Here is a 113677-nt window from a genome sequence, read left to right on the forward strand (position 1 = left end):
TAGTTGATTCCGGACTTTAAAAAGTGGATGGCGTAATAAAAACGCAGCCACATCACCAGGTATTTCCAAGGGCCTCTTTCGGCATCGATCACGTTGTCTCCTTTGGACTAATGTTGTGTTAAGCGGGAGAGAGCAATTTAGGCCGATCGCAAAAGTCGAACAATGATCATCCTTGCAATTCTGTTATGCAGGAGGCGAGATGCAATGCCGAGGCGGGCGGGGAACTGTGGGAAGTCCGGGCTAGTCGTGTCGTATGCACATAAGCTCCAATCGTGCGTCTGATTGCCCGGGGCTGACGGCGGAAGGCGCCAGCGCCAGCTTCCCGCTATACAAGTCGGGATGGAATGCCGTACCGCAGCGGTCGAGCTGAACGAAGATCCGACCCTTGGCGACGTGCATGGCATCCGTCACGCGCTTTCAGCCTTGGGGCTGCCGTTCGTTGAACGGGCCGACCTGGTCGACGCGACGATGCCGACGCGTCCGGACGGCTATTACGGCCTGTCCAAGGTATTCGGCGAGCAGATCGCCCGCTATTACTGGGACCGCTTCGGCGTCGAGACCGTTTGTATTCGTTTCGGCTATTGCTGGCCCGAGGCGACGACTTACCGCCAGATGGCGCTCTGGCTCAGCCTGGATGACCTGGTGCGCCTGTTGCACTGTTCTCTCATCACGCCCCGCGTCGGCCACACGATCGCATTCGGGGTCTCGAACAATCCGGGCAGGTGGTGGGACGATCGGCATGCGGCTTTCCTGTGCTACCAGCCGAAGGACAGTTCGGAGCGATTTGCAGACAAGCTGCCGGACGCCGTGGCTTACCCGCCGGCCGACGATATCGCGACCATCTTCCAGGGCGGTGCCTTTCTCAACAACGGTCCGAAATACCGGCCGTGAATGCAGCCCGGGCGCGAGCACGCCGGCCCGAGGCAGAGGATCGCTCTGCCGGGCCGGCGCCACGTTACTGCTAGGGCAGGGATGCCGTCGACCGGCCGGCAGGCACTTTTGGCGCCTCGGTGGGAGGCTGCTTGAACACATGGCTGATACCCATGGTCAGCAGAGGGACGGCCAGCGCCAGGTAAGAGCTGTCGACACCGTATGGATTCCCTGCGAGGAACCACCCGATGGTCGCGGTCACCGACAGGATCACGCCGGTGAAGGCGCCGCGCGGGGTCCCGAAGGTCGGCGCGTAGAAGGCCATCAGGACCAGCACCGCCAGGGTGGCGCGCAGGGCCTTGCCGAGGAAGGCGATCATCAGCAGTTTTTCGGCGGACAGGGCCAGCACCAGGGGCAGCAGGCCTGCCACCAGGATCGCGATGCGGATGAAGCGCACCGACTTGCGGTCGTTCTTCTCCCTGTTGAACATCGGGTCGTAGAAATCCTTCATGGCCAGGGTCGCCGAGGCGAGCGTCGTCGCGGCGATGCCGCCGAACAGCGCACCGGCCAGGCCCACCACCATGACGCTGGCCGAGAACGCGGGCATGTGCGCGATCAGGGTTGGGAAAGCATCGATCGACTTCACGCCCGGATACAGCACGGCGCTGCACATGCCGACCAGCGCCGCCATCAGCCCGAACGGGATCATCAGCGAGGCCACGTAGAAGCAGGCCCGCTTGGCGACTGCCGGGTTGTCGGTACTCACCAGGGCCTGGATCACGTACTGGGTGGCGAAGATCGAGCCGATGCCGCCGATCATCCAGGCGCAGATCTGGCCCCAGCCGATCGCGGTCCAGTCGAACATCGCCGCCGGCAGCCGGGCCTGCAGCGTATCGATGCCGCCGCTCGCTTCGAGGGCATACGCGAGCGCCAGGATCATGCCGAGGTACTTCATGATCGAGTGAGCGAAGTTGGTGTAGACGACGGAACGCATGCCGCCGAGGCTGACGTAGGCCACGGTGATGGCGCCGACCAGCAGGATCGCGACGGCCTTGTCGATGTGCAGGACCGCGGCGAGCACGGCGCCGCCGCCGGCGTACAGCGCGACCGCGACGATCGACAGGGCGACGATGGTCAGCACCGAGGCGGCATAGCGGATCGGCTCGCCGTAGGCATCGGCCAGGATGCCGGAAATGGTCGACTTGCCGCTTTCCTTGTACTTGCGGACCAGGATCAGCGCCAGCAGCAGGAAGCCGACCGCCAGGGCCACCAGGTTCCAGACCGCGGAGATGCCCAGCTCGAAACCTTTCTGCGCGGTGCCGATGCTGACCGAACTGCCGATGAATTCGGACAGCAGAAGGGCGCCGATCAGGTAAGCCGGGTAATTGCGTCCTCCAGCGGTCATGCCGTCGCTGCTGTTGGCGTGCCTGCGCACGCTATAGGTGATGTACGACATGAGGGCGAAGTAGCCCGCCGTGATCGCACCGATGATCATCAGTCTCGTTTCCATTGTCTGCTCCAAAGCTGCCTTTTGTTTTTGTCGACGTCCGCACTATATGCAGTGGGCATAATTCACTGCGGTGATGAGACGATATTCCCGCAGGTGATGGGCGTCCAAGACTGTTTTAGTATCGCTTCGATACCTCGAAGGTATGGCGACGGATGGCGTTGCGGCCGGTGATCCCGGCATCAGCCAGGAATGTAACGCCAATAGCATCCCGTTTTCTTTGTCATTTGATTGGTATGAGGGGACTGTCGTCTGTATCAGGAGCGCCCATCGAAGGCCTCAGCCCTTGCTCCTTGATAGGCAAGTTCCGACCGATGGACTGCTGTCTATCGAGCGTTTTGTGAAAGCAATCACGTTTCACACAGCCAAACTCGATTTCACATGGTGAATTTTGCTGCGCGCCACTTTCACCATGAAATTTCGTTTCGCAATACTACTTTCCACATAATGAAATAAACTTCATAAGTCATTGAATTTAAGCGGATAAATATTCAATCAACTCTTATATAAGATAGAAGATAGTTCGGCGTGCTCGCTCTATGATGAACTCATCCGACTACGATTCGCTGCGCACCACCGTAAGCGGCGAACGCAGGAGATTTCGATTCTTTTTTATGGAGTTCATCATGTCCCAGTACCAGAACGATATCCAGGCCATCACCAGTCTCAAACAACAGCAGGGCGACGGCTGGCATGCGATCAACCCCGAGTCCGCAGCGCGCATGCGCGCACAGAACCGCTTTCAAACCGGCCTCGATATCGCCCGCTACACGGCCGGGATCATGCGTCGCGACATGGCGAACTACGATACCGATCCATCCAAATACACCCAGTCGCTGGGGTGCTGGCATGGTTTCATCGGCCAGCAAAAGATGATTTCCATCAAAAAGCACTTCAACAATACCGACCGCCGTTACCTGTACCTGTCGGGTTGGATGATTGCCGCGCTGCGTTCGGAATTCGGCCCGCTGCCCGACCAGTCGATGCATGAGAAAACGGCAGTGCCCGCCCTGATCAAGGAGCTGTACACCTTCCTGTGCCAGGCCGACGCACGCGAGCTTGGTGGCCTGTTCCGCCAGCTCGATGCCGCGGAAGGCGAAGCGCGCGCCGCCGTCCAGGCGAAGATCGACAATTTCGTCACCCACGTGGTGCCGATCATCGCCGACATCGACGCCGGCTTCGGCAATGCCGAGGCAACCTACCTGCTGGCCAAGCAGATGATCGAAGCCGGCGCCTGCTGTATCCAGATCGAAAACCAGGTATCGGACGAGAAGCAGTGCGGCCACCAGGACGGCAAGGTCACCGTGCCGCATGAAGACTTCCTGGCCAAGATCCGCGCCGTGCGCTACGCCTTCCTCGAACTGGGCGTGGACGATGGACTCATCGTGGCGCGTACCGATTCGCTTGGCGCTGGCCTGACCAAGCAGATCGCCTACACCCGTGAGCCGGGCGATCTCGGCGACCAGTACAACAGCTTCCTGGACGTCGAAGAGGTATCGCTCGATGCGATGGCGAACGGCGACGTGGTCATCAAGCGCGACGGCAAGCTGCTGCGCCCGAAGCGCCTGCCCAGCAACCTGTTCCAGTTCCGCGAGGGTACCGGCGAGGCGCGCTGCGTACTCGACTGCATCACCTCGCTCCAGAATGGCGCCGACCTGCTGTGGATCGAAACGGAAAAGCCGCACATCGCCCAGATCGGCGGCATGGTGAAGGAAATCCGCAAGGTGATCCCGAACGCGAAGCTGGTGTACAACAACAGCCCTTCGTTCAACTGGACCCTGAATTTCCGCCAGCAGGTCTTCGACAGCATGAAGGCCGAGGGCGCCGATGTGTCTCACTACGAGCGTTCGCAACTGATGAGCGCCGAATACGACGACTCGGAACTGGCGCGCGATGCCGACGAACGCATCCGCACCTTCCAGGCCGACGCGGCGCGCGAAGCCGGTATCTTCCATCACCTGATCACGCTGCCCACCTACCATACCGCCGCGCTGTCGACCGATAACCTGGCCAAAGAATACTTCGGCGAGCAGGGCATGCTGGGTTACGTGGCCGGCGTGCAGCGCAAGGAAATTCGCCAGGGCATCGCCTGTGTCAAACACCAGAACATGTCGGGTTCGGACCTGGGCGACGATCACAAGGAGTACTTCAGTGGCGAAGCAGCGCTGAAGGCTTCGGGGAAGCTCAACACCATGAACCAGTTCTGAGGAAATGCGCACTCACAGGCTCGCCATGGCGAGCCTGTGCGGAGCATTGCATTAGCCATATCGAGGAACCCAAATGAATTGTATGCAAAACGAGGTGCACGATGACTCTCGAACGGTCGGCCGGGTCGGCATCATCGGCGCCGATGCCATGAGCCTCGGCATCGCGGTAAGCCTGCTGGATGCCGACGTTCCGGTGACGCTCTTCGAACCCGAGCGCGAGTCACTCGACAAGGTAGTCGAGCTTGTCCGGTCGGGCTACCGGAATGCGGCCGCGAAAGGCGAGCTTCGACAGGCCGAGCGTGACAGGCGCATGGCACTGTTGGCCGGCACGGTAAATTTTCATCACTTGAAAGACTGCGACTTGATTGTCGACGCGGAGCCTGGCGACAGGGCAGGCAAAGAGAAGTTGTTCCGCCGGTTGGACCAGGTTGCCAGGTTCGGCGCCGTACTGACGACCCGAGCTTCGTATTCCGGCGTCGACCACATCGCTGGATGCACGAGGCGCCGGGGCGACGTGCTTGGCTTGCATGTTTCGGCGTCTTCGGAGACGGAGGAGATATGGACGATCGCGCCCGGGAAGGAAACTTCAGGTGACGCCCTGGCTACAGTAATCGCACTCGCGCAGAGACTTCGTAAGGGCGTCGCAGTTCGGGGCAACTTCCAGGGCATTGTCAGCAATGCGAAAAGCGTCGCGCTGGATGCCGACTGTTTCGCACCACGGAAAATCGATCAGGTACTGGACTAGTCTGGTTTGTGGTAGCACTCTGCCGCCGCCTGCTTACCGCAATGCGCGAGCTCCGCCACGGCCTCGTCGAACAGGCATCCATCATGTCCATAGGACGTATCGATAGAATCACGAGCTGGAAAAAGGGGCCGCGAATATGCTTGTCGGTATTAAATCGATAAGCGGAGACGACCATGAAACCCCGATTGCTGGCACCTGGCCTGGCGATGCATTTCCGTTCGCCTGTGCGCTTCGGTAGCGCCTTGCGTGGCTACGAAGCGCTGCTTCGCACCCTGCAGTTGATCTTGTTTTTCTGGGGCGGGGTAGTTGGCGCGAAGGTGCTTGCTCACTTCGTCACGCAGGGCGGCTGGCTGTTGGCCGGGCCGGAGAGTGCGGCCGGCGGCAACCTGGCGTTGCTGCGCACCGGCGACAGCGTGTGCGTGGACCTGAACATCGGACGCTGCGACGTACTGCTGCCGGATGCGGAGCTGGCGGCGCGCAGGAAGGATGCGCCGCCGCCCGTACCCGGCAACCAGACGCCGTGGCAGGAGATCTACCGCGCCAGCGTCGGCCAACTGCATACCGGTGCTGTAATAGAAATGGCGTTGAAGTACCGGGGCGTCGCTCAGGACATGCCACGCCATAATCACTGAGGAAGACTGTCGCGCCGCCACCGAATCAACGGCCGCGTCCAGCGTGGCGACGACGACCTGCGCCTGCTGCAGAAAGGCCATGCCTTCCGAGTCGGTATCAGTGTAGCGATGTGCGGTACAGGTCTGCCCGTCGGGTCACATCCCGGCGTCGAAGAGTTTCCTGACTGCTGCATTATTTAAAAACCTGATTGTCGAAATCGGAATGGATCGGTATCCACCATCCCTTGACTTGGGCAGACTATGTTCACTCGCAAGATTTATGGGCGGCATCAAGAAAGCGATAGAGGTGCGCCCTTACTGGCTATTACAGCGAATAGCCAGTCGCCGTTCGCCGCGAGGAAAACACATGGGGCGGGTCAAACCTAGAACTACATAAAACAGGAGATAAAAACGTGAAAAAAATGACAGGCGGGATCTTGGCTGTGATTACGGCGCTATTGCCTTGATAACGACAATGAAAATGACCTTTCGCCAAAAACTATTTCTGCCGTTGTTTCTTAGTTGGATATGCCTGCTCGCAGTATTCGTGATCGATGCCATGCGCACGCGCGAATTGCGCTTTGACGAACGCAAGATCCAGCTCGCGAATGCGGACGACATGGCGGCGTCGATCACCGGGGAGTACGAGGCATTGGCCGCCAGGGGTGCGCTGCCTCTCGACGAAGCCAAAAGGCAGGCTCTGGCGCGCATCAGGGCATTACGCTTCGGGGATAGCGGCTACATCGTCGTATTCGACAAGGACAAGATGCTGATGCACCCCTTCAAGGCCGAGTTGGAAGGCATGCCGATCGCGAAAGTGGTCGACGTGAACGGCCGGGCAATCAGTGTGGAAGGCGTCAAATCGACCTTGCAAACCGGTTCCGGCTTTACCTCGTTCATGTGGGTCAAGCCGGGCTCGCGGGAGCCGGTACCCAAGATATCCTATACCGTGCACTACAAGCCCTGGAGTTGGTACTTCATGGTCGGCCTCTATGTCGATGACCTGGACCGGGCTTTCCGCGAACAGCTGAGCGAGGCCGCGCTCTGGCTGGCCGTGATCGGTGCCGTTCTTAGTGGCGTGGTTGTGTTGCCGGTGCGAAACATCGAACGCCAGATCGGCGGCGATCCTGAAGTCGCCGTCGCGGTGGCCCAGCGCATCGCGACCGGCGACCTGAGCGTCGAGGTGGCGGTCCGCGCCGGTGACCGGAGCAGCCTGATGGCCGCGATGAAGTCCATGCGCGATGCGCTGGCCGCGGTCGTCACCCAGGTACGCGCCGGCACCGACCTGATCGCCGCTGCGTCGGGCGAAATCGCCAGCGGCATTCAAAACCTGTCGAGCCGTACCGAGGATCAGGCCAGCTCGCTCGAAGAAACCGCGGCCTCGATGGAGGAACTGACCACCACCCTCAAGCAGAGCGCGGACAACGCGCGCCAGGCGAATGTGCTGGCGGAATCGTCCTCCGAGGTCGCGGGGCGCGGCGGGGCCGCGGTAGCCAGGGTGGTCGAAACCATGGCGTCGATCAACGCCTCGTCCAGCAAGATCGTCGATATCATCAGCGTCATCGACGGCATCGCTTTCCAGACAAACATCCTGGCCCTGAATGCGGCGGTGGAGGCCGCGCGCGCGGGTGAGCAAGGCAGGGGCTTTGCCGTGGTGGCCAGCGAGGTGCGCAACCTGGCCCAGCGCTCGGCCGCCGCCGCACGAGAGATCAAGACGCTGATCGGGGACTCCGTGTCAAAGGTCGACGACGGCGTGGGTCTGGTACGGGAAGCGGGCACGACGATGCAGGAAATTCTCGCCGACGTCGGCCGTGTCGGCAGCATGATCGGTGAGATCAGCGCCGCGACCCGGGAACAGGGCATCGGTATCGAGCAGATCAACCAGTCCGTCGCCGAGATCGACCAGATGACCCAGCAGAACGCGGCCCTGGTCGAGGAAGCGGCAGCGGCGTCCGAAGCGATGCGGGAGCAGGCGGCGAGGCTGGCGCAGGCAGTCGGCGTGTTCAAACTGGCGTCAGGCGCCGAAGCGACAAATCCAGCATTATTCAAAAAGCTGATTATATGAATCAATGTCCAACAAGTATTCAATGGGCGCGAACTTCGGCACACTGTGAGCGATGGTTCCGGACCGCATCGGGAGGCGCGGTCGAGCGAATATCTGGCCGGACAAGAAACAAGAACAGCTTAAATGGAGACTAAAGCATGAAAAAAGTAATATCCAGGGTAGTCCTCGCAGCAGGCGCGCTATCCCTCACCATGCTGGCGCAAGCCGCGGGCGAGGACACCATCAAGGTCGGACTGATCGCACCCTTTTCCGGGCCGTTCGCCGATTACGGCAAGCAGATGGAAGGCGGGATCAAAGCCTATATGGCGCAACATGGCAGCATTGTCGCCGGAAAGAAAATCGAGGTCATCGTCAAGGACACCACCGGGCCCTCGCCCGAAATCGCGAAGCGGCTGGCCCAGGAACTCGTGGTGCGGGACAAGGTCGATTTCCTGGCCGGCTTCGGCCTGACGCCGGAAGCACTTGCGGTCGCGCCGCTTGCCGAGCAGGCGAAAAAGCCGATGATCATCATGAATGCGGCCAGTTCGGCCATTACGACGAAGTCGAATTACATCGCACGCGTGTCGATGACGCTGCCGCAAAGCTCCGCGCCGATGGCGAAGTGGGCGCTCAAGAACAAGATCCGGAACGTGGTCACGCTGGTAGCCGATTACGCGCCCGGTATCGATGCAGAGACGGCGTTCAAGGCGGCCCTGACGGAAGGAGGTGGCAAGGTCCAGGAGGCAATCCGCGTACCGCTGAAAAATCCCGACTTCGCGCCTTACATCCAGCGCATCAAGGACGCCAGGCCGGATGCGGTGTTCGTATTCGTACCGCCCGGCGAGCACACCATCGCTTTCATGAAGGGTTACCGCGAGCGCGGCCTGGCCGAAGCGGGTATCAAGGTCATCGGCACGGGAGACCTGACGGACGACCATATGCTGGCGGCGATGGGCGACGCGACGCTGGGCGTGATCACCACCTTTCATTATTCGGCGGCCCACAAATCGCCTGAAAATGCCGCATTCCTCAAGAGTTTTGCCAGCGCCAACCCTGGCGCGGGCCGGCCCAACTTCATGGCCGTCGGCGGCTACGACGGCATGGCGGCAATTTATGAGGTCGCGCGCAAGCTGAACGGCGACATCAATGGCGACAAGGCCATGGCAATCCTGAAGGGCATGCAGCTGAACAGTCCGCGCGGACCGATCATGCTGGACGCCGCCACCCGCGACGTGGTGCAGACGGAATACGTGCGGCGGGTCGAGAAGGTCAACGGGGAGCTGTTCAACATCGAATTCGATCAGTTCCCAAATCAGAAAGATCCGGGCAAACCCTAGCGGTATCGCCCATCGGGCATGACGGCGCAGCGGCTTGTCATGCAGCTGGCCGGGTAGCGGACGCGATATGAGGCGCGCCGCTCCCGGCGGCGTCGCCGCTGGCGAACAGCGCGGCAACCATCTGCCGCAGCCAGCGGTTCGAGACGTCGGCATGATAGCGTTCGTGCCAGTGTTGCTTGACCTGATAGCTCGGTAGATCCACCGGGATCTCCAGGAAGCGGACCGCTTCGCTGCCTGCCACCACGCTCGCATAGCGCAAGGGGACAATGGCCAGCAGCTCGGTCTGCGCCACGATGGACGCGACGCCCAGGAAGCTCGGCAGGTTCAGCACGACATTGCGCTCGATCTCCTCGCGCGCCAGTATCTTGTCGACGATCGCATGGCCGGTGCCCGAGGTACGTACGCGCACATGTCCCTCCTGCCGCAGATTCTCGACCGTCAGCGACGCGCCCACACGCGGATGCGTATGCGCGACCAGGCAGACGAAGTGTTGGTCGAACAGCTTTTGCTGGTAGAAGCCGGCCTCCAGATGTGGCATGAAACCGACCGCCAGGTCGACCGTGCCGTCCGCAAGCTCGGCGGGCGTGGCCGGGGAAATCCTCGATATCTCGAGGTGAATGCCCGGGGCAATGGCGCGCAAGTGGTTCAGCATGCGCGGCAGGAGCACGATCTCGCTGATATCCGTCATGCAGACACGGAATTGACGGGTACTCTCGGCGGGGTCGAATACCGGCTGGTCGGCCAGCGCATGCTGCACTGCCGAGATCGCGAGGCGCACGTCCCCGATTGCGTTCTGTGCGCGTGGCGTGGGCACCATGCCCTTGACGGTACGGCTGAACAGCTGGTCGTTGAAATGGCCGCGCAGCTTGCTCAGTGCGAGGCTGACGCTCGACTGCGGCAGGCCCAGGTTGTGGGCTGCCCGGGTCACGTTCCCTGTCTTGAAGATTTCGTCGAAGATCTGCAGCAGCTCGAGGTCAAAGTGCTTCATTGGTCTATCGATATTTAAAATCCTGATTATAACGATCAAAGATTATCTGTTTCGAAAATACTTCTTTTCCGTCAAAGTGCTTCCACCGCAGGAGCGACGCGGAACATGCCGCGAAATAACACAACGGTAGTAACAGTTTTCAGGAGACCAGTCATGCAATTCCATCTCGACGGATTTCGTCCCGGCGACCCGCATCTTCACCCCGTTTCGCCGCTCGCCCGGCCGCACACCGATGCCGTGCCGGCACAGGTGGATGTACTCATTGTCGGCTGCGGCCCGGCGGGCCTGACGCTGGCGGCGCAACTGGCAGCGTTCCCCGAGATTCGCACGGCGATCGTCGAGCAGAAGGATGGCCCGCTGGAGAAAGGACAGGCCGACGGCATCGCCTGCCGCACGATGGAAATGTTCGAGGCATTCAATTTCGCCGAGCGGGTGCTCCAGGAGTCCTGCTGGATCAACGAAGTCACGTTCTGGAAACCCGACGAAAAGAACCCGCGCGAGATCGTGCGTCATGGCCGCGTGCAGGACACGGAGGACGGCTTGTCGGAGTTTCCGCACGTAGTGCTCAACCAGGCCCGGGTCCACGATCTCTACCTCGAGACCATGCGCAATTCGCCGAGCCGGCTGGCGCCGCATTACGCGCGCAAGCTGCTCGACGTCAAGGTCGATGCTGCTGCCGGCGACTATCCGGTGACGGCGACGCTGGAGCGCACCGACCCGCCACATGCCGGGCAGCGCGAGATCGTGCGCGCACGCTATGTCGTGGGCTGCGACGGTGCGCGCAGTGCCACGCGCACCGCGATCGGCCGCGAACTGGCCGGCGAGGCGGCGCACCAGGCCTGGGGGGTGATGGACGTGCTGGCGGTAACCGACTTCCCCGACGTGCGCTACAAGGTGGCGATCCAGTCCCGCGAAGGCAGTCTCCTGATCATTCCGCGCGAGGGAGGGTATCTCACTCGGCTGTACGTGGAGATGGACAAGCTGAGCGAGGACGAACGCGTGTCGCAGCGCAAGATTACGATCGAGCAGTTAATCGATGCCGCGCAGCGCATTTTCCATCCTTACAAGCTGGATGTGAAGGAGGTCGCATGGTGGTCTGTGTACGAGATCGGCCAGCGCATCTGCGACAAATACGACGACGTGCCCGCAGGACGGGAAAGCGGGCAGCTGCCGCGCGTCTTCATCGCCGGCGACGCTTGCCACACCCACAGTCCCAAGGCGGGACAGGGCATGAATTGCTCCATGCAGGATGCGTTCAACCTGGGCTGGAAGCTTGCGGCTGTCCTGCGCGGACAATGCCCGCCGTCGCTCCTGCATAGCTACAATGCCGAGCGCCAGGCGGTCGGAAAGCAATTGATCGACTTCGACAGTGAGTGGGCGAAGATGATCAGCGAAAAACCGGCCGACGGACAGGGCGGAGGCCTGGACCCCAAGGAGTTCCAGACGTATTTCGAGCGGCACCTGCGGTACACCGCCGGCATGGGCACGAAATACAGCGCAGCGCTGCTCTGCGGTGACGAGACGCACCAGCATTTGGCCGCCGGCTTCGAAGTGGGGACGCGTTTTCACTCGGCTGAAGTGGTGCGCATTTGCGACGCCAAGGTAGTTCATCTGGGACATGCGGGCAAGGCCGACGGGCGTTGGCGCCTCTACGCCTTCGCCGGCAAGGATGACGCCGTGGACGGTAACAGCGGCCTGCGCAAGCTGTGTCGCTTCCTCGAAGATTCACCCGCCTCGCCAGTGCGCAGATACACTGCGGCGGGCCAGGACCCGGATGCGGTGTTCGACCTGCGCGCAGTGTTCCAGGGCAGTCACGCGGACCTCGAAATCCAGGCGATGTCCGCGCTGCTATGGCCGCAGAAAGGGCGCCATGGCCTCCACGATTACGAAAAGGTGTTCAGCGCCAAGCTCAAGCACGGCCCGGACATCTTCGACTTGCGCGGCGTGGATCGGGAACAGGGCGCCCTGGTCGTGGTGCGCCCCGATCAGTATATCGCCCTGGTCCTGCCCTTGGATGCACACCAGGCCCTGGCCGATTTCTTCGCGGAGTTCATGTTGCCCCAGGGCTGATTATCGATTCGCGCGCGTTGATGCGATCTGGTCGAGCACATGCCTGGGAACCGCCGCGTAGTGCTTGAATTCCATCGTGTAAGTCGCGCGGCCCTGGGTCAGCGAACGCAGCGTGGTCGAGTAGCCGAACATCTCGGCCAGCGGCACCACTGCCTTGATCAACTTGCCACCGCCGCCGGCAATCTCGTCCATACCCTGGACCAGGCCGCGCCGGGTCGACAGGTCGCCCATCACGTTGCCGGTAAATTCCTCGGGTGTCTCGACCTCGACCTGCATCATCGGCTCGAGAAGTTCGGGCGAGGCCTTGCGCATGCCGTCCTTGAAAGCCATCGAGGCGGCCACGCGGAAGGCGTTTTCGTTGGAGTCGACGTCGTGGTAAGAGCCGAAGGTCAGCGTCGCGCGCACGTCGACCACCGGGTAGCCGGCCAGCACGCCGGAAGGCAGCGTCTCCTGGATGCCCTTGTCGACCGCCGGGATGTACTCGCGCGGCACCACGCCACCCTTGATGGCGTCGACGAATTCGTAACCCTTGCCGGGCTCGAGCGGCTCGAGCTTGAGCACCACGTGGCCATACTGTCCCTTGCCGCCCGATTGCTTGACGAACTTGCCTTCGACGTTCTCGACCGCGTTGCGGATGGTTTCGCGGTACGCCACCTGCGGCTTGCCGACCGTGGTTTCGACGCCGAACTCGCGCTTCATGCGGTCGACCAGGATTTCCAGGTGCAGCTCGCCCATGCCGGACATGATGGTCTGGCCGGATTCCTCGTCGGTGCGGACACGGAACGAGGGGTCTTCCTGCGCCAGGCGATTCAGGGCGACCCCCATCTTTTCCTGGTCGGCCTTGGTTTTCGGTTCCACCGCCTGCGAGATCACCGGTTCCGGGAACACCATCTTTTCCAGCACGATCACGTGGTGCGGATCGGAGAGCGTATCGCCTGTGGTAACCGCCTTCAGGCCTACCGCGGCCGCGATGTCGCCGGCGAACACTTCCTTGATTTCCTTGCGCTCGTTGGCGTGCATCTGCAGGATGCGGCCCAGCCTCTCCTTTTGGCCCTTGGTCGGGTTGTACACGCTGTCTCCGGAATTGACCACGCCCGAATACACGCGGAAGAAGGTCAGCTGGCCCACGAAAGGATCGGTCATGATCTTGAAGGCCAGCGCGGCGAACGGCTCCTCGTCCGACGGGTGGCGCTCGATCGGCTGGTCGTTCTCGTCATGGCCCGCAATGGCCGGCACGTCGATCGGAGAGGGCAGGTAGTCGATCACGGCGTCCAGCATCGCCTGCACGCCCTTGTTCTTGAAGGCGGAGCCGGCCAGCATCGGCACGATTTCGCCGGCCACGGTGCGCTGGCGCAGCGCCGCCTTGATCTCGTCTTCGGAAAACGGCTCGCCGTTCAGGTATTTCTCGGTCAGCTCGGGGGTTGCCTCGGCCGCCGCCTCGACCAGGCTTTCGCGCCACGCGCGCGCGACCCCTTCCAGTTCGGCCGGGATGTCGCCGTACTCGAAGTGCACGCCCTGACCGGCTTCGTCCCAGCGGATGGCGCGCATCTTGACCAGGTCGACCACGCCTTCGAACCTGTCCTCGGCACCGATCGGCACCTGGATTGGCACCGGGTTGCCCTTCAAACGGTCGTGGATCTGCTGCCGCACGCGGAAGAAATCGGCGCCGACGCGGTCCATCTTGTTGACGAAGGCGATGCGCGGCACCTTGTATTTGTTCGCCTGGCGCCACACGGTTTCGGATTGCGGCTGCACGCCGCCGACCGAGTCGTACACCATCACCGCGCCGTCCAGTACCCGCATCGAGCGTTCGACCTCGATGGTGAAGTCGACGTGCCCCGGGGTGTCGATGATGTTGATGCGATACTCCGGGTAATTGCCGGCCATCCCCTTCCAGAATGCCGTGGTCGCAGCCGAGGTGATCGTGATGCCGCGCTCCTGTTCCTGTTCCATCCAGTCCATGGTCGCCGCGCCGTCGTGCACCTCGCCTATCTTGTGATTGACGCCGGTGTAGAACAGGATGCGCTCGGTCGTGGTCGTCTTGCCGGCGTCGATGTGGGCGCTGATGCCGATGTTGCGGTAGCGCTCAATGGGGGTCTTACGGCTCATTGCACTCTCCTGAATGTGCGCCCATACCCTGGGCAGGGTGCTGTCTCGTTCTCCCGGGCTGTGGAACGAGCTCGTTTCCGCAATTAGAACATGTCCAGGATACCTGTGTTTCTTGTGCCGTTGAATCGCCAGAACCTGCCGGGTCTGCCCGCGCTGGCTACCGTATCACGTCGATATCGCCAAATGAGAGCGCCGACCCGGCGGACCCTTTCGCATCGGCACCGGGATGCCGGGTTCGGGGCCGGCTGCACCGGCGATCGGTGCAGCCGCGAGCAGGACGTAGCGCCGTCTCAGATCTGGCGGAGGCCGCCATCCACGAACAGTTCGATGCCGTTCACGAAACTCGCGTCGTCCGACGCCAGAAATACTGCCGCCTTCGCGATTTCGTCCGGCTCGCCGACGCGGCCCATCGGAATGAGCGAGGCCAGGTGGTCGAGGAAGCCTTGTTGCTGATCCGGATCGGTGCCAACGAGCTCGACCAAGCCAGGCGTCCTGATCGGACCCGGGCTCAGCGTGTTGATGCGGATACCGCGACCCTTCAGGTCGAGAATCCAGTTGCGGGCGAAGGCACGGACGGCGGCTTTGGAGGCGGCGTAAACGCTGAACGCTTCGGTCCCGCCGCTGGCTGCCGTGGAGCCGGTCAGGATGACCGACGAACCTGTGCCCAGCAGCGGCAAAGCGGTCTGGACGGTGAACAGGGTGCCTTTCACGTTGCGCGAGAAAGTGTCGTCGAAGTGTTCTTCGGTGATCTGCCCGAAGGGCATCAGTGCGCCGCCGCCCGCATTTGCGACGAGAACGTCGAGCTTGCCGTGCTTCTGACCGATCCGATCGAACAGGGCGCGCAGCTGCGCGATATCCGCAGAGTCCACACGGGCGCTTTCCGCATCGCCTCCGATTGCCTGGACGGCGGCATCGAGTTCCGCCTGGCGGCGACCGGTGATATAGACTTTCGCGCCTTCGCTGACGAAACGTCTGGCAATGGCCAGGCCGATGCCGGTACTTCCGCCGGTAACGACCGCTACTTTTTGTGCAAGTTTCAGTGACATGGTTTTTCCTTGGCTATGAAATCGGGTTTTGCATTGAACGCAGTCCTCAGTGTGGGGCGAAGCCGGCGGAAGGAGAAGACAGGCCGGCGTCATATCATTTATGCTCTCATTGCATGAATCGAAATCAGGCCTGGGAAAAATGGATAAGTTGATGTGGATGCATTGCTTCGTACGGGCGGTCGAAACAGGCAGTTTCTCCGCAGTGGCAAGGGAGCTGCAGATCGGCCAGCCCAACGTCAGCCGGCATATCGCCTCGCTCGAGAAACTGCTGGGTACGCGGCTGCTGCATCGCTCGACACGCCATCTGGCAACGACGCCGGAAGGACAGGCCTATTACGCGCAGGCAAAGCATGCCCTCGATGTCATTGCGCAGGCGGAGTCCGACGCCCGCGGCGAAGAGCATCCGCATGGCTTGCTGCGCGTGGCATGCGCGGAGAGCCTGGGTACCGAGGTTCTGATGGCGGCCTTGCCCCGGTTCTTATCCCGTTATCCCGACGTGCAGGTCGAGCTCAGGCTCAGCGACAGCTATATCGATCTGGTCGCCGAAGGCGTCGACATCGCGATCCGCGGCGGCGCCCTCAAGGACAGCGCGCTGCGTGCACGGCGTGTCGGGACATCCGAGCGCATCTGCGTCGCCAGCAAGGCCTATCTCGAACGGCATGGGGCGCCGGCCGAGCCGCCGGACTTGATGCAGCACGAGTGCATCGTCTACACCCTGCTGGGCAGCGGCGGCTGGCCCTTCAGCACGGGCGAGGTCCACGTCGGCGGGCGTCTACGGCTCAACAACCTGGAAGGCATCCGCCGCGCAGTGCTGGGCGGCCTGGGCATCGGCTATCTTCCTTCCTGGATGGTCGCCGGCGAACTCGATCGCGGCGAGGTAAGCGCGCTGCTGAGCGCCTACGCCGTATCGGGCACGCCCTTGAACGCCTTGTATGCGGCCGAGCGGCTGCTGCCGCAACGGGCATCCGTATTCCTCGAATTCATCAGCGGCGTGTTTGCGGGAACGCGCGGGCTCAACGGCGTGCCCCTGGTCTAGCGGCCTGCGTTCAGGCGCCGGCTTCCGTGGCCGGTGTCATTCGTCGATATGCACCGGGGCTGACAGCCGCACCAGTCCGTACTGTTCAGCAAGAGCAAGGAGGAGGCACCGGCGGAGCCGGCGTCCCCAGCACGTAGCCCAGCGACTCGACCGGCGCGATCGTCGTCGCCTTATGGAGGCGGACGCGCAGGTCGACCAGGGGAAGCAGCAAGGCCGAGGGCACGGCGTCGCATTCACCGGCCACATGCAGGTCGCAAACGCTGGCCCGCACGAAGCGGATGCAGTTGGCGGCGTGCGAATTGGCCATGCAGATCGCGCGATTGGCAGCGGCGCTGGCGGGCCAGGCAGTTTCCGGGATCACGGATAAATCGAATTTCAGGTACTCGAGGCGCACGTGCTGGTCCGTGATCGGCGGTGCAAGCACGAGCTCGCCAGGTGAATTCCGGAAGACGGCATCCTGCTTCACTTTGTCGATTGCGGTGGTGTCGCTCGGGTAGATGTTGACGGCGGCGGCGGCGGCGCGGCGTGTGACTTCCTGCAGGGTGTTGTACACGAACAGCAGGCGGGAGACTTCCATGATCCCGAACACGAAGCTGAAGAAGACGACCGCAAGCACCGTGAATTCGATGGCAGCGATCCCCGATTCCCGCACCCCGGGATGTCGTGGAGCACGGCGCGTAGATTTAATTGCCGGCATAGCGCATCGTCACGTCAGCAGTGACTAACAGACCGTAGCGGCCGGTGTCCACGGCGCCGAAGAATGTGTCGGCCATGCCGAAACTGATGTAGACACGCACCTTGGATGGCGTCTTCCCGGTCGAAGAGCCGCACGACAGGCCGTCGCAGGTGATCTGCGGCGGGTCGAACTCCTTGCCGGGAGCAAGTTCGGCGATCTCCTGATTCGCTATCTCTTCCGCAATCTTTTGTGCCGCGGCGCCCAGTTTCTTGGAGCGCATCTCGGCAGCCGGTACCGAAGCCATGTAGCGTGCCGCGTCCTGTGCCGCTTTCTGCGCAACGGTGTAGTGCCACAAGCAGCGCGCATAGAAAACCGGAAAGGTCAGGAGTGTGATGAGGATCGGCAGTATGAGGGCCAGTTCGACGGCCGCGGAGCCGCGCTCCCGCCTGGGCGAACGTGGCAACTTCCTTGGCAAACGCGCTTTCATGGATAGAGCTCCACTTGACCGGAAAGTGCCTGTTCCGGGATCAGGCCGGCAAACTCGGCGATCAGGCTGGTATCTGTAGCCGGGACCGTCATGAAGAATTTGCCGATCGCCACTACGGTCGCGCTGGTGTTGGTGCCGGACGGTGCTGCCGGGGAGCAGGACAATAGCGGTATGTTGAGGACCCGCCGATTCAGCGTCGAGATATCGAGGTGGTCGGCGCCCGGGCTGGCGTAATTGCCGGAGGAGGTGCTGGTCGACAGGTAAGGCGTGGCTGTCGCGGTCGGGTAGCCCGGTGCGGTCGGGCCGGACTTGTACAGGGTCGACCAGTCCGACGTACTGAAGGTCGCATAGCCGCTGGCCGGTTCCGGCGCGTCCAGCGGCGTCGGGGCCTTGGCCGCTTTGGCGAAAGCCCATAGCGGACCGTAGTCGCCCGCCGACGCGGGGGCGGTCAGAAGATCCGCGGCGGTCTCGCGCTTGCCTCGCGAGGTCACCGTCAGGGCGGCCCGGCTGCCCTTCGTCGGATTCATCCATTTGACGGCGTTGTTCTTGTCGTATTCGTAGGCCTGGACGTTGTAGTCCGGAGGGGCGCCATTGGCTGCGCAGGGACCGCTTCCGTAGATGTCGAAGCGCGAATTGAGCGGCGTGGACAGGGATGCCAGCGGCGATGTGGATGGGAGCGAGGTCACGCGAATGGTGCCGCCCGTGAGGCGCGGGACCCATACGCTGCCGCTGCACATGAACGGACCGAGACTCGAGCTGCTGAATGCGGGGCCGGCGCCTCCCGGTACGGCGACCGGGTTGACGATATAGCTGATTGCGCTGGTCCCATTCGGGTTGAGCTGCATCAGATCGTAGCTCACTCCGCGCCTGTAGCCGTATTGAACCAGTTCGTTGAGTGTCACGCCGCCGGAAGTCGTAAAGGTGTACTTGCTGGCGGCGTCAGTGGACATTGCGCAAATCGCTATCGGTGTCACGTTGAGCGCCGACCGTCCCGCCACCGCACTTTCTCTCATCCGGATCGCACTGGTGGCGCCGGTCACCAGATGCATGAGGAAGGTATTCACGGTGCCGACGGAAGGGTCGAGTCCGGCGGTGTCGACCTTGGCGTAGTAGAGCGCCGATTTCGTTGTCTGGGGCGTTCCGTTGGCTGAAGAGGCTGGAATCCAGTTCCCGTCGCGCGCGGGTGCGGTGCTGAAGCTCAGGGCGGCCTCGTTCCATGGGACGGGGGCGCCGTCCTGAAAATAGCCGTAGCGAAGGGCCTCGGCGGTCTCCCTGGCCCTTTTCTTTGCCATCGTGATGCCGTCGTCCGTGCCGTTGAGTTCGCGTGCGGCCGCCAGGGCGACTGCCTTGGCCACGCCGGTCAGGTCGACCTTGCGGTTGTACAGCTGGCCGGCATCCAGGGCCAGGCCGCAGAACGCGACGATGACGAACAGCAGCGGTACGAACATGATGGCGAAAGCGCCTCGTTCGCGGCGGCGCCTCGTCGCGGCATGCCCCGACCTGCGCATGGCCGCTGTGCCGTAAGCGCCGGCCTGGCCGGCACACGATTCGGATTCCGATCCCATACCTTCCCTCGCCATTTCCTTCGATTTCTTTTTCGATGGCACTAGCCGGACCGAATCAGTCTATCGATATATGGGCAAGAAAATTTGAGAATTGGCAAACCGGGGACAGCAAGGCAGACGCGTTCCGGGCGTTGACCGAGGCGCTCAGGCGGCCTGCGGGCGGCGCGGTACCGCCAGCCGCTCGAGGAGCGCCAGGTAGGCGTGCTGGGCGCGCCCGATGTCACCCGCCGCGAACCACTCCTGCTCGTCGATGTTGCCGGCGTCGGCATAAACGCGGTAGTAGCGCACGAGCACGCGCAATTCCTGCGCCGGGTCGTCCTGGATCAGGGCGATCTGTGCGCCGTACTGCTGCCCGCGCGCACGGTAGGACAGATAGCGGTACAGATAGGCCTTGCCGGTGCGGCGCTCGTCGCCACCGACTTTGATGTGGCTGCCCAGGCCATTGCCGGCCAGGTCGAACTGCGCCAGGACCGCGTCCTGCACGCGCTCGAGCATGGCTTCGACCTGCTCTCCCTTGGCGCCGAACACTCTTTTGGCGACTTTCGGAAAGTCGGTCCGCATGCGCACTTCGATCGCCGCGAGTACCGCCTCGTGGACCCTGTTTTTCAAGGCCTGTTCGTAGTAACGCACGATCCCGCCGTCCTCGAAGGGATCGTCCTGCGCGCGTTCGAGGTACCTGCGCTCGTTCGCCGTCAGCTCGGCCGCGGCATCGGCCGCTTCTTCCATGTTCACGTTTTTCATCGCTCAATACCCATCCATGAATAACTCCATCTCGACACCGCGTGTCGTCCAATTCCCGGCGCCGCCGTCCGCCAGCGGCATCCGGGGATAGCCGTCCTTTTAGATGGCGTACGCCGGGCCCCGGGCGGGGAGCTCATGCCACAGGGCGAGGACCAGCGCGAGCTCCGCACGACGATTTATTGAAGCAAACCGAACGTGATGCATCCGTTGGTTCCTTGCTGAGTCACGACAGCATAGGCCGTATGTTGACTAAATGCAACTTGAAGCCTATGCTGCTGGCGGCTCAACTCCAGGCAGACGACCATGTCCGAAGAACTCTTTTCCCACCCGGGATTCAGCAAACTGCGCGAAGCCCTGTCGGTATTCAACCCGTTCGAGGTGCTCGGCCTGGAAACCTACGAACTGCGCCACACCAAGACACTGGCATGGCTCCTGGACCCCAAGGGCAGCCATAACCTGGGTACGGCCTTCATCGAGCGCTTCGTCCGGGGACTGCCTGCCGGGGTCGCAGGGCATGTGCCGGCGAATCTGGACGCGGCGCGCGTCTTTTCGGAACTGCCGGTCAGGAACAAGACCCTGATGCTCGGCGAAGCTTCTTCGCCGGAGGTGGCCGAAGCGGCCGAACAGGACAGCAGCAAGCGCATCGACGTCTATGTCCAGGTCGACTCCACCTTCTTCCTCGCCATCGAAGCCAAGATCGGCGCGAACGAGCACGGCGATCAATTGCAGCATTACCGCGAAGCGGTGCAAAAGCAGGCCGGCGGACTGGCTTCGGCCAGGACGCTGCTGCTCTACCTGACCCTCGACGGTGCGGCCCCGGCACAGCAGGCCGAAAGGGACTATTGGACGCCCATCGACTGGAGCGGCCATGTCCTCGCTCCCTTGCAGGCGATGCTGCAGGCAAGTCCCCAAGCCGGTGACTGCGCCGGACAGCCCGGTCCCAACGTGATGCATTTCCTGTCCGACTACCTCCGCACCCTGCAGAAAGTCACGGGATCGCGTGACTTCGCTCCCCGCGTACTTGCCGAAGACCTCCTGAAAGAGGAAGACTACGAAGGGCCGATCGGAAACATGCTCAAAACCTTTCATGGCCAGAACGCCGAGGCGAAGGCCCGGCTCGAGTTGCAGCTGAAGGGGCTAAAGGGAGGGCTGGAAGCGGCGAAACTGCTGCAAGCGGTCGAATCCGATCTGCGCGCCAGGGTCTGCGACACGCTCGCATCCCACATCGTGCGCGACGACTGGGTGCGAATCGGTTCCGGCGCGAAAAGGCAGCGGCAATCGGCCACGTCGACCAAGATCGATTTCATGACCCCGACCATGGCGAAGCTGATGGGAACCGGCAAGCCACAGTTCTTTTTCAGGCTCGACATTCGCAGGGCGAAGACGGTCGAACTCAAGCTGTTCTTCGAAAATCCGCAATGCGTCGAGGACAAGGAAACGCTGCCGTCGCTGCAGCGGAAGCTGATGGCATGGCCGGGCAATAAGAGCAAGGAAGAATGGCCCGCTTTCATGGAAGAACACTGGAACCTTGGCCAAAAGATCCCGAAAGGCGGCATTGGCCAGAAAATGGCCTTGACCACCTTCGGTGGGGTCCCAAGGACGATCCTCAGGCCGCATCCTGAACCCAAAGAAATTAGACAGGCGCAGGACTGGCTCGCAAACGTCGTTCGTTTCGTCGACCGCAAGATCGACGGGATGTCGGGCGGGGCGCCGGCCTAGACGCGCTCCACCGAACCGGCGCGACGCGGATTGTCGCTTCATGATCGATAATCGTCATGACTGCAATCGAGGAGCGCCTTTGTCTTTATATACGCACTATCCCGTCAATACGAATGGCCGCGACTTCGTGGTCGGCGATATCCATGGCTGCTTCGACCTGCTGTCGGCGGCATTACGCGATATCCGCTTCGATCCGGAAGCCGACCGGCTGTTCAGTGTCGGCGATCTCGTCGACCGGGGGCCACAGTCGGCGCAGGTCGTCGAATGGCTGGCGCAGCCGTGGTTTCATCCGGTGCGGGGCAACCACGAGCAGATGGCGATCGACTACGTCGCGGGCGAACAGGATGGCCTCGAGTACCGGGTGAACGGCGGCCGCTGGTTCATCGACCTGCCCGCCGGGATGCAGGCCGACATCGCCCGCATGTTCAGCGTGCTGCCCATCGCCATCGAAGTCGGGACGCGCTCGGGAGCGGTCGGGATCGTGCATGCCGACTGTCCTTTCGACAGCTGGCAAGAGCTGGTCGCCGAGCTGGGCGGCGAAGACGGTGAGGTAATCGCCAACATCAGCATGTGGAGCCGTGAGCGTTTCGGCGCCCGCATCTCTTCCCATGTCGCCGGCATCACCAAAATCTTCGTCGGCCATACGCCGGTGGACCGCGACCTCTTGCTCGGTAACGTGCACTACATCGATACGGGTGCGGTATTCAACCAGACCTTGACGGTGCTCCCGCTCGAACAGGAATAGGCAGGACTTGCCGGTAAATGTGTATACTCGGCATTTTGCCGATGTAGTTCCATGGCTGCTGATCAACAAGACAGAACCTCCTTCCTGGCAGGCCGCTTCCGTGACCTCACTGCGACGCTGCTTTCGCTGGCCGCCGTGCTGTGCGCCGGTCCCGTGTCGGCACAGGCCGGCAAGCCGGCGGCACCCGCGGCTGCGGCCGCACCGGTCAAGCTCGACACCGTCACCGCGCGCCGGGGCGACTTCCAGCTGACGGTCGACGCCGCCGGCAAGCTCCAGCTTCATAAATGGGCCGATGCCTATGCCCAGATTGCCGGACAGGTGAAAGACGTGCCGGTCGCCATCGGCGACACGGTCCAGGCGGACCAGGCCTTGCTCGAAATCGCCCCGGCCCAGCAGGCCACCAAGGTCGAGAGCAATCGCGCCCAGATGGCCCGGCTGCAGGCCGAACTCGCCGACCAGCGCGCACAACTCGATTTCGCCCAGCTCCAGTTCAAGCGCCAGACGCAGTTGAAAGCGCAGAACGCGACCCGCGAGGAAGCCTTTGAATCGGCGCGGATGAACGCGTCGTCGGCCAGCGCGCGCCTCGATGCGATCACGGCGCAGATCCGCGAACTCGAAGCGACCTTGAAGATCGATGAGGAAGCCCGCCAGAAGACGCTGGTCAAGTCGCCGATTGCCGGGACCGTGGTGTCCTTGGCCGCGCGCCCCGGACAAATCCTTGCCGCCTCGCAGCTTGCCGCACCGCTGCTTCGGATTGCCGACCTGTCGGAAATGACGGTGGCCGCGCGCGTGGCGGAAAACGATGTGACGCGCTTGCGGCCGGGCATGGCCGCCAGTTTCACGACGCCCGGCTATCCCGGAAAGCGCTGGTCGGGAAAGCTGCGCCAGGTTATTCCCGTCCCGGCCGACGGCACGGGCGAGCAGGGCAAGCAGGCCTTTTATATCGTCCTGTTCGAGGTCAAGAATCCGGATCACGAACTGATGAGCGGCATGAGTGCCCAGGTGCAATTCCTTGTCGCCCAGGCGCGCGATGCCGTGCTGCTGCCGGCCAGCTGCCTCGGCGCGCCGGACGAAGACGGCCTGGTCAAGGTCAACGTGGTCGACGCCGGCCAGCGCGTCAGTGCCCGCAAGGTGAAGGTCGGACTGCGCAATGCGCAACAGGCGCAGATCCTGTCCGGCCTGGCGGCGGGCGACAAGGTGCTGGCCGGTCCCGTGCCCGATGCGCTGGCGGCGCCGGCATCAGGCACTTGAGGTGCGCCCATGACGCCTCGCGCTTTCAGATCGTCTCTCCTGTTCGGCCTGGTTTGCGCCGCGCTGGCGGGCTGCGCCGGCCGTGGTCCGATCGCGGAGCCGCCGCCCAAGGTCGACTTGCCTGCCGCCTGGACGGCCGCCGGGGCCCCGAACCATCAGGAATGGCCCGACAAGAACTGGTGGCAGCGATTCGGCAGCCCTGAACTGACCCGTCTGGTCGATGAAGGCCAGTCCGGCAACCTGGAGCTCGCGGGCGCACTCGCACGCGTGAGACAGGCGGAGGCCGAGGCGCGCATTGCCGGCGTGTCCCTGCTGCCGACGGCGACTTTCTACAGCGACGCCAACCGCTCGGTACCGATCCGGAGCGGCAGCGCAAGCACCTCCGCCGACAGCGGTCTGCAGGTCTCCTACGAAGTCGATTTCTGGGGCAAGAACAAGGCAGGCGTGGCGTCGGCGGAAGCCTCGCTCGAGGCCAACCGTTTCGACCGCCAGACCGTGGCATTGACGGTCACCAGCGGCATCGTCTCGACCTATCTGCAGGTGCTGTCGCTGCGCGACCGGCTTGCCGTCGCGCGCGGGCATGTCGCGAATGCCGAGCACGTCCTGTCCCTGGTGCAGGCGCAAAAGAACGCGGGCGCCGCCTCTTCGCTCGACCTGGCGCGCCAGCGCTCCGTCGTCGCGCAGCAGAAGTCGGACATACCGGACCTGATGCAGCAGGAGCGCGAAGCGCAGTCGGCCCTTGCCATCCTGCTCGGCAAAACGCCGCAGACCTTCTCCGTCGGCCAGAAGGGACTGGACACGATCACCTTGCCCGAGGTGTCCCCGGGCCTGCCCTCCGAGCTGCTGTCGCGCCGCCCCGATATCCGCCGCGCCGAGGCCAGCCTGGCCGCCGCCAATGCCGACGTCGCCGTCGCTCGGGCGAACCTGTTCCCCAGCATTAACCTGACAGGCGCGATGGGCACCCAAAGCAGCGCCTTGCTGTCGCTGCTGAATGCACCGAACCTGCTCGCCAATGTCAGTGCGTCGCTGATCGCGCCGATTTTCGACGGCGGCCGGCGGAAGCGGGAACGCGATCTCGCCATCGCCCGGAAACAGGAGCTGGTCCAGGTGTATCGCGCGACCGTGATCGCCGCCCTGTCCGAAGTGGACACGGCGCTGGGCCAGATCCGCAGCCTGGATGAACAGCGGCGCCTGAAGACCACCGAGCTGGAAGAGGCGCGCCAGGCCTACGACCTGGCGGAAATCCGCTACAAGGCCGGGGCCGAAGACCTGATGACGGTCCTCGACACGCAGCGGGCCTTGTCGGACGTGCAGAACGATATGGGAAAACTGAAACTGAAGCGGCTGCAGGCGACGGTGTCCTTGTACAAGGCGCTTGGTGGTGGCTGGAAGGACGATCCGGGGCAGGGCGTTCCGCTTCCCGCAAAGACCTGAGGCTTGGCGGCGAAACGACACGCCGGCTGGTGCCCTTGGTACAATGAGCTCACCATGAACAAGCCCGCCATCTCCCTCATTCTCGGCGCGACCATGCTGTCCGCCACGCTGGCTGCCTGCAACAGCAAGACCTCGGCCAGCGAAAAGAACTTCGGCATCGCCGTCACCCAGTATTTCGCCAAGAAGGGCGACATGTGCCTGGACCCGGTGAAATGGCCGGTCGACGTGTATGAAACCGACCTGCGCCAGCAGAAGCTGTATCCGGACGGCGTCGCCGGCCAGATGGCGGCGCTGGAAGCGGCGGGCCTGGCCAGGGGCGAGGACGTCGAATCGCCCGGAAGCGCGCCGAAGGTCAAGGTCAGGCGCTACACGATGGCCGACGCCGCCAAGCCTTACCTGCACGCGGACGCCGGGGGAGAGCCGCGCATCTGCTGGGGCCGCAAGTCGCTGGAGAAGGTGGAGCGCTGGACCGACCCGGTCAAGGCGGGCGACCATGAGGAAGCCAGCGTGATCTACACCTACAAGCTGTCGAACGTGGCCGAGTGGGCCAGGAAGCCGCAGGTCAAGGAGGCCTTCCCGGTGCTGGGGCGGAACGTCGACGGCGAGCACAGCCAGAAGGAAAAGCTGTACGTCAGGTCGACGCCGCAGGGCTGGGAAGCGCTCTGATCAATCGTGCGGCGATGGCTTCTTCCCCATTCTTGGAGTAAATTGGAGGAAATTGTATAGAGGTGATGCGATGCTGAACCTGCTCAACGATTTCGAACCCAGGCTCCTCCTGCATGCCGCCATACTCGTGTTTGGCCTCGCCACGTTTTTCGCCCTGATCCTTGTCAGCCGCTGCCCGCAGTGCAACTGGCTCGAATGGGTAAGCGAGCGCTTCAACGCCGACGACACCGAATAACAGACTCGCCGTCAGTTTCTTTTCAGCACCTTCGATCTTGCCCAACGGGCAAGAGAATGCGTTATGCTTGAGTTCGCTCAGCAAGCACATTCCATCCCATCGAAGGAGCCGACGTGAAACGATTGACCGCCAGCCTCGTTGCCATTGCCCTGATCGCATCCGACGCCTCGACCCTGGTCCTGGCGCAGGATTATTCGAAGTACAGTCAGGAGGCACTGGACAAGGAGCTGGCCCGTAACGCGGTGGCGCGGCTGGGCGTGATGGTGCCCATGCGCGATGGCGCCGCCCTGTCGACCGATGTCTACACGCCGAAGAACGCCAAGGGACCGCTGCCCACCATTCTCTGGAAAACGCCGTACAACGAGCACAAGCTGCGCGGAGGGACCCTGCGCTACGTGCTCGAATCGGTCAAGCGCGGCTATGTCTTCATCGTACAGAACGAGCGCGGGCGCTATTTTTCGCAAGGTAAATGGGAGATTCTCGGTCACCCGCAGACCGACGGCTACGACACCCTCAGCTGGATCGCACAGCAGCCCTGGTCGAACGGCAAGGTCGGCACGCTGGGCTGCTCGTCCTCGGCCGAGTGGCAGCTGGCGCTGGCCGGGATGAATCACCCGGCACATGCGGCCATGGTGCCGATGTCGGCCGGCGCCGGCATCGGCAAGGTCGGACGCTTCCAGGAGCAGGGCAACTGGTACACGGGCGGGGTGCCGCGCAATCTCTTCTTCGTCTGGCTGTACGGGGTCGAGAACCCGCTGCGCGCGGAACTGCCGAACGGGCTGCTTTCCGACGAAAAGCTGCGCGCCCGTATCGAGGCCTATAACGACCTGGATGCGAGCAAGCCCAAGGTCGAGTGGAACAAGCAGATCAGGCACCTGCCGGTCGAGCAGATGCTGACTTCCCTCGGCGAGCCGCCATCCACCTTCGAGCAATTCATCAAGCGCGGCCCGGCCGATCCCGCCTGGAACAAGGGCGGCCTGTATCACGAAGGCATGGGCTGGGGCGTGCCGGCGCTCTGGTTCAACAGCTGGTACGACGTCTCGATCGGGCCGAACCTGGAACTGTTCAACCTGGCGCGCATGGCCAACACCGACAAGGAGGCGAGCGCCAACCAGTACGCGGTGGTGGCGCCGGTGCCGCATTGCCAGTACGCGCGGCTCGGGCCCGACACCGTGGTCGGCGAACGCGCCATGGGCGACACCAGCTTCGACGTCGACGGCGCCGTCTACGGCTGGTTCGACCGCTGGCTGAAGGGCGACCAGAAGGCCTTCGCGCAAACGACACCGCGGGTGCGCTACTACATGATGGGCGCCAACCGCTGGCAGAGCGCGGCCCAGTGGCCGCCCGAGAACGCCAGGCCGATGCGCCTCTACCTGCGCTCGAAAGGGAATGCGAACAGCCTGTACGGCGACGGCCGCCTGCTCGGCGAGGCGCCGCCGGCGGGCGAGGCGCCGGACCGCTACCGCTACGATCCCATGAACCCGGTGCAGACCATCGGCGGCGGCGACTGCTGCAACGGCGGCGTGGTGGTGCCGGGCGCCTTCGACCAGCGTCCGATCGAGGCGCGCAGCGACGTGCTGGTCTACAGCAGCGAGCCGCTTACCAGGCCGGTCGACGTGGTCGGCTTCGTGGACGCCGTGCTGAAGGTGTCGTCGAATGCGAAGGACACCGACTTCGCGGTCAAGCTGGTCGACGTCGCGCCCGACGGTACCGCCTGGATCGTCGGCGACACGATCTTCCGCGCCCGCTACCGCAACGGCTACGACAAGCCCGCGCCCCTGAACCCGGGCGAGGTGGTGACCATCCACCCGACGCCGATCGCGACCGCGATCCAGTTCGGCGTGGGCCACCGCATCCGCGTCGAAGTCACCTCGTCGAATTTCCCGAAATTCGTCCGCAACCTCAACACCGGCGGACCGAACGAGAGCGAGAAGGAGGGCGTGGTCGCGGACAATGCCGTCCATCACGCGCCGGATGCGGCGAGCTATATCGAGCTGCCGGTACTGCGCTAAGGCTTGCCGGGCCGCCGGACAAGCCAGTACCGCATGCCTGCCAACAGGAAGCGGTGGACTTCGTCGATCGGCGATGCGTCCCCCTGGCGCCGGAAGCCCGGTTCGCCCAGGATGGCGGACTGGGCTGTCCCGCGCAGCAAGGCAATCCGCCTGTCCTTCCTCTCCCGTGTTGTGGATTTTAACTTTCCTACCCCATCCGCGTAACCAAAGGTGCCGAGCTTGCAACTACCAGCAGTGCGAGTCTTGTGTTGTCATCTTTGTCATGGCAGGATGAGCCATCCTGAGCTCGCACACATTTGTGCGCATGTTCGAACCGGGCTTCGATATGCCAGAGAAAAACACTCCATCCGACAACGACGGGAATCTCGACGGTCAGGCAAGCGAAGCCCGCTATCGCGCGGCGTTCGAGCATTGCACCGACGCCCTGTTCCTGACCGGACTGGATGGCGGCATCCTGTCCGCCAACGTCGCCGCCTGCCAGCTGTTCGGCTATACGCAGGAGGAACTGCTGGCGCGCAATATCGGCGACCTGCTCGACAGCAAGGACCCGGACCTGGTCGCCGCGCTGGCGCGGCGTGCCGCGGCCGGCGAGGGCACGTCCGAGCTGCGCTTTGCGCGCCCTGACGGCGAAGGTTTCGAGGCGCGGGTCGTGGCCAGGGTGTTCACGGACGGCAACGGCCGGCCGGTGACCAGCATGAACGTCCACGACATCAGCGACAGCAAGAATGCGGAAGCGCTATTGCGCGAAAGCGAGCAGCGTTTCCGCCTGCTGTACGAGCATGCGCCGATCGGCATCGGCCACATCGACCTCGACGGCAAATGGATCTATGTGAATCGCGCCTTCGCGGCGATCGCCGGCTATACGCCGGAAGAACTGATCGGCCGCGACAATCTCGAGCTGGCCCCGCCGGACGAGCGCGAGCGCAGCCGCCAGTTCACCGAGCAGCTGCTGTCCGGCGCCATCGAGATCCAGCGCGACCGCCGCCTGCTGCGCAAGGACGGCAGCACACGCTGGATCCGCCTGACCGCGAAGATGCTGCGCGACGAAAGCGGCCATCCACTGTACGGCATCATCCTGTTCTTCGACATCACCGACGCCATGCACGCCGAGGAAGCCCTGCGGCGCAGCGAGGAGCGTTTCCGCACGACCTTCGAGCATGCGCCGCTCGGGATCGCCGAATGCGCGCCGGACGGCCGCTTCGTGGCCGCCAACACGACCCTGCTGGCGATGCTGGGCTATACCTTGGACGAGCTGGAAACCCTGTCGAACCAGGACATCACTCATCCGGCCGACCAGGAAACGGCAGTCCACAATTTCCACAAGCTGTTGACCGGCCAGCAGGCCGTGACGGTGGCGGAGCAGCGCTACCTGCGCAAGGACCGCTCGCAATTCTGGGTCAACGTCACCTGCTCGCTGCGCAACAGCGGCGACGGTCCGCGCGTGCTCGAGATCGTCGAGGACGTCACGGGGCGCAAGAAGGCCGAGGAAGCCCTGCGCGGCGCGGTCGAGTATTCCTACCACCTGGCCAGCCACGACGCCCTGACCGGCCTGGCCAACCGCGCCAGCTTCAACGAGCGCCTGAAGGACGCGCTCAAGTACGCACAGCGCGATGGCCACCTGGTGGCCGTGCACATGCTCGACCTGGACCGCTTCAAGTCGATCAACGATACCCTCGGCCACCACGCCGGCGACCTGCTGCTGAAGGAAGTCGCGCGCCGCCTGCGCACCCACATCCGCGAGACCGACCTCGCCGCGCGCCTCGGCGGCGACGAGTTCGTGATCGTCCAGACCCACCTGGCGGAGGCAGGCGCCGCCGAGGTGCTGGCCGACAAGATCGTGGTCGAGCTGAGCCTGCCTTACCTGCTGGACGGCCAGGAAGTCTACAGCGGCACCAGCATCGGCATCGCCGTGTATCCGAACGATGCGCACGAGCCGGGCCAGCTGGTGAAGCTGGCCGACCTGGCGCTGTACGAAGCCAAGAACCAGGGGCGCCTGAACTACCAGGTGTACCGCGAATCGCTGGGCAAGGCGGCCCAGGAAGCCAAGCGCTTCGAGCGCGAGCTGGAGCGCGCGCTGCGCGACGAGGAACTTTGCCTGCACTACCAGCCGCAATACGACCTGGAAAGCGGGCGCATCGTCGGCATCGAGGCCCTGATCCGCTGGCTGCACCCGGAGCGCGGCCTGTTGACCGCGGCGGATTTCATCCAGGAAGTGGAAAACGCCAACCTGATGCTGCCGGTGGGCGAATGGGCGCTGCGCACCGCCTGCTCGGCCCAGGCCCGCTGGGTGCGCGACGGGCTCGTGGTGCCGCTGACCTTGAACGTGTCCTCGAAACAGATCCGCCATCCGCGCTTTCCGGCCATCTTGAACCGGGTGCTCGACGACACCGGCCTGGCGCCCTCGCTGCTGCGCCTGGAGATGCGTGAGAGCGTGCTGCTGGATCCGAAGTTCTCGGCCCAGGCACTGCAGGAGGTGCGCAAGCGCGGCGTGAGGCTGGGACTCGACGATTTCGGCGCAGAGCTGGCGGCCCTGTCGTCGCTGCAGAAATTCCCGCTCGACATCGTCAAGCCGGGCCAGGAACTGGTGCGCCGGCTATCGCGCCACGACAACGCCTCGGCCATGCTGTCGGCCCTGGTCGGGGTCGCGCGCGACGTCAAGATCACGGTCTGCGCCGACGGCATCGAAACGGCCGACCAGCTGGCCGCCGTCAAGAATCTCGGCTTCGATTGCGGCCAGGGCTATCTGCTCAGCCCGCCGATGGCGGCGTCCGACATGGATCGCCTGGTGGCGGCCGAATTGGCCGGCTGAGGCACTTTTCGCCTGTCATGCATTGACCAGGCGGCCATGCGATCCAAGGCAAGCACGACGTCAAAACGGCTTCCTCGCGCACGCGCACGCGTGTCCAGTGAGTTTTTAAACTGGTAACAAGAGCGTAATGTAAACCACATCGCTGAGTGATCGCTGACCGCCTCGTTTTTATCGGCATGTCGCGATAACCCGCGTGCGGCTGGCATTTCATGCGAATTGCTTATCGAATTCCTGCATAAGCATTTACGACCGGTTGTGAATCCATGAATTCACTTTGCATGAATCCGGTTTCTGTCAGTGTTTTTTACAATACCAAAAATTAATTTGAAAAAAATAACTGCAAGTCGTTGAAAAATTTAAAAAAATCTACAGTGGCATAAAAAATGCTACGTGAGGAGCGCAACATCCCAATCAAAATAAAGGAGCTTTTATGTCTATTGCATCCAAATTCGCCGTCGTCGCAATCCTGTCGGGGGCTGGCGTTGCAGCGCAAGCCGCGCCGGTTACCTACCTTGGCGGTGACAATAACGTGTCCTCGCTTGCGCAAATGGTCAACTCTACTGCGGCAGCCGCAGCTTTTCTTTCGGTTGCCGGAAATCTCAATACGGTTGATTTCGAGTCGGCCCTGCCGGCCAACCTGACCATCACTGGCGGCGTCACAACCAATAACTCGGGATGTGGTGCCTTATGCGGGTTTAACACGACGGCCGGCGGACAATACTTCCGCAGCCTGGTTGGCGGTTCGGCGACGTTCAGCTTCGTTAATCCGGTCGATGCTTTCGGATTTTACGTTACCGGCCTGCAGACAAATCTAGTGTCGCAACAAACCATCGTCTATGTCGATGGTTCGTCAGTCACCCAGACGATCAACGTACCGTCCGCAACGGATGGGGGAGGGGCCTTCATCGGGTTTATCGATTACGGCAACCTGATTGCAAGCGTAACTTTCAACGCTACCAACGATATCGTCGCGTTCGATGATTTACGTTTTGGCCGCTCCGAAAACAATCCAGGCGGCCCCAATACCGATGTGCCGGAACCCGCTACGCTTGCCTTGTTCGGTCTGGCTTTCGCAGGACTCGCTTCGACCCGGCGTCGCAAATCCAGCTAAGTACTTGACCGGAAATAAATGTGAATTTTGGCAAACAGAACCGGATGCGGTGCAAGGCGGCGAGTGCGCCGCAGTGCGAGCACTGCAAGCAGGAGCCAACGCAGCAACGCGCCGGTTCTGGCAGCCAAAAACACATTTATTTATGGGCGAGTACTTAATCACATGAATGGCTGTCCGACTGGCGCAGAGCCATTCTCTACGCCAGTAATTTCGCAACAAATAAGTATTGCCGACAAGGTGCTCGGTGACCGGCAAGCTAGCGAAGCCTTGACGAGGCCGATTTATAAGCCTTCATCAAATCCAGAACGACCCGCGCCGCTCGGCAAACTTCCAGCCGCTGTCCGTCAGCCTGAACCTGTCGTAAAAGACGCCGGGCACGGGCGCATCGGCGGCGGCCGGCCTGGACCCCTCCTCGGCGGGACGCTTGGCCGACAGCAGCAGGATCCGCGATTGTCCGCGCGCCGACCCGGCATCGTCGACGCTGACGATGATGTCGGTGCAGACATGGAAGGTCATGACGTCAAGAGGCCGCTTGCGGAAGGCGGCGAGGATGGCATCAATGCCGGCGATGGCCTGGTCCGGCGCCGATGGCCGAAAGAGCAGGGCGTCCGGCGTGAACAGGGCCGCAAGTTCCTCGTAACGCCGCTGGTCGTTCAGGTAGGCGTATTCCGAGATCAGGCGGGCGCAGGCCCTTTCGATGGCGGCGTGGTCGTCGACGTGCATGCTCATCGTCCTCAGGCCGACTCCGGCACCCGCCGGGTTTTCAGGAAGTCTTCGAGGGTCTCGCCACGCATACTGGCGTAGACGGCCAGGTTCGACATCTTGACCACGCGCGCGAATTTTTCCAGCACGAAGAAGCTGACGCCATACTTCACCAGCCCGAGCCAGTCCTGGCGGGTCACCAGGCCGCGCTCTTCCTCGTTCAGCTGCAGCTCGTCGAAGGCGGCGTCCAGGTCGCGCGCGACCAGTTCGCGGAAGGCCGGCTCGCGATGGCGCCAGAAGAAGCGGTTCAGGCGAGCCGCGTGGATGCTGGCGTTCAGGTCGAAGGGATAGGTGCCTTCGAGTTCCTCCAGGCCGGCGGTTTGCGGATTGCCGTACACCGGCGCGGCGGGGGCGTGTCCGTCGCCCTCCTGTTCGTAGATGGCGACCGCCATATTCGTGGTGGTGGCCAGGTAGTAGCTCTGGTGGATGCACCTGATGTTGTCGTTCAGGGCGCCGCGCATGGCCAGCCACATGATCACCTCGGCGCTTTCGGCGCCGCCGAGTTCCACCAGTTCCGCGTGGCGCATCTTCGCCAGCCTTTCCGGCTCCTCAACGATCAGACGCAGGAATTCCTCGTCCCACTCGATGTTGTTGAAGCCGGTACGTTCGCCGTGGATCTGGTGCGAGAGGCCGCCGGTGCCGACCACCGCGACCTTCAGGTCTTCCGGATAGGATTCGATGGCGCGCCGCACCGCCTTGCCCAGCTTGTAGCAGCGCGCGGCGGTGGGCAGCGGGTATTGCAGGACGTTGATCGCGATCGGCACGATGGCGCCCGGCCAGGTGGGCTCGTGCGGCCACATCAGGGCCAGCGGCGAATTGCAGCCATGGTCGAGCGGACGGTCCTGGAACATGGCCATGTCGAATTCGTCGTTGACCAGCGATTCCATGACGTGGATGGCGAGCTTTGGATGGCCCTTGATATCGGGCAGCGGACGCTTGCCCGCGCCCTCGTCTGCCATCTCGAAGTTCGGCGAGACGCCGACCGCGAAGGTCGGATAGCAATCGAAAAAGAAGCTGTTCGCATGGTCGTTGTAGAAGAACAGCAGCACGTCCGGCTTCTGCTCTTCCAGCCATTTCGCGACCGGCTTGTAGTTCTCGAACAGCGGCGCCCAGGCCGGGTCGTTCTGCCGCTTTTTATCGTATGCCAACCCGATGGTGGGGACGTGCGAGGTCCCGATACCGCCAATAATCTTCGCCATGTTCTCTCGACTCCCTCGTTCAGATCGTATTCATGTCCAGCCATTCCCGCAAGGCGCGCAGGACCGCTTCGGGTTCTTCCATCATCGACATATGGCCGCTGCGCTCGATCAGGCGCAGCGCCGCGCCCGGGATCAGTTCGGCCATGCGCTCGTGGCGTTCGGGCGGGCTCCAGCCGTCCTCCATCCCGCAGATCACCATCGTCGGGCAGGCGATGCTCCTCAACACATCGGTGGCGTCCGGACGGCAGAGGAGGGCGCGGGTCTGGCCCGCGTAGACCGCGCCCGACATCCGCCCCACCATGTCGACCACGGCCTTCACCAGCCGCGGGTCGTCGCGCCTGGCGGGGGCCAGCATCGGCAGGCCCCAGGTCGGCGCGATCGAGGCGATGCCTTGCTCGCGCGCCTGGTTCACGAGGACCATCCGCCTTTCCTGCTCGCCGGGCGCGGCTGCTTCATAGCCGGTATCCAGCAGGGCCAGCCTCTCGACGCGCTGCGGCGCGCGCCGGACGACTTCCAGCGCCACCCTGCCGCCCATCGAGTGGCCGGCCAGGGCAAAGCGCTCGGGCGCATCCGCCAGCACCCTGTCGGCCATGGCCTGCATCGAGTCGAGGCCCTCGAAGCTGATCGTGCGGACTTCGTACTCGGGCTGCAGGGCCGCGGCCTGGGCTTCCCAGACGGCGGCGTCGCACAGCAGGCCGCACAGGAGATAAATCGTTTTCTTCATGTCAGTCGATGTATTTCAGGCCCGCCTTGGCGAGCGGCTCGCGCATGCCGTACATGTCCAGGCCCAGCACGCCGGAGGCCAGTTTCGCGCGCTTTTCCCCTTCCAGGTCTTCGCGCTTTTGCGCGGCTTGCGCAACGCTTGCGGCATCGCCGCCCGGCACCACCACCACGCCGTCGTCGTCGGCGATCACGGCGTCGCCCGGGTTGACCAGGGCGCCGGCACAGATCACCGGGATGTTCACCGAACCGAGCGTCGCCTTGATCGTGCCCTTGGCGCTGATCGCCTTGCTCCACACCGGAAAGCCCATCTCCTTCAGCACGCGCACGTCGCGCACGCCGGCGTCGATGATCAGGGCCTTCGCGCCGCGCGCCATGAAGCTGGTCGCCAGCAGGTCGCCGAAGAAGCCGTCCGTGCACTCGGCGCTCAAGGCGGCCACCACCACATCGCCGGGCTGGATCTGTTCCGCCGCCACGTGCAGCATCCAGTTGTCGCCGGGATGCAGCAGCACGGTGACGGCGCTGCCACCCACCTGGGCACCCGCATGGATGGGACGCATGTATGGCTTCATCAGGCCGACCCGGCCCATGGCTTCGTGCACGGTGGCGCTGCCGAAGGCCGCCAGGCGCTCGACGATACCGCGGTCGGCGCGCTCGATGTTGCGCTTGACGATGCCGAGCTGGTTCATATGAGGCGTGGTCATCTTACAGTCCTTTGTTCCTGAGTGCGGTGTCCAGGCGCGGGTAGACCTTGCGCGCATTGCCTTCGAAGATCTGGAAGCGGTCTTCGTCGCTGAGCGTGGCGGCCTGGATATAGCGTTTGGTGTCGTCGTAGTAGTGGCCGGTTTGCGGGTCGATGCCGCGCACGGCGCCGATCATCTCGGAGGCGAACAGCACGTTCTTCACCGGGATCACCTTGGTCAGCAGGTCGATGCCCGGCTGGTGGTAGACACAGGTGTCGAAGAAGATGTTATTCAACAGGTGCTCCTCGAGCAGCGGCTTCTTCATCTCCTGGGCCAGGCCGCGGAAGCGGCCCCAATGGTAGGGCACGGCGCCGCCGCCGTGCGGGATCAGGAACTTCAGGGTCGGGAAGTCCTTGAACAGCTCGCTGGTGAGGCATTGCATGAAGGCGGTGGTGTCCGCGTTCAGGTAGTGGGCGCCGGTGGTGTGGAAGCAGGCATTGCAGCTGGTCGAGACGTGGATCATCGCCGGGATGTCGTACTCCACCATCTTTTCGTAGATCGGATACCAGAAGCGATCGGACAGCGGCGGCGAGTTCCAGTGGCCGCCCGAAGGGTCCGGGTTCAGGTTGATGCCGACCATGCCGTATTCCCTGACGCAGCGCTCCAGCTCGGGAATGCAGGTGCGCGGGTCGACGCCCGGCGACTGCGGCAGCATGGCCGCGCCGATGAAATGATCGGGGAAGAGCTGGGACACGCGGTAGCATAGCTCGTTGCAGATCGCGGCCCAGGTGGCGCTGGTCTCGAAGTTGCCGATGTGGTGGGCCATGAAGCTGGCGCGCGGCGAGAAGATCGTCAGGCTTGATCCGCGCTCCTTCATCAGGCGCAGCTGGTTGGCCTCGATCGAGGCGCGCAGCTCGTCGTCGCTGATGCGAAGGTCGGACACACGCGGGCCCAGTTCGGGCGTGTTCAGGTTCGCGACCTGGGCGTTGCGCCAGTCTTCCAGGGCTTTCGGCGCGGTGGTGTAGTGGCCGTGGCAATCGATGATCAAAGGCTTTTTCATGGTGCTTTCTCGTGAGGGAGGGCGGCGGGTACCAGGACTTCGCCGCGCATGATGGGGCGCGCCGTGCGCAGCAGGGCGGCGCCGGCGACTTTCTGTTGATCCCGAGGGTCGAGTTCCAGTTCGACGCTGAACTCGCCGGTCGGATGTTCGACCGAGACGGTGCGCCGCAAGCCGCTGCCGGCCCGCGCCAGTCCCCGGGTCACCGAACCCTCCAGCACGCAGGCCGTGGCCACGGTCACCGCCGCCAGCACCCCGATGGCGTCGTGGCAGACGTGGGGGATGAAGCAGCGGGTCGAGACGGCGCCGCCGGCGCCGGGCGCGGACACCAGGCACATCTTCGGGTAGTTCCTGGCCTTGACGTCGCCCAGGCCCATCGCCGGGCCGACGGCCAGGCGCAGCGCTTCCAGCCTGGCCTTCAGGGCCTCGTCGGCGTTCAGCTCCGCCGCGCTCTCGCGTCCCGTGATGCCGAAATCGGCGGCTCGCACCAGCACCATCGGCATGCCGTTGTCGATCAGGGTGGCGTCCACTTCCTGAATGGCGCCGCCGGCGGTGGCGAAGGACACGCGGTCCAGCGTGTTCCCGGTCGGGAGCATGGCAGGGCAGACCGAGCCGGCCGTATCGAGGAAGTTGATCTTCACGGCGGACCCGCTGCCGGGCACGCCGTCGATGCGGGTGTCGCCCGCATAGCGCATGCGCCCGCCCGGCGTCTGCACCGTAACATCGCACTGCATGCCGGTATTGAGGGTCAGGATGCGCGCCGTGGTGGTGCCGGGGCCCGCCTGCACCAGCCCGCGCTCGATGGCGAAGGGCAGCACCGCCGCCAGCATATTGCCGCAGTTGGGCGTGGTGTCGACCTTGTCGGAATCCGGCTGCAGCTGGGCGAACAGGAAATCCAGGTCCACGCCCGGAGTGCCGCTCGCGCTGACGATGCCGGCCTTGCTGGTCAGCGGATGGGCGCCGCCCAGGCCGTCGATCTGGCGCTTGTCGGGCGAGCCCATGACGGCCAGCAGCACGCGGTCGCGGCTCGCGACATCGGCCGGCAGGTCGGAGGCCAGGAAGAAGGGGCCGCGGGAAGTACCGCCGCGCATCAGCGTGCAGGGGAGGGGACGGTAGTCGTCGTCGTTGTCGGTCTCGGTGATCATCTGGAATGTGCTCCACTCGGATGGATCAAGTATCGGCAGCCGGGCGCATATTTGGGTTGCCTTATGCGCGAAAACCGTTCCAAAATACTTATCGGCGCTCCAGCGGCCCGGTCAAAACCTTTATCCTTCGGTGCCATGTCGATCATTAATCTCCACCATCTGCGCGCTTTCAATACCGTTGCCGCCACCGGCGGCATCCGGCGTTCCGCCGACATGCTGTACCGGGCATCCAGCGCCGTCACGCGTTCCGTCGCGTCGCTCGAGGAAAGCCTGGGCACCCAATTATTCGAACGGAAGGGGCGCGGCATGCTGCTGACCGCGGCGGGGGAGGTGGTGCGCCTGCGGGCCCAGATCATCGAAACCGAATTGCGCGAGGTGCGCGACGACGCCGCCCGGCTCGGCGCGCGCGAAGGCTACCTGGTCACCAGCATGGAAGCCCTGTTCAACGAACGCCGCCTGCAGGTGGCGACCATGCTGGCCGAGGTCCACCACATGCCGACCGTGGCCCAGGCGATGGACATGTCGCAGTCCGGGGTCAGCCAGGCCCTGGCCAAGCTCGAGGAAGGGCTCGGGCAAAGCCTGTTCCGGCGTACCGCCCACGGCATGCTGCCCTCGGATGCGGGCAGCCGCTGGATCCTGCGCTTCAACCGGGTGCTGGTCGAGCTCGAGCACATCCACGCCGATATCGCCGCCCTGAACGGCGTGCTCGAAGGTGTGGTCACGATCGGGGCGCTGCCGCTGGCGCGGACCCTGGTGCTGCCGGCGGCGATCGCCGCGTTGGTCAAAAAATATCCGCGGCTGCGGGTGCGGTCCCTCGAAAGCCCATACGAGGAACTGGCGGCGGGGCTGTTGAGCGGACGGGTCGACTTCATCATCGGCGCGCTGCGCAAGTCGGCCAGCCAGGGGCTCGACAGCACGCCGCTGATGCAGGACCATCCCGCCCTGATCGCGCGGGTCGACCACCCGCTTGCCGGCAAGGCTGGATTGTCCTTCAAGGATCTCGAACCCTATGCCTGGGTGCTGTCGCGCGCGGGTTCGCCGCTGCGCATGGCGCTCGAGAACTTCTACAACGAGCATGGCCATCCGCCGCCGCCGCCGGCCGTCGAAACCGGCGACCTGGCCCTGCTGCGCGGCCTGCTGCTGTCCTCGGACATGCTGACCGTGCTGTCGCCGCACCAGCTGCATTACGAGATCGAAACGGGGCAGCTGGCGGTGCTGCGGCTGGAGATGCCCGGCCTCGAACGGCAGATCGGCGTCACCACCCGCGCGGGCGCGCACCTGTCGCCGGGGGCAAAAGCCCTGCTGGCCGAGCTGCATCTGGCGGCCGCCACGGTCGAATCCCACGATAAGTAAATTGGAACGCAATTGGTGTTGAAAGCAATCCTGCGTCAACTGGCCGTGTGTAGAGTCTAGTCAGACAAAACAGGAGACGGTAATGACTGCAGTTCAAACGCTCGATATCCGAGCCCATACCAATGGCCGCAAGATGAGCGGCGCCCAGACCGGCCTGAACGCCTTCGCGCCTTCCTGCTACCCGACCGCGGTCCGCGCCACCGGCGTGTCGTGGATGCTCGGCGTCGGCCGCTTCGGCAGCCTCCTCGGTTCCTTCCTCGGCGGCCTGCTGCTGACCATGGGCTGGAGCTTCTCCGCGGTGATCGGCATCCTCGCCATGCCGGCCATCTTCGCGGCCCTGTCCATCGTCGCGTCCCGCAGCGCGGCGCGCACCGCGCTGGCCTGAGCCTCGCCCATGACAAGATCATGCCGGCACCGGTGCTGCAGCGCCGGCGCCTGCCGGGACTCGCGTCTGGTACAGGCAACGAGAGCGCTGCAGCGCAACCTGGAGACTACATGAAGAAGACCTACATACTCGCCGCAGCCATCGCAGCCCTGTCCGGCGCCGCCCATGCCCAGTCCAGCGTCACGGTCTATGGTCTGATCGATGCCGCCATCGAACACTACGACAACGCGAACGCGTCCGGCGCGGGCGTGACCCGCGTGCCCGGCCTGACCGGTGGCATGTTCCCGTCGCGCCTGGGTTTCCGCGGCAGCGAAGATCTCGGCAACGGCCTCTCGGCCATCTTCACGCTGGAGAACGGCTTCCAGCCCGATACCGGCAACGTGAACCAGGGCGGGCGCCTGTTCGGCCGCCAGGCCTGGGTCGGCCTGGCCGGCAAGTGGGGCGCGCTGACCATCGGCCGCACCTACAATATGCTGTACATCTCGACCTTCGACGTCGACCCCTTCGGCCCCAGCGTCTACGGCATCGGCACCCTGGACTCCTTCATCCCGAACGGGCGCCACGACAATTCGATCTCGTACAAGGGATCCTTCGACCGCATCACGGTCGGCGCCACCTATAGCCTCGGCCGCGACGTCTCGGCGGCGGGCGGGCCGTCGGCCACCAACTGTCCCGGCGAATCCGCCACCAGCGCCCAGGCCTGCCGCGAATATTCCGGTCTGCTGCGCTATGACGCCCCGGGATCGGCATTCGGTGCCGTGGTCGCCTACGACAATCTGCGTGGCGGCCCCGGTGCCGCCGCCGGGCTGACGAGTGCGGACCTGTCGGATTCGCGCCTGCATGTTGCCGGCTACGCCAACGTGGGCGCATGGAAGCTCGGCGCCGGCGTCCTGCACCGGAATAACGAGGGCAGCAAGACCCAGCCGAAGAGCACGCTGGCCTACGTCGATGCCGCCTATTCCGTGACCCCGCAACTGGTCGTCGACGGGCAGATCGCCAGGCTCGATTTCAAGGACAGCCCGAACGATTCGGCGCAGCTCCTGCTGCGCGCCATGTATAACTTCTCGAAGCGCACCACCGTGTATGTGGCGGCCGGCCATATCGTCAACGACGGTACTGCCGCTGTGGCCTTGAGCTCGGGCGGCTCGGTCGGTGCGGGCCTGTCGCAAACCGGCGTGATCACCGGTATCAAGCACTCGTTCTGAGGCGAGGGAAGTAGGGGCAAGCGGCGGCGATGTCCGCTTGCCCCGGCCGGGTTCAGGCGCCCGGATCGCGGAACTTCTCGATCTTGTCGAACTCCACGTTGTACCAGCCGCCGTTCACCTTCTCGGCCTTGCGCAGATAGACGTTCTGGATCGTGTCGCGGGTCGCCGGGTCGATCTCCATCGGGCCGCGCGGGCTAACCCAGGCCATGCCCTTCATCGCCGCCAGCAGCTTGTCGCCATTGCTGTCGCCGCCGGTCTTGGCCAGGGCCAGGTAGAGCAGCTGCATGCCATCGTAGGCGCCGACCGAGTGCATGTTCGGGCGCATGCCCTTGTTGGCCTTCTCGAAGGCCTCCACATACGCCTTGTTCTCCGGCGAGGGATGGGCGGCCGAGTAATTGAAGCTCGAGACCACGCCTTCCGAAGCCGCGCCGATGGTTTCCATCAGGTCGTCGTCGACCACGTCGCCGGTGCCGATCAGGCGGATGCCGGCATTGGCCAGGCCACGGTCGGTGAACTGCTTCATCACCGCCGCCCCCTCGCCCGAGGGGACGAACACGAACAGCGCGTCCGGCCTGGCGTCGCGCACGCGCGCCAGGAAGGGCGCGTAGTCCGGATTGCGCAGCGGGACGCGCAGGCTTTCCAGGATCTTGCCGCCCGCCTTGGTGAAGCGCGTGACGAAGGTCTTTTCGGAGTCGAGCCCCGGACCGTAGTCGGACACCAGGGTCACCACGGTCTTGATCTTGTTCTTCGGCGCCCATTCGGCCAGCGGCGCCGTGACCTGCGGCAGGGTCAGGCCGGTGCGCACGATGTAGGGCGAGCGCTGCGGAATGATCGAGGTGGCGGCCGCCATCACGATCATCGGCACCTTGGCCTGGGTGGCGATGGGGGCCGCGGCCAGGGCCAGCGGCGTCAGGCCGAAGCCGGCCAGCACCTCGACCTTGTCGCGCGCCACCAGTTCCTGGGCCAGGCGCTTGGTGACGTCGGGCGAGAGCCCGCCGTCGTCCTTCAGAATGACTTCGATCTTGCGGCCGGCCACGGTATCGCCGTGCTGCTGGATGAACAGCCGCACCGCCGCGTCGACCTGGCGGCCGGTGGAGGCGAAGGGGCCGGACATCGGCACGATCAGGCCGACCTTCAGCGGGGTGGCGCCGGCGGCGCGCGCGAACGAGGGCAGCAGGCCGGCGGCCAGGGCGGTGCCGCTGGCCAGCAGCAGGTGGCGGCGTTGCAGGTCGATTGGATGGGGCATCTTGTCTCCTTTATTGTCGTTGGATGGGATCCCGGGCGTAAGGACACCGCGACCAGGATTGCCTGATTGTCGGGCAAGCGCCGAACGGAGGGGTGCGAAATGCTGCTGATGTGGTCTAATTTACTTATCGCAAAGTCTTGCGCGCCCACTGGCAGGGCCGTGCTACCATCGGTTGTAACTTCCGGTTCCTCAGCGCGGATCACATCATGGCCTCCCACAACGCCCCGGCAATCCAGCCCCAGCTCGACGATCTGCTCGAGCACATTCCCGCGGGCGTCGTCGTGCATGGCGTCGACGGCCGCATCCTGAACGCGAACCGGCTCGCCTGCGAACTGATCGGCATGAGCGTCGAGCAATTGAAGAACAGGGTCAGCGGGAAGGCCCGGCCCCTGCTGCGCGCCGACGGCTCGCCCTTGCCGCCGGATGAACTTCCCGCCAACGTCGTGCTGCGCACCGGCAGCAAGGTCTCGGAAGTCATCCTCGGCATTGCCGAACCGCAGCCGGAATCGGTGCGCTGGCTGATCTGTAACGCGTATCCGGAATTCGATTCCAAGGGCAAACTTTGCCGGGTCATCGTCTGCTTCACCGACTGTACCGCGATGAAGCAGGCCCAGCAGGGATTGCAGAAGTCCGAGGAACGGCTGCGCCTGATCCTGCAAGGCTCGACCGATGCGCCGTGGGACTACGATCTCGAGAAGAACGAGATTTATTACTCGGACCGCTGGTGGGAAATGCTCGGCTACCGGCCCGGCGAACTGGGGACCGATACCAGCCTCTGGCTGGACCTCGCCCACCCCGACGACAGGGTGCGTGTTGCCGGCTACTGGGACGATCTGCTGGCCAGCCAGCGCGGCACCTATAGCGTCGAATGGCGCCTGCGCCATCGCGACGGCCACTACGTACCGGTGCTGTCGCGCGGCCTGGTGACGCGCGATGCGGCGGGCAAGGCCCTGCGTGTATCCGGAACGAATACCGACCTGACCGAGCAAAAACTGGCGGAGCGCCGTATCTACGAACTGGCCTATTACGACCATCTCACCGGCCTGCCGAACCGCCGCCTGCTGGGCGAGGAACTGGACAAGGCGCTGGCGCGCAGCGAACGCACGGGCCGCCTCGGGGCGGTGGTCTTTCTCGACCTGGACAATTTCAAGCTGCTCAACGATACGATGGGCCACGACTTCGGCGACATGCTGCTGCGCCAGGTGGCCGAGCGCCTGCGCCATACCTTGCGCCACTGCGACCAGCTGGCCAGGCTGGGCGGCGACGAGTTCGTGCTGGTGCTGGAAGACCTGGGCGACGACCCGCACGAGGCGGTGATCGAGGCCCAGCACGTTCTGGAAAAGCTGCTGTTCACGCTCGGCCAGCCTTATTACCTGGATGGACGCCTGTTCGTCAGCACGCCGAGCATCGGGGTCACCTTGTTCGACGGCGCCGCGACCGGCATCGAGACCCTGCTCAAGCAGGCCGACCTCGCCATGTACCGTGCCAAGGCGGAAGGACGCAATACCGCGCGCTTCTTCGATCCTCGCATGCAGGCCTCGGCCGAATACCAGGCAAGGCTGGAGCGGGCGCTGCGGGAAGGCTTGCTGGACCACCAGTTCGTGCTGTTCTGCCAGCCCCAGTTCAACAGTGAGGGCCAGGTGGTCGGCGCCGAAGTGCTGCTGCGCTGGCGCCGCGCCGACGGCTCGCTGCTCGGTCCCACCGAATTCATCGGCCTGGCCGAGTCGTCGGGCATGATCGTGCCGCTCGGCCAGCACGTGCTGGAGGAAAGCTGCCGCGCGCTGGCACGCTGGCGCAGCGACCATGTACTCGGACAGCTCGAGCTGGCGGTCAACGTCAGCGCGCACCAGCTGCGCAGTGCCGATTTCGTCGCCCGGATGGTCGACATCCTCGAGGAAACCGGCGCGCCGCCGGGCAAGCTCTGCCTGGAACTGACCGAAAGCGTGCTTGCCGAAAATGTCGCGGACACGATCGAGCGCATGCGCGCACTGCGCGGCCACGGCCTGCATTTCTCGCTGGACGACTTCGGTACCGGCTATTCCTCGCTCGCCTACCTGAAGCGCTTTCCGCTCACCGCCCTGAAGATCGACCGCTCCTTCGTGCACGACGTCCACGTCAATCCCGATGCCGTGCCGATCGTCAAGGCGATCATCGCGCTGGCGCGCACGCTCAAGCTCGACATCGTTGCCGAGGGCGTCGAACACGAAGCGCAGCGCAACTTCCTGGTCGATGGCGGCTGCGGCACGCTGCAGGGTTACCTGCTGGGCCGGCCGATGCCCATCGGGGACTTCGAACGGATGTACGGCAGCGGCGGGATCGGCACGGCCTAGACCTTGCGCCCAGGGCGCCGGCCTCAGCAGCCGCGCGGTCGCGGCAGGTAAGGACGCGGTGCCGGATGCCGGCGCCGGTCGGCCAGCCTTTGCCGTTCATCTCCACCTCGCCGATGACGGTCGTCGTATCCGGCGAGCCCGCCAGCATCCACGTCACGCGATACAGGCGCCGCCTCGCTCGCGGCGGGTTGTTCGACGGTCTCAAGTAAGTGTCCAAACGAAAGGTGGTGACATGGAAACTTTCGGTAATCTTTACGCATTTCTTTGGGGTTACAATGAATGTTCAGTTAAGTCGTTGATCTGAAAGAACTCATTTAAGCTGGAATGTATTTTGCTGTGGTTAAGAGTTGCATTACTTGGATGTCCATATAAAAGCGAAGTAACTTCTGGGGGAGCAAAATAATGAGATCTAAGGTTCTGAAAATTGCATTGACAACGGCATTTCTAACGGGCGCGGCGCCAGCGTTCGCAAACCTGGTCTATCAAACGGGAACGCAACAGACCGGCACCGGCCTGGGGGCGGTACAGACGGTGGTAACGGTCCAGGACAATGGTGGTGGGAAGAAAAACGGCACCGAGTCCGGATGCGTGACCTACGTCAGCGGCAATCCGGCCACCCCGGCGGAAACCTGCCCGACGGCCTTAAAGTTGGGCATGCCCACGGCCCTGGAAGGCGGCGACAACACTGCCGGTAACGCTGGTAACAATACCTATTTCCTCAGTTCGATCACCGGCCTCGCCAGCGCGGGCCTGCTCGGCTTCGTCGTCAACGTCAGCGAGCCCGGCGCGACCACGGCCACACTGACCGACCTCTATATGAGCCTGTTCAGGGTTTCGGACAGTACGACGAGATACTACAACTACATGGGACCGGACCTGGTGCTCAGCGACACCGGTGGTATCGGCCAATCGGGCCTTCACCGTTTCGTCCTGGACGACGCCCAGGCCGCCGACGCCGCGGGCTTCTGCAGTAACCTGGCCAACTGCATTGTCGGAGGTGGTGTCCAGTTCCTGAACGGCACAACGCAAGGGGCGCCGGAAACCGTCCGGGTGGCCGCCTTCGAGCGCGAGACCCCGGGCAATCCCGGCGGCGAGGTGCCGGAACCGGGCTCGCTGGCCCTGCTGGGCGCAGGCGCGATGGCCTTCGGCGCAATGCGCCGCCGCTTCACCGCAAAGCAGTAAGCCAGGCGGACAAGGGCCCGGGCGACCGCATCGGTATCACTTGAAGCGGCGTCCGGGCCGGCCGTCCATCCAGGCCGGGCGCCGGCAAGCATTACCCATCACCCATCATCCAGGCAGGCGGTACTGGCGCCTGGCGTCGCGAATCGCTTCGTGATGCCGGTTGGCCCAGTCGACCAGGCCACGCATCGGCACCATGAAGGAACGCCCGAGCGGCGTGAGCTCGTATTCGACCCTCGGCGGCACTTCCGGATACACGGTCCGCAGCACGAAACCGTCTTCTTCCAGGCGCTTGAGCGTGGTCGACAGCATCTGCTTGGACACGTCGCCGATCGCACGCATCAATTCATTGAAGCGCAGGGTGCCGCAATCGAGGGAATGCAGGACCAGCAGGGTCCACTGGTCGCCGATGCGGTCGAGGATGTCGCGGATCGGGCAGCCGTCCGCGGTGTCGGCGTCCAGGCAGGGATGGGCAATTAGTGTGTCGCGCATGGGAATCGGTCCGGCATGGTCAGGCCGCACTGACCAGATCATGCCGCGGTGACTTCTTGTAAAGGGCTCCAGCCTAGCATAGGATGGGGCGTGGTCTACACGGAGAAATTTTCATGGCAAGTATTGCCCTCATCGGCGCCACCGGCAACGTCGGTTCCCGCCTGCTCGACGAACTCGTTTCACGCGGCCACCAGGTCACCGCCATCGGCCGCGATCCCGGCAAGGTTCCGGCGCGTGCGGGCGTCAGCGCCGCGCGCGCGGACATCAATGACGAAGCCGGCCTCGCCGCCGTACTGCGCGGACACGATGCCGTGATCAGCGCGGTGCGCTTCCTGGACAGCGACCCCGAAACCCTGCTGGCCGCGGTGCGCAGCGCCGGCGTGCCGCGCTACCTGGTGGTGGGCGGCGCCGCGAGCCTGCTGGTGGCGCCCGGCAAGCGCCTGCTCGACCAGCCCGATTTCCCCGAAGCCTACAAGGCCGAGGCGACGCGTGGCGCCGCTTTCCTCGACGCCCTGCGGCAAGTCCAGGACCTGGACTGGACCTTCCTGTCACCGTCGGCGATGTTCGTGCCCGGCGAGCGCACGGGCCGCTTCCGGCTCGGCCAGGACGAACTGCTGACGGGCGAAAAAGGCAGCTCGATCTCGTACGAGGATTTCGCCATCGCGATGGTCGACGAACTCGAGAAACCGGCCCATTCGCGCCAGCGCTTCACCGTCGGTTACTGAACCCGCAGCGCCAGCCGGAGCTGCCGCAGCAGATAGTCGACGTCGGCGGCGCCTGTGTAGCGGCCCAGGGTGATCCGCATCGCGCCGCGGGCCAGCGCCTCGCTCAGGCCGAGCGCGCGCAGGACGTAGGAGGGCGCGGCGCTGGCCGAGTTGCAGGCGGAACCGGCCGACACCGCGATGCCGGGCAGCTTGTCGGCCAGGGCATCGGCGCCGGCGCCGGTAAAGCTGATGTTCAGGTTGTGTGGAATGCGCTGTTCCATGTCGCCGTTGAAGCGCACGCCGGGCAGGGCGGCGAGCCCGCCGCACAGGCGCTCCCGCAGCGCGCCGATGCGCGCGGTTTCGTTCGCCATGTCCAGGCGCGCCAGTTCGAAGGCCTCGCCCATGCCCACGATCTGGTGGCTGGGCAGGGTGCCGGAACGCAAGCCCTTCTCGTGCCCGCCGCCATCCATCTGCGCCTCCAGCCGCACCCGCGGATCGCTGCGCACGTAGAGGGCGCCGATGCCCTTGGGACCGTAGACCTTGTGGGCGCTCAGCGACAGCAGGTCGACCTGCAGGCGATCGACGTCGATCGCCACCTTGCCGGCCGCCTGTGCCGCGTCCACGTGCAGCAGTACGCCGCGGGCGCGGCAGATGCGTCCCAGTTCGCCGATCGGTTGGATCACGCCGATCTCGTTGTTGACCATCATGACCGAGGCCAGGATGGTGTCGGGCCGCAGCGCCGCTTCGAAGGCGGCCGGGTCGAGCAGGCCGTTCGGCTGCGGCTGCAGGTAGGTGACCTCGTAGCCCTCGCTCTCCAGCCGGCGCATGGTGTCCAGCACGGCCTTGTGCTCGGTCGTCAGCGTGACCAGGTGCCGGCCTTTGGCGCGGTTCGCGTGGGCCGCGCCTTTCAGCGCGAGGTTATTGGATTCGGTGGCGCCGGAAGTCCAGACGATGTCGCCGGCGGCCGCGCCGACCAGGGCCGCGACCTGGGCGCGCGCCCGCTGCACCGCCGAAGCGGCCTCAATGCCGAAAGCGTGGGAGCTGCTGGCCGGGTTGCCGAATTTTTCGGTCATGTACACCAGCATCTTCTGCGCGACGCGCGGATCGACGGGCGTGGTCGCCGCGTAGTCGAGGTAAATGGGAAACCCCGCAGGAAGCGCCGCCGGCGCCGGGAGATCGGCAGCGCTGCGACAGGATGCCGCCGCGCGGCTGGGCGTGAGTGTGTCGGTCATGGCGGTGTGGTTCAATGATGGGAAAGCCCACCTTAACCGCGTCCGCGACGAAAGCAAACGACCGATTATGCAGATCGATATCGGATTTTCGACGCTCCCAGGCGGCGGCATGCTGATATAATATTTGCCACACTGCAAGCCCATCCCATGAGCGCCCTTTTCGACCACGAGATCATCGAACAGCTGCACGACAGTTCCCGCTCGCTGGTCTATCGCGCCCGCGCGCGGGACGGTACTGCGCTCATCGTCAAGCAGCCCAACCAGCAGTTCCCGTCCTTCCAGCAGCTGGCGCAGTTCAAGCGCGAGTACGCGATCGCGCGCCGCTGCCGCCATCCGGGCGTGGTGCGTCCGCTCGCGCTGGCGCTGCATGGCGGGCGCTGGACCATGATCCAGGAAGACGCCGGCGGCCTCGCCCTCGACAAATTCCTGCGCGCCCAGCCGCAGGGCATCCTGGCGCTGGACGACTTCTTCGAGATCGCGCTGCAGCTGTGCGCGGCGCTGGAAGAGGTCCACCGCCAGGGTGTGATCCACAAGGACATCAATCCCTCCAACCTGGTGTGGAATGCCGAACGGCGCCTGCTGCAGCTGATCGACTTCGGCATCGCCTGCGAGCTGCCGCAGGAAAACCAGGGCATCGTCCACCCGCATGCGCTGGAAGGCACGCTGCGCTACATGGCGCCGGAGCAGACCGGGCGCATGAACCGGCGGGTCGACTACCGCGCCGATTTCTACGCGCTCGGCGCCACCTTCCACGAATTGCTGGCCGGCCAGCCGCCCTTCGATGCGCGCGACGGCATGGAGCTGGTGCACTGCCACATCGCGCGCAGCCCGGACTGGCTCAACCCGGCGCTGGCCGGCCTGCCTGGCGCGCTGCTGGCGATCGTCCAGCGCTTGCTGGAAAAGAACGCCGACCAGCGCTACCAGAGCGTGGAAGGCCTGCGCCGCGACCTCGAAGCCTGCCGCGCGGGTCAGGCGGCACCGGCGCAGCCGCTGCGGCTGTCCGACCACAACGGCCGCTTCCTGGTACCGCAGGCCCTGCACGGGCGCGAAAAGGCGATCACGGCACTGCTGGCGGCCTTCGAACGCAGCGCCGATGGCGGCGGCGAGATGCTGCTGGTGGCCGGCTATTCCGGCATCGGCAAGTCGGCGGTGGTGAACGAGGTGCAGAAGCCGATCGTCGCCCGGCGCGGCTGCTTCCTGTCCGGTAAATTCGACCAGTTCCAGCGCGACCTGCCTTACGCCTCGCTGATCCAGGCCTTCCAGGGACTGGTGCGCCAGCTGCTCGCCGAGCCCCAGGACGTGCTGCGGCAATGGGCGGACAAGCTGCGCGAGACCCTGGGCAGCGGGCTTGGCGTAATGGCCGAACTGATTCCCCAGCTAGCGCTGATCGTCGGTCCGGTCGAGGCGGCGCCCCTGCTGGCGCCGGAACAGGCCCAGCTCCGCCTGAGCCGGGTGTTCCCGCGCTTTGCCCAGGTATTCGCCGCTGCCGGGCATCCGCTGGTGCTGTTCCTCGACGACCTGCAATGGGCCGACGCGCCGACCTTGCGGATGATCGAGCTGTTCATGCGCTCGCGCCACCTGCTGGTCATCGGCGCCTACCGCGACAACGAAGCCGAGGCCACCCGTCCGCTGATCGGCTTGCGCGACAAGCTGCTGGCGGACGGCCTCAAGGTATCGACGCTGGTGCTGGGGCCCCTGACCGAGCAGCAGGTGGCGCGCATCGTCTCGGCCACGGTGCGCGTGCCGCTCGCCGACTGCGCGCCGCTCAGCCGGCTGTGCTTCCGCAAGACCGCCGGCAATCCCTTCTTCCTCAACCAGTTCCTGGGTTCGATCCATGAAGCGGGCCACCTGCGCTACCGCGCCGCGGACGATTGCTGGGACTGGGACCTGGCCGCGATCGAGCAGGCGGCGTACACCGACAACGTGGTCGATCTCCTGCTCGACAAGATCCGCCGCCTGCCGTCGGCGACCGAGCACCTGCTGCAGCTGGCCGCCTCGATCGGCAACCGCTTCACGCTCGACACGCTGGCCCTGGTGGTCGAACGCGCCGCCTGGCGCACGCAGCAGGACCTGTGGCCGGCGCTCGATGCGGGGCTGATCCAGCCGCTCGACGAACGCTACAAATACCTCGATGCGGATGCCGGCCCCGCCGCCGGCAGCAGCGGCATCGGCTACCGCTTCCTGCACGACCGCGTGCAGCAGGCGGCCTACGAAGTCCTCGACGCCGGCGCGCGCGGCGCCAACCACCTGCGCATCGGCCGCCTGCTGCTGCGGGACACGGCGCCGGAGCGGCAGGACGGCAAACTGTTCGAGATCGTCGAGCAGCTCAACGCCGGCCGCGGCTTGATCCAGGACGCCGCCGAGCGCCTGCAGCTGGCCGGGCTGAACCTGCGCGCCGGCGCCAGGGCGCGCCGGTCCGCCGCCTTCCAGGCCACGCTGGAGCACATGCGCATCGGCCTCGAGCTGCTGCCGGCGGATGCATGGCAGCACCACACCGGCCTCTGGCTCGACCTCCAGCTCGGCGCCGCCGAAGCCTGTTACCTGTGCGGCCGGTTCGACGCCGCCGAGGCGATCTACCCGATGGTGCGCGCGCACAGCCGCACGCCCCTCGAACAGGTGCGCTGCATTTCCGTCCAGGCCCACCAGTACCAGTTGCAGGGCCGCCTGCAGGATGCCATCGCCGTGCTGCGCGAAGGCCTGGCGCTGCTGGGCGTCGACATCCCGCACGAGGCGGCCCTGCTGAAGACGCGCTTCGACGAACTCATGGCCGACACCATGCGCCTTCACCAGGGCCGCGATCCCGAGGAGCTGCTGGCGGCGGGCGAGATGCGCGATCCGGCCGCGGTGGCGGCGCTGCAGCTGATGCACGGCCTGTGGATGGCCGCGTATTATGCCGGCACGCAGGATATAAGCGGGCTGATGCCCCTGGAGATGACCCATCTCTCCATGCAAGAGGGAAAAAGCGACTTCAGCGCCGCCGGCTACGTCGCCTACGCGACGCATTTCGCGCTGCAAAGCGGCGACTTCGAGCGTAGCTATCGCTTCGGCGCGATGGCGCTGGCGCTGGCCAGGAGCCGCGCCAACGTGCAGATTCGCATCCAGACCACCCTGATGTTCGCCGCCATGTGCAATCACTGGACGCGTCCGCTGCGCAGCTCGGATGCCCTGTACGAGGAAGCCTTCGGCTGGGCGCTGGAGATCGGCGATTTCGTGCAGGTCGGCGTGGTGGCTGCCGTGCGCGCGACCGAAAGGATCATCCTCGGCGACTACCTGCCGGACCTGATGCAGGACGTCGAGCACGACCTGGCGCTGATGCGCGCCAACGGGCAGCAGGCGATGGCCGACTGCTGCGTCGCCGGCGCGCTCCAGCCGATCAGGTCCCTGATGGGCCTGACGGCGCGCAGCGACAGCTACGACGACGACACGTTCAGCGAGGCGCGCTTCCTCGAGCAGTACGGCGCTTCGCGCCTCTACAATGCCTACTTTTTGCAGGGGAAGATCCGCAACGCCTGGCTGTTCGACGCCGCCGATGCCGAGGCGCTGGCCGGCCAGCTCGGCATCATCACCGCAATCATGCGCGGCCAGGCCAAGGTGCCGGAATCGAGTTTCTACGCGGCGCTGATCCTGATCCGCGCCTTGCGCCGCGAGCCGGGACGGCCAGACGCCGGCGAACTGCTGGAGCGGATCGAGGCGCTGCGGTCCAGCCTCGCCCACTGGGCCGGCATCGGCCCTGAGAATCTCGGCGCGAAAGACCTGCTGGTACAGGCCGAGCTGGCCCGCTTGCGCCAGGACCTGCCGCTGGCGACGCGCTGCTACCAGCAGGCGATCGACGCCGCCGGCCTGGCCGGCTACGTCAACGTGCAGGCGCTGGCGAACGAGCTGTGCGGCGAATGCTGGCTGGAGCAGGGCCAGCCGCGCGTGGCGGCGGTCTTCCTCAGGGACGCCATCGCCCGTTACGGCCAGTGGGGCGCCGCGGGCAAGATCGCGCAGCTGCGCGCGCGCCACAGCGGCCTGCTGTCGAACCTGGACGGGCGCACCACGCTCCCGCATTCCGGCACCCACACGCAAACCCACGCCAACGGCGCCAGCGCCCTCGACCTGGTCTCGCTGTTGAAGGCGACCCAGATCCTGTCGAACGAGGTCGGGCTGCGCAATGTGCTGCAGCGCCTGGTGTCCATCGTGCTGGAAAACTCCGGCGGCCAGGTGGCGCGCCTGCTGCTGCTGACCGATGGCGTCTGCCGGCTGGAAGCCAGCATCGACGAGGAGAAGGATGGCGAAGGCGTCACGGTGCTGCAGTCGCGCCCGATCGACCTGGACGCCGCCGTCGATCCGCAGTTCCCGCTGTCGGTGCTGCGCTACGTGATCCGCACCGGCCAGGAAGTCATCGAAGACAATATCGCAGCGGCCTCGCGCTTTGCCGCCGACCCCTATGTGCAGCGTCTGCAGCCGCGCGCCGTGATGTGCCTGCCGATCCGGCACGGCGGCCGCATCGACGGCGTGCTGTACTTCGAGAACCGGCTGGCCGAAGCCTCCTTCACCGCGGAGCGCGTGGAATTCCTGCGCATGCTCGGCGCCCAGGCCATGATCTCGATCGCCAGCGCCAGGCTGCACGACAGCCTCGAACAGCGCGTCGCCGAGCGCACCGCGCAGCTCGAAGACGCCAACCGCAAGCTGGCGACGCTGTCCATTACCGACGGCCTCACCGGCCTCGCCAACCGCCGCCATTTCGACGAGGTGCTGCGCGCCGAATGCGCGCGCGTGGCCCGCCTCGGCCAGCCGCTGGCCGTGGTCATGCTCGACGTCGACCACTTCAAGAAATTCAACGACCGCTACGGCCACCAGGCCGGCGACGCCTGCCTGGTGCGGGTAGCGCACGCGCTGGCCGCCGGCACGCGGCGCGCCGGCGACCTGACCGCGCGCTACGGCGGCGAAGAGTTTTCGATCGTGCTGCCCAACACCGGCGCGGACGAAGCCCGCGACATCGGCGAGGCGCTGCGCGCGGCGATCGAAGTCCTGCACATCGACCACGCGGGTGCGGCCTCGGGGCAGGTGACGATCAGCGTCGGCATCGCGGTCCAGCCGGGGCTGGAGGCAGGGAACCCGGATACCCTGATGCGGCTGGCCGATGCGGCGCTGTACCGCGCCAAGGCGGCCGGGCGGAATCGTGTGGTGCTCAGCGAATGAGCGTGTCCCACCAAACCTGGTCTCGTCGTAAGAGCGGCAAGACCGTGGCTTGAGCCATTCAGGGCTTCTGCGATCGACCTGTCGTGTTGAAAAATTTCCTGGACAGTCAGCCGCGTCGCACGCGGCGGCGAGTGGCCCCGAGAGCGGTCAGGCCTAGCGCTATCAGGGACAGCGGGCCTGGCGCGGGCACCATGTTCACCTGTCCTTCGATGACGTCGTTCTGGCAGGTCTCGCCCCAATGCATGGCGATGGACGAAAAGTTCAACAGGTCGGTCGACGATACATCGATCTGGAATTCCAGCGTCTGGTCGGGCGTCACTGTCCAGGTGCCGGTCAGCCCGGTGTCGGTCACGCTCCCGGAGCCGGTGTCCACGGCCGTCGCCTGGCCATCACGGTAGTAGCAGGCGCTGCCCAGGCCGCAGCTCATGAAGGATTCGCTCATCTTGATGCCGGCGTTGTTGGCCGGGCCATTTAGCTGGTAGAGCCTGAAGCTGCCTCCGCTATTACTGTAGCGGTTGTCGAGGCTGAAGCCATACGACCACAGTGTGCCGTTGCCGGCGTTGTCGCTGACATGGTGGGCATCGCTGCCGTAGGGCGTCCAGGCCGAAGCCAGGAACACGTCGCCATAACCGATACCGCCCGAGGTGAGCGCGGCGTCGATGCCGGCGTGGCCTGCGAAGTTGGTGGCAATGCCTATCGTCAGCATGGCGCCGGCGCGGGTGATCGTGGCGCCATGGATGTAATAGGGCGTGTCCCCGATCACGTCGCCGTAGCCGTGTGAATCGCTGCCCCAGTAGGCGTTGTCGCCCGTGTCGGTGATGACGCCGGCATGCGTACTGGCGGCGGTAAGAAGAGCAAGGGCGGCGAGCATGGTCTTGATGACGTTTTTCATGAATTCTCCAAGTTAATTTGATGCAGCAAATACAAGCAGAAACCATGCCACACGTAAATTAAACTTGAAAATCATGCATTTGTTGTTTCCTATGTTCTACAAATAGTGCAACCTGTAAAGTTTTTCGACAGGGTGAACGATGTCTTTTGGCACCTGGGTCACAGCGCCGGAAGTGACGTTTACCTCGTGGCGACGCTCGGCCATGACAGGACGTCCATGCTGGTCGGCGGACCGATGCCATCGCCTGAAGCACTTCTCCCCCGGCCTGAGGATGACGCCTGCCCGATGCGCTTCAAAGCCGCGTCCAGCCACCCTTGTACAGCACCGGCCCTGTCGGCGCATCCGGATTCGGCGAACCGCCTTTCGGCTCCAGGCTGATCGCCAGCAGCATCACGTCCGGGCCGATGGCGCGCTGGTCGAGCACCAGCTCGGCGCTGTGGTTGTCGGGCAGGATACCGAGCGAGCGCGGCTTGCCGTCGCGGGCGATCGCCCACAGCTGCAGGGTGCGGTCGTCCGGTACGCGTACGTCCTGTGCGACCTGGACGTGGAGGCGCCGGCGTGCCGGATCCGCGGTGACGACGAGGGCGGTACGCGCCTGCGCGTCGGCAAGGGCCGCGACCTGCCGCGGCAGCGGCGCTTCGCCGCGCCCGGCCAGCAGCACGGCCAGGACCACTGCGGCGGCGCTTGCGAAGAATGCGAGCCCGGCCCAGGGCCGTGCCGCGTCCACGCGCCAGAACTGCCACCACGGCGCCGGCGACAGCTGCAGGCGGCGTTCGATGCCGCCCCAGACGCGTGCCGGCGGCGTGACCGGTCGGCCCATCTCCGCCATCGCGGCCAGCCGTCCCTGCCAGCTGGAGACGGCGGCGCGCAGGGCGGCGTCGGCGCGCAGCCAGGTCTCGAAGCGGCGCCGTGCCGCACCGCGCAGGGTGCCGAGCGCGTATTCGGTCGCCAGCCTTTCCCGCAGGACGGCGTTGTCCCGGATGTTCATGCAGTCTCTCCCTTCGTCAGGCAGTCGCGCAGGCGCTCGAGACCGCGGCGGATCCAGGTCTTCACGGTGCCGAGAGGAAGACTGAGCCGGGCCGCCACTTCGCTGTGCGACAGCTCGTGCAGGTAGGCCATGCCGATCGCCTGGCGCTGGCGGCTTGCCAGCCTTTCCATGCAGGCGGCCAGCGCCAGCGCTTCGCGCGAGAGCTGGGCGCGTTCCTGCGGTCCGGCGGCGCTGTCCTGCAGCGCTTCGACGGGGTCGCAGTCGCCCGCCGCGAAAGCGGTTTCCCCGCTGGCCTGCAGGCGGCGGTACGCGTCCAGGGCCTTGTTGCGCACGATGGCCGCCATCCAGGTCAGCGGCGCCGAAAGATGCACCTGGTAGCTCGATGCCGCGTGCCAGATCGAGACGAAGGCGTCCTGCAGCGCTTCTTCCGCCAGCTCATCCTTCCTCAGGATGCGCAGGGCAAAGCCGAACAGCCTGGCCGACGTCGCGTCGTACAAGGTGCGGAAGGCCTTCCTGTCCCCGAGCGCCACGGCGGCAAGAAGCCGGCGCAGATCCTCGTTTTCGTCGAATTCCCTGCTCACGGCGGCCTTGTGATTGGCGAGATGAAACCATTGTAGCGTTTCATCTCATGCTTGCGTTAAATTCATCAATTTATGGTGTCCTCCTTCGCGGACAGGTACTGCTCGCGCACCGACAGCCCGCTCTGTGGCAGGTGGGAGGCCGTGACGGTCGCGAGATAGTCCGCATAGCGGTATTGAAGCCGGGCGGTCTGGATCGGCAGCGCCGCCAGCGCTTCCGGCGCCGGATCGCCCAGCGTCACGGTGGGCGCGCCGAGGGCGCTGCGCAGGCGGGCGGCGGCCGACGACCATACCGTGCGCAGCGAGGCTGCATCCATGCCGCGCCGGTAGACGTCGACGCCGACCAGGCGCCCGGACGGGCCGAAGCTCAGCCACAGTTCGCTGACCGGCGGCCCGTCCAGCGCCAGCGCACCGGCATCGATGCCGCGGCAGCGCAGGTGGCGGTAGCCGCGCACTTGCGCCTCGCATTGCGCATGCGCGCGCCCGAGCAGGGCCAGGGCCTCGGCTTCGGTGGTCCGGTCGAGCTGCATGCCCGCCAGAGCCGGACGAACCGGTGCCGGTGCGCCGCCGCGGATCGAGGCCAATCCGACGCTGCGCAATCGCCCGACCCGTTCCGGCGTCACCGTGTTCACCGGGCACGGAACGCCGGCGGCGGCGAGGAAGCGCAGGCCGGAAGGCGTGTGCATCCAGCCGATCGCGCCGAGCGCCAGCAGCACGGCAGCGCCGATGCCGGCGCCCAGCCTGAGGGGACGGCCGAGCGTGTTCATGACTGGCAGTTGGCCGCGGTATTCGGGCCAAGGTAGACCGGCGCGCTGGAAACGATCGAGCCCTTCAGTCCGACCAGGGTCGGCGCCACCCGGTTGATGTAAGCGTCCGGTACGCCATCCTGTTTCATGACCGCTGCCAGGTCGACGATGAACTGGTCGAACACGCAGCCGGGAATGCCGAGGTCCTTGTGGGCCGTGACCATGTCTTCGCAGGTCTGGGTGCTGCCGTCCGCGGTGACGGGGCCGGGATAGGAGTAGGGGCCGCCGAGTACGGCGTTGAACTGCAGGCGCAGGCAGGCTTTCAGGCGGTCGGGCGAGTCGTGGCCCGGTTTGCCGACGACGGCGAAATAGGGCGCTTCCTTCGGATCGGCGAGCAGGCCGGCGACGGCGTCGTCGACGACCTTGCCGACCGCCGCCGGGGCCTTGGCGTCGCCGCCCAGGGCCAGCCAGATGTCATTGTTCTGAGGGAATTGTGCCATCGGCTTGTCGTCATTGCCGCCGCCGCAGGCGGACAAGACGGCGCACAGGCATGCCGAGGACAGGAAGAGGGTGCGCTTCATATGGGTCTCCAGAAAGTGGTCGATCCGGGGAATGGTCCCCGCGTGGAAGCGCTGCAGCTGCGAGCGTCGCTCTTCAGCCGTCAGGCGCTTTGACCTATATACGTAGCGGATTCGGTTTTGGATTCAAACAGTGGCGAGTGCAAATAGCCCTGCGCTACTTCACCATTTGCGCCATCCTGCGCTGCCGGGGGACATGGCGCGTTCGATTGCTGCCGCCAGCGCTTTCAGGCACAAAGGCTTTTGTACCCAGGCGTCGATCGATGTCGCCGGCGCCTGTGGCTGGCGCCCGCCCACCACGATCACTTTCAGATGCCCTTGCAGCTTCTTGAGCCGTGCCGCCACCGTGCCGCCGTCGGGGTCGCGCAAGCCCAGGCTGATGATCGCCAGGTCGACCCGGAGCGACTCGAGGACGCCGGCGGCGCAAGCGAGGTCCTCGAAGGCGACCGGCACATGCTTCAACCCGTCCAGCAGGTAGACCACGGCCTGACGCGTGAGCGGATCGTTTTCTACGAGAAGTGTGGAGAGCGGCATCGGTAAGGTAGGGGGAGATTGCTCCTGATTACCTTGGCGCGGCGGAAGAGGAAGTTGGTAAACTGTAACTATTGCTTACAACACATTAAATTTTCGTTATGCAAACTAGCGCAGCAGTGCCACCCCCTTGATCTGTACCCACAGTTCGCGTCCCGCGCCGATGCCCAGCTCGCGCCGCGAACGCTCGGTGATGCGCGCCAGCAGCGGCGTCTCGCCCATGCGCAGCTGCACCAGCACGTGGCCCGGCGTATCGGTGGCCGCGGTCGCCGTCACCACGGCGGGCAGCAGGTTGACGATGCTGGAGTCGAGCGGGCGCGACAGCGCCAGGCTGACGTCGCGCGCATGGATGCGGCAGCGCAGGCGGCTGCCGATCGCTTCATGGCGCCGGCCGACGCGCAGCACGCCGCCGGCGAAGGCCAGGCGCGACAGGGCATCGTCCTCGTGGCCTTCGAGGATGGTGTCGAGCACCACGCCGGCGTCGTCCACGAAGGCGGGCGGCAGGTCGGCGCGCGCCAGGGTCTCGGTCAGCGGGCCGCTGGCGACCACGCGGCCGGCGTCCAGCAGCACCAGATGGTCGGCCAGGCGCGCCACCTCGTCCGGCGCGTGGCTGACGTAGACGATCGGCACCGACAGCTCGTCGTGCAGGCGCTCCAGATAGGGCAGGATCTCCTGCTTGCGGCGCAGGTCGAGGGCGGCGAGCGGCTCGTCCATCAGCAGCAGGCGCGGGGAGGCCAGCAGGGCGCGCGCGATCGCCACCCGCTGGCGCTCTCCGCCGGACAGCCGGTCCGGCCGGCGCTCGAGCAGGTGGTCGATGCCGAGCAGGGCGGCCACCGCTTCCGGCTCGAAGCGGCGCGCGGCCGGCGGCACCCGCTTGCGGCCGAACTCCAGGTTGGAGCGCACGCTCAGGTGGGCGAACAGGCTGGCTTCCTGGAACACGACGCCGAGGGCGCGCTTGTGCACCGGGACGAAGATGCCGGCCGCCTCGTCCTGCCAGACCTCGCCGCCCACCGCCACATAGCCGCCCCGCGCGCGCTCCAGGCCGGCGATGGCGCGCAGGCAGGTGGTCTTGCCGGAGCCCGAGGGGCCGAACAGGGCCGTGATGCCCCGGCCCGGCAGGTGCAGGTCGACGTCCAGCGCGAAAGCGTCGCGCTGCAGGTTCAGGCGTACGCGAATTCCAGCATCTTCCGTCATCGGCGTCCCTTCAGCGATTGCGGATTGAAGGTGTACAGGGCCAGCAGCACCGCGAAGCTGAACACCAGCATGGCGGCCGACAGCCAATGCGCCTGCGCGTATTCGAGCGCTTCGACGTGGTCGTAGATCTGCACCGAGACCACGCGCGTGCGGTCGGGGATGTTCCCGCCGATCATGAGCACGACGCCGAACTCGCCCACCGTGTGCGCGAAGCCCAGCACCGCCGCGGTCAGGAAGCCGGGACGCGCCAGCGGCACCGCCACGCTCCAGAAGGCATCCCAGGGACTGGCGCGCAGGGTCGCCGCCACTTCCAGCGGGCGCTCGCCGATCGCCTCGAAGGCGTTCTGCAGCGGCTGCACGACGAAGGGCATCGAGTACAGCACCGAAGCCAGCACCAGGCCCGTGAAGGTGAAGGGCAGCAGCCCCAGGCCGAGGGCGCCGGTGAGCTTGCCGAGAAAGCCGTTCGGCCCCATCACGACCAGCAGGTAGAAGCCGATCACGGTGGGCGGCAGCACCAGCGGCAGCGCCACCACCGCCACCACCGCGTTCTTCAGGCGCGAGCGGGTGCGCGCCAGCCACCAGGCAACGGGCGTGCCGAGCACCAGCAACAGCAGGGTGACGACGGTGGCGAGCTTCAGGGTCAGCCAGATGGCGGCAAGGTCGGCGGCGTCCATCCAGGTTCAGATTTCGTAGCCGTAGGCGCGGATGATGCCCTTTGCCTTGTCGGATTTGAGGTAGTCGGTAAGGGCCCTGGCGGCCGGATTGGCGGCGCCCTTGAGCAGGATGACGGCGTCCTGACGGATCGGGCTGTGCATGGACTCGGGGACGATCCAGCCGGAGCCGGACGTGAACCTGCCGTCGCGCGACACCTGGGACAGGGCGACGAAGCCGAGTTCCGCATTGCCGGTGCTGACGAACTGGTGGGCCTGGGCGATGTTCTCGCCCTGGACGATCTTCGGCTGCAGGTGCTGGTAGAGCTTCAGCCTGATAAGGGTCTCGACCGCGGCGGCACCGTAGGGCGCGGCCTTCGGATTGGCGATAGCCAGGTGGGCGAAGTGCCCGTCCTGCAGCACCTTGCCCTGGCTGTCGACATAGCCTTCCCTGGCCGACCACAGCACCAGCTTGCCGGTGGCGTAGGTGAAGCGGGTGCCGGGCACGGCCTGCTTTGCGGCCTCGAGTCTGGCCGGGGTCTCGTCGTCGGCCGCCAGCAGGACTTCGAACGGCGCGCCGTTGGTGATCTGCGCATAGAACTTGCCGGTTGCGCCGAAGGCGAGCACGGCCTTGTGTCCGGTGTCCTGGGCGAAGGCGTCGGCGATCTTCTGCATGGGCGCGGTGAAATTCGCGGCGACCGCCACCTGCACCTCGCCGGCATGGGCGCCGGCGGTCGTCAATATCGTGGCCAGCAGGCCGGCAAGTCGTTTCATGGATGATGGCTCCGAAGCGTTATATTTGCGAGTATATAGCGTTATTTTCATCTTGGCATCTGTTATCGTGGCGGCTGGATCGGGAGAAGAGATGGACAAGGAATTTGCATTGCAGGGCATGGTGTGGATGACGGTGGGCGGCGAGAACTTCGGCGGCCCCGGCCGGGTCGACCTGCTGGCCAAGGTGGCCGAGACCGGGTCGATCAGCCAGGCCGCCAGGGCCATCAAGATGAGCTACAAGGCCGCCTGGGACGCCATCGATGCGATGAACAACCTGGCCGGCGAAGCCCTGGTCGAACGCCAGACCGGCGGCAAGGGCGGCGGCGGCACCCGCCTGACCGCGCGCGGCGGACAGCTGGTGAAGAACTTCCGCCGCCTCGAACAAGTGCATCGCGATTTTGTCGAACAACTCAACCGCCAGGCGGCCGGCGTGGCCGACGACCTGAACCTGATCAGCAGACTGAATATGAAGACCAGCGCACGCAACCAGTTCTTCGGCACCGTCACCGGCGTCAAGCCGGGCGCCGTCAACGACGAGATCGAACTCGACATCGCCGGCGGCCACAAGCTGGTCGCCATCGTCACCCGCGAAAGCACCGAGACCCTGGGCCTGCAGCCGGGCCGCCAGGCCTTTGCCCTCATCAAGTCGTCCTCGGTGATCCTGGTGACGCAAGCGGATGGCGCGCGCTTCTCGGCCCGCAACCGCCTGCAGGGGACGATCTCGCGCCTGACGCCGGGCGCGGTGAATACCGAGGTGGTGCTGGACCTGCCGGGTGGCGGCACGGTGGCGGCGGTGATCACCAACGAGAGCGCGGAGTCGCTGGCGTTGGCGGAAGGGGCGGCGGCGATGGCGATGTTCAAGGCCTCGAGCGTCATCGTCGGCGTGGCGGGATAGCTGCCGGGTTGGCTTCGCATCCCGGCCATATGCTAAAGTGATAACAAAGTCCCGGGTGTCCCATGAATTTGTTCGAACATTTGGCCCTACTGGCCGTATTGGTGCTTGCCGCCGGCTTCCTGTCCCTGACGGAGATCTCGCTGGCCGGCGCACGCAAAATCAAACTCAAGCTGCTGGCCGAGGCAGGCGACGAGCGCGCCCACAAGGTCATATCGCTGCAGGCGCAATCGGCCGATTTCTTCGCGGCCTCGCAGATCGGCCTGAATGCGATCGCGATCCTCGGCGGTATCCTCGGCGAAGGGGCCCTGCGGCCCTTCTTCTTCGACTGGCTGTCGGTGGTGTATGCGGGGCCGGGGCGCGAGAACGTGGCCTTCGCCCTGTCCTTCGTGTTCGTCACGACCCTGTTCGTGCTGTTCGCCGACCTGATGCCCAAGCGCCTGGCGATGATCGCGCCGGAGAGCACGGCGATGGCCGTGATCCGGCCGGTCCTGTTCATCATCCGCTTCTTCAAGCCCTTCTCGTGGGCGCTGAACAAGGTGGCGAACATGCTGTTCCGGGTCTTCGGCATCGACACCACGCGCGAAGACCGCATCACCTTCGACGAGATCTCGGCGGTGGTGGAAGCCGGCGCCCAGGCCGGCGTGCTGCAGAAGCAGGAGCAGCACTTCATCGAGAACGTCTTCGAACTGGAGTCGCGGGCGGTGACGTCCACCATGACGACCCGCGAGAACGTGGTGTTCTTCAACCTGAGCGAGCCGGAAGAGAGCATCCGCCAGAAGATCGCGACCCACGCGCTGTCCAAGTTCCCGGTCTGCGACGGCGTGATCGACCGCGTGATCGGCTATGTCGACACGCGCGACATCCTGGTAGGCCTGCTGCACAAGCGCTCCGGCTTCCAGCTGAACGAATCGACCATCCGCACGGTGCTGATGATTCCCGATACCCTGACCCTGTCCGAACTGCTGGACCGCTTCCGCGCCACCAAGGAGACCTTCGCGGTGGTGATCAACGAATACGCGCTGGTGGTCGGCGTGATCACCCTCAGCGACATCATGGTGACGGTGATGGGCAAGTGGGGCAGCCCGATGGAAGCCGACCAGCAAGCCCTGCAGCGCGAAGACGGCTCCTGGCTGATCGACGGCAGCACCCCGGTGGCGGACATGAAGCGCGTGCTCGAGCTCGAATCGCTGCCCGAGGAAGAGCACTACGAAACCGCGGCCGGCTTCATGATGTACATGCTGCGCAAGGTGCCCAAGCCCACCGACAGCGTGGAGTACCAGGGCATGCGCTTCGAAGTGCTGGACGTCGACCATTACCGCATCGACCAGCTGCTGGTGAAGCGGGTCGGGCGCGGGGAGGCTTCCCCGGCCTTTGCCGCCTCCAACAGCGATTGAGCTGAGCAGGCCTTTCAAGCCGCGGCGCGCAGCTCCCTGGCCGCGGCCACCATATTGCTCAGCGCCGGGATCACCTCGGCCCACTGGCGCGTCTTCAGGCCGCAATCCGGATTGACCCACAGCCGCTCGGCCGGAATGCGCTCGGCCGCCTTCTTCATCAGCTGCACGATGTGTTCGGTGGTCGGGATGTTGGGCGAGTGGATGTCGTAGACGCCGGGGCCGATCTCGTTCGGATAGCGGAAGTCGTCGAAGGCGTCCAGCAACTCCATGCTGGAGCGCGAGGTCTCGATGGTGATCACGTCCGCATCCATGCCGGCGATCGCGGCGATGATGTCGTTGAACTCCGAATAGCACATATGGGTATGGATCTGGGTACTGTCCCGCACGCCGTTGGCGGCGATGCGGAAGGACTCGATCGCCCAGTCGAGGTAGTCCTGCCATTGCGCGCGGCGCAGCGGCAGGCCTTCGCGCAGGGCCGCCTCGTCGATCTGGATCACACGCACGCCGGCCCGCTCCAGATCCAGCACTTCCGCGCGGATCGCCAGCGCCAGCTGCCGGCAGGACTCGGCGCGCGGCTGGTCGTCGCGCACGAAGGACCAGTTCAGGATGGTCACCGGGCCGGTCAGCATGCCCTTCATCGGCTTGTCCGTCAGCGACTGGGCGTAGGCGATCCAGTCGACCGTCATCGCCCGCGGACGCTTGATGTCGCCGAACAGGATGGGCGGCTTGACGCAGCGCGAGCCATAGGACTGGACCCAGCCGTACTGGCTGAAGGCATAGCCCTCGAGCTGCTCGCCGAAGTATTCGACCATGTCGTTGCGCTCGGCCTCGCCGTGCACCAGCACGTCCAGTCCGAGGGCTTCCTGTTCGCGCACGCTGCGTGCGATCTCGGCGCGCATCGCCGCCCGGTAGCCGGCGTCGTCCAGCAGGCCGGCCTTGTGATTGCTGCGCGCCTGGCGGATTTCAAGCGTCTGCGGGAAGGAGCCGATGGTGGTGGTCGGGTAGGCCGGCAGGCGGAGCAGGGCGGCTTGCAGCGCGGCCCGTTCGGCATAGGCGCTGTCGCGGCAGCCGAGGGCGGGATCGACCGCCTTGACCGCGGCCCGCACCACCGGGTCGTGCACGCGCGGCGAGGCGCGGCGCGCGGCCAGGGCGGCGGCGTTGTCCGCGAGCGCCTCCTTCACCGAGTCGCGGCCGCCGCGTAGGGCCTGGGCCAGCACCCGCAGTTCGTCCAGCTTCTGCAGGGCGAAGGCGAGCCAGGACTTGATCTCCGCATCGAGCTTCTGTTCGCTGCCCAGGTCCACCGGCACGTGCAGCAGCGAGCAGGAAGGCGCGATCCACAGGCGCTCGCCCAGGCCGGCCGCGATCGGCTCCAGCCAGTCCAGCACCGCGTTCAGGTCGGTCTTCCAGATATTCCGGCCGTCGATCACGCCCAGCGACAGCACCTTGTGGTTGGGCAGGAGATTCAGCAGCGGACGGACGTCCTCGCGGCCGCGGATGGCGTCGACGTGCAGCCCGGCCACCGGCAGGTTGGCGGCCAGATAGAGGTTTTCCTGCAGCTGGCCGAAGTAGGTCGCCAGCAGCAGCTTGACCGGGCAGGCCTTGAGGTGGTGGTAGGTGCTGTTGACGGCGTGCTGCCAGTCGGCGTCGAGCTCCGTCACCAGGATCGGTTCGTCCACCTGCACCCATGTCACGCCCTGTTCGGCGAGGACGCACAGCAGTTGCGCGTAGACGTTCAGCAGGGCGGGCAGCAGGGCCAGCTTGTCGGCGCCATCCTTCGCCTTGCCCAGCGCCAGGTAGCTGACCGGGCCGAGGATCACCGGCTTGGCTTTCACGCCCTGGGACCTGGCTTCGGCCAGCTGGGCGAGCAGGCGCGAGGCGTCGAGCCTGAATTCGGTCCCGGCCGAGAACTCCGGCACGATGTAGTGGTAGTTGGTGTCGAACCACTTGGTCATCTCGCCGGCCGCGACCCCACCGCAGCAGCCCGGATGCTCTTCGGCCGATTGCGCCGAGCGGCCGCGCGCCACGCGGAAGTAGTTGTCGAGCGCGTCGCCGTGGAAGCCCTGCACGCGCTCGGGCAGGTTGCCGAGGGTGAAGCTCATGTCGAGCACCTGGTCGTAGAAGGAGAAGTCGCCCACCGGCACGAGATCGAGGCCGGCCTGGTCCTGCCAGTGGCGTGCGCGCAGCCCGGCACCCAGCTGCTGGAGCGTCTCGCGCGAGGATTCGCCCTTCCAGTAAGCCTCCAGCGCGAATTTCAGTTCGCGTTTGACGCCGATGCGCGGGAATCCCAGGTTATGAATAGTGGTCATGCCAACTCCATGAATGATTTATTTGATTCATGTTATTGGCGCTTAGTCATGAAGTAAAATGGTCATTTTTCACGTATCCATCGATTTCATTCATATATGCTCGAGCGCGCCCATCTGGAAATCCTCCTCGAAGTGAAACGCCAGGGATCGGTCACGGCCGCCGCCGAGGTGCTGCACCTGACCCAGTCGGCGCTGAGCCACAGCATGCGCAAGCTGGAGCAGCATGCCGGCACCGAGATCTGGATCCGCGAAGGCCGCTCGCTGCGCCTGACCCAGGCCGGCGACTACCTGCTTGCGGTGGCCCAGCGCCTGCTGCCGCAGCTGGTGCTGGCGGAGCAGCAGCTGGCCCAGTTCGCGCAGGGGGAGCGCGGCACGCTGCGCATCGGCATGGAGTGCCATCCCTGCTACCAGTGGCTGCTGAAAGTGGTGTCGCCCTATCTGGAGGCGTGGCCGCTGGTCGACGTCGACGTCAAGCAGAAGTTCCAGTTCGGCGGCATCGCAGCCTTGCTGGGCTACGAGATCGACCTGGTCGTCACGCCCGATCCGGTGCTGCGTCCCGGCCTGCGCTTCGAGCCGGTGTTCGGCTACGAGCAGGTGCTGGTGGTACACGAACACCATCCCTGGGCCGGCCAGGAAGAGGTGAGGCCGGAGCAGCTGATCGAGGAAACCCTGATCACCTATCCGGTGCCGATCGACCGCCTCGACGTCTACACCATGTTCCTGCTGCCGGCCAACTGCAGGCCGCGCCGGCACAAGACCATCGAGACCACCGACATCATGCTGCAGATGGTGGCCAGCGGCCGCGGGGTGACGGCGCTGCCGAAATGGCTGGTGACGGATTACGCGCCGCAGCTGCGCCTGCATACCTTGCGGCTCGGGCCGACGGGGATCCAGAAGCACATCCACCTCGGCGCGCGCGAGGCGGACTGGGATACCGACTACCTGCACGCCTTCGTGGCGCTGGCGCGGCAGACCGGGCAGTAGCCGGCGGATTGCTCTATAATCGCCGGTTGCCCACCGCCGCTTGCCGGCCGAACGATCATGAGTCAAGAGATCAAGAACATCAAAGAAGCCGGCGCACTGGTGCTGCGCGCCTGGCGCCAGGCCTCGCCGTTTTTCCTCAGCATCGAGCTGCTGCTGATGCTGATGCTGTCCTTCGTCAGCGTCGCCGGCGTCTGGCTCGCCGTCATCGGCGACCTGCGCTGCCTGCTGGCCTTCGGTGCGGCGGGCGCCTACCTGACCGCGCGCCCGCTGCTGCACGTGAAGCGCGTGCTGGCCTGGCCCTTCATGCGCTGAGCGGCGCGTCCACCAGCAGTGCCGGATCGAGGGCGCGGATGCGCGGCTCGACGTAATAGCCGCCGGCTTCCACGTACTTCAGGCAGCATCGCCCGCACACGCTGCACTGGAACACGCCGCAGCGGTTGTAGGGATAGTGGCGCCAGGCGATCGGCGCCTCCGCCGACCAGTAGTTCGTCTTGTGCGGATGGTATTCGTCGTAGCTCGCTTCGGCGTAGGGATCCTCGACCAGCGTGCCAAGGGCGCGCACCTGCTGCTCCGGGAAGGCTGCCGGAATGCGCGTCCATTCGCGGAAGGAGTCGATGGCGCAAGTACAGTCCTGCGTGACGGCTGCCGATGCCGTCGCCAGCTGCGTCAGTTCCTCGAAACTTAATCGTTTATCTGTATTCATGGTGGTCCTGAAGTCGGGCCAGCCAGTATGCCATTGCGCGCCGCCGTCTGCCGGCGGCGGCCTTGGGCGCTCGACTCTTGAGCCATCGCACAGCGCGCGTCTGGCAGGGGCGTAGGATTCTCTTCGGCGAGGTAGCAAAGAGGTTATGCAGCGGCTTGCAACGCCGCCCAGACAGGTTCGATTCCTGTCCTCGCCTGAACCGATTCATGACAAAGCCCACTCGCAAGTGGGCTTTTTCTATTTCGTTGCAAACGTCGGCAAACGCAACAGCCAGCGTCATGTTGCCAGCCGCCGGGCGTCGCGAGACCTTGGCTGAACACTAGATTTCAGCCCGAATGTTGCTGGATTCCGGATCAATCACCACACCTGGTTTCGCGCCCCATCGTTTATTTAGGTACAAGCGCGCCGGGTGCTCGATCAGGTGGAAAGCTGCCCACCCGGCGGTCGAAGCCAGTATGAGGCCCAGAACTGGCGACATGCCATGGTGGCGGTAGAGTTGATAGAAGGGCTGCTGCCATAGATACAGCGAGAACGAACAGGTCCCGAGCCTGCGCAGCCATCCAAACTCGAAGATCGAACGATACCAGCCGGGGGCACCGGCCATGCCATTGATCGCCACGGCAAACGCAATGGGACCGGCAATCAGCCGTAGGCCTGGCGGGACTGACCACCAGTAGGCTGCGCCGCCGATCATCAGCGCTATTGGTGAAACCCAAGGGCGGCTCAAGCGCACGCCACCCTCGGTCATACTCAAGAAAATGAATCCAGCCGCAAAAATACCCAGCGACGCTACCTCGGTATGGGAATGGTAGCCGCTTACCTTCGCAGAAGGCACGAGTGTGTAGACCGCGATTGCAGCGATGATCACCGCCAGGATCAGGCCGATTGCGGACCTGCCACGACCTTCATGCGTACGGCACCACAATGCGGCGAGCGAAAGAATGACATATGAATGCTCTTCGACACTCAGCGACCAGATATGCCCAAGAGGCATTACCCATCGGTCGACCACAAAATAGTTATTCGTGAACGTAAGGGCGGACAAAAATTCCGTAGCCGAAACCGGTTGACCGGTAACGACCCATACGCCAAGGATGACTGCAAGATAAACGGCCACTGATGGGAAAACCCGTGCGACGCGCCGCCGATAAAATGTTCCGAAGCCTACTTCCTTGACGAACAGAACATTCGCCATCAACAAGCCTGAGAGGACGAAAAACAGGCCCACCCCGACGGTGCCCAGATTTATTCCTGGAATCGCGAAAAAATGTCCTATGAGCAAGCAACTGATTGCTGCGCCGCGCCAACCATCGAGATAAGGAATGTTTTTTTCCATTATTATGTCCGTTTACTCATGGTTATAATAATTGCAAATATTGATGGGCGAAAGTTGTTTTTTTGCGTCAAGATCTTGCCCGATTCTTCACGCTGCCAAACTTCGATCGCAAGTTTGCGTTAATTCGGGGCTTGTTCAGACACGAAATGCCGCATTACGGCGATGCGATCCAAGCTCATACCGTCACTGCCCGGCGACATGCCGACGTAGGATGCCAGCGCTTACTTTTGGATGGAGAACCGGAGTGGTGTCGTGCGCAGAGTTGAGGCGCTTGTAATAGCGGGCTTAGAACAAGTGCATCAATATGGACGGTAATAACTTGCTGGTTTGTAAGAATTTATCTTATGAATACCGTTTTTCCCGAAAGAAACAGCGCGTCAACCAAGTCTATTATTAAATTTTAGAAAGGAAAGGGCTGGATATTAACGCTTGTGGTAAAACGTGTTTTCGACACTTGTTAATTTTTAGATAAGTAACTTGGCCGCTGAAATTATCAAGCGGTAATCCAAAGTAAAACTGATAGTCGAGAATACGGACATGCCATGCGCCTACTAAACGTCGAGAAAACAAGTCAGCTGAATGATCGCACCCGGATAACCGGGCAAGTTCAATACGACGACGGCTTTATCGAAGACTATTGGTTTGAGCTGCCTGGTGCATATGAGCCAAGCACATCTGGCAATCCCTGGCTGTCGATTCTCCTGCCAATAGCGGCAACCCTTGGCGAAAGCCTGCATATTCCTTTTTCTGTCGACCCTGAGCTGATGCGCGGAGCCGAAAGTGTTTTGCGGCTATGGGCCTACTGGCGGAAGGACGTCCACGTAGTAGATATCGTCTCGGGACCGCCGGAGGTTCAGGCATTCGCAGATGAGCGCGGAGCTGCCTCCTTTTTCTCAGCCGGAGTCGACTCGACATTCACGGTTCTACGACGCCCCGATGTGAAGAACTGGATCACGGTTCAGGGTTTCGACATGCCTATTTCTAAGAATGATGAGTTTGAGAAGCATTGCGCACGGCTTCGAAAGATGGCCGGGCACTACGGGGCAAGCTTTATCCCGGTGAGGACCAACATCCGGGAAACGCGATGGCGCAAGGCCCATTGGGAAGCTATTTCACACGGTCCGGCACTCGCGGCAGTGGCTCTCATGTTCGAAAACCATTTTCATGAGACCCTGATACCGGCTTCCTATGACTACGGTAGTCTGGACCCATGGGGATCCCACCCCTTGTCGGACCCGCTTTTTTCGACCGTTCACACTAAAATTGTCCACGAGGGAACAGCCTATACCCGAACGGAGAAGATCGAATACCTGACCAAGGACCTGAATGCCCTCCGTGAACTCCATGTTTGCTATCGCGGCGCGGACTCGAAAGGGCAAGACCATAGAAATTGTTGCCGATGCGAGAAGTGCTATCGCACGATGATTGCGCTCGAACTGTTCGGCAAACTAGACGAAGCATCGTTGTTTGAGAGAGGGAAGTTCGAGATCAATCGAATTGCAAAGATCTATATTGGCCACAGGTTGGACGAGAAATTTTTTGAAAACCTCTACCAAACCTCGGTGGCGAAGGGCAGGAATGACATCGCCGAGCAGATTGCGATCGCAATCCGCCGTTCGAAGTACATAAAACGACTCGGTGCCGCGAGCAGGCTGCCTTTGCTATGGCGGCCGGCGCAAGCCTTCACCAAACACCTGTTGCGCGACTCCCCGCGATAATGGGCGCGGCCATACGCTCCAGCTACTCCGCGACCCTAGTCCAGACCGCGCCAGGCCACCCGATTCCGTCCCCCATGCTTGGCCCGGTACAACTGCACATCAGCCGCTTCGAACAGCTCGGCCGCCGTTTCCGGACGCTGTCCCGGCCCATGTTCGCCCAGGGTGGCGCCGCCCGCGCTGACGGTCAGCCAGGGCACCACGCCGGACGCCGCGTGCGCAAGCTGCAGGTCGACGATGGCCTTGAGGATGCCGTCCACCACGTGCCGGGCCTGGGTGGCGTCGGTGTCCGGCAGCAGCAGCACCACTTCCTCGCCGCCGTAGCGGGCCGCGAGATCGGCCGGGCGGCGCAGGCCGGCGCTGGCGGCGCGCGCCACCGCGCGCAGGGCGCGGTCGCCGGCCGGGTGGCCGTAGTGATCGTTGTACTGCTTGAAGGCGTCGATGTCGAGCAGGGCCAGCGACAGCGGCCGGCCGTTGCGCTGGGCGCGCTGCCATTCGACCTCGTACAGCTCGTCGAAGCGGCGGCGGTTGGCCAGCTCGGTCAGGCCGTCGACGTTGGCCAGGCGCTCCAGCATGCGGCGTTGCCTCACCAGTTGCAGGTGCATGGCCACGCGCGCCATCACCACGGTGGCGTTGAAGGGCTTGGCGATGTAGTCGGCGGCGCCCGCATTGAGACCGTTGGCTTCGTCTTCCGGCCGGTTCATGCCGGAGATGAAGATGACCGTGGTATGGGCTGTCTGCGGATCGGCGCGCAGCCGGCGCAGCACTTCGTAGCCGTCCATGTCCGGCATCATCACGTCCAGCAGCACCAGGTCGGGTGCGTGGCGCTGGGTGCGCTCCAGCGTCTGTTCGCCGTTCTTCGCCAGCAGAACCGTGTACTCGGGCTTCAGGAGGTCGGCCAGCACCTGGCGGTTGATCGCATCGTCGTCGGCGATCAGGACTTTCTGCGGTTCGAGCGGATTCATGCCTGCGCTTCGTCCAGCTGTTCCAGTTCCGCGAGCAGGGCCAGCGCACTGTCGTACTCGATATCGTCGACCGCCTTGCGCAGCGCCGCCAGCAGGGCCGCGTGACTGCCTGCCTGCAGGGCGGCCTGCAGTTCGGCGAGGGCGTCTTCGGCACGCGCGTCGGCGGCGCGCAGATAGCCGGCCAGGCGCCGCACCAGCGCCGGCACGCCGGTCCCCGTTGCGGGCGCCTGCTCGGCGCGGCTGTCGCTGTCCGCAGCCTGGCTGCGCGCCAGGCCCTGCAGCACGGCATCGAGGCTCAGCGAGAGTTCCGGCGCCAGCAGCGGCAGGCGCTCGCGGCGGCCGGCGCGCAATTCCTGTTCGAGGTCGCCGGCGATGCGCGCCAGGGCGGCGGCGCCGATATAGGTCGCGCCCGAGCGCAGGTTGTGCGCCAGTCCGAGCAGGACCTCGTCGGCGCCGCTGGAGAGGGCATCGCGGATCAGGGCCGGCGCCTGGCCGTATTCGCGGACGAAGCTGGCGAGGCGGCGGCGCAGGCGGGCCGGCTCGCCGCCGGCGCTGGCCAGCGCCAGGCTCCAGTCGACCCCGGCCAGTGGCGGTGGCAGCGCCGCGCCGGCGTCGCCGGCATCGGCGCCGGGGGAAGCATCCCGCGCTTCCGGCAGCGCGCGTCCCAGCAGGCGCGCCGGCTCGATCCAGCGCAGCAGCGCGTGGAACAGCAGCTCCGGTTCGATCGGCTTGACCACGTGGTCGTTCATGCCGGCCGCCAGGCTGCGTTCGCGGTCGCCGGACATGGCGTCGGCGGTCATGGCGACGATCGGCAGCGTTTCGCGGCCGGGCAGGGCGCGGATCGCGCGCGCGGCGCTCAGGCCGTCCAGCACCGGCATCTGGATGTCCATCAGCACCAGGTCGTAATCGCCTTCCTTCACCATCGCCACGGCTGCCAGGCCGTCGACGGCGGTGTCGACCCGCATGCGCGCGGCCGCCAGGAAGTCGAGCGCGACCTCGCGGTTGTTGGCATTGTCGTCGACCAGCAGGATGCGGGCGCCGTCCAGGCGGGCCAGGTCGGGCAGGGCGCCCGGACCGGCGGCGCCGGCCGGCAGCACCAGTTCCGGATGCAGGGCCTGCAGCACACTGTGGTAGAGCAGGGCCGGGTTCACCGGCTTGGTCAGGAAACCGTCCAGCGGCAGGTCGCCCTGTTCCTGCAGCACGCCTTCGCGGGTGCAGGCGCTGACCATCAGGATCGCCGGCGGCGCCTTGACGCGGGCATCGAGCCGGATGCGGCGGATGGTCTCGACGCCGTCCCAGCCGGGCATGCGGTAATCGATCAGCACCAGCTCGTAGGGGTTGCCGGCGTCTGTGGCCTGGGCCAGCAGTTCGAGGGCGTCCTCGCCGGAGGCGGCCACGCTGGCGCGGATGCCGTAGGCGCCGAGCATCTCGACCAGGGCGTCGCGCGCGCTGGCGCTGTCGTCGACCACCATCACGCGGGCCTGGCCCAGGGCGGCCGAGGGCAGGTCGTCGGCGCTGCCGACGCCGAGCGTGACGGTGAAGCTGAAGCGGCTGCCGGCGCCCAGTGTGCTGGTCACGCCGATCGCGCCGCCCATCAGCTCGACCAGCTGCCTCGAGATCGTCAGGCCGAGGCCGGTGCCGCCGTACTTGCGGGTGATCGAGCTGTCGGCCTGGGCGAAGGCCTGGAACAGGCCGGCGAGCTGTTCGCCGCTCATGCCGATGCCGGTGTCGCTGACGGTGAAGCGCAGGCGCGCCTGGCCGGCCGCGCGGTCGACCGGCTCGACCAGCTCGACCGCCACCACGATCTCGCCGCGCTCGGTGAACTTGACGGCATTGTTGGTCAGGTTGATCAGCACCTGGCCCAGGCGCAGCGGATCGCCCACCAGGTGGGGCGGCACGTCCGGCGCAACGCGGAACACCAGCTCGAGCTGCTTGGCGTCGGACTTGACGCCGGCGATGCCGGCCAGGTGATCGAGCAGGCCGTCGAGGGCGAACGGGGTCGCCTCGACGGTCATGCGGCCGGCCTCGATCTTGGAAAAGTCGAGGATGTCGTTGATGATGCCCAGCAGGTGCTCGCCGGCGCCGAGGATCTTGCCGAGGTAGTTGCGCAGCTTCGGATTCGGCTCGGCCATCAGGGCCAGCCGGCTCATGCCGAGGATGGCGTTCATCGGCGTGCGGATCTCGTGGCTCATGTTCGCCAGGAACTCCGACTTCATGCGGGTCGCGGCTTCCGCGCGCAGGGTGGCGTCGCGGGTCGCGCGGCTGCGCAGGCCGACGATGCGCAGGAAGGCCAGCATGTCGAGGGCGGCGCCGAACTGCACCGCGTGCATGTTCCAGAAGTCCGGGGCGGCGCCCCCATGCGATACCTTGGTCATGACGGCGGCGCCGGTGAAGCTGATCGTCCAGCCGACCAGCAGCCAGATGCCGACCGGGTCGCGGCGGCGCGCCAGGCGGAAGGCGCCCGGCAGGCCGAACAGGGTGGGGAAGATGCCGAGGGTGCTGACCATCATGATCAGGAACTCGTCGTGGATCAGGTCGAGGCCGAAGGCGGCCGCGTTCAGCAGGCACAGCACGGCGCAGGACTTCATCACGATCGAGAAGACGCGGTCGCGGCCGGGACGGGCCAGCAGGTGCTCGACGAACAGGTAGGCGCTGCAGGAGCACAGCATGGCCGCGATGCCGCTCAGGTGCAGCGCCGCCCACATATTCCCCGGCCACAGGTAGCGGCCGCCGACGCCGTACACCGCGGCCGAATAGATGGCCAGGCTGCCGATGTACAGCGCGTACTTGGCGTACAGCGATTCGCGCAGGTGGGCCCATTGCGCCAGGCTGTAGATCACCAGGAACAGGCTGAGGCCGGACAGCAGGCCTTGCAGGAGCTGCTCGTCCATCGCCGCACTGTAGGAGGCTTCTGGCTTGCGCAGCATGACCGGCAGGATCTTCGGCGCCTCGGTCTGGACCTTCAGCAGCACCTCATAGTGCACGCCGGGTTCCAGCTCGAGCCGGAAGGCGGGGTTGCCGTGCCCGAGGGCGCCCTCCGGATCGATCCCGGAACCGCCCGCCGCGTGACGCACGATACGGCCGTCGCGCAGCAGCCAGAGGTCGGCGCGGGTGATCAGGCCATAGGCGATGTCGAGCACCCAGTCGCCGTCGTCGGTCATCGCCGCCTGCACCGGAAAGCGCAGCCATGCCGTACCCTTCCGCACGCCGATGCTGGCGAAGGGCGAACCCGGATCCTTGAAACGTTCCGGCGCGTCCGCCAGGATGCCGACGTCCAGCCGGTGACCGGGATCGACCAGCACCCGGACCGCCGGCCATGGATCGACCTCGGGCTGGCGGCCGTCGAGCAGCAGCGCGGCCTGGCCGCCAGCCGGCGCCGCGGCCTTTGATGGCAGCGGCAGCAGGGCCAGCATGGCCAGGAAGAGCGGGACGATCCAGGTTCGCATGGCGGGTTCCCTGCTCAGAAGCGGTAGTCGACGCGCAGGTCGGCGGTACGCGGCTCGCCTGGCAGCGCCATGCCGAAGCTGTTCACGGTGGTCGGACGCACTTCATTCTCGAGGTTGCGCACGCGCGCCTGCACGGTCCAGCTGGCGCCCTGCGGTTCCCAGGCCAGGCGCAGGTCGGACTCGGTGTGGCCCGGCACCCAGTACTTCAGGGCCTGGGTCGGCACCGTCAGCAGGGCGCGGCTGCTGGCGCGCGTGTGGACGCCGGCCACCAGCGCGCCGCCGGCCAGGCCAAAGCGGTGCTCCCAGCCGAGCGACAGGGTGCGGGTGGGTGTGCGGTCCAGCTTCACGCCGGCCCAGGAATGCACGCCGTCAGGCGAGTAGCTGATGTAATGGGCGTCGGTGAAGGTCAGCGCATAGTCGAAGCGGTCGGCCGCGGTGGGGCGCAGCTGGCCTTCGGCTTCGAGGCCGTTGACCACGGCCTGGCCGGCATTGCTGGTCACGTAGACCGGTGAGCCGTTGTGGAAGGCCACCGCCGACAGTTGCAGGTTGCGGTAGTCGTAATGGAAGGCCGCCAGGTTCAGGCTGGCGCGATTGCCCCAGAAGCGGGTCTTGGCGCCGGCTTCCCAGGAGCGGACCGTCTCCGGTGCGTAAGTCAGGTCCGCGGCCGGCACCTGGCTCAGCGCATTGCAGCGCACGCCGAGCTTTTCATCACCGGCCGCGCAGCCGTCGTTGAAGCCGCCGGCCTTGAAGCCGGTGGCGGCGGTCCCGTACAGCATGCTGCCCGGTGCAAGATCAAGCTCGGCACCCAGGCGCCAGGTGGTCTTGTGGATCGACAGCTCGCCGTGGTCGAGGGCGCGCAGGTCGGTGGCCGGATTGAAGGTGCGCGCCTGCTGGTAGCCGATGGTGCCGACCCGCGACTTATTGTCCATGTTGTAGCGGGCGCCGGCGGTCAGGCGCAGGCTGTCGGTCACCGGGTAGGTGGCCTGGCCGAACACGGCGCGGCTGCGCGACACCGACGGGATGATGTCCCAGACGTAGTAGGGCGTCAGGCCGATCGGCTCCATGTCGCGGTAGACGTAGTGGTTGCTGGCGTCTTCGCGGAACCAGTACAGGCCGCCCTGGGCGTTCAGGCGGCCGCCCGGCTTGGTGGCGAAGCGCAGCTCGTGCGAGTCCTGGTTGTAGTCGCCGTTGAAGTCATGGCGCAGGCCGATCGCGAAGGTCGGCACCACCCGGTAGTAATAGTTGTACAGGTAGTTGTTCGAAAAATCGCGGTGCGAGCCCAGCCAGGTGGCGTTGAACCCGCCCAGGTCCCAGTTCAGCTCCGCCGACAGCGCCGAGGTGGTCTTGTGCGTATAGCCCTGTTCGGGACGCATGTTCGGCGCGATGAAGGCGTTCGTCAGGCGCTGCGCGGCGGGAGCGTCGAACCAGACCGGCGCGCCCTGCGCGGCACCGCGGTAGAAATTCGTGTCGGGCAGGCTGTCGTCGTTGCTGGCGTCGTTCTGCGTGTGCTCGTAGCGCAGCAGCAGCGAGCCGTCCCTGCCCAGGCCCAGTCTGGCCGAGAGGCGGGCGGACCAGTCGTCGCGGTCCAGGCCAAGGTGGTAGGGCGTGCCCTGGGCATTGCGCAGGAAGGACTCGCGCTGATTGGCGGCGACCGCGGCGCGCAGCGCGAGCGTCTCGCTCACCGGCACGTTGACGGTGGCGCCCAGCTTGCGGCTGTCGTAGCTGCCGATTTCCGCATGCGCCTCGCCTTCGAACCAGGGCACCGGCGTCTTGCTGATCACGTGGACCACGCCGGCCGTGGTATTGCGGCCGTAGAGCGTGCCTTGCGGACCACGCAGCACTTCGATGCGGTCGACGTCGAAGAAGGACACGGTCTGGCTCTGCGGACGCGCGATGTAGACGCCGTCGAGCATGAAGGCGGCCGAGGGATCGCCCTTTTCGGTATTGTCGGCACTCGAGACGCCGCGGATCGTGATGCGCAGGCCGTCGTTGCCGTATTGGAAATAAGTATTCGGCAGGCGGTCGCCGATCGCCATCGGATCGTCGAGGCCGAGCTTGGCGAGCTGCTCGCCGGTGAGCACGCTCATCGCCACCGGGGTCCTGGATTCGGGTGCGGCGCTGCGTTGCGCGGTGACGATCACTTCCTGGATGCCATCGCCGGCGGCGCCTGGCGTTACGGTCTGGGCGCCGGCGGCATGCCAGGCGATGCCGGCCAGTGCGGCGGCCAGCAGGCTGGGGTTCGGGCGAACCCGGTACGTCTTCATGAACTTTCCTGATGCTTGAAGGATAGCCGGAGAGTCTAGCAGTTAGTGCTTATGCGCAATAGTCTCGGGTTACCAGAACGCAACGGTTTGTGACTTCTACGCAGCGGATTCAGGCGGGCGCCGACATGAAATTTTCGCAAGCCGCCTCGCCGCATCGTCGATTTCCGTCGCCGGCACCTGGCTGTAGCCAAGCAGGAGGCCGGTCCACCCTGTCTTGCGCAAGCCGGTTTCATGCCGTGTCAGGCAATGCGCGGTGATGCCGGCAACCCGTGCTGCGTCACTGATGCGGTCATCGCGCCAGTCTGGATCGGCAAACCGGAGCGCCAGATGCATGCCCGTGCCGGCGCCATGGACCGCCGCCATATCGCCGAAATGCCGGCCCAGGGCTTCGAGCAGGGCATCGCGCCGCTCGCGGTACAGGCGCCGCATGCGGCGCAGGTGCTGTACGAACTGCCCGTCGTTCAGGAATGCCGCCAGGGCGCGCTGTTCAGGCACCCGCCCATGCATGGGCAGGCGGGCCAGGGCCGGACGCGCGGCTTCGGCCAGGCCGGCCGGCAGCACCATGAAGCCGGTACGCATGGCCGGGAACATGGTCTTGCTGAAGGTGCCGAGATAAATCACCGGCGCGGATGGCGCGAGGCCTTGCATCGCGGGCAGCGCCGGGCCGTCGTGCCTGAACTCGCTGTCGTAATCGTCCTCGATGATCAGGGCGCCGGCACGGGCCGCGCTGTCCAATAGCGCAAGCCGGCGGCGCATGCCCAGCACCCCCCCGCTCGGATACTGGTGCGACGGGCTGGTATAGATCAGCCGCGGCGGGGTACGCCGCCAGTCTTCGTCGGCCGGCGCGATGCCCTCGCCGTCCACCGCGATGCCGACCGACCGCAGCTGGCCCCCGCGAAACGCCGACAGCGCGCCGAGGTAGCCCGGATTCTCGATCCAGGCAGTGTCGCCGGCATCGCTGAACAGCTGGACGCAGAGCTCCAGGCTGGCCTGCGTGCCATTGGTAACGACGACCTGTGCGGCGTCGCAGCGCACGCCGCGCGCAGCCTGCAGGTAGTCCGCGATCGCCTTGCGCAGGACCGGCAGGCCGGCAGGGTCGCAGTAATCGAACTCGAAGGGACCGGTTTCGCGCCAGGCACGGTCGAGTGCGCGGCGCCAGGACGTCATGGGAAACGCGTCGAGCGCGGGCACGCCGAGCGCGAAGGCCCCGGTCAACACGCCGGGCGAGGCCATGCCGGTCAGCGCTTGCGCGCGGCGCGACAGGGCCGACGGCGGCCGCTCCGACCCGATCCCTGCGGGAGTGGAAACCGCCACCGGCGCCACCACCGTGCCGCCGCGGGATGTGAGCAGGAGTCCTTCCGCCATGAGTTGCTCATAGGCGTACAACACGGTGTTGCGGGCGATACCCAGCTCGCGCGCCAGTATCCGGGTGGACAGGAGGCGGTGGCCGGCCGCCAGGCGGCCATCCAGGATGGCCGCGCGCAGGCTGGCGTGGACCTTGCGCTGGCGCGGCCAGCCGTCAACATCGTGGTGGCGTTCGAAATCGGCGAGCAGGAGACCATAGTCCACAGGTAGTCCTATCAGATCGGCATCGGCTGGCCCTTTCTTGGTGCCAGTGTGCTGATTATAGTCAAGGCGCTAATTAATCTTTCATGGTCTGTCGAAATCCGTTTCTTCGTTCGTCGATAAGGAATCGAACCACTGCAACCGGTATGACCCATCACCCGACGACACAATGAAAACGCCGATTGCTGCAATATTTCTCGTGCTTGGCCTGCACTGCCCCGCGATCGCGGGTTTCGCCGAGGGCGCCGCGGCCTATCGCGAGCACGATTACGAATTGGCGCTGAAGGAAATCGCGCCGCTTGCCCGGGGCGGCAATGCAGACGCCCAGCATTTGCTCGGCCTGATGTACTTCATGGGCCGTGGGGTGCCGCGCAATTACAGGCAGGCCTTCGAATGGCACTACAAGGCGGCGCTGCAAGGCGTGCCCGACGCGGAGTACGTGATCGGCGCGATGTATTACACCGGCAATGCCGTCCCGCAGGACCAGAAGCTGGCAGTGTCGTGGTTCCGCAAGGCCGCGCAGCTTGGCCAGCCGGATGCCCAGTATGCCCTCGGCCTGATGGTTCGGCACCACGTGGCCGACGTGCCGGAGGATGCGGTCACGGCCTACATGCTGTGGGATCTCGCCGCGGCAAGCGGCCACCGCAACGCCGGCGAGCAGCGCGACGACCTGGCGCGCCACATGACTGCACAGCAAATCGATGAGGCGCAAAGACGTTCACGCAACTGGCATCCCGGCATGGCTTTGCCATAAACCTTGAAAGAGAGCGCAAATGAGCTTATTCAGAACAAAGAATCTGGACCATTTAATGGCCAGCAGCCGCAAGCCGGGAGGCCTGAAGAAAGTCCTGGGGCCATTCGACCTGATACTGATGGGGATAGGCGCGGTGATCGGGACCGGCATTTTCGTCCTCACGGGAACGGGCGCCGTCACGGCCGGACCCGCCTTGACGCTCTCCTTCATCATCGCCGGCGTCTGTTGCGGACTGGCGGCCCTGTGCTATGCGGAGTTCGCCTCGACCGTTCCGGTCGCAGGGTCCATCTACACTTACAGCTATGTGACGATGGGCGAGCTGGTCGCCTGGATCATCGGCTGGGACCTGCTGCTCGAATACGGCCTGGCGACCTCCGCGGTGGCGGTAGGCTGGTCCGGCTATTTCCAGTCCCTCATGACGAGCTTCGGCCTGTCCCTGCCGGAGTCGCTGCGCGGCGCGCCCGGGGCGGTGCCGGGGCAGCACACCTGGTTCAACCTGCCGGCCTTCTGCATCATGATGGTACTTACGGGGATGCTGTCGCTGGGCGTGCGGGAATCCGCGCGCGTGAACAACATCATGGTGATCATCAAACTGGGCGTGGTCCTGCTGTTCATCGGCGTCGGCGCCCGCCACGTCCATCCGTCGAACTGGCACCCCTTCATGCCGAACGGCGCCGGCGGCACGCTGAGCGCCGCCGCTCTCATGTTCTTCGCCTTCATTGGCTTCGATTCCGTCACCTCGGCCGCCGAGGAAGTGAAGCGTCCCGAGCGCGACTTGCCGATCGGCCTCATCGGAACGCTGGCGACGTGCACGATCATGTACATCATCGTGACCGCCATCATGACCGGCATCGTTCCCTACGCAAAGTTCCTCGGCATCGACCATCCGGTGTCGCTGGCGCTTCAATACGCTAACGAGACCTGGTTCGCGGCCTTCGTGGACGTCGGGGCCATCCTCGGCATGACGACCGTGATCCTGGTGATGGCCTACGGCCAGACACGCATCCTGTTCGCCATGTCGCGTGACGGCCTGCTGCCGCATAAGCTGTCCGAGATCCATCCGCGCTTCGGCACGCCTTTCTTCGCCACCTGGATCGTCGGGCTCATCTTCGGCTTGCTGAGCGCGGTCGTGCCGCTCGGCGTGCTCGGCGAACTGGTCAACATGGGCACGCTGGCGGCCTTCTGCCTGGTCTCGGTCGCCGTCATCGTGCTGCGCAAGAAGCGCCCCGACCTGCACCGCGCCTTCCGCTGCCCTGGAGTGCCCGTCGTGCCGGTGCTCGCGATCGTGTTCTGCGCCGTGCTGATGGCCTTCCTGAGCAGGACCACCTGGGCCGCCTTCCTGGCATGGCTGGCGCTCGGCCTGGTGGTGTACTTCGGCTATGCCCGGCAACGGTCCCTGCTGAACCTGCCCGACCATCAAGCGCAACATCAGGAGGAGAAGGAATGTCCGAACTAAAGGTAAAGTGTTTTTCCGTGTCGCTCGATGGCTTTGGCGCCGGCCCGAACCAGAGCCTGGAAAATCCCATGGGTGAAGGCGGGGGCGGATTGCTCCAGTGGTTCCGCGGCACCCGTACTTTCCAGCGCATGACAGGAAACGAAGGCAAGGGCGTGGATGGTCCGGACAAGGATTTTGCAGCCCGCGGCCTCGACAATCTTGGCGCATGGATCCTGGGCAGGAATATGTTCGGTCCGATCCGCGGGCCATGGCAGGACGACGAGTGGAAAGGCTGGTGGGGCGACGAACCCCCGTATCGCGTCCCCGTCTTCGTGCTGACCCACCCTGCACGCGCGCCGCTGGCGATGAAGGGCGGCACGACCTTCTATTTCGTTACCGACGGCATCGAGTCCGCCTATGCGCAAGCCCGCCTCGCCGCGAACGGCAAGGACGTGCGCCTGGGCGGCGGCGTGGCGACCGTACGCGAGTACCTCGAGGCCGGCCTGGTGGACGAGATGCACCTGGCGATTGCCCCGGTATTGCTGGGATCCGGCGAATCCCTGTTTGGAGGCCTCGATCTTCGCAGCATGGGATTCCGCTGCACCGAGCACCTGCCGACGCCCTCGGCGACGCATGTCGTGCTGCGCAAGGACTGACGGCCGCGCCGGGCCGGGGTCCAGCTCAGTGGCCCCGCAGCAGGTCGGCGCGCGGATAAGCCCACCCCGGCACCCGGGCCGGGCAGGGCGCCTGCGCCAACCCGGCATACCCCATGGTCGAGAAATTCCGGCTACCCGGCTCACCCCAGCGCACATCGGTCGCCACCCCGTCGGCCAGCGAAGGCGCGCGCGCAAATCGCATCCAGGCATTCACATGGCAGTTGGTGGAAGCAAGCTTGCGCAGCGCCGCCACCGGCTGGCGGTCTTCGGCGTGCCAGGCAATCTGCGGCGGCGCGTCCTCGAGCGCGGGACCGGCGATGCGCACAGGGCAGTGCGACACCGGGCTCAAGCCGGGCGCGATGCTCAGCATGCCGCGCCGCAGGTGGACGGTGCCGGCGGCGTCGGTACCGGTGCGGGCCACGGTGACGAAGGACCAGCACAGCGGATTGGCCGGGTAGGCCGACAGCGCCGTGTCCAGCAGGCGCTCGCCGGCATCGATGCGTTTCAGTTCGGCGTCGACGATGGCGTGCGCCTGCTGCAGGGCCATCGCTTGCACGCCGACGAAGAGCAGGGCGGCCGCCAGTCCGGCGCCGAGCGCCATGCGTCCGCGTTCGGCGCGGGTCTCGCCGTGGTGTTCGTCGTTCCGGCGCTGGATCCAGGCCAGCAGCAGGCCCAGCGCCGCCAGGCCGGCCAGCGAACCCCATTGCAGGAAACCCAGCACGGCAGCCGCCAGCGGCACCAGGGCGATCACGGCCAGCCACAGCCGGCGCAGCGGACGGCTGCGAATCATCTCCGCCAGCGGCACGCCGAAAGCGATCCAGAACACCGGTTCGACGATGAAGACCAGGTCGCCGTAATACCAGTTCGGGTCGAAGGGCCAGAAGGGATGCACGCCGTAGACGTTCAGGCTGTCCATGCCGATGTGCAGCAGCAGCCCGACGCTTGATGCCAGCAGGGCGCCGAGCCGCGCCGTCGGACTCTCGCGCAGCAGGCGCCGCGCGGACGGCCACAGCAGCCAGACCAGGGCCAGCAGCAGAGCGGCCTCGGCGAGGGCGACCACGAGCGTGTGCGTGTGGCCGCGGTGGTGCAGCAGATAGCCGAGCGGCGGTCCGAGCAGGCCGGTCAGCACCAGGTCGAGGTCGGGGAAGTTGCTGGCCAGGCAGCCGATGGTGAGCAGCATGCGCGAGCGTACGCGGCGGTGTTCCACCTGAGGTTCGGCGGGCAGGCTGCGGTCGATCAGGGCGCCGATCCCGAGACCGACGACGGAGTGGGTGAGATTATCCATTCTGCAATCTTACCCGGAATACATTGGAAATGGCTTAGCCGGGCGGCACTACCAGCGCTCCCACATAGCCTTCGGGCAGGACGAGCGCCAGGCAGCGGCTCGCACGCAATGGAGCATCGCCGTCCTCACTCCATTCGACCAGCTCGCGGCCCAGGTATTTCAGGCGCGCCTCGCGTTCGGTCCAGGCGCGCGCAAAGGCCAGCATGCGCTCGTCGGGCGGCAGTGGAATCAGCCTTTCCGCCACCTCAGGGCCGAGAAAATCGCGCGCCACCGCTTCCCAGTCGGGGAAGGCGGCGGCGTCAAAGACCTGGGTGACGTCGATGCCGACCGCGCCCCGCAGCGAGATCGCCGCCACCGACAGCGCGCCGTCATGGCTGATCGCCAGCCAGGCGCGGCGCAGGCCGGAGGGCGCATCCAGCACCGCATAGGGCGGCACCCCTGGTTCGGCGCGCAGGACGATGCGTTCAAGCGGCAGGCCGCTCAACTGCCCGAGCGCGGCGACGATGGCGTCGCGGATCGCCCGCCGGGCATGGTCGCGGTCGGCATCGCCCTGGATGCCGATGACGCCGACCTCAAAATCTGCAACTAACCGACAAGGTCCGGCAGGCTCGGCGAAAAACCCCCGGCCGCCAGCAGCGGCCGGGGGAAGCAGCATCCATTGAACGGGAACTGCGGCGGCGTCCTCCATCGATATCCTCCTCGGGCCCGCTCAGCTTCGTTGTGGCGCGGCCGGCAGGCCGGACCAGGCGGTGGCATCCGGAATGTGCTCGCCCTTCATCACCAGGGTCAGCGGGCCGATGCGGGCGTTGTGGCCGACCCGGGCGCTGTACAGCACCGCGCTGCGCGGGCCCACGTACACCTTGCTGCCGATCTCGACCTGGTCGATCTTCATCACGCGGTCTTCGAACAAATGGGTCTGCGGGCAGGACAGGGCGTTCAGTTCGCTGTGGTCGCCGATCGTCACGCAATCGAATTCCGTGATGTCGGTGGTGTCCATGTAGACGCCCTTGCCGATCCGGCAGCCGAGCATGTTGAAAGCCAGCGGCAGCCAGGGCGTGCCGCGCAGGTAGCGCATGAAGTTGGGCACGGCAATGCCCTCGTACATATTGGTCACGCCCTCGGACAGCCAGACGAAGGGCGTCCACATCGGGTCGGCGCGCTTCTTGTAGCGGCCCAGCAGCAGCCATTTGAAGGCCAGCACGAACAGGTAGTTGCCGATGCCGTAGGCCAGTCCGATCAGGGCCAGGTACCAGATCACTTCGCCCCATCGGCCGGCGCCGGCCAGCGGCATCAGGTCCAGCACCACCGTATAGCCTACCGCGATCACCACCGCGTGCGGCGCGACGATGCGGAAGGCTTCCACCAGAGTGCGGCCCAGGCGCCGCGCCATTGATGGGCGATAGGTCAGGTGTTCCGGATAGCCGCTGACCTGTTCGCGCGCCGGCAGGTGGATCGGCGGCGAGCCGAGCCAGGTGTCGCCGCCCGTCATGCGTTCGTTGGCCGGGGCGTGGGTGTGCACGCCCACCAGCACCCCTTCCGGCAGCACGGTGCCGTCCGGGATGTAGCTGCCGTTGCCGACGAAGCTGCGGTTCGAGACCACGGTCGGTTCCATCGTCATCCAGCCGCCGTCGATCTGCTCGTCGCCCAGCATCACGGCGTCGGCGATGAAGGTCTCGTCGCCGAGGGTCAGCATGTCGGGCACCACGCCCAGCGCGGTCGAGATCTCGGCGTCGCGGCCCACCTTGGCGCCCAGCAGGCGGTACCAGAAGGGCGCGAACACGGTGGCGTAGATGCCGTGCAGGACGTTCAGGCTCGATTCCTGGATGTGGCTGACCAGCCACTTCTTGCAATAGGTGTTCGAGTGGACGGCCGAGCGGCCCGGCTGCATGCGCGGCAGGAAGCCCCAGCGGATCGCCGCCGACACCAGCATGGTCAGGAAGATCAGCACGGCGCTGGCCGGCAGCGCCAGCACGAAGTAGCGCACCAGCTGGCCGTGGATGGTGTTGGCCTGCATCCAGGCCAGGGTACCGCGTTCGTCGAACCAGTCGATCAGCACGAAGCTCGGGAAGACCGGCATGAAGAACAGGGTCGCCACCAGCAGGATGCCGAACACGAAGAACAGCGCTTCGCCGGCCAGCCGCAGGCGGGAAGCGCGCGGCCGCGGCGGCAGGATGGAGGGATCGAAGGCGCCCGCGTCGCGCGCCGGCGAGCCGGACCACACGCGGCCGTCCGGCACCATGGCGCCGTCGCTGAGGGCCGACTGGCCTTCCATGTGGCCGCGCCGGCCGACCCGGGTATTCCCTTCGAGGATGGCGTAGGACGAGACGCAGGCATCGTCGTCGAGCGTGATGTGGCCGAGGAGCAGGCGTCCGCGTTCGACGCGCGCGTTCTCGAAGTTGACGCCGTTGCCGATGCTGACGTTGTCGCCGAGGGTGAACAGGTCCGGCGAGCGCAATGTCATCGAGCCGATCACGACGTCCTTGCCGACCTTCGCGCCCAGCACCCGCAGCCACCAGGCGTACAGCGAGGAGCCGGCCAGCAGATAGGTGGGCGCGGCTTCGACCAGGCGGTCGGACAGCCACCAGCGGTAATAGGTCATGCCCCACAGCGGATAGCTGCCGGGCTTCAGGCGGCCGGCCACCAGCCATTTACCGGCGGCGGCGAACACGAATTCCATCAAGGTCGCCAGCAGGAACACGCCGATCGAGGCCGCGACCGCGCGCAGGGTCGAGTCGCCCGGGTCGCCGGTCATGAAGTGGTAGGTGAAGAAGGGCGCCAGCCACTGCGCCATGCGCAGGGTCACCAGCACCGGCACCGCCGCCAGCTGGGCCAGGCCGCAGGCCCAGCGCCGCGCTTCCGGCGGCGGGGTCCAGTCCTGCTCCATCTGGGCGGTGCCGGCGGCCTGGTCGAGGCCGGAGGCGATCGCACCGATCTGGCGTTGCTGGTAGATGTCGCGCACCGTCATGTGGGCGAAGCGCGGATCGCTGCGCATGGCCGTGGCCAGGCGCGCGGCGAAGAAGGAGTGGCCACCCAGGTCGCTGAAGAAATCGAGCTCGCGGCGGATCGGCTGGCCCGGGAACAGCTGGGCCAGGGCCGCGAACAAGGCTTCCTCGGCCGGGGTTTCGGCGATGTCCGATTCGGCGGCGTCGCTGGGCAGCGGCGCGCTCAGCGCCATCGCCTTCAGCGCCTTGCGGTCGATCTTGCCCGAGGTCAGGCGCGGCATCACGTTCAGGACTTCGAAGCGGCTCGGCACCATATACGGCGGCAGGCGGGCGGCCAGCGCCTTGCGCAAGGTGGAGGCGGCCAGCTGCTCGCCGGTGGCACCAAGGGCCGGCACCAGGTAGGCCACCAGGCGGTCGATGCCGTCGTCCTTGCGCAGCAGGACCGCGGTGGTGCCGATGCCGTCCTGCTGGGCCAGCACGGCTTCGATTTCGCCCAGCTCGACGCGGAAGCCGCGGATCTTGACCTGGTCGTCGGTGCGGCCCAGGCAGACCACTTCGCCGTCCGGCTCGATGCGCGCCAGGTCGCCGGTGCGGTACAGGCGGGTGTCGTCGGCGCTGGCGCTCCAGGGATTGGCCTGGAATTTTTCGGCGGTCAGGTCGGGGCGGCCCAGGTAGCCGGCGGAAAGCCCCGGGCCGATGATGCACAGCTCGCCGGTGTCGCCGCGCGGCAGGATCTGCAGCCCCTTTTCGGTATCCGTGGAGATTACCAGCAGCCCGTAATTGGGGAGCGGCTTGCCGATCGTGATCAGGCGTCCCGGATGGAGCGAAGCCAGGCTGGCCGAGACCGTGGCTTCGGTCGGGCCGTAAGTGTTGAACATCTGGCGGCCGGGCTTCGAAAAGCGTTCGACCACGGTTTCCGGGCACATCTCGCCGCCCAGGTTGATGATGCGCAGGCCAGGGACGTCCTCGGCAAACAGGGCCAGCAGGGTCGGCACCGCGTGCAGCACCGTGACGCCGTTTTCCTGCAGCAGGCGCGGCAAGGCTTCGGGATCGCCGGCCGTCTCCTTGGGTCCCAGCCACAGGGTGGCGCCAACCAGCCAGGAGATCCAGATCTCCTCGAAGGACATGTCGAAGGCGACCGAGAAGCCCTGGTAGACCGTGTCGTCGGCCCGCACGCCCAGCACTTCGTTTTCGCTGCGCAGGAAGTGGCAGATGCTGCGCTGGTCGATCAGGATGCCTTTCGGCTTGCCGGTCGACCCCGAGGTATAGATGACGTAGGCCGGGGCGCTGCCGCCGACCTTGCCGCGGCGTTTGAGCTCGTAGCCGGCGGGGGCGGGCGCCAGCAGGCTTTCCGCGGTGTGGATGGGGCGGTCGACCGTGGCCAGGCGCTCGCCCATGCGTTCGCTGCTCACCAGGGCCGGCGAACCGGCGTCTTCCATGCACACCAGCAGGCGTTCGACCGGGGTGTCTTCGTCGACCGGCAGCCAGGCGGCGCCGGCCTTGGCGATGGCGGCCTGCATCAGCAGCAGGTCGATTCCGCGCGGCATCCATAGGCCGACGATGTCGCCGGGCCCGATGCCGGCCTCGATCAGGCGCGAGGCGGCCAGGCTGGCCAGTTCGTCGAGTTCGCGGTAACTGAGCCGGCGGTCGCCGGCGATCAGGGCGGTCTGGCCGGGCGCGCGGCGGGCGCTGGCTTCCAGCAGGTCGGCGAGGATTTCGTCACGCAGCAGCTCGGGCTGGTGCGGACCGTACAGCACATCGGGATGCCGTGTCAGGGAGGAAATATCGTTCATCAACGGCGGCGGATGAGATCTATCGAAAAAAGCATGAGCGGGCACATGAGCGCAGAGTACCGTATTTTCGCTTCTCCCATGGTTAGCTGTCGAACTTTGCGGATTACAGAATGTTTCTCAAAGGTTTTTGATGTAGATCAAGGAAATGACCCGATTGACGTCTGTACACTTCGCGTGTTAGAAGTATTGCCGTAAAGAAACAAGGGAGTTTGTCGTGCGCACCAACCTGCCGGTCACCGGCATCGAATACATCCTCACCGATGGCCAGTCCATCGTCTCCAAAACCGACACCAAGGGACGCATCACCTACGTCAACCCCAGCTTCATCGAGGTCAGCGGCTTCGAACCCGAAGAACTGATCGGCAAGGCCCACAACGTGGTCCGCCATCCCGACATGCCGCCCGAAGCCTTCGCCGACCTGTGGCAGACGCTGAAGGCCGGTCTGCCCTGGACCGGCATGGTCAAGAACCGCCGCAAGAACGGCGATTATTACTGGGTGGTCGCGAACGTGGTGCCGGTCAAGGAGAACGGCGTCACGGTCGGCTACATGTCGGTGCGCACCCGTCCCGAACGCGAACAGGTGAAGGCCGCCGAGGAGCTGTACCGTCGCTTCCGCAATGGGGAGGCGCAGGGCCTGGCGATCCGCCGCGGCGCCGTGGTCCGGGCTGGCCTGCAGGGCCGCCTGCGTGCCCTGCGCAACCTGCCGCTGGGCCGGCGCCTGGGCCTGATGCTGGGCACCCAGTCGGCCCTGCTGGTGGCGCTGGCGGCGGCCGCCGACGGTACCGTCTGGCGCGTGCTGGGCGGCGCCGGCGCGCTGCTCACGCTGCTGGCCTGGGCCGAGCTGCAGCGCTCCATCGTCGGCCCGCTGCGGCAGGCCCAGGACGCGGTCCACGCACTGGCCGGCGGCGACCTCTCGCACCTGCCGCCGGTGGGCCGCGACGACGAAGTCGGCCGCCTGCTGCTGGCGCTGCGTCAGCTGAACGTCAACCTGACCGCCATCGTCGGCGACGTGCGCGCCAACGTCGCCTCGATCGAGTCCGCCACGCGCGGCATCGCCGCCGGCAACCAGGACCTGGCGCGCCGCACCGAGTCCCAGGCCGCCAGCCTCGAGCAGACCGCCGCCAGCCTGGCCCAGGTGGCCGCCGCGGCCGGCAACAACACCGACAGCGCGGTGCGGGCCGACGGCCTGGTGGACACGGCCTCCAGCGTGGCCGACCGCGCCGGCGTCTCGGTCCAGCAGGTGGGCGCGACGATGGGCCAGATCAGCGGCTCGGCCACCCGCATCGTCGACATCATCGGCCTGATCGACGGCATCGCCTTCCAGACCAATATCCTGGCCCTGAACGCGGCCGTCGAGGCGGCCCGCGCGGGCGAGCAGGGCCGCGGCTTCGCGGTGGTCGCCGGCGAGGTACGCTCGCTGGCCCAGCGCTCGGCCGGCGCGGCCAAGGAAATCAAGCGCCTGATCGAGGATTCGGTCGAGCAGATCGGGCAGGGCGACGAACTGGTGGGCGCCGCCGGGCAGACCATGCGCGAAGTGGTCGCCTCGGTGCAGGAAGCGGCGAGGATCATGCACGGCATCACCGTCGCCTCGCGCGAGCAGCACGGTGGCATCGCCCAGGTCAACGCCGCCATGCGCGACCTGGACGGCATCACGCGCGAGAACGCGGCCCTGGTCGAGGAAGCGGCGGCGGCGTCGGCGAATGTGGCCGAACAGGCAAGCCATCTATCGCAGGCTTTGTCGGTGTTTAAGGTCGGCCGTTTTTGATGCAGGTCAAGGATTTTCCTGATCTAAATCAATAGACTCCTTGCATACAGTGCGCTACCCATCGGTAGCGCCCGCAAGGAGTTCCTCATGACGCAGCAGTTGCAAGCAGTACCCGCCAAGATCCCGGCCTTCCAGCCGCATGTCGATTTCGACGCCGGGCTGATCTCCCGCCTCAGCAAGTCCGGCCCGCGCTACACCTCTTACCCGACCGCCGACCGCTTCACGGAAAGCTTCGGCTACCGCGACTACCTGCACGCCGTGGCCGACCGCCGCACGCGCGGCAATGCGCGTCCACTGTCGCTGTACCTGCATATTCCGTTCTGCGACACGGTCTGCTACTACTGCGCCTGCAACAAGATCGTCACCAGGAACCGCGAAAAGGCGGCCACCTACCTGGCTTACCTGAAGCGCGAAGTCGCGATGCAGGGCGCCCTGTTCGCCGGGATGAACGATGTCGAACAGCTGCACTTCGGCGGCGGCACGCCCACCTATCTGTCGGATGCGCAGATGGGCGAGCTGATGGACCATCTGCGGCGCTGCTTCCGCTTCGCTCCGGATGCAATCGGCGAGTATTCCATCGAAGTCGACCCGCGCACCGTGTCGGTGGAGCGCGTGCACAGCCTGCGCGCGCAAGGCTTCAACCGCATCAGCCTGGGCGTGCAGGATTTCGACGCCGAGGTCCAGAAGGCCGTCAACCGCATCCAGCCGGAAGAAGAGACGGGCGCCGTGATCGCCGCCGCGCGCGCCGCCGGCTTCCGTTCGGTCAGCATCGACCTGATCTACGGCCTGCCGAAGCAGACCCCGCAGACCATGACGGCCACCCTCGCGAAGGTGGTGGCCGCGGATCCGGACCGCATCGCCGTCTACCACTACGCCCACCTGCCGCACCTGTTCAAGCCGCAGCGCCGCATCCTGGAACAGGACATGCCGGACAGCGACGCCAAGCTGCGCATGCTCCAGATGTGCATCGAGCGCCTCACCGCCGCCGGCTACGTTTACATCGGCATGGACCATTTCGCCAAGCCGGAAGACGACCTCGCCATCGCCCAGCGCCAGGGCCGCCTGCACCGCAACTTCCAGGGCTATTCGACCCATGCGGATACGGACCTGGTCTCCTGTGGTGTCTCCGCCATCGGCGCGGTGGGCGCGACCTACAGCCAGAACGTCAAGACCCTGGACGCCTACTACGATGCGCTCGACCGCAACGATCTGCCGGTGGCGCGCGGCACCCGCCTCGGCATGGACGACGTCCTGCGACGCACCGTGATCCAGAAGCTGATGTGCCAGTTCGAGCTGTCGATCTCCACCATCGAGCAGGCCTTCCCGGTGGTATTCCGCCAGTACTTCGCGGCCGAACTGGCGCAACTGGCGGCGATGGAAGAGGATGGACTGGTGGTCGTGAACGGCGACTGGATCAGCGTCAGCAGCAAAGGGCGCCTGCTGATCCGCAACGTGTGCATGGTGTTCGACCGCTATCTCGCCACCCGCAGCGCCGAACCGCATTATTCGAAGACGGTGTGAAATGGGTATCGGTGGTATCGGCCTGTTGCCGGTGTTCGTGGTCGGGCTGCTCGGCAGCGTGCACTGCGCCGGCATGTGCGGCGGGATCGTCGGCGCGCTGTCGGTGGCGCCGGTGAAGCTGCATGCTGCGCGCCCGGCCCGTCCGGCGCTCGCAAATGGTCTGGCATACAACGCCGGCCGCATCGGCAGCTACATGCTGGCGGGTGCGCTGGCCGGCGGGATCGGCCAGGGCGCCGGCGCGCTGGCGCGGCTGCCGGCGCTGCAGACGGGCGCCTACTGGATGGCCAACCTGATGCTGGCCATGCTGGGGCTGTACCTGATGGATGCCTGGCGCGGCCTGGCGCGGCTGGAGCAGGGCGGCCAGATCGTCTGGCGCCGCGTGCAGCCGCTACTGCGCCGTGTGAGCCCGGGGCCGGGCGCGGGCCTCGGCCCGGGCCGCATGCTGGCCGCCGGGCTTCTGTGGGGCTGGCTGCCCTGCGGGATGGTCTACAGCGTGCTGGTGACGGCCATGCTGTCCGGCTCCGCCGCGGGCGGCGCGCTGGTGATGCTGGCCTTCGGCCTCGGCACGCTGCCGATGCTGCTCGGTCTCGGCCTGCTGGGCGCGCGCCTGCGCGCTTCCCTGCGCCGGCGCGAGGTGCGCCTGGCCTGCGGCGCGCTGGTGCTGGGCTTCGGCCTGCTCGGCCTCGCGCGCGCGGCCGGCGGCCTGCCGCACAGCTGGCTGGAGAGCGTCTGCCTGACGCCGGGAGGTGGAGCATGAACGCGATTGCCGACTTTGCCGCCTGCTACCACTGCGGCCAGCCGGCCGTCGGGGGCAGGCGCTGGCAGGCCAGCATCGGCGGGCAGGCGCGCACCATGTGCTGTCCCGGCTGCGCCGCCGCCGCCCAGGCGATCGCGGACGCCGGCCTGCACGACTACTACGACAGCCGCACCGCCTTCGCCGCCCCGCCTGACGACACCGGCGGCAGCGATGCGTCCCTGAAGCTCTACGACGAGATGGGGCTGGACGGTGACGCCGTGTTCACCGTCGAGGGCCTGCGCTGCGCCGCCTGCGTGTGGCTGATCGAACGCCGCGTAACTTCGCTGCCGGGCGTGCAGTCCTGCGTGCTGAACGTCGCCACCGAGCGCCTGCAGGTGCGCTGGGATGCATCGATCTGCCGTCCCAGCGCCATCATCGCGGCCTTGCGCGCCATCGGCTATACCGCCTATCCCTACGACGCCACCCGCCACGGCGCCCAGCTCGAACGCGCCCGCAAATCCCTGATGCGGCGCCTGTTCGTGGCCGGGCTGTCGATGATGCAGGTGATGATGTACGCCGTCCCGGTCTACATGGCCACCGACGGCACCATGGACGCCGACATGACGGCCCTGATGGGCTGGGCCTCCTTCCTGCTCACGCTGCCCGCGGTGAGCTACTGCGCCTGGCCGTTCCTGTGCGGCGCCTGGAGCGACCTGCGGCGCGGCCTGCCCGGCATGGACGTGCCGGTGGCGCTGGGCATCCTGGCCGCCTTCGTGGGCAGCGCGGTGTCGCTGGTGCGCGGCAGCGGCGAGGTCTATTTCGATTCGATCACCATGTTCGTGTTCCTGCTGCTGGGCAGCCGCTGGCTGGAACTCGATGCCCGCCGCAAGGCCGCGCGCGCACTGGAAAGCCTGCAGCATGCGGCGCCCGCCACCGCGCTGCGGCTGCCGTACTGGCCGGCTTCGATCGAGCCCGAAACCATCGCCGCCGGCAAGCTGGTGCCCGGCGACGTGATCCTGGTCCCGCCCGGGCAGACGGTGGCGGCCGATGGCGTCATCCTCGAAGGTCACACGGAAGTCGACCTGTCCCTGCTGACCGGCGAGAGCCGCACGCGGCCGATGGCGCCCGGCGACCAGCTGCCCGGCGGCGCCGTCAACGTGGCCCAGGCGGTGACGGTGCGGGTGAGCAGCAGCGCCGCCGCCAGCACCCTGGCGACCCTGGTGCGGCTGAGCGAACGCGCCGGCCAGGACAAGCCGAGACTGGCGCAGTGGGCCGACCGCGTCGGCGCCTGGTTCGTGGTGGTGCTGCTGGTGCTGACGGCCGCCGTGTTCGCGTACTGGCATGCGGTGGACCCGGCGCGCGCCTGGCCGGCGGCAATCGCGGTGCTGGTGGTGTCCTGTCCCTGCGCGCTGTCGCTGGCGACGCCGACCGCGTTGGCGGCGGCATTGGAACGCCTGCTGCGCCACGGCGTGCTGGCCGTGAAGCCGCACGTGCTGGAGACCCTGGAGCGGGCTACCCACGTGGTGTTCGACAAGACCGGCACCGTGACCCGCGGCCGTCCCGTGCTGCGCGACACCGTGACCCTGGGCATGGCCGAAAGCGCCGACTGCCTGCGCATCGCGGCGGCGCTCGAAGCGGGCAACGCGCATCCGCTGGCCCAGGCCCTGCGCGAAGCGCGGGCCGCGCTGGACGCCGCCGCGCTGGAGGCGGACAGTATCGAGAATGTGGTCGGACAGGGCATCGAAGGCGAGGTGGCCGGCCTGCGCTACCGCCTGGGCAGCGCTGATTTCGTGGCCGCCCTGGCCGGCGGCGTGGCGCCCCTGGGCGCGCCGGCCGGCGCCAGCGCGGTCTGGCTGGGCAGCAGCGACCGCTGGCTGGCCCGCTTCGACCTGGTCGACGCCCTGCGCCCCGAAGTGCCGGCCCTGGTGCGCCAGCTACAGGCGCGCGGCAAGACCGTGCTGCTGCTGTCCGGCGACGACGAGGAAGCGGTGCAGGCAGTGGCCGCCCAGCTCGGCATCCGCGAGGCGCGCGGCCGCCAGCTGCCGCAGGACAAGCTGGACGCGGTGCGCGCCCTGCAGGCCGAGGGTGCGGTGGTGGCGATGGTCGGCGACGGCATCAATGACGCCGCCGTGCTGAGCGGCGCCGACGTCTCGTTCGCGATGGGCCAGGGCGCCCAGTTGGCCCAGCTGCATGCCGACTGCGTGCTGCTGGATACCGGCGACGCCGGCCTCGAACCGCTGGGCGAAGCGGTGCGCACCGCCGGCGCCTGCGTGCGCATCATCCGCCAGAACCTGGGCTGGGCGATGCTCTACAACCTCGTGGCGATACCGGCCGCTGCCAGCGGCCTGCTGAATCCCTGGCTGTCCGGCCTGGGCATGGCCGGCAGTTCGGCCCTGGTGGTGCTGAATGCCTTGCGGCTGAGGAGGGCGGGCTGATGGAAGCCCTGTATCTGCTGATTCCGCTGAGCCTGATCCTGGTGGCGTTTGCGGTGTGGATTTTCTTCGGGGCGGCCGAGAGCGGGCAGTTCGAGGATCTGGATGGGCCGGCTTTGCGGATACTGAATGATGATGATTAAGCGTCGTTCCCGCCACCACCGTCGTCCCCGCGAAGGCGGGGCCTCAAGTTTGCTTGAGCTGGCACGACGCTCGCAGAACCTTGACCCCCGCCTGCGCGGGGGCGACGTTTACAAGTCAATGGTGCCTGGGACAAGGCGGCGGTGCTCCGCGTTGCAGGTCGTTACATCGTCGGCCCGCGCCCGGTCCGCTGTTCCTTCTCGATCCGCTCATGGCATTCGATACGGGTCTGCACCGTAGGGGGCGCCAGCAGATCGGTTTCGTGCTCGGCCAGGTGTTCTTCGTTGTGGCTCAGCATTTCGCCGGCCGGCGCGTCGTCGTTCGAGCCCATGTGGGCCATCGGCGAGATCGCCGGGCGGTCGTCGGTGCCGCCGCCGCTGCGGGCACGGATGGTGGCAAGCATGTCTTCGCGGCTCCGGCGCAGACGCTTGCCGATTTCTTCGTGCGGTTCTGATGCGATGGGTGGCATGCGAAGTCCTCAAGTGTGGGTTTTTGTCTCCTGCCACAGCCCGTTCCGGACATTTTGATTCACATCAAGGATTTTCCACGTTCAGAAACTTACGCTCCTGATGTCGTCCTTTATTTCTTCTAGGGAGTGCATCTTGAGCACCAGTCTAAACTACAACTATAAGATCGTGCGCCAGTTTGCCATCGCCACCGTGGTCTGGGGCGTGATCGGCATGCTCGCCGGCGTCTGGATCGCGGCCCAGCTGGCCTGGCCGGCGCTGAACTTCGACATCCCGTGGCTGACCTACGGCCGCCTGCGCCCGCTGCACACGAATGCCGTCATCTTCGCCTTCGGCATCTGCGGCCTGTTCGCCACCTCCTACTACGTGGTGCAGCGGACCTGCCAGGTGCGGCTGTTCTCGGACAGGCTGGCCGCCTTCACCTTCTGGGGCTGGCAGGCGGTGCTGGTGGCGGCCGCGATCACGCTGCCGATGGGCTTCACGCGCGGCAAGGAATACGCCGAGCTGGAATGGCCGATCGCGATCCTGATCGCCATCGTCTGGGTGGCCTATGCGGTGGTCTTCTTCGGCACCATCGTCAAGCGCCGCGTGCAGCACATCTACGTCGCCAACTGGTTCTTCGGCGGCTACATCATCGCCGTGGCGGTGCTGCACATCGTGAACGGCATGTCGATGCCGGCGTCGCTGTGGAAGTCCTACTCGATGTACGCCGGGGTGCAGGACGCGATGATCCAGTGGTGGTACGGCCATAACGCGGTCGGCTTCATCCTGACCGCCGGCTACCTCGGCATGGTCTACTACTTCATCCCCAAGCAGGCCGAGCGCCCGGTGTATTCCTATCGCCTGTCGATCGTGCACTTCTGGGCCCTGATCTTCACCTATATGTGGGCCGGCCCCCACCACCTGCACTACACCGCGCTGCCCGACTGGACCCAGTCGCTGGGCATGGTGTTCTCGCTGATCCTTTTGGCGCCGTCCTGGGGCGGCATGATCAACGGGATGATGACCCTGTCGGGCGCCTGGCACAAGCTGCGCTCGGATCCGATCCTGAAGTTCATGATCGTCTCGCTGTCCTTCTACGGCATGGCCACCTTCGAGGGCCCGATGATGTCGATCAAGACCATCAACTCTCTGTCCCACTACACCGACTGGGGCATTGCCCACGTCCACGGCGGCGCGCTGGGCTGGGTCGGCTTCATCACCATGGGATCGCTGTATTACCTGATCCCGCGCCTGGCCGGCAAGAAGCAGATGGAAAGCGTGGCCCTGATCGAGGCCCACTTCTGGCTCGGCACCATCGGCATCGTGCTGTACATCGCCGCGATGTGGATCGCCGGCGTGATGCAGGGCCTGATGTGGCGCGCGGTGAACCCGGACGGCACCCTGACCTATACCTTCGTCGAAGGCGTCAAGGCCACTTATCCCTACTACGTGATCCGCTTCGGCGGCGGCCTGATGTACCTGAGCGGCATGTGCCTGATGGCTTATAACACCTGGCTGACGATGCGCGGCACCCGGTCCGTCGACGCGCGCATCCCCGACCTGCAGCCGCCCAAGCCGGCACCCGCCTCGAACGGCGCCGTCCCCGAACACGCATAAACAAAGCAAGGAACCATCATGAAATTCACCCACGAGTGGATCGAGAAGAACCCCTGGCTGCTGATCGGCCTGGTGCTGGTCGTGATCTCGTTCGGCGGCCTGGTCGAGATCGTGCCGCTGTTCTTCCAGAAGTCGACCACCGAGCCGGTCGCCGGCCTCAAACCGTATTCCGCGCTGCGCCTGGCCGGCCGCGACATCTATATCCGCGAAGGCTGCTACAACTGCCACTCGCAGATGATCCGTCCCTTCCGCGCCGAGACCGAGCGCTATGGCCACTATTCCGTGGCCGGCGAGTTCGTCTACGACCACCCCTTCCAGTGGGGCAGCAAGCGCACCGGCCCGGACCTGGCGCGCGTGGGCGGCCGCTACTCGGACGAGTGGCACCGCACCCACCTGGACAACCCGCGCGACGTGGTCCCGGAATCGAATATGCCGGGCTATCCCTGGCTGGCCAACAACAAGCTCGACCCGCAATCCATCGTGCCGAAGATGCGCGCGATGCAGCGCCTGAACGTGCCGTACTCGGAAAAGGACGTGCAGGACGCGCCGGCCGAACTGGAAGGCAAGAGCGAGCAGGACGCACTGATCGCCTACCTGCAGGGCCTGGGCACGCAAATCAAGACAAGGAACTGAGCGAGGAACCGACATGGCACTTCAACATATTTTCGACGACGCGAGCCGTATCATGACGGTGATCAGCTTCGCCACCTTCGCCGGCATCCTGGCCTGGACCTACGTGCTGCGCAAGGAACACGATTTCGCCCAGGCGGCCGCGCTGCCTTTCGCCGACGATAACGACGACATCGGAGAAGACTATGTCTGACTTCACCAGCGGCTTCTGGAACTGGTACATCGTGCTGATCACGGTGCTCGGCATCGCCGGCTGCGCGATCCTGCTGTGGTCCCAGTCAAAGCACAAGGTCAGGATCGGCGATGACGGCCAGCTTGACAAGACCACCGGCCACGTCTGGGACGAAGACCTGACGGAGCTGAACACCCCGATGCCGCGCTGGTGGATGGGACTGTTCTACCTGACCATCGTGTTCGCGGTCGTCTACCTGGTGCTGTATCCAGGCCTGGGCACGTACGCGGGCAAGCTGGGCTGGAAATCCAGCGGCGCCTATCAGCTCGAGGTGAAGCAGGCGAATGCCGACTACGGCCCGCTGTTCGACAAATACCTGAAGCAGGACATCAAGATGGTGGCGCGCGACCCGCAGGCCCATGCGATCGGCGAGCGCCTGTTCCTGAACTACTGCGCCCAATGCCACGGCTCCGACGCGCGCGGCAACAAGGGTTATCCGAACCTGACCGACAAGGACTGGCTGTACGGCGGCGAACCCTCCGTCATCAAGGAAACCATCATGAAGGGCCGTAACGGCCAGATGCCGCCGATGGGCGCGGCCCTCGGTGCCGACAGCGATGTCGAGAACGTGGCCCACTATGTGCGCAGCCTGTCCGGCCTGACCGCGGATCCGGTCAAGGTCGCCTTCGGCAAGCCGAAGTTCGGCGCCTGCGCCGCCTGCCATGGCGCCGACGCCCATGGCAACCCGGCCCTGGGCGCACCGAACCTGACGGACAAGGTCTGGCTCTACGGCGGCAGCGCGGAAACCATCATGGAGACCATCCGCAAGGGCCGCAACAACACCATGCCGGCCTGGGGCGAATTCCTCGGCGAGGGCAAGGCGCACGTGCTGGCGGCCTATGTCTGGAGCCTGTCGAACGATCCGAACGCGCCGGAGGCGGCAAAATGAATGCGCGGGAGCTCGTGGTGAAGGAAGCGGTCATCAAGATGTACGCCGCGCGCGAGGAGATCCACCCGCGCGAGGTGAAGGGCCGCTTTGCCACCTTGCGCTGGGCCTGCGTCTGGCTCACGCAGATCCTGTTCTACGGCCTGCCCTGGCTGCAATGGAACGGACGCCAGGCCGTGCTGTTCGACCTCGGCGCCCGCAAGTTCCACCTGTTCGGCCTGGTGCTGTGGCCCCAGGACTTCATCTACCTGGCCGGCCTGCTGATATTCTCCGCCTACGGCCTGTTCCTGGTGACGACCGTCGCCGGGCGGATCTGGTGCGGCTATGCCTGCCCGCAGACGGTGTACACCGAGATCTTCCTGTGGATCGAGCGCCGCATCGAGGGCAACCGCAGCGCACGCATCCGCCTCGACCGCCAGCCGTGGACGGCGGAGAAGCTGGGCAAGCGCGGCGCCAAGCACCTGGCCTGGGGCATCGTCGCGCTGTGGACCGGCTTCAGCTTCGTCGGCTATTTCACGCCCGTGCGCCAGCTCGGCCATGAGGCGCTGGGCTTTTCGCTCGGCCCCTGGGAAGCCTTCTGGGTGCTGTTCTACGCCTTCGCCACCTACGGCAACGCCGGCTGGATGCGCGAGCAGGTCTGCAAGTACATGTGCCCCTATGCGCGTTTCCAGAGCGCGATGTTCGACCGCGATACCCTGATCGTCAGCTACGACACGGCACGCGGCGAACCGCGCGGAGTCGAGAAGAGCGGCGCGACAACGGAGAAGAAGGGCGACTGCATCGACTGCAGCATGTGCGTGCAGGTCTGCCCGACCGGGATCGACATCCGCAGGGGCCTGCAGTACGAGTGCATCGGCTGCGCCGCCTGCATCGATGCCTGCGACAGCGTGATGGACAAGGTGAACAAGCCGCATGGCCTGATCCGTTATGCGACCGAGAATGCGCTGGCCGGCGGCTGGTCCGCGGCCCAGGTCAGGCGCCGCCTGCTGCGTCCGCGCGTGGTCGGCTACGGCCTGGTGTTCTTCGCCATCGCCGCGGCCTTCGCCGGCGCGCTGGCCCTGCGCACCCCGCTCAAGCTGGACGTGATCCGCGACCGCGGCGCGATGGGGCGCGAAGTCGAGGACGGCATGATCGAGAACGTCTACCGCCTGCAGATCATGAATACGGCCGAGCGCGAGCACCTGTACCGCATCCACGTGGACGGCATCGCCACCGCCGGCATCGCCGACGAGGACCTGGTCGAACTGGCCGGCGCCTCGACGCGGGCGGTGCCGGTGCGGGTAAGAGTCCAGCCCGGCAAGGCGGCCGGCGGCTCGCACCCGATCCGCTTCACGGTCAGCGCCCTCGACGACCCCTCGCTGCAGGTGAGCGAGAAGGCGGTTTTCATCGTTCCGAAATGAGAGGAAGCGACATGCACGTCACGCCCGATACCGCCCAGGCAGCGCCCTGGTACACGCACCGCTGGCCCTGGTTCCTGATGCTGGGCCCCGCCACGGTGGTGGTGGCCGGCTCCTTCGCCACCTGGCTGGCGCTCGGCCACCCGGACGCCATGGTGGTCGACGACTACTACAAGCAGGGCAAGGCCATCAACCAGGACCTGCGCCGCGACCGCGTGGCCAGCGCGATGCGCATCGTGCTGGACATGCGCTACGGGGGCGGGCGCCTGACCGGCCGGATCGAAAGCCTCGGCCGGCCGCTGGCGGCGCCGTTTACCATCCGGCTCGCGCATCCGACGTTGCCGGAACGCGACCTGAGCCTGCTGGTGAAGCCAGATGCCGACGGCGCCTTCTCGGTGCCGCTGCCGGTGCTGGAACAGACCCACTGGCAGGTGGTCGTCGAAGGCAGCCGGCGCGACTGGCGCCTGGCGAAGAGCTGGTCCTGGCCGCGCCAGCGGGAACTGGCGATCGCGGCCGATCGTTAGCAAGCCCTAGTTCCCGCGGTAGGTCGAGAAGCCGTAGGGGCTGAGCAGCAGCGGGATGTGGTAGTGCGGCAGCTTGCCGTCCGCCTTGAAGATCACCGGCACCTCCGGAAAGAAGGTCTCGGCCTGGCGCGCGGCGAACCACTTGCCGGTCTTGAAGGTGACCTTGTAGGTGCCCGCGCTCCATGCGCGGCCGTCCGGGAAGAGGGCGCCGATCCGGCCCTGTTGGTCGGTCGCGGCGGTATTCAGCGGGGTCCAGCGTCCGTCCTCCTGCTTTTCGAGCACGACCTCCACACCGGGCGCCGGCCGTCCATCCTGCAGGTTCAGCACGTGCACGCTCAGCGGGTTCGGCGCGGCCGCATGGGCAGCGTTCATCAGGGCGCCGGCGGCCAGCAGGCAAGCCATTTTCTTCATCGTCATCCTCCTCGTCCATATCGATGGCATCCATGGTAGCCAGCAGCGTCGCAGGCATGGATGACGCTTCGATTACAACTTTGTAAGCCAGCGGCGGCGCGCGCGCGGTAAGCTATGCGGCATGACGATCCTGATTGTGGAAGACGAAGCGAAGACCGCGGACTACCTGCGCAAGGGCCTGCAGGAGTCCGGCTACCTGGTGCAGGTGGCGGCCACTGGGTCCGAGGGGCGCAGGCTGATCGAAAGCGAGCGCTATGACCTGGTGGTGCTGGACGTGATGCTGCCCGGCGTCGACGGCTGGGAGCTGCTGCGCCGGCTGCGCCGCGAATCCGATGTGCCGGTGATGTTCCTGACCGCGCGCGATGCCGTCGAAGACCGGGTCAAGGGACTCGAACTGGGCGCCGACGACTACCTCGTAAAACCCTTTTCGTATGCCGAGTTCCTGGCGCGCGTGCGCACGCTGCTGCGGCGCACCGCGCGCGACGCCGAACGCCTGCAGGCCGCCGACCTCGAACTCGACCTGCTGCGCCGCCAGGCCATCCGCGCCGGCGAGCGCGTCGAGCTGACCAACAAGGAATTCGCGCTGCTGCACCTGCTGCTCAGCCGCGAAGGCGAGGTGCTGTCGCGCACCTATATTGCGTCCCAGGTCTGGCGCATGAACTTCGACAGCGACACCAACGTCGTCGACGTCGCCATCCGCCGCCTGCGCGCCAAGATCGACGACGGCCATTCCCTGAAACTGATCCACGCCGTGCGCGGGGTCGGCTACGTGCTGGAGGCGCGCGCTTGAGCGGCTGGCCGCGCGCGCTCAGCCAGCGCCTGGCCCTGCTGTTCGCGCTCGGCAGCGCGCTGCTGCTGGGCGCCATCTGCATCTTCCTGTACGGCGCGCTGGAACGCGAGATCGCCTGGCGCGACGACCAGGCCCTGGCCGGACGCATCGAGCGGACGCGTTCCCTGATCGAAGACAGCGCCGACCTCGAAGTCCTGCGGCGCCGTCCGCGCCTGTACGACAATATGCTCGGCAACCGCGACAGCGCGCTGTGGATCGTCGATGCCGCCGGCCAGGTACGCATCGCGGTCGACCCGGCCGGCGTGGCCTTGCCCGCATCGCTCTCCACCTTGGCGCCCGGCGACGGCAAGCTCGTGCTGCGCACCATCGAGGGCAGGCAGCCGGTGCGCCTGGCCTGGATGCGGGTGCCGGGCCCGGACGGCAGCCTGACCCTCATCGCCGGCAAGCTGCTGGCCGAGCGCGAGCAGATGCTGGGCGCCTACCGCCTCAAGCTGTGGCTGGCGCTGGCCGCCGGTTCCGGCCTGGCCTACCTGCTCGGACTGGCGGTCGCCACGCGCGGCTTGCGGCCGGTGCGCGAGCTGGCCGCACGCGCCGCCGCGATCGACGTCCAGCACCTGTCGCTGCGCCTGGTCGACGCCAGCGAATTGAGCGAGCTGCAGGCGCTGCGCGCGGCGCTGAATCAGATGCTGGAGCGCCTGGAAGCCGGCTTCGCCCAGCTGGCGCGCTTTTCCGAAGACCTGGCCCACGAGATGCGCACGCCCCTGAACAACCTGATGGGGCAGACCCAGCAAGCCCTGAGCCGGGCCCGCTCGGCCGCGGATTACCAGGACGTGCTGGTGTCGAACCAGGAGGAGTACGAGCGCCTGGCGCGCATGATCGACAGCATGCTGTTCCTGGCCCGCACCGAAGCCTCGTCCGCGATCGCGCGCGAAGCCGTCGACCTGCACGAACTGGCCGCCCAGCTGTGCGACTACTTCGAAGGCATGGCCGAGGAACGCGGCATGGCGCTGCTGAACCGCATGCAGGGCAGCCTCCCGGCCGACCGCGAGCTGCTGCGCCGCGCCCTGGCCAACCTGCTGGCCAATGCCCTCCGCTATGGCGAGGCCGGCACCGCGATCACGCTCGCCGCCGGCGTCACGGCAGGCGGCATTGAACTGTCGGTCCACAACCTCGGCGCGCCGATCGCGTCCGAACACCTGCCGCATCTGTTCGAGCGCTTCTACCGCTGCGATCCGGCGCGGCACGGCCCCGGCGAATCGGGCGGCCTCGGCCTCGCCATCGTTCGTTCCATCATGCAACTGCATGGCGGCAGCGTGCGGGCGGAGAGCGGCCCCGAGGGCACCCGCTTCGTATTGACGTTTCCAAGCGTGGAGGCTTCATGTTAAATTTCCGTTAGTCAACAAAAACACGGAAGAGAGACATGACCCAGACCCGACAGCGCATCCTGCGCACGACCATCGCTTCGCTGTTCCTCCCGCTGGCCCTGGCCGCCGTCATGCCTCCGGCCATTGCCGCCGGCAAGACGGCCAAGGCCGCCGCCACGGCGCCCGCCGTCAAGCCGAACAAGGCCTTCGACGCCTGGGCCGACCGCTTTGCCGAAGACTGGGTGCGCGCCAATCCGCAAGAGGCGACCTCGACCCAGTATTTCACGGGCGCCGAACAGGACGCCCTCGACCGTCAGCTGACCCCGCTGACCCGCGCCCAGCGCCAGAAGCGGATCGCACTGGCCAGGAGCGGCGTGGCGCGCCTGGACAAATTCCTGGCCGGCCCGCTGAGCGAAGAACAGCGCACCTCGGCCGCGGTAATGCGCTGGAGCCTGGCCAACACCGTCGACAGCGAACCCTACGAAGACTACAACTTCGTGTTCAGCCAGTTCGGCGCCCAGGTCGGTCTGGTCAACTTCATGACCAACACGCATCCGATGCGCCGCGCATCCGACCTCGCCAGCTATATGGCGCGCCTGGAGCAGGTGGGACCGCGCCTCGACGAAGCCCTGGTGCGCGCCAGGGAGGCCGCCGCGAAAGGCATGCTGCCGCCGCGCTTCATCCTCGAACGCGGCCAGTACCAGGTCGACCTCTTCCTCAAGCCGGAAGCCGGCCAGAACGTGCTGGTGACCACCCTCGACCAGCGACTGGCGAAGCTGCCGGACGTGCCGGGAGCGGCGCGCAGCAAGGCGGTCGCGGATGCCGCGCGCATCGTCGACGCGAAGATCCGCCCGGCCTACCAGCGCATCCAGGCCTTTTTGGCCGAGATCCATCCACGGACCAACGACACCGCCGGCATCTCGCGCCTGCCGGGCGGGCTCGCGGCCTACCAGCAAGCCCTGAAAACCTACACGAGCACCAACCTGACGGCGGAACAGATCCACGAGATCGGCCTGCGCGAAGTCGCCCGCATCGAAGCCGAGATGGACCGCCACCTGCGTTCGCTCGGCTATACCGACGGCACGATCGAGCAGCGCATGAAGCAGCTGGATGCCAGCTTCCAGCCGAAGGGAGAAGGGGATCCGCGTCCCGAGATCCTGCAGAAGTACGCGGCGATGGTGGCGGACGCCGAACAGCGCAGCAACGCCCTGTTCAAGCTGAAGCCGCGCGCCCCGGTGGAAGTGCGCCGCGAGCCGCCGCTGACCGAGCCTTCGGCCTCGGCCCACTACTCGCTGCCGGCGCCGGACGGCAGCCGTCCCGGCATTTTCTGGGTGCCGATGCGCGGCCCTACTTTCGACATGATCCGCATGCGCAGCCTGTCCTACCACGAAGCGGTGCCGGGCCACCACTTCCAGCTGGCGATCCAGCAGGAACAGACCGGCCTGCCGAAATTCCGCGCCCAGCGCATCTTCGGCGGCGGCAGCGCCCACAGCGAAGGCTGGGGCCTGTACGCCGAGCGCCTGGCGGTGGAGCAGGGCTGGTACGAGGGGGACGTCCCGGGCCTGCTCGGCGCCCTCGGCTCCGAACTGTTCCGCGCCCGCCGCCTGGTGGTCGATACCGGCCTGCACACCAAGGGCTGGACCCGCCAGCAGGCGATCGACTATGGCATCGGCGCCCAGGAAGTGGAGCGCTACATCGCCCGCCCGGGCCAGGCCTGCGCCTACATGATCGGCATGCTGCGCATCCTCGAACTGCGCGACCAGGCCAGGCGCGAGCTGGGCGACAAGTTCTCGCTGCCGGCCTTCCATGACGTGGTGCTGAAGAATGGTTCGGTACCGCTGGATGTGCTGGGGGAGATCGTGCAGCGCTGGGTGGCGCAGCAGAAGGCTGCCTGAAGACGGATACGAGGATGTGTGGTTCGACTCCACGCTGTTATCGGAAAGATGAAGGCAAACAAGCCATGACGACATCGAAGCGAAGCTGGCTCAACGGCAATACCATGTACGAGGGCTTTCCGCTCTATATGCGCCGGCCGGACGTCAAGGTCGCGGAGTTCGCGCGACTTCGGCCGACGTTTCCGCGATTGCTGGTACTGACGCACAAGCTGAAGCATGTGAGGGAAAACGGTCTTCCGGAAGGGGATTACAACGACTCGCTCATAACGCTGGGCAGCTGCGTGACGACGCCCTTCGACGATGAAACGCGAGGGCTGATTGCCGTTATCGAAACCTTTGCAGGCAAGCGGACTTACTATATCTATCTTGCGCCTTCATTCGATGCGAAAGCTTTTGTTCAGGGAGTCAAGGATCGTTTTCCCGACGAAGAGTTCGCCGGCAAGGTGCATGAAGACCCGACGTGGAAGTTCTTTCATGGGTATGCCGGGGAGTTTCAGTTTGCTTAGGAATGCCGAACAAAACCTCGTGCCTGTCGCTGAGCAAGGATGCCGTACGCGGTGGCTGAACACCATGTAAACATTTAAGGATGCACTTCTCATGAATGACGCCCTTACGATTTCCGTGCCTCGCCTTCACACCGATCGGCTTACGCTTCGGGAATATCGTGTTGAAGACTTCGAATTATTTGCGGATCATTTGTCGAATGCTGAAAGCTCAGCGCATTTAGGCTCGGCAGACCGTCAGACCGCCTGGCGCATCTTCAACTCACATGCTGGATTCTGGCTCCTGAACCGGGCTGGCTGGTGGTCGATAGAGGACCGGCAGACAGGTCAGCTGGTTGGCAGCGTGGGCGCTTTCTTCCGCCACGAATCAACCGTGATGGAGATGGGATGGAATACCTATCGGGCATTCTGGGGAAAGGGAATTGCGAACGAAGCGGCGGCGGCAGTCCTGAAGTATGCGTTCGAGGTCCGGGGTGAGCCGAAGGTTCGGGCACTGATCGCTTCTGGCAATGAATCATCGCGTCGTGTCGCCGAGCGCCTGGGAATGACGTACGAAATGAAAACTGAACTGAACGGCAAGGAAATCAATAGTTACGTGCGTGAGAATACCTGAAGCGGCTGCGATCGGCGATATGCCGATGTCCCTTCGGGTCCCATGAGCGGACGTGGGCAGTCGCATCATGGCAATCGTATTTGCATGCGGTCCCGGACAGTCCACCTGGACGCGATTACTCCGGAAATTCCGGCTGCTGCGAAGGTGGGTTGTGGCGACGCCTATTCGGCTCCAAAAAGATGCGCATCTCGAAATCAGGCGGGAGGGGCCGCTCTGAAAGTTCGCCGGCGGCGTGCGCGCGTACTTCAGCAGAGCTCGAGTAGATCGCTGCGTCGATCAATAGGGCGGTCTTGTAGTCGCGGCGTCGGTTCATCACGCGATTCCCAATAGTGGGCGGATATGCTGAGTATATCCATTCGCGCTTGAGGTGGCGCGCCCGGCAGTGAAGCGAATCCGGCTTATGCAGCCTGGCTCGGCACCGCCCGGGATTACGTGTACTGCATCGACGACGCTGGTAGATCCTGGCGCCGATCTGCACGAATATGGTTTCCCCTCGGGTGGGTCATTTCGGCACCGGTTTGCCAACCGTCGTGGTGAGCGATCGAATATCACCCAAGGCGCCGCACCAGTTCCGCCAGGCGGCGGCCACACGGTCCGCATCCACGTTGCTCAGGTAGTCCTGCCTTCGCAGGCCGGCGCCGCCATGGACATGGCGGGCCGCAACTTCGACCAGTTCACGGCGGAACAGCGCGCCGCCGTGGTCGCCGCCCACCCGCGCGGACAGGATTTCGGCCACCGGGTGCTGAAGCGGCGCCCGGACACCACCTTCGCTAGCTTCAATGACGATTTCCTCGCCTTCAAGGGTCCCGGATTCCAGCGCGGGAACATGTGCGGCATCCTTCCCGGCTCGCGCTGGGAAGGATGAGGCGGCCGCCCGGCTCAGGCTTGGCCGACCACCACCTGACTGATCTGGACGACCGGCGTCTGGTTGGTGTAATTCGGAATGTCGCCCATGATTTCCTTCGTATGCGGGCCGAAGCCGGCCTGGAAGGCATCGACCGAGTCGCAGAACAGGTGACCCATGGCGATGTAGGGCGCGTTCGACGCCGGCGCACCGCCGGCCATTCCCCTGTCGATCGTGTAGTACATTAAAGCATCGCCCATCAGTTCCTTCACCATGGGCATGTGCCGCTCCCGGTAGTAGTCGTCGTCGAAACGGGCGTCCGGGCCGTTGGGATACATCACGCTCACCTTGATCATCTCTGTCTCCTCGTCGTGGTTGCTTCAGTTCGATTTCGATGCCGGAATTTCGTAAAAACAGAGTTTGTCGCCACGATTCGCCATTTCTACGCCGACCTGGTCCAGGGCTTTACGCGCGGCCTCGTTGTCCTTCGGGCAGGTGATGATGAACGAGTCCATTCCGTGTCGCGACGCCAGCTCGCCCAAGGCCTTGATGGCGTCTTTGCTGTGATCTCTGTTCCGGTACGCTTCATCCACGTATCCCCCGGCGTTGCCGATCTCTCCCACCGCTTCCGGCGCGCCCGGTGCAAAGTGATACTGGCCGACAAGAGCTCCGTCGTCGTCGACGAGATTGAAGACATAGAGTGGAAGCTTGCGTATCGGATCGAATCGAAACCCATCCAGATCGAGCCGGGTTCGGCCTTCGCGCAAGCTGCCAATGTCCTGAAGAAGCCCATGGCGGGATGGAGCGCCCGAGAGTTCTTCAACTAAGTTACTTGTCGTCATGTCGACCTCCGTTTTGTGCTTGGCCTACGCCGGACGACCAGCATGTACCCACTGGATCTTATTGTCGAGGGGAGTGCCTGAAATACAACTGCCTGGCCCCGGCCCCGCAAGGCGAACAAATGGTCGTGCAAGTCGTCGACGGCAACGTCGTCGCGCCGGAAGCCGCACCGGCCGATCAAAAGCCGGAAGCAATCCAACAGGCTAGTTGATCACGCCATCGGACTGCACTGCTCGGTCCCGGCCGCCATCGCCTTCAGCCGCGCCGGTTCGAGCAGGGTCACTTCGCGCTTGTCGACCTGCAGCAGGCCAAGCTTCTTGAAGCGCGACAGCAGGCGGCTGATGCTCTCGATGGTCAGCCCCAGGTAGTTGCCGATGTCCTCGCGCGACATGCGCAGCTGGAAGCTGTTGGCCGCATAGCCGCGCGCGGCGTAGCGGGCCGACAGGTTCACCAGGAAGACGGCGAAGCGCTGCTCGGCGCGCATATTGCCGAGCAGGAGCATGACGTTCTGCTCGCGCGTGATTTCCTGGCTCATGATGCGGTGGAAGTGGCGCAGCAGGGCAGGCACCTGGCCAAACAGGTCTTCCAGGTTGGTGAAGGGAATCTCGCAGACTTCGCTGTCTTCCAGCGCGACGGCGTCGCAGTGGTGGCGGTCGGCGCTGATCGCATCCATGCCCAGCAGTTCGCCGGCCATCTGGAAACCGGTGATCTGCGCCTCGCCGGCCGCATTCACCTGGTAGGTCTTGAAGTGGCCGAAGCGCACCGCGTAGAGGTTGCGGAAGGGCTCGCCCATCTTGTACAGGGCTTCGTCGCGCTCGAGACGGCGGCGGCGGCCGATGATCTTGTCGAGGCGGTCGATGTCCGCGTCTTCCAGGCCCATCGGCAGGCACAGCTGGTGCATGCTGCAGGCCGAGCAGCTGGCCTTGAGCGCGGGAACGTTCAGCGGCTTGTCGTCGCTCTGGAAAGAGATGGCCTGGATCATCGGATAAAGGATGCGAATGGATGTCAATACCCCGGATTATACGGCCCCATGCCGAGCTTGCGTTCGCAAAGCCGGGGCTTCCTCGACGCCTGATCATACTCCGTGGCATTTTGAACGCGGCCAGGCATCGCTACTGCGCCAATCGTGCGCGGCTCAGCACGTGCTAGATTCCGTACACGACAATAGCGGAGGGGACTCATGTTCGGATTGGCGGCATTGGACCTGGCGCGCCTGCAGTTCGCGTTCACGATGTCGTTCCACATCCTGTTTCCGGCCATCACCATCGGCCTGGCCAGCTACCTGGCCGTGCTCGAGCTGTGCTGGCTGAAGACCAGGCGCCAGGTCTTCGTCGATCTCTATCACTTCTGGCTGAAGATCTTCGCCGTCAACTTCGGCATGGGCGTGGTCTCCGGCATCGTGATGGCTTACCAGTTCGGTACCAACTGGAGCTATTTTTCCGAATACGCCGGCGCCATCACCGGGCCGCTGCTGGCCTACGAGGTGCTCACCGCCTTCTTCCTGGAGGCCGGCTTCCTCGGCGTGATGCTGTTCGGCTGGACCCGGGTCGGGCCCGGGCTGCACTTCCTCGCCACCTGCATGGTCGCGCTCGGCACCTTGATTTCCGCCACCTGGATCCTCGGCTCGAACAGCTGGATGCAGACGCCGCAGGGCTACGACATCGTCAACGGCCGCATGGTGCCGGTCGACTGGTTCAAGATCGTCTTCAATCCCTCCTTCCCCTACCGGCTGGTGCACATGTCGATCGCGGCCTTCCTGTCGACCGCGCTGTTCGTCGGCAGCTCGGCGGCCTGGCATCTGCTCAAGGGACGGGGGAGCGAGGCGGTGCGCACCATGCTGTCGATGGCGATGTGGATGGTGCTGATCGTGGCGCCGATCCAGGCCGTGGTCGGCGACATGCACGGCCTGAACACTCTCAAGCACCAGCCGGCCAAGATCGCCGCCCTCGAGGGGCATTGGGAAAACGAGGGCGACAAGCCCCTGCCACTTTTGCTGTTCGGCATACCCAGCATGGAGGACGAGGAAACCAAGTTCGCCATCGGCATCCCGCGCGTGGGCAGCTGGATCCTGACCCATACCTGGGGCGGCCAGATCAAGGGTTTGAAGGAATTTCCGCGCGACCAGCGGCCGAATTCCCTGATCCTGTTCTGGAGTTTTCGCGTGATGGTGGGCCTGGGCCTGCTGATGATCGCGCTGGGCGCCTGGGGCGTGTGGCTACGCTTCAGGAAGCGCCTGTTCGACAGCCGCGGCTTCCTGCGCATGGCCATGTGGATGGGGCCGGCGGGTCTGGTAGCGGTGCTGGCCGGCTGGATCACCACCGAGGTCGGGCGCCAGCCCTGGATCGTCTATGGCGTTCTACGCACCGCCGACGGCGCCTCGAAGATCGACGCCGGGCCGGTGGCGCTGAGCCTGGCGCTGTTCGTGGTTTCCTACTTTTTTGTGTTCGGGGTCGGCATCGCCTATGTGCTGAGGCTGGTGCGCAAGGGGCCGCAAGCCTTCGATACCACGCGCATCCCGCAAGGCGGGCCGGGCAGGGGACGCACGCCGGCGCGGCCGCTGTCGGTGCCGGAGGCCGATGCCTCCGCCAACCAAGACAATATGACGTGAACATGGACATGGACATCGACATCACCGCGGTCTGGGCCGGCATCATCTTCTTCTCCGTGTTCATGTACGTGATCCTGGACGGCTTCGACCTCGGCATCGGCATGCTCTACCCCTTCGTCCCGGCCAGGCGCGACCGCGACGCGATGATGAATTCGGTGGCGCCGATCTGGGACGGCAACGAAACCTGGCTGGTGCTGGGTGGCGAAGGGCTGCTGGCCGCCTTCCCGGTGGCCTACGCCGTGATCCTGCCGGGCCTCTACCTGCCGCTGATCTTCATGCTGCTGGGCCTGATCTTCCGCGGCGTCGCCTTCGAATTCCGCTTCAAGGCCAATGACCGCGAACGGCCGATCTGGGACCTGGCCTTCACCGGCGGCTCGATGGCGGCGGCCTTTTTCCAGGGCGTGGCGCTGGGCGCCTTCCTGTCCGGGATTCCGGTGTCGGGACGCAGCTATGCCGGCGGGCCGCTCGACTGGTTCGCGCCGTTTCCGCTGGCGGCCGGCTTTGGCGTGATGATCGCGTATACGGTGCTGGGGGCGACCTGGCTGGTGATGAAGACCGAGGGCGAACTGCAGCGCCGCATGGTCGCCCTGGCGCGGCCCTTTGCCCTGCTGCTGCTGGCGGCGGTGGTGGTGGTCAGCATCTGGACCCCGCTGTCCCAGCACCAGGTGGCCGCGCGCTGGTTCAGCTTCCCGAACCTGCTGATCCTGTCGCCGGTGCCGCTGCTGGTGGCCGGGTCGGCGTTCTGGCTGCTGTGGTCGCTCAAGCGCGATCCGCACCGCCAGCCCTTCATCGCCGCGCTGGCGCTGACCCTGCTCGGCTATATCGGCATGGCAATCAGCATCTGGCCGCACATCGTGCCGCCCGCGATCACGATCTGGGAAGCGGCCGCGCCGCCGGCCACCCAGAGCTTCGCGCTGATCGGCACCCTGATCGTGCTGCCCCTGATCCTGGCTTATACGGGGTGGTCGTATTACGTGTTCCGAGGCAAGGTGGTCGACACGGAGGGTTATCACTGATGAATACGCTCTGGATGCGCAGGCTGGGCTGGATGCTCGGCCTCTGGCTGCTCGGTGTTGCGGCGCTGGGCGCTGTCGCCTGGCTGTTGCGGGTACTGATGCACGCGGCCGGCATGAAATAGAAAAGGCGAAGAAGTTCAACCGTGCGCGCCCTTTGGGTTCCCCGGGACTACACTTTCAGTGCAGATTTGTTAACGGGAGAACCGCTCAGTGCCGCAGGAAGCCACGTCTTTTCAAACGATCTCGATGCCCGTGTCCGACGAAGACCAGGCCAGGGCCGATTTTTATGCCCTGATCGCCCGCCTGATGCTGGCACCGCCCGACGATGTCCTGCTGGCTGCCCTGGCGGCGGCCGACCCGATCGCCGCCGACGGCGAGGACGAGGCAGGGCGCGCGCTCGAAGACGCGTGGCTGAAGCTGACCCAGGCCGCCAGCGTGGTCGATGCCAGCGCGGTGTCCGAGGAATTCGCGAACCTCTTCATCAGCACCGGCACCCCGCTCCTGAATCCCTATGGCTCCTTCTACCTGACGGGCCACATGAACGACTTTCCGCTGGCCGGGCTGCGCCAGGACCTGGCGCGCCTGCGCATCGCGCGCGCGCGGGGCGTCGGCGAGTTCGAAGACCACCTGGGCGCCCTGTGCGAAACCATGCGGGTCCTGATCACCGGCGCACCGGGCATCGCGCGCCAGCCGCTGCTGGAGCAGAAGCAGCTGTTCGTCACCCACATCCAGCCCTGGTACGCGGCCTGCGTGGCCGCCATCGCGGGCGCCGAACCCGCCAATTTCTACCGGGTGGTCGCCGCCTTCGCCGGCGCCTTCCTGGCGGTCGAAGCCCATGCCTTCAGGGTGTGGGAGCCGGCCGACGCAACCCTTGCCGCATGAGGATCGCCATGGCAGATAACGACAAAGTTCCGGACCCCGCCCGCCGCAGCCTGCTGAAGGCCGCGCCGCTGGGCGCCCTTGCCGTGGTGGCCGCCCGCGCCGGCGCCGCCGAGGCCGCGCCACCCGCGCCGGCCCCGGAGCCGCCGGCCAAACCCAAGGGCTACCACGAGACCGAACACATCCGCCGTTACTACCAGACGGCCGCTTACTGGTAAGGAGTTGCCATGACCCTGGTGAAGACATCGCGCGACAGCGGGCTGAAACGCCGCAAATTCCTGGTCGGTGCCGGCGTGACGGCCGGCGCCGCGGCGGTCGCGCGTCACCTGCCGCTGAACGTCATCGAACCGGCCAGCGCGGCCGATCCGGTCAATGCGGCCGAGACCAAGACCGAGATCAAGCACACCGTCTGCAGCCACTGCTCGGTCGGCTGCTCGGTGGAGGCGGTGGTCAGCAACGGGGTCTGGGTGCGCCAGGAAGCGGCCTTCGACTCGCCCATCAACATGGGCGCCCACTGTGCCAAGGGCGCTTCGGTGCGCGAGCACGGCTTCGGCGAGCACCGCCTGCGCTATCCGATGAAGCTGGTCAATGGCAAGTACGAGCGCATCTCCTGGGACCAGGCCATCAACGAGATCGGCGACAAGCTGCTCGAGCTGCGCCAGAAATCCGGTCCCGACGCGCTGATGGTCATCGGCAGCTCGAAGCACAACAACGAGCAGTCCTACCTGCTGCGCAAATGGGTCTCCTTCTGGGGCAGCAACAACTGCGACCACCAGGCGCGCATCTGCCACTCGACCACGGTGGCGGGCGTGGCCCAGACCTTCGGCTACGGCGCGATGACGAACTCCTTCAACGACCTGCACTACAGCAAGGCCGTGATGTTCATCGGTTCGAATCCGGCCGAGGCCCACCCGATCTCGATGCTGCACTTCCTGCACGCGAAGGAGCTGGGCGCCAAGATGATCGTGGTCGATCCGCGCTTCACGCGCACGGCGCGCTTCGCCCACCACTACGTACGGGTCCGTCCGGGCACCGACATCCCGCTGGTGTGGGGCATCCTGTGGCACATCTTCGAGAACGGCTGGGAAGACAAGGAATACATCGCCGCCCGCACCAACGGCATGGATGATGTCCGCAAGGAAGTCGCCAAATGGACCCCGGACAAGGTGACCGACGTCACCGGCGTGCCGGAGGCCTCGGTGCGCATGGCGGCCGAGATGCTGGCCAAGAACCGCCCGTCCTCGGTGGTCTGGTGCATGGGCATCACCCAGCACCACGTCGGCACCGCCAACGTGCGCGCCCTGTGCATCCTGCAGCTGGCGCTCGGCAATATCGGCACCCCGGGCGGCGGCGCCAACATCTACCGCGGCCACGACAACGTGCAGGGCGCCACCGACGTCGGCCCGAACGGCGATTCGCTGCCGGGCTATTACGGCATCGCCGAGGGCGCCTGGAAGCACTTCGCCGCCGTCTGGGGCGTCGACTACGAGTGGATCAAGTCGCGTTTCGGCTCCAAGGAGCTGATGGAAAAGCCGGGCATCACGGTGTCGCGCTGGTTCGACGCGGTGAACGAGCAGAACCAGTACGTCGACCAGCCGAGCAACCTGCGCGCCGTGTTCTACTGGGGCCACGCGCCGAACAGCCAGACCCGCCTGCCGGACATGAAGGCGGCAATGCAGAAGCTCGACATGCTGGTCGTGATCGACCCCTATCCGAGCATGACGGCCTCGATGCACGGGCGCGAGAACGGCGTCTACCTGCTGCCGGCGGCCTCGCAATTCGAGTGCCAGGGCTCGGTGACGGCCTCGAACCGCTCGATCCAGTGGCGCGAACGCGTCATCCAGCCCCTGTTCGAGTGCAAGACCGACCACGAGATCATGTACCTGTTCGCCCGCAAGCTGGGCTTCGGCGACGAACTGGTCAAGAACATCAAGGTGGTCGAGAACGAGCCGGTGATCGAGGACATCCTTCGCGAGATCAACCGCTCCTGCTGGACCATCGGCTATACCGGCTGCTCGCCGGAGCGCCTCAAGCTGCACATGCAGAACAAGCACACCTTCAACCCGACCACGCTGCGGGCCGAGGATGGGCCCTGCAAGGGCGATTATTACGGCCTGCCCTGGCCCTGCTGGGGCACGCCGGAGATGAAGCATCCAGGCACGCCGATCCTGTACGACCTGCACAAGTCCGTGGCCGAAGGCGGCCTGCCGTTCCGCGCCAACTGGGGCGTCGAGCACAACGGCGAGACCCTGCTGGCGGCCGACGGTTCGACCAACAAGGATAGCGAACTCGACGTCGGCTATCCGGAATTCGACCACGTCTTCATGAAGAAGCTCGGCTGGTGGGCCGACCTGACGCCGGAAGAGCAGCTTGCTGCCGAGGGCAAGAACTGGAAGACCGACCTGTCGGGCGGCATTATCCGCGTCGTCATCTCCCACGGCTGCGCGCCCTGGGGCAATGCGCGGGCGCGCTGCAATGTCTGGAACTTCCCGGACCCGATCCCGACCCACCGCGAGCCGATCGTCTCGCCGCGCCGCGATCTGGTGGCGAAGTACCCAACCTACGACGACAAGGCCGCCTTCTGGCGCCTGCCGACCCTGTACAAGTCGGTCCAGCAGGTCGACTTCTCGAAGGACTATCCGCTCATCATGACCTCCGGCCGCCTGGTCGAGTTCGAGGGCGGCGGCGAGGAGACGCGTTCGAACCCCTGGCTGGCCGAGCTGCAGCAGAACATGTTCTGCGAGGTGAATCCGAACGATGCGGCCCAGATCGGCGTCAAGATCGGCGACTTCATCTGGGTGCAAACCCCGACCGGCGCCAACCTCAAGGTGATGGCGATGGTGACCGAGCGCGTGCCGCAGGGCCTGGTGTGGATGCCCTTCCACTTCGGTGGCTGGTGGATGGGTGAGGACCTCGAAAAGCACTATCCGGAGGGCGGGGCGCCGGAAGTGCGCGGGGAGGCCGTCAACACCGGCTGGACCTATGGCTACGACGCCGTGACGATGATGCAGGAAACCAAGGTATCGCTGTGCCGCCTGGTGCGCGCATAAGTTAGCTCGTCGCCCCCGCGCAGGCGGGGGCCCAAGTTTAGGAGGTCTTATGGCCAGGATGAAGTTTATTTGCGACACGGAGCGCTGCATCGACTGCAACGGCTGCGTGACGGCCTGCAAGAACGAGAACGAGACGCCCTGGGGCGTGAACCGGCGCCGCGTCGTGACGATCAACGACGGCGTTCCCGGCGAACGTTCGATCTCGGTGGCCTGCATGCACTGCACCGATGCGCCCTGCCTGGCGGTGTGCCCGGTCAACTGCATCTA

97 protein-coding genes, 1 tRNA gene and 2 pseudogenes (2 of these 100 cut by a window edge) are annotated in these 113677 nt (G+C 65.5%); 56 read left to right on the forward strand and 44 right to left on the reverse strand.

Going from position 1 to position 113677, the window contains the following annotated elements; translation table 11 throughout:
- Positions 1-53, reverse strand: partial view of a hypothetical protein gene (locus tag AC1DOP_RS00540; RefSeq protein ID WP_477249624.1) — the 5' portion only. It extends 343 nt beyond the left edge of the window; only the first 53 of its 396 coding nucleotides appear in the window; its start codon is at positions 51-53; the stop codon falls past the left edge of the window.
- Between the two features lie 286 nt (positions 54-339).
- Here AC1DOP_RS00540 and AC1DOP_RS00545 point away from each other — a divergent pair, with 286 nt between their 5' ends.
- Complete coding sequence (locus tag AC1DOP_RS00545; RefSeq protein WP_477249102.1) at positions 340-891, forward strand: NAD-dependent epimerase/dehydratase family protein; 552 nt, start codon at positions 340-342, stop codon at positions 889-891.
- A 70-nt stretch (positions 892-961) separates the two neighbouring features.
- Here AC1DOP_RS00545 and AC1DOP_RS00550 read toward each other — a convergent pair whose 3' ends face one another.
- Entirely contained in the window at positions 962-2380 is a 1419-nt protein-coding gene (locus AC1DOP_RS00550; protein WP_477249104.1) for a sodium:solute symporter family protein, read from the reverse strand.
- Positions 2381-3003: 623 nt separating this feature from the next.
- Here AC1DOP_RS00550 and AC1DOP_RS00555 point away from each other — a divergent pair.
- The 5 genes and pseudogenes from AC1DOP_RS00555 (at position 3004) to AC1DOP_RS00575 (ending at position 9321) form a co-directional block, all read left to right on the forward strand.
- Positions 3004-4584 carry an isocitrate lyase gene (locus tag AC1DOP_RS00555; protein ID WP_477249106.1) on the forward strand — a complete coding sequence of 527 codons (1581 nt, stop codon included), beginning with the start codon at positions 3004-3006 and terminating at the stop codon, positions 4582-4584.
- Positions 4585-4666: 82 nt separating this feature from the next.
- Positions 4667-5329, forward strand: a complete 663-nt coding sequence (locus AC1DOP_RS00560) for a 3-hydroxyacyl-CoA dehydrogenase NAD-binding domain-containing protein (protein ID WP_441933926.1) — start codon at positions 4667-4669, stop codon at positions 5327-5329.
- 350 nt (positions 5330-5679) lie between these two features.
- Positions 5680-5961, forward strand: a pseudogene (locus AC1DOP_RS00565) (dihydroxy-acid dehydratase); the annotation flags it as partial.
- 454 nt (positions 5962-6415) lie between these two features.
- Positions 6416-8005: a methyl-accepting chemotaxis protein gene (locus AC1DOP_RS00570; RefSeq protein WP_477249109.1), complete on the forward strand. Its 1590-nt coding sequence runs from the start codon at positions 6416-6418 to the stop codon at positions 8003-8005.
- Positions 8006-8142: 137 nt separating this feature from the next.
- The gene (locus AC1DOP_RS00575) at positions 8143-9321 is read left to right on the forward strand and encodes an ABC transporter substrate-binding protein (protein ID WP_477249110.1); all 1179 of its coding nucleotides are present in this window, start codon (positions 8143-8145) and stop codon (positions 9319-9321) included.
- Between the two features lie 37 nt (positions 9322-9358).
- Here AC1DOP_RS00575 and AC1DOP_RS00580 read toward each other — a convergent pair whose 3' ends face one another.
- Positions 9359-10309, reverse strand: coding sequence for a LysR family transcriptional regulator (locus AC1DOP_RS00580; RefSeq protein ID WP_441933931.1), 951 nt, complete (start codon positions 10307-10309; stop codon positions 9359-9361).
- 153 nt (positions 10310-10462) lie between these two features.
- Here AC1DOP_RS00580 and AC1DOP_RS00585 point away from each other — a divergent pair, with 153 nt between their 5' ends.
- Positions 10463-12379: an FAD-binding monooxygenase gene (locus AC1DOP_RS00585; RefSeq protein WP_477249113.1), complete on the forward strand. Its 1917-nt coding sequence runs from the start codon at positions 10463-10465 to the stop codon at positions 12377-12379.
- Here AC1DOP_RS00585 and fusA read toward each other — a convergent pair whose 3' ends face one another.
- Complete coding sequence (gene fusA, locus AC1DOP_RS00590; RefSeq protein WP_477249115.1) at positions 12380-14488, reverse strand: elongation factor G; 2109 nt, start codon at positions 14486-14488, stop codon at positions 12380-12382.
- Positions 14489-14778: 290 nt separating this feature from the next.
- Positions 14779-15534 (reverse strand): SDR family NAD(P)-dependent oxidoreductase, encoded by a 756-nt coding sequence (locus AC1DOP_RS00595; RefSeq protein WP_477249117.1) that lies wholly within the window; start codon positions 15532-15534, stop codon positions 14779-14781.
- A gap of 139 nt (positions 15535-15673) precedes the next feature.
- Here AC1DOP_RS00595 and AC1DOP_RS00600 point away from each other — a divergent pair, with 139 nt between their 5' ends.
- Positions 15674-16570, forward strand: coding sequence for a LysR family transcriptional regulator (locus AC1DOP_RS00600; protein WP_477249119.1), 897 nt, complete (start codon positions 15674-15676; stop codon positions 16568-16570).
- Between the two features lie 85 nt (positions 16571-16655).
- Here AC1DOP_RS00600 and AC1DOP_RS00605 read toward each other — a convergent pair whose 3' ends face one another.
- The 4 genes from AC1DOP_RS00605 to AC1DOP_RS00620 form a co-directional block, all read right to left on the reverse strand.
- Positions 16656-17267, reverse strand: coding sequence for a TadE/TadG family type IV pilus assembly protein (locus AC1DOP_RS00605; RefSeq protein ID WP_477249121.1), 612 nt, complete (start codon positions 17265-17267; stop codon positions 16656-16658).
- A complete protein-coding gene (locus tag AC1DOP_RS00610; RefSeq protein WP_441933943.1) occupies positions 17254-17733 on the reverse strand; it encodes a TadE/TadG family type IV pilus assembly protein in 480 nt (159 codons plus the stop codon). Before AC1DOP_RS00610 ends, AC1DOP_RS00605 begins: the two co-directional genes overlap by 14 nt.
- A complete protein-coding gene (locus AC1DOP_RS00615; protein ID WP_441933945.1) occupies positions 17730-19181 on the reverse strand; it encodes a pilus assembly protein TadG-related protein in 1452 nt (483 codons plus the stop codon). The genes AC1DOP_RS00610 and AC1DOP_RS00615 overlap by 4 nt, the downstream gene beginning before the upstream one ends.
- Positions 19182-19442: 261 nt before the next feature.
- Entirely contained in the window at positions 19443-20039 is a 597-nt protein-coding gene (locus AC1DOP_RS00620; RefSeq protein WP_477249123.1) for a hypothetical protein, read from the reverse strand.
- A gap of 303 nt (positions 20040-20342) precedes the next feature.
- Here AC1DOP_RS00620 and AC1DOP_RS00625 point away from each other — a divergent pair, with 303 nt between their 5' ends.
- The 5 genes from AC1DOP_RS00625 (at position 20343) to AC1DOP_RS00645 (ending at position 25854) form a co-directional block, all read left to right on the forward strand.
- Entirely contained in the window at positions 20343-21758 is a 1416-nt protein-coding gene (locus tag AC1DOP_RS00625; protein WP_477249125.1) for a PDDEXK-like family protein, read from the forward strand.
- Positions 21759-21837: 79 nt separating this feature from the next.
- Positions 21838-22503, forward strand: coding sequence for a metallophosphoesterase (locus tag AC1DOP_RS00630; RefSeq protein ID WP_441933951.1), 666 nt, complete (start codon positions 21838-21840; stop codon positions 22501-22503).
- Positions 22504-22554: 51 nt separating this feature from the next.
- Positions 22555-23754: an efflux RND transporter periplasmic adaptor subunit gene (locus tag AC1DOP_RS00635; protein WP_441933954.1), complete on the forward strand. Its 1200-nt coding sequence runs from the start codon at positions 22555-22557 to the stop codon at positions 23752-23754.
- Between the two features lie 9 nt (positions 23755-23763).
- Positions 23764-25188 (forward strand): efflux transporter outer membrane subunit, encoded by a 1425-nt coding sequence (locus AC1DOP_RS00640; RefSeq protein WP_441933956.1) that lies wholly within the window; start codon positions 23764-23766, stop codon positions 25186-25188.
- 54 nt (positions 25189-25242) lie between these two features.
- Positions 25243-25854, forward strand: coding sequence for a hypothetical protein (locus AC1DOP_RS00645; protein ID WP_441933958.1), 612 nt, complete (start codon positions 25243-25245; stop codon positions 25852-25854).
- On the opposite strand, the gene AC1DOP_RS00650 is transcribed toward AC1DOP_RS00645, so the two are convergent.
- A complete protein-coding gene (locus AC1DOP_RS00650; protein ID WP_441933960.1) occupies positions 25820-26173 on the reverse strand; it encodes a hypothetical protein in 354 nt (117 codons plus the stop codon). The two genes, AC1DOP_RS00645 and AC1DOP_RS00650, sit on opposite strands and share 35 nt — an antisense overlap.
- A 29-nt stretch (positions 26174-26202) precedes the next feature.
- On the opposite strand from AC1DOP_RS00650, the gene AC1DOP_RS00655 reads away from it, so the two are divergent.
- From AC1DOP_RS00655 to AC1DOP_RS00665, 3 genes are all read left to right on the forward strand, one after another.
- Complete coding sequence (locus tag AC1DOP_RS00655; RefSeq protein ID WP_477249129.1) at positions 26203-28101, forward strand: CocE/NonD family hydrolase; 1899 nt, start codon at positions 26203-26205, stop codon at positions 28099-28101.
- A 325-nt stretch (positions 28102-28426) separates the two neighbouring features.
- Positions 28427-30910, forward strand: coding sequence for a sensor domain-containing protein (locus AC1DOP_RS00660; protein WP_441933964.1), 2484 nt, complete (start codon positions 28427-28429; stop codon positions 30908-30910).
- Between the two features lie 430 nt (positions 30911-31340).
- Positions 31341-32021, forward strand: coding sequence for a PEP-CTERM sorting domain-containing protein (locus tag AC1DOP_RS00665; protein WP_441933966.1), 681 nt, complete (start codon positions 31341-31343; stop codon positions 32019-32021).
- Positions 32022-32315: 294 nt separating this feature from the next.
- Here the strand turns inward: AC1DOP_RS00665 and AC1DOP_RS00670 are convergent, their stop codons facing one another.
- The 6 genes from AC1DOP_RS00670 to AC1DOP_RS00695 are packed head-to-tail and all read right to left on the reverse strand — an operon-like array spanning position 32316 to position 37587.
- Complete coding sequence (locus tag AC1DOP_RS00670) at positions 32316-32750, reverse strand: nuclear transport factor 2 family protein (RefSeq protein ID WP_477249132.1); 435 nt, start codon at positions 32748-32750, stop codon at positions 32316-32318.
- A 5-nt stretch (positions 32751-32755) separates the two neighbouring features.
- Positions 32756-33982 carry a gallate dioxygenase gene (locus AC1DOP_RS00675; RefSeq protein ID WP_477249134.1) on the reverse strand — a complete coding sequence of 409 codons (1227 nt, stop codon included), beginning with the start codon at positions 33980-33982 and terminating at the stop codon, positions 32756-32758.
- Between the two features lie 19 nt (positions 33983-34001).
- Positions 34002-34706, reverse strand: a complete 705-nt coding sequence (locus AC1DOP_RS00680; RefSeq protein WP_477249136.1) for an alpha/beta fold hydrolase — start codon at positions 34704-34706, stop codon at positions 34002-34004.
- Position 34707: 1 nt separating this feature from the next.
- Positions 34708-35391 carry a 4-carboxy-4-hydroxy-2-oxoadipate aldolase/oxaloacetate decarboxylase gene (ligK, locus tag AC1DOP_RS00685; protein ID WP_477249626.1) on the reverse strand — a complete coding sequence of 228 codons (684 nt, stop codon included), beginning with the start codon at positions 35389-35391 and terminating at the stop codon, positions 34708-34710.
- A gap of 16 nt (positions 35392-35407) precedes the next feature.
- On the reverse strand, positions 35408-36433 hold the full coding sequence (locus tag AC1DOP_RS00690; RefSeq protein WP_477249629.1) for an amidohydrolase family protein: 1026 nt from the start codon (positions 36431-36433) through the stop codon (positions 35408-35410).
- 8 nt (positions 36434-36441) lie between these two features.
- The gene (locus AC1DOP_RS00695; RefSeq protein ID WP_477249138.1) at positions 36442-37587 is read right to left on the reverse strand and encodes a 4-oxalomesaconate tautomerase; all 1146 of its coding nucleotides are present in this window, start codon (positions 37585-37587) and stop codon (positions 36442-36444) included.
- A 135-nt stretch (positions 37588-37722) separates the two neighbouring features.
- On the opposite strand from AC1DOP_RS00695, the gene AC1DOP_RS00700 reads away from it, so the two are divergent.
- The 3 genes and pseudogenes from AC1DOP_RS00700 (at position 37723) to AC1DOP_RS00710 (ending at position 40530) form a co-directional block, all read left to right on the forward strand.
- Positions 37723-38940, forward strand: coding sequence for a LysR family transcriptional regulator (locus AC1DOP_RS00700; RefSeq protein ID WP_477249140.1), 1218 nt, complete (start codon positions 37723-37725; stop codon positions 38938-38940).
- Positions 38941-39073: 133 nt separating this feature from the next.
- Positions 39074-39325, forward strand: a pseudogene (locus tag AC1DOP_RS00705) (aromatic acid/H+ symport family MFS transporter); the annotation flags it as partial.
- 110 nt (positions 39326-39435) lie between these two features.
- Positions 39436-40530, forward strand: a complete 1095-nt coding sequence (locus AC1DOP_RS00710) for a porin (RefSeq protein ID WP_441933977.1) — start codon at positions 39436-39438, stop codon at positions 40528-40530.
- 52 nt (positions 40531-40582) lie between these two features.
- On the opposite strand, the gene AC1DOP_RS00715 is transcribed toward AC1DOP_RS00710, so the two are convergent.
- On the reverse strand, positions 40583-41776 hold the full coding sequence (locus AC1DOP_RS00715) for an ABC transporter substrate-binding protein (protein ID WP_441933979.1): 1194 nt from the start codon (positions 41774-41776) through the stop codon (positions 40583-40585).
- A gap of 206 nt (positions 41777-41982) precedes the next feature.
- On the opposite strand from AC1DOP_RS00715, the gene AC1DOP_RS00720 reads away from it, so the two are divergent.
- Both AC1DOP_RS00720 and AC1DOP_RS00725 read left to right on the forward strand, forming a co-directional pair.
- A complete protein-coding gene (locus AC1DOP_RS00720) occupies positions 41983-44106 on the forward strand; it encodes a putative bifunctional diguanylate cyclase/phosphodiesterase (RefSeq protein WP_441933981.1) in 2124 nt (707 codons plus the stop codon).
- Between the two features lie 402 nt (positions 44107-44508).
- Positions 44509-45288, forward strand: coding sequence for a PEP-CTERM sorting domain-containing protein (locus tag AC1DOP_RS00725; protein ID WP_477249144.1), 780 nt, complete (start codon positions 44509-44511; stop codon positions 45286-45288).
- A gap of 105 nt (positions 45289-45393) precedes the next feature.
- Here AC1DOP_RS00725 and AC1DOP_RS00730 read toward each other — a convergent pair whose 3' ends face one another.
- Positions 45394-45777, reverse strand: coding sequence for a winged helix-turn-helix transcriptional regulator (locus AC1DOP_RS00730; protein WP_441933985.1), 384 nt, complete (start codon positions 45775-45777; stop codon positions 45394-45396).
- A 113-nt stretch (positions 45778-45890) separates the two neighbouring features.
- On the opposite strand from AC1DOP_RS00730, the gene AC1DOP_RS00735 reads away from it, so the two are divergent.
- Complete coding sequence (locus tag AC1DOP_RS00735; RefSeq protein WP_441933987.1) at positions 45891-46502, forward strand: NAD(P)-dependent oxidoreductase; 612 nt, start codon at positions 45891-45893, stop codon at positions 46500-46502.
- Here AC1DOP_RS00735 and AC1DOP_RS00740 read toward each other — a convergent pair.
- Positions 46496-47713 (reverse strand): IscS subfamily cysteine desulfurase, encoded by a 1218-nt coding sequence (locus AC1DOP_RS00740; RefSeq protein ID WP_441933989.1) that lies wholly within the window; start codon positions 47711-47713, stop codon positions 46496-46498. The genes AC1DOP_RS00735 and AC1DOP_RS00740 overlap by 7 nt on opposite strands.
- 147 nt (positions 47714-47860) lie before the next feature.
- Here AC1DOP_RS00740 and AC1DOP_RS00745 point away from each other — a divergent pair, with 147 nt between their 5' ends.
- Positions 47861-52897: a diguanylate cyclase gene (locus AC1DOP_RS00745; RefSeq protein ID WP_477249147.1), complete on the forward strand. Its 5037-nt coding sequence runs from the start codon at positions 47861-47863 to the stop codon at positions 52895-52897.
- A 106-nt stretch (positions 52898-53003) separates the two neighbouring features.
- On the opposite strand, the gene AC1DOP_RS00750 is transcribed toward AC1DOP_RS00745, so the two are convergent.
- The 9 genes from AC1DOP_RS00750 to modA all read right to left on the reverse strand — a co-directional run bounded on the left by AC1DOP_RS00750 (position 53004) and on the right by modA (position 59828).
- Positions 53004-53789: a hypothetical protein gene (locus tag AC1DOP_RS00750; RefSeq protein ID WP_441933993.1), complete on the reverse strand. Its 786-nt coding sequence runs from the start codon at positions 53787-53789 to the stop codon at positions 53004-53006.
- A gap of 292 nt (positions 53790-54081) precedes the next feature.
- Positions 54082-54777, reverse strand: coding sequence for an anti-sigma factor (locus tag AC1DOP_RS00755; protein ID WP_441933995.1), 696 nt, complete (start codon positions 54775-54777; stop codon positions 54082-54084).
- On the reverse strand, positions 54774-55358 hold the full coding sequence (locus AC1DOP_RS00760; protein ID WP_441933997.1) for a sigma-70 family RNA polymerase sigma factor: 585 nt from the start codon (positions 55356-55358) through the stop codon (positions 54774-54776). Before AC1DOP_RS00760 ends, AC1DOP_RS00755 begins: the two co-directional genes overlap by 4 nt.
- 65 nt (positions 55359-55423) lie before the next feature.
- Positions 55424-56122: a hypothetical protein gene (locus AC1DOP_RS00765; RefSeq protein ID WP_477249150.1), complete on the reverse strand. Its 699-nt coding sequence runs from the start codon at positions 56120-56122 to the stop codon at positions 55424-55426.
- The gene (locus tag AC1DOP_RS00770; protein WP_477249152.1) at positions 56119-56682 is read right to left on the reverse strand and encodes a group I truncated hemoglobin; all 564 of its coding nucleotides are present in this window, start codon (positions 56680-56682) and stop codon (positions 56119-56121) included. The genes AC1DOP_RS00765 and AC1DOP_RS00770 overlap by 4 nt, the downstream gene beginning before the upstream one ends.
- 159 nt (positions 56683-56841) lie before the next feature.
- A complete protein-coding gene (locus tag AC1DOP_RS00775; RefSeq protein ID WP_441934002.1) occupies positions 56842-57213 on the reverse strand; it encodes a response regulator in 372 nt (123 codons plus the stop codon).
- Between the two features lie 105 nt (positions 57214-57318).
- Positions 57319-58404, reverse strand: coding sequence for a molybdenum ABC transporter ATP-binding protein (gene modC, locus AC1DOP_RS00780; protein ID WP_477249155.1), 1086 nt, complete (start codon positions 58402-58404; stop codon positions 57319-57321).
- Positions 58401-59078, reverse strand: a complete 678-nt coding sequence (modB, locus tag AC1DOP_RS00785; protein WP_477249156.1) for a molybdate ABC transporter permease subunit — start codon at positions 59076-59078, stop codon at positions 58401-58403. The genes modC and modB overlap by 4 nt, the downstream gene beginning before the upstream one ends.
- Positions 59079-59084: 6 nt before the next feature.
- Positions 59085-59828 (reverse strand): molybdate ABC transporter substrate-binding protein, encoded by a 744-nt coding sequence (gene modA, locus AC1DOP_RS00790; RefSeq protein ID WP_477249158.1) that lies wholly within the window; start codon positions 59826-59828, stop codon positions 59085-59087.
- Positions 59829-59919: 91 nt separating this feature from the next.
- Between modA and AC1DOP_RS00795 the strand changes: the two genes are divergently transcribed.
- Together AC1DOP_RS00795 and paeA are read left to right on the forward strand one after the other, a co-directional pair.
- Complete coding sequence (locus tag AC1DOP_RS00795) at positions 59920-60723, forward strand: TOBE domain-containing protein (RefSeq protein ID WP_477249160.1); 804 nt, start codon at positions 59920-59922, stop codon at positions 60721-60723.
- Positions 60724-60785: 62 nt separating this feature from the next.
- Positions 60786-62117, forward strand: a complete 1332-nt coding sequence (paeA, locus tag AC1DOP_RS00800; RefSeq protein ID WP_477249162.1) for a polyamine export protein PaeA — start codon at positions 60786-60788, stop codon at positions 62115-62117.
- Positions 62118-62131: 14 nt separating this feature from the next.
- Here paeA and metE read toward each other — a convergent pair whose 3' ends face one another.
- Positions 62132-64423 carry a 5-methyltetrahydropteroyltriglutamate--homocysteine S-methyltransferase gene (gene metE / locus AC1DOP_RS00805; protein WP_477249164.1) on the reverse strand — a complete coding sequence of 764 codons (2292 nt, stop codon included), beginning with the start codon at positions 64421-64423 and terminating at the stop codon, positions 62132-62134.
- A 96-nt stretch (positions 64424-64519) separates the two neighbouring features.
- Here metE and AC1DOP_RS00810 point away from each other — a divergent pair, with 96 nt between their 5' ends.
- Together AC1DOP_RS00810 and AC1DOP_RS00815 are read left to right on the forward strand one after the other, a co-directional pair.
- The gene (locus tag AC1DOP_RS00810; RefSeq protein ID WP_477249166.1) at positions 64520-65407 is read left to right on the forward strand and encodes a LysR family transcriptional regulator; all 888 of its coding nucleotides are present in this window, start codon (positions 64520-64522) and stop codon (positions 65405-65407) included.
- 57 nt (positions 65408-65464) lie between these two features.
- Positions 65465-65719, forward strand: coding sequence for a hypothetical protein (locus tag AC1DOP_RS00815; protein ID WP_477249168.1), 255 nt, complete (start codon positions 65465-65467; stop codon positions 65717-65719).
- Here AC1DOP_RS00815 and AC1DOP_RS00820 read toward each other — a convergent pair.
- Positions 65709-66110 carry a hypothetical protein gene (locus AC1DOP_RS00820; protein ID WP_441934019.1) on the reverse strand — a complete coding sequence of 134 codons (402 nt, stop codon included), beginning with the start codon at positions 66108-66110 and terminating at the stop codon, positions 65709-65711. The genes AC1DOP_RS00815 and AC1DOP_RS00820 overlap by 11 nt on opposite strands.
- Positions 66111-66235: 125 nt before the next feature.
- Between AC1DOP_RS00820 and AC1DOP_RS00825 the strand changes: the two genes are divergently transcribed.
- Positions 66236-66306 (forward strand) — tRNA-Cys (locus AC1DOP_RS00825).
- A 123-nt stretch (positions 66307-66429) separates the two neighbouring features.
- Here AC1DOP_RS00825 and AC1DOP_RS00830 read toward each other — a convergent pair.
- Positions 66430-67446 carry an acyltransferase family protein gene (locus AC1DOP_RS00830; protein WP_477249170.1) on the reverse strand — a complete coding sequence of 339 codons (1017 nt, stop codon included), beginning with the start codon at positions 67444-67446 and terminating at the stop codon, positions 66430-66432.
- A gap of 542 nt (positions 67447-67988) precedes the next feature.
- On the opposite strand from AC1DOP_RS00830, the gene AC1DOP_RS00835 reads away from it, so the two are divergent.
- Entirely contained in the window at positions 67989-69164 is a 1176-nt protein-coding gene (locus AC1DOP_RS00835; RefSeq protein WP_477249172.1) for a hypothetical protein, read from the forward strand.
- A 35-nt stretch (positions 69165-69199) separates the two neighbouring features.
- Here AC1DOP_RS00835 and AC1DOP_RS00840 read toward each other — a convergent pair whose 3' ends face one another.
- From AC1DOP_RS00840 to pdxR, 4 genes are all read right to left on the reverse strand, one after another.
- On the reverse strand, positions 69200-70126 hold the full coding sequence (locus AC1DOP_RS00840; RefSeq protein WP_477249174.1) for a diguanylate cyclase: 927 nt from the start codon (positions 70124-70126) through the stop codon (positions 69200-69202).
- A complete protein-coding gene (locus AC1DOP_RS00845; RefSeq protein ID WP_477249176.1) occupies positions 70123-73572 on the reverse strand; it encodes a hybrid sensor histidine kinase/response regulator in 3450 nt (1149 codons plus the stop codon). The genes AC1DOP_RS00840 and AC1DOP_RS00845 overlap by 4 nt, the downstream gene beginning before the upstream one ends.
- Positions 73573-73586: 14 nt before the next feature.
- Positions 73587-75836, reverse strand: coding sequence for a TonB-dependent receptor (locus AC1DOP_RS00850; RefSeq protein WP_477249178.1), 2250 nt, complete (start codon positions 75834-75836; stop codon positions 73587-73589).
- 96 nt (positions 75837-75932) lie between these two features.
- Positions 75933-77405, reverse strand: coding sequence for a MocR-like pyridoxine biosynthesis transcription factor PdxR (pdxR, locus tag AC1DOP_RS00855; protein WP_477249180.1), 1473 nt, complete (start codon positions 77403-77405; stop codon positions 75933-75935).
- Positions 77406-77571: 166 nt separating this feature from the next.
- Here pdxR and AC1DOP_RS00860 point away from each other — a divergent pair, with 166 nt between their 5' ends.
- Genes AC1DOP_RS00860 through AC1DOP_RS00870 form a run of 3 tightly spaced genes read left to right on the forward strand, consistent with a single transcriptional unit; the run spans position 77572 to position 80247 of the window.
- A complete protein-coding gene (locus AC1DOP_RS00860; protein ID WP_477249182.1) occupies positions 77572-78156 on the forward strand; it encodes a tetratricopeptide repeat protein in 585 nt (194 codons plus the stop codon).
- A 19-nt stretch (positions 78157-78175) separates the two neighbouring features.
- Positions 78176-79612 (forward strand): amino acid permease, encoded by a 1437-nt coding sequence (locus AC1DOP_RS00865; protein ID WP_441934030.1) that lies wholly within the window; start codon positions 78176-78178, stop codon positions 79610-79612.
- Positions 79600-80247 (forward strand): dihydrofolate reductase family protein, encoded by a 648-nt coding sequence (locus AC1DOP_RS00870; protein WP_477249185.1) that lies wholly within the window; start codon positions 79600-79602, stop codon positions 80245-80247. The genes AC1DOP_RS00865 and AC1DOP_RS00870 overlap by 13 nt, the downstream gene beginning before the upstream one ends.
- 25 nt (positions 80248-80272) lie before the next feature.
- Here AC1DOP_RS00870 and AC1DOP_RS00875 read toward each other — a convergent pair whose 3' ends face one another.
- Genes AC1DOP_RS00875 through AC1DOP_RS00885 form a run of 3 tightly spaced genes read right to left on the reverse strand, consistent with a single transcriptional unit; the run spans position 80273 to position 86267 of the window.
- Positions 80273-81532 carry a metal-dependent hydrolase gene (locus tag AC1DOP_RS00875; protein WP_477249187.1) on the reverse strand — a complete coding sequence of 420 codons (1260 nt, stop codon included), beginning with the start codon at positions 81530-81532 and terminating at the stop codon, positions 80273-80275.
- 34 nt (positions 81533-81566) lie between these two features.
- Positions 81567-82187 carry a 4'-phosphopantetheinyl transferase family protein gene (locus AC1DOP_RS00880; protein WP_477249189.1) on the reverse strand — a complete coding sequence of 207 codons (621 nt, stop codon included), beginning with the start codon at positions 82185-82187 and terminating at the stop codon, positions 81567-81569.
- A 54-nt stretch (positions 82188-82241) separates the two neighbouring features.
- Positions 82242-86267, reverse strand: coding sequence for a Pls/PosA family non-ribosomal peptide synthetase (locus AC1DOP_RS00885; RefSeq protein ID WP_441934037.1), 4026 nt, complete (start codon positions 86265-86267; stop codon positions 82242-82244).
- Positions 86268-86481: 214 nt separating this feature from the next.
- On the opposite strand from AC1DOP_RS00885, the gene AC1DOP_RS00890 reads away from it, so the two are divergent.
- The 5 genes from AC1DOP_RS00890 to ccoS all read left to right on the forward strand — a co-directional run bounded on the left by AC1DOP_RS00890 (position 86482) and on the right by ccoS (position 92864).
- Positions 86482-88032, forward strand: coding sequence for a methyl-accepting chemotaxis protein (locus AC1DOP_RS00890; RefSeq protein WP_441934039.1), 1551 nt, complete (start codon positions 86482-86484; stop codon positions 88030-88032).
- Between the two features lie 87 nt (positions 88033-88119).
- Positions 88120-89553, forward strand: a complete 1434-nt coding sequence (gene hemN / locus AC1DOP_RS00895; protein WP_477249191.1) for an oxygen-independent coproporphyrinogen III oxidase — start codon at positions 88120-88122, stop codon at positions 89551-89553.
- A gap of 7 nt (positions 89554-89560) precedes the next feature.
- Positions 89561-90310 (forward strand): sulfite exporter TauE/SafE family protein, encoded by a 750-nt coding sequence (locus AC1DOP_RS00900; RefSeq protein ID WP_477249631.1) that lies wholly within the window; start codon positions 89561-89563, stop codon positions 90308-90310.
- Positions 90307-92724 (forward strand): heavy metal translocating P-type ATPase, encoded by a 2418-nt coding sequence (locus tag AC1DOP_RS00905; protein ID WP_441934042.1) that lies wholly within the window; start codon positions 90307-90309, stop codon positions 92722-92724. Before AC1DOP_RS00900 ends, AC1DOP_RS00905 begins: the two co-directional genes overlap by 4 nt.
- Complete coding sequence (gene ccoS, locus AC1DOP_RS00910) at positions 92724-92864, forward strand: cbb3-type cytochrome oxidase assembly protein CcoS (protein ID WP_441934044.1); 141 nt, start codon at positions 92724-92726, stop codon at positions 92862-92864. Before AC1DOP_RS00905 ends, ccoS begins: the two co-directional genes overlap by 1 nt.
- A 161-nt stretch (positions 92865-93025) precedes the next feature.
- On the opposite strand, the gene AC1DOP_RS00915 is transcribed toward ccoS, so the two are convergent.
- On the reverse strand, positions 93026-93331 hold the full coding sequence (locus AC1DOP_RS00915) for a TraR/DksA family transcriptional regulator (RefSeq protein WP_477249193.1): 306 nt from the start codon (positions 93329-93331) through the stop codon (positions 93026-93028).
- Between the two features lie 133 nt (positions 93332-93464).
- On the opposite strand from AC1DOP_RS00915, the gene ccoN reads away from it, so the two are divergent.
- From ccoN to AC1DOP_RS00945, 6 genes are read left to right on the forward strand one after another with little or no spacing between them, the layout of a single operon-like run.
- Positions 93465-94928: a cytochrome-c oxidase, cbb3-type subunit I gene (gene ccoN, locus AC1DOP_RS00920; RefSeq protein ID WP_477249195.1), complete on the forward strand. Its 1464-nt coding sequence runs from the start codon at positions 93465-93467 to the stop codon at positions 94926-94928.
- Between the two features lie 18 nt (positions 94929-94946).
- The gene (gene ccoO, locus AC1DOP_RS00925) at positions 94947-95561 is read left to right on the forward strand and encodes a cytochrome-c oxidase, cbb3-type subunit II (RefSeq protein ID WP_477249197.1); all 615 of its coding nucleotides are present in this window, start codon (positions 94947-94949) and stop codon (positions 95559-95561) included.
- A gap of 13 nt (positions 95562-95574) precedes the next feature.
- Positions 95575-95751 (forward strand): cbb3-type cytochrome oxidase subunit 3, encoded by a 177-nt coding sequence (locus AC1DOP_RS00930; protein WP_441934051.1) that lies wholly within the window; start codon positions 95575-95577, stop codon positions 95749-95751.
- Complete coding sequence (gene ccoP, locus AC1DOP_RS00935; RefSeq protein ID WP_441934053.1) at positions 95744-96679, forward strand: cytochrome-c oxidase, cbb3-type subunit III; 936 nt, start codon at positions 95744-95746, stop codon at positions 96677-96679. Before AC1DOP_RS00930 ends, ccoP begins: the two co-directional genes overlap by 8 nt.
- A complete protein-coding gene (ccoG, locus tag AC1DOP_RS00940) occupies positions 96676-98076 on the forward strand; it encodes a cytochrome c oxidase accessory protein CcoG (protein ID WP_477249200.1) in 1401 nt (466 codons plus the stop codon). Before ccoP ends, ccoG begins: the two co-directional genes overlap by 4 nt.
- 11 nt (positions 98077-98087) lie before the next feature.
- On the forward strand, positions 98088-98597 hold the full coding sequence (locus AC1DOP_RS00945; RefSeq protein ID WP_441934057.1) for a FixH family protein: 510 nt from the start codon (positions 98088-98090) through the stop codon (positions 98595-98597).
- A gap of 6 nt (positions 98598-98603) precedes the next feature.
- Here the strand turns inward: AC1DOP_RS00945 and uraH are convergent, their stop codons facing one another.
- Positions 98604-99008: a hydroxyisourate hydrolase gene (uraH, locus tag AC1DOP_RS00950; protein ID WP_441934059.1), complete on the reverse strand. Its 405-nt coding sequence runs from the start codon at positions 99006-99008 to the stop codon at positions 98604-98606.
- A gap of 121 nt (positions 99009-99129) precedes the next feature.
- Here uraH and AC1DOP_RS00955 point away from each other — a divergent pair, with 121 nt between their 5' ends.
- From AC1DOP_RS00955 to AC1DOP_RS00975, 5 genes are all read left to right on the forward strand, one after another.
- Complete coding sequence (locus tag AC1DOP_RS00955) at positions 99130-99798, forward strand: heavy metal response regulator transcription factor (RefSeq protein ID WP_441934061.1); 669 nt, start codon at positions 99130-99132, stop codon at positions 99796-99798.
- Positions 99795-101183, forward strand: coding sequence for a heavy metal sensor histidine kinase (locus AC1DOP_RS00960; protein WP_441934063.1), 1389 nt, complete (start codon positions 99795-99797; stop codon positions 101181-101183). The genes AC1DOP_RS00955 and AC1DOP_RS00960 overlap by 4 nt, the downstream gene beginning before the upstream one ends.
- Before the next feature lie 35 nt (positions 101184-101218).
- Positions 101219-103057: a DUF885 domain-containing protein gene (locus tag AC1DOP_RS00965; RefSeq protein ID WP_441934065.1), complete on the forward strand. Its 1839-nt coding sequence runs from the start codon at positions 101219-101221 to the stop codon at positions 103055-103057.
- A gap of 65 nt (positions 103058-103122) precedes the next feature.
- Positions 103123-103563, forward strand: coding sequence for a DUF695 domain-containing protein (locus AC1DOP_RS00970; protein WP_441934067.1), 441 nt, complete (start codon positions 103123-103125; stop codon positions 103561-103563).
- Positions 103564-103654: 91 nt separating this feature from the next.
- Positions 103655-104173 (forward strand): GNAT family N-acetyltransferase, encoded by a 519-nt coding sequence (locus AC1DOP_RS00975; protein ID WP_441934069.1) that lies wholly within the window; start codon positions 103655-103657, stop codon positions 104171-104173.
- 115 nt (positions 104174-104288) lie between these two features.
- Here AC1DOP_RS00975 and AC1DOP_RS00980 read toward each other — a convergent pair whose 3' ends face one another.
- The gene (locus AC1DOP_RS00980; protein WP_441934071.1) at positions 104289-104486 is read right to left on the reverse strand and encodes a hypothetical protein; all 198 of its coding nucleotides are present in this window, start codon (positions 104484-104486) and stop codon (positions 104289-104291) included.
- 330 nt (positions 104487-104816) lie between these two features.
- On the opposite strand from AC1DOP_RS00980, the gene AC1DOP_RS00985 reads away from it, so the two are divergent.
- Positions 104817-105038: a hypothetical protein gene (locus AC1DOP_RS00985; protein ID WP_441934073.1), complete on the forward strand. Its 222-nt coding sequence runs from the start codon at positions 104817-104819 to the stop codon at positions 105036-105038.
- Positions 105039-105052: 14 nt separating this feature from the next.
- Here AC1DOP_RS00985 and AC1DOP_RS00990 read toward each other — a convergent pair whose 3' ends face one another.
- The 3 genes from AC1DOP_RS00990 to fnr all read right to left on the reverse strand — a co-directional run bounded on the left by AC1DOP_RS00990 (position 105053) and on the right by fnr (position 106839).
- A complete protein-coding gene (locus tag AC1DOP_RS00990) occupies positions 105053-105373 on the reverse strand; it encodes an EthD family reductase (RefSeq protein WP_441934075.1) in 321 nt (106 codons plus the stop codon).
- A gap of 24 nt (positions 105374-105397) precedes the next feature.
- Positions 105398-105859, reverse strand: coding sequence for a GNAT family N-acetyltransferase (locus tag AC1DOP_RS00995; protein WP_477249205.1), 462 nt, complete (start codon positions 105857-105859; stop codon positions 105398-105400).
- Between the two features lie 209 nt (positions 105860-106068).
- Entirely contained in the window at positions 106069-106839 is a 771-nt protein-coding gene (fnr, locus tag AC1DOP_RS01000; protein WP_441934079.1) for a fumarate/nitrate reduction transcriptional regulator Fnr, read from the reverse strand.
- 198 nt (positions 106840-107037) lie between these two features.
- Here fnr and AC1DOP_RS01005 point away from each other — a divergent pair, with 198 nt between their 5' ends.
- The 7 genes from AC1DOP_RS01005 to fdh3B all read left to right on the forward strand — a co-directional run.
- Positions 107038-108465, forward strand: coding sequence for a cytochrome ubiquinol oxidase subunit I (locus tag AC1DOP_RS01005; RefSeq protein WP_441934081.1), 1428 nt, complete (start codon positions 107038-107040; stop codon positions 108463-108465).
- An 8-nt stretch (positions 108466-108473) separates the two neighbouring features.
- Positions 108474-109481: a cytochrome d ubiquinol oxidase subunit II gene (cydB, locus tag AC1DOP_RS01010; RefSeq protein ID WP_441934450.1), complete on the forward strand. Its 1008-nt coding sequence runs from the start codon at positions 108474-108476 to the stop codon at positions 109479-109481.
- A complete protein-coding gene (locus AC1DOP_RS01015) occupies positions 109481-109603 on the forward strand; it encodes a DUF2474 family protein (protein WP_441934083.1) in 123 nt (40 codons plus the stop codon). Before cydB ends, AC1DOP_RS01015 begins: the two co-directional genes overlap by 1 nt.
- A gap of 124 nt (positions 109604-109727) precedes the next feature.
- The gene (locus AC1DOP_RS01020) at positions 109728-110363 is read left to right on the forward strand and encodes a TorD/DmsD family molecular chaperone (protein ID WP_441934085.1); all 636 of its coding nucleotides are present in this window, start codon (positions 109728-109730) and stop codon (positions 110361-110363) included.
- A gap of 8 nt (positions 110364-110371) precedes the next feature.
- A complete protein-coding gene (locus tag AC1DOP_RS01025; protein WP_441934087.1) occupies positions 110372-110578 on the forward strand; it encodes a formate dehydrogenase in 207 nt (68 codons plus the stop codon).
- 9 nt (positions 110579-110587) lie between these two features.
- On the forward strand, positions 110588-113410 hold the full coding sequence (locus AC1DOP_RS01030; protein WP_441934089.1) for a formate dehydrogenase subunit alpha: 2823 nt from the start codon (positions 110588-110590) through the stop codon (positions 113408-113410).
- Between the two features lie 49 nt (positions 113411-113459).
- Positions 113460-113677, forward strand: the 5' end (the start) of a protein-coding gene (gene fdh3B, locus AC1DOP_RS01035) for a formate dehydrogenase FDH3 subunit beta (protein ID WP_441934091.1). It continues 463 nt past the right edge of the window; the window shows 218 of its 681 coding nt (coding positions 1-218); the start codon lies at positions 113460-113462; its stop codon lies off the right edge, out of view.

It is taken from the genome of Massilia sp. 01N410 (assembly GCF_056399665.1).

Bases quoted from the DNA above. Each gene is read 5' to 3' on its own strand.
- AC1DOP_RS00545 (WP_477249102.1), top strand. From the start codon at position 340: ATGGAATGCCGTACCGCAGCGGTCGAGCTGAACGAAGATCCGACCCTT.
- AC1DOP_RS00550 (WP_477249104.1), bottom strand. From the start codon at position 2,380: ATGGAAACGAGACTGATGATCATCGGTGCGATCACGGCGGGCTACTTC.
- AC1DOP_RS00555 (WP_477249106.1), top strand. From the start codon at position 3,004: ATGTCCCAGTACCAGAACGATATCCAGGCCATCACCAGTCTCAAACAA.
- AC1DOP_RS00560 (WP_441933926.1), top strand. From the start codon at position 4,667: ATGCAAAACGAGGTGCACGATGACTCTCGAACGGTCGGCCGGGTCGGC.
- AC1DOP_RS00570 (WP_477249109.1), top strand. From the start codon at position 6,416: ATGAAAATGACCTTTCGCCAAAAACTATTTCTGCCGTTGTTTCTTAGT.
- AC1DOP_RS00575 (WP_477249110.1), top strand. From the start codon at position 8,143: ATGAAAAAAGTAATATCCAGGGTAGTCCTCGCAGCAGGCGCGCTATCC.
- AC1DOP_RS00580 (WP_441933931.1), bottom strand. From the start codon at position 10,309: ATGAAGCACTTTGACCTCGAGCTGCTGCAGATCTTCGACGAAATCTTC.
- AC1DOP_RS00585 (WP_477249113.1), top strand. From the start codon at position 10,463: ATGCAATTCCATCTCGACGGATTTCGTCCCGGCGACCCGCATCTTCAC.
- fusA (WP_477249115.1), bottom strand. From the start codon at position 14,488: ATGAGCCGTAAGACCCCCATTGAGCGCTACCGCAACATCGGCATCAGC.
- AC1DOP_RS00595 (WP_477249117.1), bottom strand. From the start codon at position 15,534: ATGTCACTGAAACTTGCACAAAAAGTAGCGGTCGTTACCGGCGGAAGT.
- AC1DOP_RS00600 (WP_477249119.1), top strand. From the start codon at position 15,674: ATGGATAAGTTGATGTGGATGCATTGCTTCGTACGGGCGGTCGAAACA.
- AC1DOP_RS00605 (WP_477249121.1), bottom strand. From the start codon at position 17,267: ATGCCGGCAATTAAATCTACGCGCCGTGCTCCACGACATCCCGGGGTG.
- AC1DOP_RS00610 (WP_441933943.1), bottom strand. From the start codon at position 17,733: ATGAAAGCGCGTTTGCCAAGGAAGTTGCCACGTTCGCCCAGGCGGGAG.
- AC1DOP_RS00615 (WP_441933945.1), bottom strand. From the start codon at position 19,181: ATGTTCGTACCGCTGCTGTTCGTCATCGTCGCGTTCTGCGGCCTGGCC.
- AC1DOP_RS00620 (WP_477249123.1), bottom strand. From the start codon at position 20,039: ATGAAAAACGTGAACATGGAAGAAGCGGCCGATGCCGCGGCCGAGCTG.
- AC1DOP_RS00625 (WP_477249125.1), top strand. From the start codon at position 20,343: ATGTCCGAAGAACTCTTTTCCCACCCGGGATTCAGCAAACTGCGCGAA.
- AC1DOP_RS00635 (WP_441933954.1), top strand. From the start codon at position 22,555: ATGGCTGCTGATCAACAAGACAGAACCTCCTTCCTGGCAGGCCGCTTC.
- AC1DOP_RS00640 (WP_441933956.1), top strand. From the start codon at position 23,764: ATGACGCCTCGCGCTTTCAGATCGTCTCTCCTGTTCGGCCTGGTTTGC.
- AC1DOP_RS00645 (WP_441933958.1), top strand. From the start codon at position 25,243: ATGAACAAGCCCGCCATCTCCCTCATTCTCGGCGCGACCATGCTGTCC.
- AC1DOP_RS00660 (WP_441933964.1), top strand. From the start codon at position 28,427: ATGCCAGAGAAAAACACTCCATCCGACAACGACGGGAATCTCGACGGT.
- AC1DOP_RS00665 (WP_441933966.1), top strand. From the start codon at position 31,341: ATGTCTATTGCATCCAAATTCGCCGTCGTCGCAATCCTGTCGGGGGCT.
- AC1DOP_RS00670 (WP_477249132.1), bottom strand. From the start codon at position 32,750: ATGAGCATGCACGTCGACGACCACGCCGCCATCGAAAGGGCCTGCGCC.
- AC1DOP_RS00675 (WP_477249134.1), bottom strand. From the start codon at position 33,982: ATGGCGAAGATTATTGGCGGTATCGGGACCTCGCACGTCCCCACCATC.
- AC1DOP_RS00680 (WP_477249136.1), bottom strand. From the start codon at position 34,706: ATGAAGAAAACGATTTATCTCCTGTGCGGCCTGCTGTGCGACGCCGCC.
- ligK (WP_477249626.1), bottom strand. From the start codon at position 35,391: ATGAACCAGCTCGGCATCGTCAAGCGCAACATCGAGCGCGCCGACCGC.
- AC1DOP_RS00695 (WP_477249138.1), bottom strand. From the start codon at position 37,587: ATGATCACCGAGACCGACAACGACGACGACTACCGTCCCCTCCCCTGC.
- AC1DOP_RS00700 (WP_477249140.1), top strand. From the start codon at position 37,723: ATGTCGATCATTAATCTCCACCATCTGCGCGCTTTCAATACCGTTGCC.
- AC1DOP_RS00710 (WP_441933977.1), top strand. From the start codon at position 39,436: ATGAAGAAGACCTACATACTCGCCGCAGCCATCGCAGCCCTGTCCGGC.
- AC1DOP_RS00715 (WP_441933979.1), bottom strand. From the start codon at position 41,776: ATGCCCCATCCAATCGACCTGCAACGCCGCCACCTGCTGCTGGCCAGC.
- AC1DOP_RS00720 (WP_441933981.1), top strand. From the start codon at position 41,983: ATGGCCTCCCACAACGCCCCGGCAATCCAGCCCCAGCTCGACGATCTG.
- AC1DOP_RS00725 (WP_477249144.1), top strand. From the start codon at position 44,509: ATGAGATCTAAGGTTCTGAAAATTGCATTGACAACGGCATTTCTAACG.
- AC1DOP_RS00730 (WP_441933985.1), bottom strand. From the start codon at position 45,777: ATGCGCGACACACTAATTGCCCATCCCTGCCTGGACGCCGACACCGCG.
- AC1DOP_RS00735 (WP_441933987.1), top strand. From the start codon at position 45,891: ATGGCAAGTATTGCCCTCATCGGCGCCACCGGCAACGTCGGTTCCCGC.
- AC1DOP_RS00740 (WP_441933989.1), bottom strand. From the start codon at position 47,713: ATGACCGACACACTCACGCCCAGCCGCGCGGCGGCATCCTGTCGCAGC.
- AC1DOP_RS00745 (WP_477249147.1), top strand. From the start codon at position 47,861: ATGAGCGCCCTTTTCGACCACGAGATCATCGAACAGCTGCACGACAGT.
- AC1DOP_RS00750 (WP_441933993.1), bottom strand. From the start codon at position 53,789: ATGAAAAACGTCATCAAGACCATGCTCGCCGCCCTTGCTCTTCTTACC.
- AC1DOP_RS00755 (WP_441933995.1), bottom strand. From the start codon at position 54,777: ATGAACATCCGGGACAACGCCGTCCTGCGGGAAAGGCTGGCGACCGAA.
- AC1DOP_RS00765 (WP_477249150.1), bottom strand. From the start codon at position 56,122: ATGAACACGCTCGGCCGTCCCCTCAGGCTGGGCGCCGGCATCGGCGCT.
- AC1DOP_RS00770 (WP_477249152.1), bottom strand. From the start codon at position 56,682: ATGAAGCGCACCCTCTTCCTGTCCTCGGCATGCCTGTGCGCCGTCTTG.
- AC1DOP_RS00775 (WP_441934002.1), bottom strand. From the start codon at position 57,213: ATGCCGCTCTCCACACTTCTCGTAGAAAACGATCCGCTCACGCGTCAG.
- modC (WP_477249155.1), bottom strand. From the start codon at position 58,404: ATGACGGAAGATGCTGGAATTCGCGTACGCCTGAACCTGCAGCGCGAC.
- modB (WP_477249156.1), bottom strand. From the start codon at position 59,078: ATGGACGCCGCCGACCTTGCCGCCATCTGGCTGACCCTGAAGCTCGCC.
- modA (WP_477249158.1), bottom strand. From the start codon at position 59,828: ATGAAACGACTTGCCGGCCTGCTGGCCACGATATTGACGACCGCCGGC.
- AC1DOP_RS00795 (WP_477249160.1), top strand. From the start codon at position 59,920: ATGGACAAGGAATTTGCATTGCAGGGCATGGTGTGGATGACGGTGGGC.
- paeA (WP_477249162.1), top strand. From the start codon at position 60,786: ATGAATTTGTTCGAACATTTGGCCCTACTGGCCGTATTGGTGCTTGCC.
- metE (WP_477249164.1), bottom strand. From the start codon at position 64,423: ATGACCACTATTCATAACCTGGGATTCCCGCGCATCGGCGTCAAACGC.
- AC1DOP_RS00810 (WP_477249166.1), top strand. From the start codon at position 64,520: ATGCTCGAGCGCGCCCATCTGGAAATCCTCCTCGAAGTGAAACGCCAG.
- AC1DOP_RS00815 (WP_477249168.1), top strand. From the start codon at position 65,465: ATGAGTCAAGAGATCAAGAACATCAAAGAAGCCGGCGCACTGGTGCTG.
- AC1DOP_RS00820 (WP_441934019.1), bottom strand. From the start codon at position 66,110: ATGAATACAGATAAACGATTAAGTTTCGAGGAACTGACGCAGCTGGCG.
- AC1DOP_RS00830 (WP_477249170.1), bottom strand. From the start codon at position 67,446: ATGGAAAAAAACATTCCTTATCTCGATGGTTGGCGCGGCGCAGCAATC.
- AC1DOP_RS00835 (WP_477249172.1), top strand. From the start codon at position 67,989: ATGCGCCTACTAAACGTCGAGAAAACAAGTCAGCTGAATGATCGCACC.
- AC1DOP_RS00840 (WP_477249174.1), bottom strand. From the start codon at position 70,126: ATGAATCCGCTCGAACCGCAGAAAGTCCTGATCGCCGACGACGATGCG.
- AC1DOP_RS00845 (WP_477249176.1), bottom strand. From the start codon at position 73,572: ATGCGAACCTGGATCGTCCCGCTCTTCCTGGCCATGCTGGCCCTGCTG.
- AC1DOP_RS00850 (WP_477249178.1), bottom strand. From the start codon at position 75,836: ATGAAGACGTACCGGGTTCGCCCGAACCCCAGCCTGCTGGCCGCCGCA.
- AC1DOP_RS00860 (WP_477249182.1), top strand. From the start codon at position 77,572: ATGAAAACGCCGATTGCTGCAATATTTCTCGTGCTTGGCCTGCACTGC.
- AC1DOP_RS00865 (WP_441934030.1), top strand. From the start codon at position 78,176: ATGAGCTTATTCAGAACAAAGAATCTGGACCATTTAATGGCCAGCAGC.
- AC1DOP_RS00870 (WP_477249185.1), top strand. From the start codon at position 79,600: ATGTCCGAACTAAAGGTAAAGTGTTTTTCCGTGTCGCTCGATGGCTTT.
- AC1DOP_RS00875 (WP_477249187.1), bottom strand. From the start codon at position 81,532: ATGGATAATCTCACCCACTCCGTCGTCGGTCTCGGGATCGGCGCCCTG.
- AC1DOP_RS00880 (WP_477249189.1), bottom strand. From the start codon at position 82,187: ATGCTGCTTCCCCCGGCCGCTGCTGGCGGCCGGGGGTTTTTCGCCGAG.
- AC1DOP_RS00885 (WP_441934037.1), bottom strand. From the start codon at position 86,267: ATGAACGATATTTCCTCCCTGACACGGCATCCCGATGTGCTGTACGGT.
- hemN (WP_477249191.1), top strand. From the start codon at position 88,120: ATGACGCAGCAGTTGCAAGCAGTACCCGCCAAGATCCCGGCCTTCCAG.
- AC1DOP_RS00905 (WP_441934042.1), top strand. From the start codon at position 90,307: ATGAACGCGATTGCCGACTTTGCCGCCTGCTACCACTGCGGCCAGCCG.
- ccoS (WP_441934044.1), top strand. From the start codon at position 92,724: ATGGAAGCCCTGTATCTGCTGATTCCGCTGAGCCTGATCCTGGTGGCG.
- AC1DOP_RS00915 (WP_477249193.1), bottom strand. From the start codon at position 93,331: ATGCCACCCATCGCATCAGAACCGCACGAAGAAATCGGCAAGCGTCTG.
- ccoO (WP_477249197.1), top strand. From the start codon at position 94,947: ATGAAATTCACCCACGAGTGGATCGAGAAGAACCCCTGGCTGCTGATC.
- AC1DOP_RS00930 (WP_441934051.1), top strand. From the start codon at position 95,575: ATGGCACTTCAACATATTTTCGACGACGCGAGCCGTATCATGACGGTG.
- ccoP (WP_441934053.1), top strand. From the start codon at position 95,744: ATGTCTGACTTCACCAGCGGCTTCTGGAACTGGTACATCGTGCTGATC.
- ccoG (WP_477249200.1), top strand. From the start codon at position 96,676: ATGAATGCGCGGGAGCTCGTGGTGAAGGAAGCGGTCATCAAGATGTAC.
- AC1DOP_RS00945 (WP_441934057.1), top strand. From the start codon at position 98,088: ATGCACGTCACGCCCGATACCGCCCAGGCAGCGCCCTGGTACACGCAC.
- uraH (WP_441934059.1), bottom strand. From the start codon at position 99,008: ATGAAGAAAATGGCTTGCCTGCTGGCCGCCGGCGCCCTGATGAACGCT.
- AC1DOP_RS00955 (WP_441934061.1), top strand. From the start codon at position 99,130: ATGACGATCCTGATTGTGGAAGACGAAGCGAAGACCGCGGACTACCTG.
- AC1DOP_RS00965 (WP_441934065.1), top strand. From the start codon at position 101,219: ATGACCCAGACCCGACAGCGCATCCTGCGCACGACCATCGCTTCGCTG.
- AC1DOP_RS00970 (WP_441934067.1), top strand. From the start codon at position 103,123: ATGACGACATCGAAGCGAAGCTGGCTCAACGGCAATACCATGTACGAG.
- AC1DOP_RS00975 (WP_441934069.1), top strand. From the start codon at position 103,655: ATGAATGACGCCCTTACGATTTCCGTGCCTCGCCTTCACACCGATCGG.
- AC1DOP_RS00980 (WP_441934071.1), bottom strand. From the start codon at position 104,486: ATGAACCGACGCCGCGACTACAAGACCGCCCTATTGATCGACGCAGCG.
- AC1DOP_RS00985 (WP_441934073.1), top strand. From the start codon at position 104,817: ATGGACATGGCGGGCCGCAACTTCGACCAGTTCACGGCGGAACAGCGC.
- AC1DOP_RS00990 (WP_441934075.1), bottom strand. From the start codon at position 105,373: ATGATCAAGGTGAGCGTGATGTATCCCAACGGCCCGGACGCCCGTTTC.
- AC1DOP_RS00995 (WP_477249205.1), bottom strand. From the start codon at position 105,859: ATGACGACAAGTAACTTAGTTGAAGAACTCTCGGGCGCTCCATCCCGC.
- fnr (WP_441934079.1), bottom strand. From the start codon at position 106,839: ATGATCCAGGCCATCTCTTTCCAGAGCGACGACAAGCCGCTGAACGTT.
- AC1DOP_RS01005 (WP_441934081.1), top strand. From the start codon at position 107,038: ATGTTCGGATTGGCGGCATTGGACCTGGCGCGCCTGCAGTTCGCGTTC.
- cydB (WP_441934450.1), top strand. From the start codon at position 108,474: ATGGACATCGACATCACCGCGGTCTGGGCCGGCATCATCTTCTTCTCC.
- AC1DOP_RS01015 (WP_441934083.1), top strand. From the start codon at position 109,481: ATGAATACGCTCTGGATGCGCAGGCTGGGCTGGATGCTCGGCCTCTGG.
- AC1DOP_RS01020 (WP_441934085.1), top strand. From the start codon at position 109,728: ATGCCCGTGTCCGACGAAGACCAGGCCAGGGCCGATTTTTATGCCCTG.
- AC1DOP_RS01025 (WP_441934087.1), top strand. From the start codon at position 110,372: ATGGCAGATAACGACAAAGTTCCGGACCCCGCCCGCCGCAGCCTGCTG.
- AC1DOP_RS01030 (WP_441934089.1), top strand. From the start codon at position 110,588: ATGACCCTGGTGAAGACATCGCGCGACAGCGGGCTGAAACGCCGCAAA.